The sequence below is a fragment of the Paenibacillus tarimensis genome (assembly GCF_021532315.1).
In the GTDB taxonomy this organism is placed as follows: Bacteria; Bacillota; Bacilli; order Paenibacillales; family Paenibacillaceae; genus Paenibacillus_I; species Paenibacillus_I tarimensis.
Genome location: NZ_JAKGAO010000015.1, coordinates 1 through 115,343, shown reverse-complemented (window position 1 = coordinate 115,343; position 115,343 = coordinate 1). Strand labels below are relative to the sequence as shown.

The 115,343-nt window shown below is 53.0% G+C and carries 88 protein-coding genes and 3 pseudogenes (1 of these 91 running past the window's edge); 68 read left to right on the top strand and 23 right to left on the bottom strand.

Translation table 11 applies throughout. The features are described 5' to 3' along the window. From L1N82_RS17415 to L1N82_RS17400, 3 genes and pseudogenes are all read left to right on the top strand, one after another. Positions 1-390 carry the end of a glycoside hydrolase family 88/105 protein gene (locus L1N82_RS17415; protein ID WP_235288769.1) on the top strand. The gene continues 741 nt to the left of window position 1, outside the view, so 390 of the gene's 1,131 nt are visible here — the last part of the coding sequence; its start codon lies beyond the left edge, outside the window; it ends in the stop codon at positions 388-390. A 96-nt stretch (positions 391-486) separates the two neighbouring features. After that, positions 487-669 (top strand): annotated as a pseudogene (locus L1N82_RS17410) (transposase zinc-binding domain-containing protein); the annotation flags it as partial. 541 nt (positions 670-1,210) lie between these two features. Beyond that, the gene (locus L1N82_RS17400) at positions 1,211-1,996 is read left to right on the top strand and encodes a class I SAM-dependent methyltransferase (RefSeq protein ID WP_235288733.1); all 786 of its coding nucleotides are present in this window, start codon (positions 1,211-1,213) and stop codon (positions 1,994-1,996) included. 114 nt (positions 1,997-2,110) lie between these two features. On the opposite strand, the gene L1N82_RS17395 is transcribed toward L1N82_RS17400, so the two are convergent. After that, positions 2,111-2,992 carry a glycosyltransferase family 2 protein gene (locus L1N82_RS17395; protein ID WP_235288732.1) on the bottom strand — a complete coding sequence of 294 codons (882 nt, stop codon included), beginning with the start codon at positions 2,990-2,992 and terminating at the stop codon, positions 2,111-2,113. A 253-nt stretch (positions 2,993-3,245) separates the two neighbouring features. On the opposite strand from L1N82_RS17395, the gene L1N82_RS17390 reads away from it, so the two are divergent. Both L1N82_RS17390 and L1N82_RS17385 read left to right on the top strand, forming a co-directional pair. Then, positions 3,246-8,204, top strand: a complete 4,959-nt coding sequence (locus L1N82_RS17390; RefSeq protein WP_235288731.1) for a choice-of-anchor I family protein — start codon at positions 3,246-3,248, stop codon at positions 8,202-8,204. A gap of 139 nt (positions 8,205-8,343) precedes the next feature. Next, complete coding sequence (locus L1N82_RS17385) at positions 8,344-8,694, top strand: hypothetical protein (RefSeq protein ID WP_235288730.1); 351 nt, start codon at positions 8,344-8,346, stop codon at positions 8,692-8,694. Positions 8,695-8,794: 100 nt separating this feature from the next. On the opposite strand, the gene L1N82_RS17380 is transcribed toward L1N82_RS17385, so the two are convergent. Both L1N82_RS17380 and L1N82_RS17375 read right to left on the bottom strand, forming a co-directional pair. Beyond that, positions 8,795-9,430, bottom strand: a complete 636-nt coding sequence (locus L1N82_RS17380) for an SGNH/GDSL hydrolase family protein (protein ID WP_235288729.1) — start codon at positions 9,428-9,430, stop codon at positions 8,795-8,797. A gap of 68 nt (positions 9,431-9,498) precedes the next feature. Next, positions 9,499-10,653, bottom strand: coding sequence for a serine hydrolase domain-containing protein (locus tag L1N82_RS17375; protein ID WP_235288728.1), 1,155 nt, complete (start codon positions 10,651-10,653; stop codon positions 9,499-9,501). 157 nt (positions 10,654-10,810) lie between these two features. Between L1N82_RS17375 and L1N82_RS17370 the strand changes: the two genes are divergently transcribed. From L1N82_RS17370 to L1N82_RS17345, 6 genes and pseudogenes are all read left to right on the top strand, one after another. Then, complete coding sequence (locus L1N82_RS17370; protein WP_235288727.1) at positions 10,811-11,464, top strand: hypothetical protein; 654 nt, start codon at positions 10,811-10,813, stop codon at positions 11,462-11,464. A 327-nt stretch (positions 11,465-11,791) separates the two neighbouring features. Further along, a complete protein-coding gene (locus L1N82_RS17365) occupies positions 11,792-12,952 on the top strand; it encodes a glycoside hydrolase family 16 protein (RefSeq protein ID WP_235288726.1) in 1,161 nt (386 codons plus the stop codon). Positions 12,953-13,399: 447 nt separating this feature from the next. Further along, the gene (locus L1N82_RS17360) at positions 13,400-14,746 is read left to right on the top strand and encodes a DEAD/DEAH box helicase (RefSeq protein WP_235288725.1); all 1,347 of its coding nucleotides are present in this window, start codon (positions 13,400-13,402) and stop codon (positions 14,744-14,746) included. Positions 14,747-14,873: 127 nt separating this feature from the next. After that, complete coding sequence (locus tag L1N82_RS17355; RefSeq protein WP_235288724.1) at positions 14,874-15,722, top strand: carbonic anhydrase; 849 nt, start codon at positions 14,874-14,876, stop codon at positions 15,720-15,722. Positions 15,723-15,830: 108 nt separating this feature from the next. Continuing rightward, positions 15,831-16,055 (top strand): annotated as a pseudogene (locus L1N82_RS17350) (glycosyl hydrolase 53 family protein); the annotation flags it as partial. A 192-nt stretch (positions 16,056-16,247) separates the two neighbouring features. Then, positions 16,248-17,051, top strand: coding sequence for an aminoglycoside N(3)-acetyltransferase (locus tag L1N82_RS17345; RefSeq protein WP_235288723.1), 804 nt, complete (start codon positions 16,248-16,250; stop codon positions 17,049-17,051). Between the two features lie 72 nt (positions 17,052-17,123). Here the strand turns inward: L1N82_RS17345 and L1N82_RS17340 are convergent, their stop codons facing one another. Next, positions 17,124-18,077, bottom strand: a complete 954-nt coding sequence (locus L1N82_RS17340; RefSeq protein WP_235288722.1) for a GNAT family N-acetyltransferase — start codon at positions 18,075-18,077, stop codon at positions 17,124-17,126. A gap of 345 nt (positions 18,078-18,422) precedes the next feature. Between L1N82_RS17340 and pelA the strand changes: the two genes are divergently transcribed. The 5 genes from pelA (at position 18,423) to L1N82_RS17325 (ending at position 23,223) form a co-directional block, all read left to right on the top strand. Beyond that, positions 18,423-21,761 (top strand): pectate lyase, encoded by a 3,339-nt coding sequence (gene pelA / locus L1N82_RS17335; RefSeq protein WP_235288721.1) that lies wholly within the window; start codon positions 18,423-18,425, stop codon positions 21,759-21,761. A gap of 44 nt (positions 21,762-21,805) precedes the next feature. Continuing rightward, on the top strand, positions 21,806-21,955 hold the full coding sequence (locus tag L1N82_RS23615) for a DUF2569 family protein (RefSeq protein WP_407946773.1): 150 nt from the start codon (positions 21,806-21,808) through the stop codon (positions 21,953-21,955). Between the two features lie 161 nt (positions 21,956-22,116). Beyond that, positions 22,117-22,860: an SIR2 family NAD-dependent protein deacylase gene (locus tag L1N82_RS17330; RefSeq protein ID WP_235288720.1), complete on the top strand. Its 744-nt coding sequence runs from the start codon at positions 22,117-22,119 to the stop codon at positions 22,858-22,860. A 15-nt stretch (positions 22,861-22,875) separates the two neighbouring features. Continuing rightward, entirely contained in the window at positions 22,876-23,004 is a 129-nt protein-coding gene (locus tag L1N82_RS23295; RefSeq protein ID WP_268822027.1) for a hypothetical protein, read from the top strand. Between the two features lie 33 nt (positions 23,005-23,037). After that, entirely contained in the window at positions 23,038-23,223 is a 186-nt protein-coding gene (locus L1N82_RS17325; RefSeq protein ID WP_235288719.1) for a sugar phosphate isomerase/epimerase, read from the top strand. A 120-nt stretch (positions 23,224-23,343) separates the two neighbouring features. Here L1N82_RS17325 and L1N82_RS17320 read toward each other — a convergent pair whose 3' ends face one another. Then, positions 23,344-24,183, bottom strand: coding sequence for an AraC family transcriptional regulator (locus L1N82_RS17320; protein ID WP_235288718.1), 840 nt, complete (start codon positions 24,181-24,183; stop codon positions 23,344-23,346). Between the two features lie 128 nt (positions 24,184-24,311). Between L1N82_RS17320 and L1N82_RS17315 the strand changes: the two genes are divergently transcribed. The 3 genes from L1N82_RS17315 to L1N82_RS17305 all read left to right on the top strand — a co-directional run bounded on the left by L1N82_RS17315 (position 24,312) and on the right by L1N82_RS17305 (position 30,140). Continuing rightward, complete coding sequence (locus L1N82_RS17315) at positions 24,312-26,375, top strand: beta-galactosidase (RefSeq protein WP_328284494.1); 2,064 nt, start codon at positions 24,312-24,314, stop codon at positions 26,373-26,375. A gap of 76 nt (positions 26,376-26,451) precedes the next feature. After that, on the top strand, positions 26,452-28,851 hold the full coding sequence (locus L1N82_RS17310; protein WP_235288717.1) for a beta-galactosidase: 2,400 nt from the start codon (positions 26,452-26,454) through the stop codon (positions 28,849-28,851). After that, positions 28,845-30,140 carry a galactokinase gene (locus L1N82_RS17305; protein WP_235288716.1) on the top strand — a complete coding sequence of 432 codons (1,296 nt, stop codon included), beginning with the start codon at positions 28,845-28,847 and terminating at the stop codon, positions 30,138-30,140. The genes L1N82_RS17310 and L1N82_RS17305 overlap by 7 nt, the downstream gene beginning before the upstream one ends. Positions 30,141-30,486: 346 nt before the next feature. On the opposite strand, the gene L1N82_RS23610 is transcribed toward L1N82_RS17305, so the two are convergent. The 5 genes from L1N82_RS23610 to L1N82_RS17290 all read right to left on the bottom strand — a co-directional run bounded on the left by L1N82_RS23610 (position 30,487) and on the right by L1N82_RS17290 (position 32,438). After that, entirely contained in the window at positions 30,487-30,654 is a 168-nt protein-coding gene (locus L1N82_RS23610) for an IS3 family transposase (RefSeq protein ID WP_407946771.1), read from the bottom strand. Further along, a complete protein-coding gene (locus L1N82_RS17300) occupies positions 30,648-31,007 on the bottom strand; it encodes a DDE-type integrase/transposase/recombinase (RefSeq protein ID WP_235288715.1) in 360 nt (119 codons plus the stop codon). The genes L1N82_RS23610 and L1N82_RS17300 overlap by 7 nt, the downstream gene beginning before the upstream one ends. 8 nt (positions 31,008-31,015) lie before the next feature. Then, on the bottom strand, positions 31,016-31,114 hold the full coding sequence (locus L1N82_RS23605; RefSeq protein WP_407946770.1) for a transposase: 99 nt from the start codon (positions 31,112-31,114) through the stop codon (positions 31,016-31,018). Positions 31,115-31,232: 118 nt separating this feature from the next. Beyond that, complete coding sequence (locus L1N82_RS17295) at positions 31,233-31,607, bottom strand: hypothetical protein (protein WP_235288714.1); 375 nt, start codon at positions 31,605-31,607, stop codon at positions 31,233-31,235. Between the two features lie 108 nt (positions 31,608-31,715). Beyond that, complete coding sequence (locus L1N82_RS17290) at positions 31,716-32,438, bottom strand: phosphodiester glycosidase family protein (protein ID WP_235288713.1); 723 nt, start codon at positions 32,436-32,438, stop codon at positions 31,716-31,718. 258 nt (positions 32,439-32,696) lie between these two features. Here L1N82_RS17290 and L1N82_RS17285 point away from each other — a divergent pair, with 258 nt between their 5' ends. Further along, positions 32,697-33,656 carry an IS1380 family transposase gene (locus L1N82_RS17285; RefSeq protein ID WP_235288712.1) on the top strand — a complete coding sequence of 320 codons (960 nt, stop codon included), beginning with the start codon at positions 32,697-32,699 and terminating at the stop codon, positions 33,654-33,656. A 1,668-nt stretch (positions 33,657-35,324) separates the two neighbouring features. Further along, positions 35,325-36,044: a copper amine oxidase N-terminal domain-containing protein gene (locus L1N82_RS17280; RefSeq protein WP_235288711.1), complete on the top strand. Its 720-nt coding sequence runs from the start codon at positions 35,325-35,327 to the stop codon at positions 36,042-36,044. A gap of 65 nt (positions 36,045-36,109) precedes the next feature. Here the strand turns inward: L1N82_RS17280 and L1N82_RS17275 are convergent, their stop codons facing one another. Both L1N82_RS17275 and L1N82_RS17270 read right to left on the bottom strand, forming a co-directional pair. Further along, complete coding sequence (locus L1N82_RS17275) at positions 36,110-36,997, bottom strand: hypothetical protein (protein ID WP_235288710.1); 888 nt, start codon at positions 36,995-36,997, stop codon at positions 36,110-36,112. Positions 36,998-37,694: 697 nt separating this feature from the next. Beyond that, positions 37,695-37,966: pseudogene (locus tag L1N82_RS17270) on the bottom strand (transposase); the annotation flags it as partial. Between the two features lie 242 nt (positions 37,967-38,208). On the opposite strand from L1N82_RS17270, the gene L1N82_RS17265 reads away from it, so the two are divergent. The 9 genes from L1N82_RS17265 to L1N82_RS17225 all read left to right on the top strand — a co-directional run bounded on the left by L1N82_RS17265 (position 38,209) and on the right by L1N82_RS17225 (position 49,089). Continuing rightward, complete coding sequence (locus L1N82_RS17265; protein WP_235288709.1) at positions 38,209-39,144, top strand: helix-turn-helix transcriptional regulator; 936 nt, start codon at positions 38,209-38,211, stop codon at positions 39,142-39,144. A gap of 125 nt (positions 39,145-39,269) precedes the next feature. Continuing rightward, positions 39,270-39,776, top strand: coding sequence for a GyrI-like domain-containing protein (locus L1N82_RS17260; RefSeq protein ID WP_235288708.1), 507 nt, complete (start codon positions 39,270-39,272; stop codon positions 39,774-39,776). A gap of 77 nt (positions 39,777-39,853) precedes the next feature. Next, the gene (locus L1N82_RS17255; RefSeq protein ID WP_235288707.1) at positions 39,854-40,375 is read left to right on the top strand and encodes a hypothetical protein; all 522 of its coding nucleotides are present in this window, start codon (positions 39,854-39,856) and stop codon (positions 40,373-40,375) included. A 250-nt stretch (positions 40,376-40,625) separates the two neighbouring features. Next, positions 40,626-42,506 carry a molecular chaperone HtpG gene (htpG, locus tag L1N82_RS17250; RefSeq protein WP_235288706.1) on the top strand — a complete coding sequence of 627 codons (1,881 nt, stop codon included), beginning with the start codon at positions 40,626-40,628 and terminating at the stop codon, positions 42,504-42,506. Positions 42,507-43,915: 1,409 nt separating this feature from the next. Continuing rightward, positions 43,916-44,500, top strand: a complete 585-nt coding sequence (locus tag L1N82_RS17245; protein WP_235288705.1) for a hypothetical protein — start codon at positions 43,916-43,918, stop codon at positions 44,498-44,500. A gap of 233 nt (positions 44,501-44,733) precedes the next feature. Continuing rightward, positions 44,734-45,351 carry an MFS transporter gene (locus L1N82_RS17240; RefSeq protein ID WP_235288704.1) on the top strand — a complete coding sequence of 206 codons (618 nt, stop codon included), beginning with the start codon at positions 44,734-44,736 and terminating at the stop codon, positions 45,349-45,351. After that, positions 45,348-45,779, top strand: coding sequence for an MFS transporter (locus tag L1N82_RS17235; protein WP_235288703.1), 432 nt, complete (start codon positions 45,348-45,350; stop codon positions 45,777-45,779). The genes L1N82_RS17240 and L1N82_RS17235 overlap by 4 nt, the downstream gene beginning before the upstream one ends. 265 nt (positions 45,780-46,044) lie before the next feature. Further along, entirely contained in the window at positions 46,045-47,526 is a 1,482-nt protein-coding gene (locus L1N82_RS17230; protein ID WP_235288702.1) for a family 43 glycosylhydrolase, read from the top strand. 219 nt (positions 47,527-47,745) lie between these two features. Then, positions 47,746-49,089, top strand: coding sequence for a copper amine oxidase N-terminal domain-containing protein (locus L1N82_RS17225; RefSeq protein ID WP_235288701.1), 1,344 nt, complete (start codon positions 47,746-47,748; stop codon positions 49,087-49,089). 90 nt (positions 49,090-49,179) lie between these two features. On the opposite strand, the gene L1N82_RS17220 is transcribed toward L1N82_RS17225, so the two are convergent. Continuing rightward, positions 49,180-49,734, bottom strand: a complete 555-nt coding sequence (locus L1N82_RS17220) for a DinB family protein (protein ID WP_235288700.1) — start codon at positions 49,732-49,734, stop codon at positions 49,180-49,182. Between the two features lie 160 nt (positions 49,735-49,894). Here L1N82_RS17220 and L1N82_RS17215 point away from each other — a divergent pair, with 160 nt between their 5' ends. Then, positions 49,895-50,452, top strand: coding sequence for a leucine-rich repeat domain-containing protein (locus L1N82_RS17215; protein WP_235288699.1), 558 nt, complete (start codon positions 49,895-49,897; stop codon positions 50,450-50,452). A gap of 105 nt (positions 50,453-50,557) precedes the next feature. Here the strand turns inward: L1N82_RS17215 and L1N82_RS17210 are convergent, their stop codons facing one another. After that, positions 50,558-52,558: a methyl-accepting chemotaxis protein gene (locus tag L1N82_RS17210; RefSeq protein ID WP_235288698.1), complete on the bottom strand. Its 2,001-nt coding sequence runs from the start codon at positions 52,556-52,558 to the stop codon at positions 50,558-50,560. Positions 52,559-52,882: 324 nt separating this feature from the next. Here L1N82_RS17210 and L1N82_RS17205 point away from each other — a divergent pair, with 324 nt between their 5' ends. Next, positions 52,883-56,632: an alpha-L-arabinofuranosidase C-terminal domain-containing protein gene (locus tag L1N82_RS17205; RefSeq protein WP_235288697.1), complete on the top strand. Its 3,750-nt coding sequence runs from the start codon at positions 52,883-52,885 to the stop codon at positions 56,630-56,632. Positions 56,633-56,748: 116 nt separating this feature from the next. Here L1N82_RS17205 and L1N82_RS17200 read toward each other — a convergent pair whose 3' ends face one another. Next, positions 56,749-57,345: an AAA family ATPase gene (locus tag L1N82_RS17200; RefSeq protein ID WP_235288696.1), complete on the bottom strand. Its 597-nt coding sequence runs from the start codon at positions 57,343-57,345 to the stop codon at positions 56,749-56,751. Positions 57,346-57,505: 160 nt separating this feature from the next. Here L1N82_RS17200 and L1N82_RS17195 point away from each other — a divergent pair, with 160 nt between their 5' ends. From L1N82_RS17195 to L1N82_RS17170, 6 genes are all read left to right on the top strand, one after another. After that, positions 57,506-57,844: a nucleoside triphosphate pyrophosphohydrolase gene (locus L1N82_RS17195; RefSeq protein ID WP_235288695.1), complete on the top strand. Its 339-nt coding sequence runs from the start codon at positions 57,506-57,508 to the stop codon at positions 57,842-57,844. Positions 57,845-58,062: 218 nt separating this feature from the next. Next, positions 58,063-59,286, top strand: a complete 1,224-nt coding sequence (locus L1N82_RS17190; protein WP_235288694.1) for a YecA family protein — start codon at positions 58,063-58,065, stop codon at positions 59,284-59,286. A gap of 109 nt (positions 59,287-59,395) precedes the next feature. After that, a complete protein-coding gene (locus tag L1N82_RS17185; RefSeq protein ID WP_235288693.1) occupies positions 59,396-61,066 on the top strand; it encodes a glycosyl hydrolase in 1,671 nt (556 codons plus the stop codon). 201 nt (positions 61,067-61,267) lie between these two features. Then, on the top strand, positions 61,268-62,218 hold the full coding sequence (locus L1N82_RS17180) for a stalk domain-containing protein (protein WP_235288692.1): 951 nt from the start codon (positions 61,268-61,270) through the stop codon (positions 62,216-62,218). Positions 62,219-62,269: 51 nt separating this feature from the next. After that, the gene (locus L1N82_RS17175) at positions 62,270-63,094 is read left to right on the top strand and encodes a stalk domain-containing protein (RefSeq protein ID WP_235288691.1); all 825 of its coding nucleotides are present in this window, start codon (positions 62,270-62,272) and stop codon (positions 63,092-63,094) included. Positions 63,095-63,438: 344 nt separating this feature from the next. Beyond that, complete coding sequence (locus tag L1N82_RS17170) at positions 63,439-64,416, top strand: LacI family DNA-binding transcriptional regulator (RefSeq protein WP_235288690.1); 978 nt, start codon at positions 63,439-63,441, stop codon at positions 64,414-64,416. Between the two features lie 111 nt (positions 64,417-64,527). Here L1N82_RS17170 and L1N82_RS17165 read toward each other — a convergent pair whose 3' ends face one another. Together L1N82_RS17165 and L1N82_RS17160 are read right to left on the bottom strand one after the other, a co-directional pair. Beyond that, positions 64,528-65,286 (bottom strand): HAAS domain-containing protein, encoded by a 759-nt coding sequence (locus tag L1N82_RS17165; protein ID WP_235288689.1) that lies wholly within the window; start codon positions 65,284-65,286, stop codon positions 64,528-64,530. Then, positions 65,276-65,623, bottom strand: coding sequence for a PadR family transcriptional regulator (locus L1N82_RS17160; protein ID WP_235288766.1), 348 nt, complete (start codon positions 65,621-65,623; stop codon positions 65,276-65,278). Before L1N82_RS17160 ends, L1N82_RS17165 begins: the two co-directional genes overlap by 11 nt. Before the next feature lie 294 nt (positions 65,624-65,917). Between L1N82_RS17160 and L1N82_RS17155 the strand changes: the two genes are divergently transcribed. The 5 genes from L1N82_RS17155 (at position 65,918) to L1N82_RS17135 (ending at position 71,602) form a co-directional block, all read left to right on the top strand. Then, entirely contained in the window at positions 65,918-67,240 is a 1,323-nt protein-coding gene (locus L1N82_RS17155; RefSeq protein ID WP_235288688.1) for an ABC transporter substrate-binding protein, read from the top strand. 133 nt (positions 67,241-67,373) lie between these two features. Beyond that, positions 67,374-68,255: a carbohydrate ABC transporter permease gene (locus tag L1N82_RS17150; RefSeq protein WP_235288687.1), complete on the top strand. Its 882-nt coding sequence runs from the start codon at positions 67,374-67,376 to the stop codon at positions 68,253-68,255. Further along, entirely contained in the window at positions 68,255-69,085 is an 831-nt protein-coding gene (locus tag L1N82_RS17145) for a carbohydrate ABC transporter permease (RefSeq protein ID WP_235288686.1), read from the top strand. The genes L1N82_RS17150 and L1N82_RS17145 overlap by 1 nt, the downstream gene beginning before the upstream one ends. A 51-nt stretch (positions 69,086-69,136) precedes the next feature. After that, positions 69,137-70,621, top strand: a complete 1,485-nt coding sequence (locus L1N82_RS17140; protein ID WP_235288685.1) for a glycoside hydrolase family 32 protein — start codon at positions 69,137-69,139, stop codon at positions 70,619-70,621. Between the two features lie 3 nt (positions 70,622-70,624). Continuing rightward, positions 70,625-71,602 carry a PfkB family carbohydrate kinase gene (locus L1N82_RS17135; protein ID WP_235288684.1) on the top strand — a complete coding sequence of 326 codons (978 nt, stop codon included), beginning with the start codon at positions 70,625-70,627 and terminating at the stop codon, positions 71,600-71,602. A 225-nt stretch (positions 71,603-71,827) separates the two neighbouring features. On the opposite strand, the gene L1N82_RS17130 is transcribed toward L1N82_RS17135, so the two are convergent. Both L1N82_RS17130 and L1N82_RS17125 read right to left on the bottom strand, forming a co-directional pair. Next, positions 71,828-72,157 carry a hypothetical protein gene (locus L1N82_RS17130; protein WP_235288683.1) on the bottom strand — a complete coding sequence of 110 codons (330 nt, stop codon included), beginning with the start codon at positions 72,155-72,157 and terminating at the stop codon, positions 71,828-71,830. Between the two features lie 181 nt (positions 72,158-72,338). Then, on the bottom strand, positions 72,339-72,782 hold the full coding sequence (locus L1N82_RS17125; RefSeq protein ID WP_235288682.1) for an Lrp/AsnC family transcriptional regulator: 444 nt from the start codon (positions 72,780-72,782) through the stop codon (positions 72,339-72,341). A gap of 202 nt (positions 72,783-72,984) precedes the next feature. On the opposite strand from L1N82_RS17125, the gene L1N82_RS17120 reads away from it, so the two are divergent. From L1N82_RS17120 to L1N82_RS17105, 4 genes are all read left to right on the top strand, one after another. Beyond that, positions 72,985-73,680 carry a response regulator transcription factor gene (locus tag L1N82_RS17120; protein ID WP_268822026.1) on the top strand — a complete coding sequence of 232 codons (696 nt, stop codon included), beginning with the start codon at positions 72,985-72,987 and terminating at the stop codon, positions 73,678-73,680. Then, positions 73,670-74,932 carry a sensor histidine kinase gene (locus tag L1N82_RS17115; protein ID WP_235288681.1) on the top strand — a complete coding sequence of 421 codons (1,263 nt, stop codon included), beginning with the start codon at positions 73,670-73,672 and terminating at the stop codon, positions 74,930-74,932. Before L1N82_RS17120 ends, L1N82_RS17115 begins: the two co-directional genes overlap by 11 nt. 84 nt (positions 74,933-75,016) lie before the next feature. After that, on the top strand, positions 75,017-75,700 hold the full coding sequence (locus L1N82_RS17110) for an ABC transporter ATP-binding protein (RefSeq protein WP_235288680.1): 684 nt from the start codon (positions 75,017-75,019) through the stop codon (positions 75,698-75,700). Further along, on the top strand, positions 75,697-78,318 hold the full coding sequence (locus tag L1N82_RS17105) for an ABC transporter permease (protein WP_235288679.1): 2,622 nt from the start codon (positions 75,697-75,699) through the stop codon (positions 78,316-78,318). Before L1N82_RS17110 ends, L1N82_RS17105 begins: the two co-directional genes overlap by 4 nt. A 271-nt stretch (positions 78,319-78,589) precedes the next feature. On the opposite strand, the gene L1N82_RS17100 is transcribed toward L1N82_RS17105, so the two are convergent. Continuing rightward, entirely contained in the window at positions 78,590-79,528 is a 939-nt protein-coding gene (locus L1N82_RS17100) for a DMT family transporter (RefSeq protein WP_235288678.1), read from the bottom strand. Between the two features lie 150 nt (positions 79,529-79,678). Between L1N82_RS17100 and L1N82_RS17095 the strand changes: the two genes are divergently transcribed. From L1N82_RS17095 to L1N82_RS17065, 7 genes are all read left to right on the top strand, one after another. Further along, the gene (locus L1N82_RS17095) at positions 79,679-81,022 is read left to right on the top strand and encodes an aminotransferase-like domain-containing protein (RefSeq protein WP_235288677.1); all 1,344 of its coding nucleotides are present in this window, start codon (positions 79,679-79,681) and stop codon (positions 81,020-81,022) included. Positions 81,023-81,180: 158 nt separating this feature from the next. Next, complete coding sequence (locus tag L1N82_RS17090) at positions 81,181-82,236, top strand: fatty acid desaturase (protein WP_235288676.1); 1,056 nt, start codon at positions 81,181-81,183, stop codon at positions 82,234-82,236. Positions 82,237-82,322: 86 nt separating this feature from the next. Beyond that, positions 82,323-83,465 carry a sensor histidine kinase gene (locus L1N82_RS17085; protein WP_235288675.1) on the top strand — a complete coding sequence of 381 codons (1,143 nt, stop codon included), beginning with the start codon at positions 82,323-82,325 and terminating at the stop codon, positions 83,463-83,465. Further along, the gene (locus L1N82_RS17080) at positions 83,462-84,061 is read left to right on the top strand and encodes a response regulator transcription factor (protein WP_235288674.1); all 600 of its coding nucleotides are present in this window, start codon (positions 83,462-83,464) and stop codon (positions 84,059-84,061) included. Before L1N82_RS17085 ends, L1N82_RS17080 begins: the two co-directional genes overlap by 4 nt. Beyond that, positions 84,058-84,612, top strand: a complete 555-nt coding sequence (locus tag L1N82_RS17075) for a DUF1273 domain-containing protein (RefSeq protein ID WP_235288673.1) — start codon at positions 84,058-84,060, stop codon at positions 84,610-84,612. The genes L1N82_RS17080 and L1N82_RS17075 overlap by 4 nt, the downstream gene beginning before the upstream one ends. Beyond that, positions 84,609-85,322: a hypothetical protein gene (locus L1N82_RS17070; RefSeq protein ID WP_235288672.1), complete on the top strand. Its 714-nt coding sequence runs from the start codon at positions 84,609-84,611 to the stop codon at positions 85,320-85,322. The genes L1N82_RS17075 and L1N82_RS17070 overlap by 4 nt, the downstream gene beginning before the upstream one ends. Positions 85,323-85,782: 460 nt before the next feature. After that, positions 85,783-86,601: a GGDEF domain-containing protein gene (locus L1N82_RS17065; protein ID WP_235288671.1), complete on the top strand. Its 819-nt coding sequence runs from the start codon at positions 85,783-85,785 to the stop codon at positions 86,599-86,601. A gap of 407 nt (positions 86,602-87,008) precedes the next feature. On the opposite strand, the gene L1N82_RS17060 is transcribed toward L1N82_RS17065, so the two are convergent. Beyond that, on the bottom strand, positions 87,009-87,212 hold the full coding sequence (locus tag L1N82_RS17060) for a hypothetical protein (protein WP_235288670.1): 204 nt from the start codon (positions 87,210-87,212) through the stop codon (positions 87,009-87,011). A 94-nt stretch (positions 87,213-87,306) separates the two neighbouring features. Between L1N82_RS17060 and L1N82_RS17055 the strand changes: the two genes are divergently transcribed. The 5 genes from L1N82_RS17055 to L1N82_RS17035 all read left to right on the top strand — a co-directional run bounded on the left by L1N82_RS17055 (position 87,307) and on the right by L1N82_RS17035 (position 92,340). Beyond that, a complete protein-coding gene (locus L1N82_RS17055; protein ID WP_235288669.1) occupies positions 87,307-88,428 on the top strand; it encodes a slipin family protein in 1,122 nt (373 codons plus the stop codon). Positions 88,429-88,643: 215 nt separating this feature from the next. After that, positions 88,644-89,840 carry a serine hydrolase domain-containing protein gene (locus tag L1N82_RS17050; protein WP_235288668.1) on the top strand — a complete coding sequence of 399 codons (1,197 nt, stop codon included), beginning with the start codon at positions 88,644-88,646 and terminating at the stop codon, positions 89,838-89,840. A gap of 152 nt (positions 89,841-89,992) precedes the next feature. After that, on the top strand, positions 89,993-90,658 hold the full coding sequence (locus tag L1N82_RS17045) for a pectate lyase (RefSeq protein ID WP_235288667.1): 666 nt from the start codon (positions 89,993-89,995) through the stop codon (positions 90,656-90,658). 280 nt (positions 90,659-90,938) lie between these two features. Then, entirely contained in the window at positions 90,939-91,604 is a 666-nt protein-coding gene (locus tag L1N82_RS17040; protein ID WP_235288666.1) for a pectate lyase, read from the top strand. 184 nt (positions 91,605-91,788) lie between these two features. Then, entirely contained in the window at positions 91,789-92,340 is a 552-nt protein-coding gene (locus L1N82_RS17035; RefSeq protein WP_235288665.1) for an STM3941 family protein, read from the top strand. Positions 92,341-92,443: 103 nt separating this feature from the next. Here the strand turns inward: L1N82_RS17035 and L1N82_RS17030 are convergent, their stop codons facing one another. After that, positions 92,444-93,280, bottom strand: coding sequence for a WYL domain-containing protein (locus L1N82_RS17030; RefSeq protein WP_235288664.1), 837 nt, complete (start codon positions 93,278-93,280; stop codon positions 92,444-92,446). Continuing rightward, positions 93,255-94,598: a helix-turn-helix transcriptional regulator gene (locus tag L1N82_RS17025; protein WP_235288663.1), complete on the bottom strand. Its 1,344-nt coding sequence runs from the start codon at positions 94,596-94,598 to the stop codon at positions 93,255-93,257. The genes L1N82_RS17030 and L1N82_RS17025 overlap by 26 nt, the downstream gene beginning before the upstream one ends. 295 nt (positions 94,599-94,893) lie before the next feature. Here L1N82_RS17025 and L1N82_RS17020 point away from each other — a divergent pair, with 295 nt between their 5' ends. The 9 genes from L1N82_RS17020 to L1N82_RS16980 form a co-directional block, all read left to right on the top strand. Then, positions 94,894-95,694 carry a nucleotidyltransferase domain-containing protein gene (locus tag L1N82_RS17020; protein WP_235288662.1) on the top strand — a complete coding sequence of 267 codons (801 nt, stop codon included), beginning with the start codon at positions 94,894-94,896 and terminating at the stop codon, positions 95,692-95,694. A gap of 114 nt (positions 95,695-95,808) precedes the next feature. Next, entirely contained in the window at positions 95,809-96,189 is a 381-nt protein-coding gene (locus L1N82_RS17015) for a GntR family transcriptional regulator (protein WP_235288661.1), read from the top strand. Beyond that, the gene (locus L1N82_RS17010; RefSeq protein WP_235288660.1) at positions 96,186-96,869 is read left to right on the top strand and encodes an ATP-binding cassette domain-containing protein; all 684 of its coding nucleotides are present in this window, start codon (positions 96,186-96,188) and stop codon (positions 96,867-96,869) included. Before L1N82_RS17015 ends, L1N82_RS17010 begins: the two co-directional genes overlap by 4 nt. Further along, a complete protein-coding gene (locus L1N82_RS17005; protein WP_235288659.1) occupies positions 96,866-97,624 on the top strand; it encodes a hypothetical protein in 759 nt (252 codons plus the stop codon). The genes L1N82_RS17010 and L1N82_RS17005 overlap by 4 nt, the downstream gene beginning before the upstream one ends. 373 nt (positions 97,625-97,997) lie before the next feature. Further along, positions 97,998-98,885 (top strand): ABC transporter ATP-binding protein, encoded by an 888-nt coding sequence (locus tag L1N82_RS17000; protein ID WP_235288658.1) that lies wholly within the window; start codon positions 97,998-98,000, stop codon positions 98,883-98,885. Next, the gene (locus L1N82_RS16995) at positions 98,878-100,476 is read left to right on the top strand and encodes an ABC transporter permease (RefSeq protein WP_235288657.1); all 1,599 of its coding nucleotides are present in this window, start codon (positions 98,878-98,880) and stop codon (positions 100,474-100,476) included. Before L1N82_RS17000 ends, L1N82_RS16995 begins: the two co-directional genes overlap by 8 nt. Before the next feature lie 494 nt (positions 100,477-100,970). Continuing rightward, positions 100,971-105,542 (top strand): non-ribosomal peptide synthetase, encoded by a 4,572-nt coding sequence (locus tag L1N82_RS16990; RefSeq protein ID WP_235288656.1) that lies wholly within the window; start codon positions 100,971-100,973, stop codon positions 105,540-105,542. 27 nt (positions 105,543-105,569) lie between these two features. After that, entirely contained in the window at positions 105,570-108,677 is a 3,108-nt protein-coding gene (locus L1N82_RS16985) for a cyclic peptide export ABC transporter (protein WP_235288655.1), read from the top strand. 52 nt (positions 108,678-108,729) lie between these two features. Then, positions 108,730-115,343: non-ribosomal peptide synthetase (locus tag L1N82_RS16980; protein ID WP_235288654.1), on the top strand; the 6,614-nt coding region annotated here is incomplete at its 3' end.

Genomic DNA, 115,343 nt, shown 5'->3' with positions numbered 1-115,343 from the left:
CTGAAGCATCAGGACCAGAAGACCGGCATGTGGTACCAGGTCATCGACAAGGGAGACCGCCCGGACAACTGGCTGGAGACCTCCTGCTCGGCATTATATATCTTCGCGCTGGCGAAGGCGGAGGGACTTGGCATTGGCGGCGAATTGTTCGCTGAGGCAGCGGAGCGCGGCTTCAAGGGCCTGCTGGAGGCGATGCGCCGCGACGATAACGGCCGGTTCATCATGCCGGAGATCTGCATCGGTACAGGCGTAGGCGACTACGAGCATTACATCAAACGGCCGCGCTGCGAGAATGACCTGCACGGCGTCGGCTCCTTCATACTGGCCTGCGTCGAGATGGACGCGTTGCGCAAGCGGCGGACGGCCGGCAGAGAAGCGGCGAGCGTGTAGGGAGCGGAAGGCGGTTATTATAGTAAAAGGAAGCCGTGAGACTGGATCATCGGTCTCGCGGCTTTTTTGTACACATAAAGGGAAGTATAAATTTTTTTGAGGGAAGTGGAGAAGTTCCGTAAGTGGGGTGATCCGCGGAAGGGGTTTAAGCTGATGGTATGCGAAGGATGCCATGAGATGAAATGTGTTCCACTTCGGTGTAAAGGCCGATTTTGCACAATGTGTTCCTGTGGGGAGACCGAGGATGGTGGGATGAACCGGGAGCGGGGGCTAATATAGCAATCCGCGAGCAGACTTCTTCCGGTTTGGCATAATTTAAACCTAACAGAACTCAGCGCCCTTATTTCACTGAATGCAGGTCGCTTCAGCGGGTAACGGAACTCAGCGCTGCTATTCGATCCATTTCAAGGGGATCTTTAATGATAGGGGGACATTAAAGCCTCTGAGTTCCGTAACCATTCAAAAATGACTCTAATTCAATGAATACCGCTTCTCAGTTCCGTAAAGACCTGACTACATTAAAGCGCTGCGTATCCAAATCTCCGGCATGCGATCTATAATCAGAAACGCCAAGTTCAGATATCGATATCCATTCGATAATCCCGAACTTCCCATTCCGGTTACAAGTAATGGAAGTTTCTGCCGAACGGAAACCAGATTAATCGCAGCAGATCTACAGTTCCATGGCTCAGTCCTTTTTGCAATAACTCTCTTCGTCTATGGTTTTTTACTTGGGAACCGGAGCAGACGGCTTAGTTCACAGGATTGACAGATTCTTATATTCCGTCTATTATTCATACAAATCCGGGGAGGTGACGGAATGGAGAACTTATATCTGAACACAGCCGCGCTGTATGACGCTGATAACCGTGCGGTCTTCACGGCGGACATCCCCTTCTATGTGGAACGTGCAAGGAAGCTTGGGGGCAGGGTGCTGGAGCTGGCGTGCGGTACAGGCAGAATCACGATTCCGCTTGCCGAAGCTGGAGCGGAGGTCTGGGGGCTCGACTATTCGCCAGCCATGCTGGAGGTGATGGCCGCCAAGGCGGTTGAGCTGCCCGCTGCGATACGCAGCCGTCTTCATATGGGGCAGGGAGATATGACGGATTTCTCGTTGGAGGAGCGTTTTAACCTGATCTTCATCCCGTTCCGCAGCTTCCAGTCACTGGAGACCGATGAGCAGGCGCTGAATTGTCTCACTTGTGCCAGAGAGCATCTCGAGCCTGGAGGACAGTTCATCATTAACATCTTCAAGCCCATCCGGCAGATGGGGGACTGGTGGGTTGATCCCGAGGAGCACTTGGACTATGAAACAAAGCTTGCGAGCGGGGAGCGTGTGACCCGTCATTCCATCAAGAAGGCCTGCGACACGGAGAAGCGGCTGCTGTACACGGATCTTTACTACCGGATACATAGACAGGATGGAACCGTAGAAGAGTTCAAGGACAGCCTTCGGCTCCGCTACTTCTATGGTGATGATATACGCAGCCTTCTTCACTCAGCTGGCTTCGTGATTCAAGAAGAATACGGGTGGTATGATGGTACCCCGGCTGGGGAAGGACCGGAGTATATTCTGGTATGCGGGTACGCACAGCAGCGTGTGTAATCTGCTGGACTTTAGCCGCTTAAGTTATCAATCAGACGATCCAGCATTAGAGCTTGAAAAACAAGGCCCCCGACAATCCATCGGGGGCCTTGAAGCGCTGCAGATGCATGCGCGTCAGTAAGGCAGCCGGGAAATACAGCGGGACAGCGCGATGTTAAGCGCCTCCTGGTTAAACCGCTTAGCCACACGGTTCTGTGCCAGCAGCTTCTCCGCCCATGCCAATGCCGGATAATAGTGGACCGGGTCGTGCGGGTTAATAGCGAAGTCAACACATCTCATATGGATTTTATACTCTTCCTCAGTGGGATAGAGGCCGAGATTGTTAAATTCTCTCATTCGGACCCGTTTAGCCGAGTCATTCTGGACTTTAACATGCTGGCTTGAGACCTGTCCGGTGTGCCTTCTGTAATAAAAGAGCACCTCGGGCAGGTTAGCCATCTTGACATAGGGGGCCACTCTGTTCCACAGCTCGTAGTCTTCCGCATGCGGGTAGTTGGCATCATAACGGATATGATGCTGCTGTATAATACTGTTCCGCATCATGACAACCGGGTGACTAATGCAGCAGTGGAACAGCAGCCATGCCTGAATATCCTCGTGCCGAAGCGGATTAATCTTGGGTTTCCCGGCTGTTGATACCTGCATCGCCGTACTGCATAAGCCAATATCGGGATTCGCGTCCATGAACTGAATCTGCAGCAGGAACCGGTCGGGATAGCTGATATCATCGCCGTCCATTCTGGCGATATATTTACTTTGGGCCATGTCTAGACCCGCGTTGAGATTAGCGACTAGGCCCCTGTTATACGAATTGTGGATGACACGCACGCGCGGGTCTTTAATACTGTCCAGAATTTCCGAGGAGCCATCAGTTGAGCAGTCATCGAAGATCAGCAATTCAAAATCTCTGAAGCTCTGGCAGAGAATACTGGATACGGCCTCCTGGAGGTAAGGCGCATTGTTGTACACTGACATGATGACAGACACTTTGGGCATGTATTCCCCTAATCCCCTTTCCTTGTCGAGTAATACAGAATATGCGTACGTCAGTCCGCGGCTTGTGTTCCGGTCCAGAAAAGGCTTTTGGGAAGGTTCCGCTATTCTTTACAAAAGTATAATATTTTCCGGTTAATGATTACTGCCTATATGGGTTGTAAAAAATATCTCCTTCTTTTAATTTTAGAAGTAACTACCATGCTTGCTTGGTATATAGCGGCTGGTAGAACTTTGGGAGCAGAAGGAGACCGGTATGAAAGAGTGGCATGCAGGCAGGTTGAAGAGATGGTTTTCACTTGGCATGGCAGCATTGTTAGCGCTTCAGGTACTTGCAGGGTACCACATAACCGCATACGCGGAAGGTAGCAGCTATCCTGACCACCTGATTATTAATCAGGTTTACGGCGGGGGCGGCAAGAGTGATACACCTATTACACACAGCTTTATTGAATTGTATAATCCGACAGACGAGCCTATCGATTTAAGCGGCTGGAAGGTTGAATATTCGTCCGCAAGGTCAGGCTCCAAGCATCTCGGAAGCACGGTGGGTGAATCGGTATACACAAGTCTGGATGGTATTGTTCCGGCTTATACCTCCTACCTGATTCGCGGGGCGGCCGAGACGACACCGGATGAACTGGTGACCGTCAGGGTAGCGCAGTATGATCTGGACTGGCCGGAGCGGTATATAGACAATGATCAGTACAATATCCGCGTGGTAAACAGCGAGTCCGTGCCAGTGGACCAGCTTGCCGTGAAGGAAGCGGGCGGTGAAGGAAGCCCTGTAGCTTCCATCTCCAAGCAAAAATCCGTCCGCCGGACAGATTTCAAGGATACGAATGAGAACGCGGCGGATTTCCAGGTGCTGGAGTATAAGGCAGGCGTGGCAGACGCTGCTTTTATCGCGGCTAACCGGCCGCGCAGTCTGGCTGACGGAGCTTGGGGCATCGCACCAGAGATCCCGGGACCAGTGCCTGGCGGCGACACGGCAGTGATCAAGATTTTCCACACCAATGACATACATAGCAGAGCGAAGAATGGTTCGGGTCAGATTGGCTTCGCCCAGTTCAAGACCTTCATTGACCGTGAAAGTGAGGGCGCATCCGGGAAAATCGTGCTGGACGCAGGCGACATTTTCCATGGACAGACGATTGCAACTTTGGAGAGAGGGGCGAGCATTGCCGAGCTGGTTCGGGCAGTAGGATACACGGCGATCTCCGCAGGCAACCATGATTTTAACTATGGATGGGAGAGGCTGCTGGAGCTGGAGGAGCTGTCCGGTGCAGCGGTCTTGTCCGCTAACGCAGTCAAGGACGGGGGGACGCCATTTAACCGTGCCGTCATTCAAGAGGCGGGGGGCGTCACGTTCGGCATCTTCGGCTTGTCAACGCCTGAGACTGCCTACAAGACGAACCCGAAGAATGTGGAAGGCATCGATTTTGGCTCGGATGAGCAGATCATTGAGCTGTCCAAGGAGATGGTGGCAGACCTTAAGGCCGAAGGAGCACAGTTCATTATTGCGCTGTCGCATCTGGGTGATGACCCTTTAAGCACAATCAAGAGCACGGACATCGCTCAGCATGTGCCGGGTATTGATCTGATTATTGACGGGCACAGCCACTCGAACTACCCGCAGGGCCAGAGGGTGAACGGTGTTCTAATTGCCAGCGCAGGCGAATATTTCAAGAATGCCGGAGTGGTTACGGTCGCTTATAACAAGGAGACGAACGAGAAGCAGCTGCAGGCCAGGAGCATCCCTGCTTCCGAGCTGACGCTGGAGCAATATCCGGAGGACCCGGCTGTCAAGGCAGTCTATAATGCCATTATTGAGCGGCAGTCCGCGATCAAGGATGTGACGATTGGAACAACGCCAATTAAGCTTGACGGCGTAAGGGACAACGTGCGTAGCGGCGAGACCAATCTCGGCAGACTGATTACAAGCGCTATGCTGGATGAGAGCGGTGCGCAGATCGCCATCACCAACGGCGGCGGCATCCGGGAGTCCATAACGGCAGGCGATATTACGAAGGGGCAGGTGCTGGATGTCCTGCCATTCGGCAACTATATTGTGACCAAGTCACTAACAGGCGCACAGATCAAGGCGGCGCTTGAGCAGGGAATGACGTTTGGCGCAGGCTCGTTCCCGCATTTTGCCGGCATGGAAGTCACCGTGGACAAATACACTGTGATGTCCGGCTCCACTCCTGTTGAGAAGGGGCGTGTTACCGCAGTTACCGTGAATGGACAACCTATGTCCGATACGGAAAGCTATGTGGTTGCCACCAATGACTTCATGGCAGCGGGCGGGGACGGATACACGGTGCTTGCAGAACCGGCGGTGCTGAATAATTTTGCCGCATTGGATGAGGCATTGATCTCGTATATCAGCAAGGCGGATATCGCGAAGCTTGATGCTGAGCGCCGTCTGCATGTGAAGACAGAGCCGAAGAAAATCTCCTATCTGGGCAGCTATTCGACCGGCTATCAGAGCGAAGACGGCGGAGTAGCGGAGATCGTGAAGTACAATCCCGATAACAAGAAGATGTATCTGGTTAACGGAATGGAGCAGAAGATAGATATCGTGAGCCTTGCTGATGTGAAGAGTGAGGAGGAGAATACGTACAAGCTTGACAAGCGGATCGACGTCACCGGTATGGTCCCGGACTTCACCTTCGGGGACATTACAAGCGTGGATATCAATACCGAGCGGAATATCGTGGCGGTCGCCGTGCAGGAGAAGGATCATACGAAGCCAGGTGCTGTCCTAGTTCTCGATTATGACGGCAGCCTGATCCATTATATCCGGGTTGGTGTACAGCCGGATATGCTGGCCTTCACGCCGGACGGACAGTATATTCTGACGGCTAATGAAGGGGAGCCAAGAGCAGGCTATGGGGAAGGCGCCGTTGATCCGAAAGGGTCTGTCTCAGTCATCGACCTGAGGCATGGCGTGAAGAGTGCCGAAGCCGTCAACGTGACATTCGATGCCTTTGACGCCAAGCGCGATCAGCTTGTGGCGGATAAGGTGCTTCTGAAGAAGGGAGCAGCGCCGTCTGTTGATCTTGAACCTGAGTACATCGCCGTGGACAAGAACAGCAGGATGGCGTATGTGTCGCTGCAGGAAGCGAATGCCATTGCTGTTCTGGATATCGCGAAATACCGTTTTACAAGTGTGCGGGGGCTCGGGTTCAAGGATCACAGCCAGCCGGGTAATGAGCTTGACCTCTTGAAGGACGGTAAGGCTGAGCTCAAGAGCCAGCCGGTGCACGGCGTCTATATGCCGGACGGCCTGGCGGCAGCGGAGATTGGCGGCAAAACGTACCTGCTTACGGCTAATGAAGGCGATGCGAGGGAGTGGGGCGACTATGAGAACATCCATTCCGTCGAGATTGACGGACGCAAGGTTGAAATGCTGAAGAATGAAGAGCACGATGGTCTGGAGGAAGGCAAGCAGTATGTGCTCGGAGGACGCTCCTTCTCGATCTGGGATGCGGAGACGATGGAGCTTGTCTATGACAGCGGCAGCGAGTTTGAGAAGCGGACTGCAGAGCTGTATCCCAAATATTTTAACGCGTCTAACAAAAATACCAAGCTGGATGACCGCAGCGGCAAGAAGGGGCCTGAGCCTGAGGATATTAAGGTTCTGGAAGCGGAAGGCAGGCTCTATGCCGTTGCAGGGCTGGAGCGGATCGGCGGCGTCATGGTGTACGATATTACCGATCCGGGTAAAGCGGCTTACTATGATTATATGAACACACGTGATTACTCGGCGCCTATTGCGGGAGATGTCTCGCCTGAAGGGCTTGCTGTGGTGAAAGCGGAAGACAGCCCAACCCGCTATCCGCTCATACTGGCGGCCCATGAGGTAAGCGGTACGGTTGCTGTATATCAGCTGAATAAGGGCTATAAGGACCCGGCCGAACAGCCCGGCACTCCGGGTAACGGAGATTCGGGCGGGTCAGGCGGCGGATCACCTGGCTATATGCCATCCCCATCGCCACGGCCTGAACAGATGCAGGATCATCTGCCGTGGTTGTATGAACAGAACAAGGATGTCATAGTTCCTCTGACACCTTCACCGCATCAGGGTGTAGTAAGGGCAGTCGTGGCAATGGATCAGCTCACCAAGAGCCAGAATTTGCTGGCTGATGTTACCGTTCCGCACGGTCTGGAATTCCGCGTGGAGGAGGCCCAGGATGCCGGGGCATATGAGGTCTTATTTGAAGAAGAGACGGCATCCGCATTATTTAACATGAATCTGGACCATATGAGCGTGAACACACAGATTGGCCAGATGTCATTTGACAAGCAAAGTATGTCCAGCTTGCAAAGAAGTCTTCAAGGCACAATCAGCTTTAACGTATCAAGCGTGGATGCCGCTTCGCTGCCGCAGTCCGTACAGCAGGCCGTTGCTGGCCGTCCGGTCGTCGATTTCACAGTAACAACCGGCGGAAAGGCCGTAACGGATTTTGGCGGCGGAACCGTTCAGCTGAGCATCCCGTACACACCAGCTGCCGGTGAGGACATCCAGGCACTTGTGGCCTACCATGTATCCGGCAACGGCCAGTTGACCGCTGTTAACAATGGACACTACGACGCAGCGGCAGGCCGAATGGTGTTCAAGGTGAAGCATTTCTCGACGTATGCTGTGGGCTATAACAAGGTTATGTTCGAGGATGTGTCCGGCTGGGCCGCTGATTATATATCCTATCTGGCTGCGCGCGGTATCGTTGACGGCATTGGCAATGGAAAATTTGCTCCAGGCAGAGCGGTTACCCGTGCCGAAATGACGGTTCTGCTTGCCAAGCTGTCCGGTGCGGACCTCACGAAGTACAGCACCCGTCTGTTCAGCGACGTAGAAGCTGATTCCTGGTATGCCCTTTATACCGCATGGGCCGCAGAGAACGGTATTGTGAAAGGAGTCGGCGGCAGCCGGTTCAATCCGGACGGACATATTACACGCGAGGAGCTGTCGGTCATGCTTGCCCGTTATGCCGAACAGGCCGGGCTTGCACTGCCGTCTGATCAGGAAGCATCCGCCTTTGCGGACGGCAGCAAGATCAGCAGCTGGGCGGCAGACAGCGTTCGCTCCATGCAGCAGGCAGGAATTATCGAAGGCCAGGGCAGCGGCATGTTTAACCCGAAGGGTCAAGCTACACGCGCAGAAGCAGCCAAGATGATCGCCGTGCTCGTACAAGGCATGAGCCGGTAAGCGAGATTGACTGTACACTGAGCATCCGGCCAACTTCTCCAACTTCAGGCGTTCTAGCCGCCACCCGTCCATACCGCTGGAGCCGCAGCGCCGTACACTGCATAAGTACGGACACCACTTGAGGGAAGGAAGTGGCGGAATGCATCCGATTCATCCGCTGAATGAGATGACGGTGAGCCCATATGTAGGGATGCCGGTGTGTGCGGTTACGCATGACGGCCGTAAAATAGTTGGCACGGTGGCAAGAGTGGGAGGGGGCCAGCTGGCCATAACTCCGTATAACCAGGCTGCCATAGCAGGCTCACGCTCGAAGAAAAGACGCAAGTCGGGTAAGGCCCGCGTATCTGCCTTTCTCGCAGCTGTAGTTCTTGCATTCGCAGCAATCGCGGCCTTGTTCGCTCTGCCGGGGTTCGGTTACGGCTATGGCTATGGGTATGATGGGGATGTGCCTCCACATCAGCCCCTGGTCATCACCAGGCCATTCATTTAATGGACGCACTTCAATAGAAAAGCCGCAGGTACGGAAGCTTGCTTCCGTACCTGCGGCTTTTATTTTCTTTGCAGCAAAGCTACATTATACCCCGCGCCGGTCAGTCAAGGGGCTTGTAGCCAAGCCGGTCGAATTGCTCCGCCATCAGCTGATATCCTCTTGCATTGAGATGGACACGGTCGGGGGCGAGCACCCGGTTCACATTACCGGACACCAGACGGTGGAGATCGGCGACTGCCAGATTATGATGGCCCTTGGCACACTCTTGGATATAAGTGTTGAACCTCGCAACCCATCTTACGGCGACCGGATGGCCGGGGAACGGGTTGTACAGATTGGCAATCCGCACAATACGGCTGGCGCCCGTCCCGTTCTTTACTCCGGTAAGCTGGCGGATAATGCTGCCATACGAGGGCTTGAATGCCTTCAACGCCCGCTCGAAGTGCGAAGGGTCCTCGTCAATTAAATAGGCTTTGGCGGCAGCAATTAAGTCATTGCCTCCGATTGTTAAGGAGATGATCCGGGCTTGCCGAAGCAGCATGTGAAGCTCGGGGTCTGACTGCAGCAGCCTGGCAAGACTGGATGCGTCTATGCCGGGAACACCAACCGCAGCAAGTTGAACCGGCTGCCGCAGATGTACCTGGGCAGCCTGCCGGTAACGGGGAGCAAATCCGCACCCCTCGGGTGCTCCCACCCCGGCGGTTAACGAATCTCCAATCGCTGCATAGATGTACACCTTCATCCCCTCCCATCTGTGACATGTATATGTGGGAGGGAGGCTGTCGATACCAGGAGCCTTCTGCTCTACAGGTCTGCTATTGCGGCCAGGACGGTGTTATTATACAGGTCGGCGTAGATATTCTTGAACGGCTTCTGGTGATCCAGTTCGACGGACAGATAGACTTGTACGGTTTCGTATACAGGGTCCACGCTTACAAAAACTCCTGCCGCACCCCAGTGATTATAAGCCTCGGGTGAGAAGAGGTCTCCGCCGTCACGCTTGCTGCCGTTAATGGCCCAGCCGTAGCCCCATGAAGCTTCTGCAAAAACCTCATCCCTGTATTCCGCAGGCACGCCGGGGATATGGTTGCGGGTCATATCAATAACAGAGACCGGGCTGAGGATGCGGGCGCCTTCATAGATTCCTTTGTTCAGGAACATCTGGGCGAATACAGCGAGGTCCCGGGCGGTCGAATAGATGCCGCCGGATGCAGAAGCAGATCGGACCAGCTCTTCGTTAATCCATTCGGCGCAGGGCGCCTCAGGTGAGCGCTGCACAATCCGGTGCCATTCCGACTCCGGCACGCTGTAGTAGGTGTCGTTCATGCCAAGCGGCTTAAATAAGCGTTCGGCTGCGAACTGATCATGGGTCTGGCCGGTCACGCGTCTGATGATCTCACCGAGCAGCTCGTAGCCGAAGCCGAGGTAGTACATGACGGTCCCCGGTTTAACAGCTGCAGGTACATCGAAGCCCAGCGACAGGTGCTCATGAGTTTCAGGATCTTGGCCCGGCGGGCAAGGCGGGATGGCGGCTGTACCCTTTTTGCTGTCTATGTGCGGATATACATCCTCCGGCCGTATGCCCGAGGTGTGGGTGAGCAGATGATGGACACGAATCTCATGCTTGCCCTCACCGGTGAATTCGGGGATGTAATCCGCAACAGGCCTGTTAAGGCCGACCCGGCCTTCCTCGACAAGAAGCATGATGCTGGCAGCTGTAACCACCTTCGTTATGGAGCACAGCGGAAATAAGGAATCCAGCTCTAGCGGCGGGGAGTCCGGGGCGGGTGTCAAGGTGCCGTATGCTGCATGATGAACGGTGATTCCTCTTCTGGAAGCGAAGGTTACCTGTGCGGGGGTAATGCCCTCCTCCACAAGCCGTCTTGCTGTTCTGTCCACATTCTCAATGCCAACTACGGTCATACCTGCTTCTTGGGCTTTACTGGTCGTCAGGCTCATCGGCGAGGTCTCCTTTATGTACTAAATGGGAATATTAACCTATATGGCTCATTATTAAGGATGAATGAATAGCCGTCAATAACTTCCAGTAATTTTTTGCCTGATCTGGTTGACAGAGGGCCGCTGTGTTTATGAGTGTAGGGGAGGGGTTAAACGGATGGATACCATTTTATATCTCTTATTTGCTGCTGTGTATGCCGCCATGCTGGCTTGGGGATTGGTGCTCTTCAGGCGCGACAAGCACCGGGGGCTTCAATATTTGCTGCTGCTGGTTACGGCAGGTCTCCTGTGGGATAACGGACTGATCGGGGCTGGCAGATGGATCGGCGAAGGTCCAATGCTGGAATCGCTCAGCCTGTCGAGGTTCTGGCTCCATGCCTTCCTGACACCGCTGCTTGCTCTTGTCTCTTATGGCCTGATCCGCCAGGCGGGCAGCAGCTGGGCAAGAAAGCCTGCGGCACGGTGGGGTGCGTGGCTGTTCACTGCCGCCCTGATTGTATTGGAGCTGGTGACGGAGACGCTGTCTGTCCGGCTGAAGCCGCTGCATGAATATGGCGTTCTGCGGTATGTGCCGATTGAGCAGTCGGGTCCGCCGCTGATGGTCATCCTAATTCTGATTCCGCTGTTTACGGCAGGTGTCGTGCTGTGGAGGAGACTGCGCAGCCCGTGGCTGTTCATCGGCACCCTGCTGATGCTGGCCGGAAGCGCCATTCCGCTCCCGCTGGACAGCTCGGCTGCAACCAACCTGTTCGAACTGCTGCTGATTGTGTCGCTGTGGATATCCGTCTATCAAGTGAAACGTGCCAGATAAATTTGTCAGCAGCAAGCATAAGCCCTGCCAAGGCGGGGCTTATTTGTTATGCTCCGGTGCCGGGAGAGTGAGGTTAAAGGTATATAACAAAAAGGCATGAAACCAAAAAACAAAGCATTCAGAAAGCGCATTCATAACGGTATAGTTAAAGTGCAGCCAAGACAGCGGCCGCGGACTAAATGGATGACAGGAACGGCTTAGACTAAGGCTGCTGTCAGACTGGGAAGGGGGTGGGATGTTCAGAGCTGGACGCTGCATCAGCAGTCAGAGACTGATGGTTGAGAAGAACGGGCCGGAAGCAATAATTACGTGAATGGAGGATGGTTTATGAAAGGGAAACGTATGAGATCTTTTGCAGCTGCAGCTGCTGCGCTGAGTCTGGGGCTGGCTGCGGCGATGGTGCCGGGTATGGTCACGGGGCCTGAAACTGCTGCTGCGGCAGATTTGTCGCAGTGGCGGATGGTATGGAACGATGAATTCAATGGAGCAAACGGCTCCGCGCCTGACGGGTCCAAGTGGAACTTAATTCACGCGGGAGGCGGCTTCGGTAATAATGAGCTGCAGTATTACACGAACCGGAGAGATAACTCCTACTTGGAAAATGGCAACCTCGTCATCAAAGCCCAGAAGGAGGAGTTCGGCGGTCATGCCTACACCTCTGCCAAGCTGACCTCGCAGAACAAGGGGGACTGGAAGTACGGGCGCTTCGAGATTCGGGCGAAGCTTCCTTACGGCAGAAGCGTATGGCCGGCTTTCTGGATGATGCCGACGGATTCGGTATACGGCATCTGGCCGAAGAGCGGCGAGATCGATATTATGGAGAACCGCGGTGATCAGATGAACAAGGTATCCGGGACGATTCACTATGGCAATGACTGGCCGAACAATCTTTGGTCCGGTGCGGATTATCTGCTGCCAGAAGGCCAGTCCTTTGCAGATGATTATCACACGTTTGCCGTAGAGTGGGAGGAGCGTGAGATCCGCTGGTATGTGGACGGCCAGCTATACTCGACGAAGAGGGACTGGTTCACGCCGGGCGCAGCCTTCCCGGCACCGTTCGACCAGCGGTTCTACATGCAGCTGAACCTTGCGATCGGCGGACCGGGAACGCCGTTCACCGGCTGGCAGAATCCGGATGATTCCGTCCTTCCCCAGCGGATGTATATTGATTATGTAAGAGTCTATGAACGGATAGGCAAGGATACGGGCGGTGAGCATGTCACAGCTGACTATACCGCTGGTGTCTCCAAGCTAAGCTCGTCCCAAGCGAACATCTACTTCCGGCCGGTGACAGCTGCCAGGTATGTGGATGTTCACTACACAGTGAATAACGGCATTCAGCAGAATCTGCGGATGACGAACAGGAATGGCGTCTGGGAGACGATGGTAAGCGGCCTGAAGGCAGGAGACACCATCCGGTACTGGTTCACCTACGAGAAGAACGGTCCGCAGTACGATTCCCCGCCGTATACGTATAGGCAGTCATAGGTAAAGGGAACATTAGAGGGCTGCCCAGAAGTCATAACGACTTAGGGGCGGCCCCTCTTCATTTGTAAAATTAAGAGAAATTGTTTCCGGTGCCGCTCATTCTGGTATCGGTGACCTGTGAAATTCTTACGAATATCACAGTCGCTATTTGCCTAAACATGGCTGATTTAAACCTTAACGAAAGTCAGCAGCGTTATTGTCCTCATTATGCAGGTAAATTGGCGTAAATCACCAAATAAGACGGCTGGGATTCGTTACATTTGAGAATGCTTCGAATTTTCAGGTTTAACGTGTGTGAGATTCGTTAGCCGTGCAGCGCAGAAGCCAGGATAGGCCAGAGAAGACTAGGACAGAAGTACGCATTCCACATAACGGGTATTTGTGTTATCCTTATATGTCATGACTTGAAGCCAACAATAACGGATTCATGATAGATGAGGAGATTTTATGACGTTTAAAGAATTGAATATTGCACCAGCGATCCTTAAGGCGCTGGATCAGGAAAACTACACAGCACCGACACCTATACAGGAGCAGGCCATTCCGGCTGTGCTTGCCGGCAAGGACCTGCTGGGCTGTGCCCAGACGGGGACGGGCAAGACAGCGGCCTTCGCTGTGCCAATCGTGCAGCTGCTCAGCAGCCGCCAGACTGCGGGCGGGGGACCTCGCCGTATCCGCTCATTAATTCTGAGCCCGACAAGAGAGCTTGCGCTGCAAATTGCAGAGAACATAGAAGCATACAGCCGGTTCACCCGGATTAGATGCACCGCGATCGTGGGCGGCGTATCGCAGAGAGCGCAGGAGCGGGCCCTGCAGCAGGGCGCGGATATTGTAATTGCCACACCGGGCCGGCTGATGGATTTGATTCACCAGAAGCATGTTGATCTGAAGCATGTCGAGATTGTCGTGCTGGATGAGGCCGACCGGATGCTGGATATGGGCTTTGTGCATGACGTGAAGCGTATCATGGCGATGATGCCCGGAAGCAAGCAGACCTTGTTCTTCTCGGCAACGATGCCTCCCGAGATTTCCAAGCTGGCCGGCTCCATCCTGAAGGACCCGGTGCGGATCGAGATTACACCGGTATCCTCGACGGCCGAACGGATTACGCAGTCCGTATACAAGGTGGATAAGGCTAACAAGCAGAAGCTGCTCGCACATCTGCTGCAGGATCCGTCTATGGATTCCGTGCTGGTGTTCACCCGGACGAAGCACGGAGCGGATCGAGTGGTGCGTGATTTGGCGAAGGCCAAGGTAACCGCTGCTGCCATACACGGCAACAAATCGCAAAACGCCCGTCAGAATGCGCTCAGCAGCTTCAAGAACGGCACCGCACGGGTGCTGGTTGCTACCGATATTGCAGCAAGGGGAATTGATATTGACGAGCTGTCCTATGTAATCAACTTCAACCTCCCGAACATACCGGAAACCTACGTGCACCGGATTGGCCGAACAGGCAGAGCGGGAATGAGCGGTACCGCTATCTCGTTCTGCGAGTTTGACGAGCTTCCGTATTTGAAGGATGTTGAGAAGCTGATCGGCAAGCGGATTCCAGAGGTGAAGGAGCATCCGTATCCTATGCTGCAGCTGCAGACGCCGCCGCTTCAGGGGCAGCCGTCCGGTTCTGGCTCTGCGTCCAATAAGCCGAGACAGCCAAAACCGCAGGGCCAGCAGAAGCCTAGGGCGCAGTCGGGTTCCAGGCCGCAGTCAAATACCGGATCACAGTCGAATTCCAGCTCACAATCGAAGCCGAGGCCGTACTCTGCGAGGCCAAGGCAGAAGGTTGAGCGTTAAGATCTGCAGCTGTAACCTGCTCACCTAAATGTAATATTAATTTATTGTTACAAAATCGTGGAAATTATTGCTTGCCGTGATCCAATCCTCTATGATAGGTCCACATTATAGAGAGGTGGATGAAATCATGCGCAAATTATGGGGAAAGACGCTGCTCGCAGCATCACTGGCTGTATCGTTAACGGCCTGCTCTTCTACAGTTTCGCAGTCCGGTAACGGAGGATCGTCGAAGGTTACGCCGTCCTCACCGTCCGCACCAGCTGCCGGTACGGAAGCACATGCTGTTCACTGGTCGTATGGGGGAGAGACCGGACCGGAGCATTGGGGCGAGCTAGGGACAGAGAACCGGGCATGCAGCAGCGGCCTGGAGCAGTCGCCGATCAATCTTGAGCAAGCAAAAATAAAGGCGGATGCCACTGCGGCCCAGGCAATCGAAATCAATTATCGCCCGAGCCAATTTACGATTACGAATAACGGGGACACGATTCGTGCGGATGCTGTCACACAGGATAACACGATCACGCTGGACGGCAAGGAATATACGCTGGCCCAGTTCCACTTTCATGTCCCTTCTGAGCATCAGATAGACGGCAAGAATCTCGATATGGAGCTGCATTTTGTTCATAAGGATGCCGGCGGGAAGCTTGCTGTTGTGGGTGTTCTGATGAAAGCTGGGGATGCGAACGAGGCACTGGCTGAGCTGTGGTCGAAGCTGCCTGCCGAGAAGACGGAGGAGAGCATCGCACTGGACCAGACCATCGACCTTCCGGCTTTGCTGCCGCAGACCCAGGATGTGTTCCGCTATGACGGTTCGCTTACGACGCCGCCATGCTCCGAAGGTGTGGAGTGGACGGTTATGCAGGAACCAATTGAGGTTTCACAGGAGCAGATTGACGCCTTTGCATCGATCTTCCCGGACAATCACAGGCCAGTGCAGCCGTGGAATGACCGCGAGGTATTTCGTGTAAACGAGTAGTATTCCATGCAGCCGTAGTGTGCCTGACGGAATGAATATAGAGGGAGCGGAGCAGTCCGCTCCTTTTCTTTAGCAGGTATTGATCCAAATTGTATCAACACATTGACGAAACCGGCAGCATGGAGGAACTATACTTTCCAGCAGCTGATGGATGCGGTCTACAACCATACCCGTGATGTTATGTTCGCCATGCAGAGTCAAGGCGTGTACAAATCGGCAACGATTGTCCATCTTGCCAATGGCAATGACAATTCGCTGTACAGATGGAATATAGGGAGCCTGATCAGCAACGGGGCTAATTTTGATATAGTTGGCATGTCCCTGTACCCCTCAATGGCGGTTACAGCAAAGGAGCATGGCAGTCGGATATGAAGCCGACAATTGCGCTGGAAGGGTTCCTGTAATAATAAACTGCTGGTAAATACAACCACGCCGTAAAAGGTGTGCTACAATTACTTTAGCGCCTGTTCCCTGGAAGGGACAGGCGTGTTGTTGTAAATGATATATATCATAGGAGAATGAATCATGAGTGAACAGGAACTAATTCAATCATCGGAGTGGCCGGTAACACGGAGCAGTCTGCGGGAGGAGCTGAGAGGACTCGGGGTTGGCGAAGGCGATACCGTTATCGTTCATTCGTCGCTCTCGAGCCTGGGCTGGGTTTGCGGCGGGCCGCAGACGGTTGTGCAGGCTCTGCTGGCCGCAGTAGGCAGCAGGGGCACGCTAATTATGCCTGCGCAAAGCGGCGATTGGTCCGACCCTGCTGAATGGGGAAACCCGCCGGTGCCACAGGAGTGGATCGACATCATTTATAAGGAACTGCCTGCTTACGACCCGGCCGTCACGCCGACGCGTGGCATGGGCCGGATTGCGGAGCTGTTTCGCACATTCCCGGGAACGGTAAGATCGGGTCACCCGCAGGTATCCTTTTGTGCAAATGGCCGTCATGCCGCATTCATTACTGCTGAGCATCCGCTGACCCCGCAATTCGGCTTGTCTTCCCCGCTGGGTAAGCTGTATGAACTTAATGCGAAGGTTCTGCTGCTGGGTGTAGGCTACGATTCCTGCACGAGCTTTCACCTGGCGGAGGCACAGCTGGCCGACATGCCGGAGAAGCAGATGGGCACTGCCATGCTGGAGCAGGGAGAGCGTGTATGGAAGACGTTCACTGATTATGCTTACGATGCGGATGATTTTGCCAATCTGGGAGCGGATATGGAGAGACGGGTCGCGGTTAATGTGGGGAGAATCGGCAGGGCCGAGTGCCGGCTGTTCAGCGTGAAGGAAGCGGTGGACTATGCGAAGGCTTGGCTGGCAGACAACCGTTAGTGTATCTTAAGGGTAATAGAAGCACACGGCGATTGATACCCCGTTGAACAGGGATACAACCGCCGTTTTTGTTTATTGGGCTGCAGCAGCTTGCCTTGTGAGTATGTAATAATCCATCGTCGAGGTCTCCTCGAAACCACATGATTTATAGAGCTGAAGCGCGCCTGCATTGTCGGCAGCCACTTGCAGCATGATAGCAGCGGCCTTCGCCTCCTGCAGCTTGGCAATTGCCATCAGAAGAGTCGCCCTGCCATATCCCAGTCCGCGATACTCAGGCAAGATCCCGAGTCCATAGATGCCGCCTAAAGCTGGCGTCAGCTGAATGTGGACCTTACCGACAACCTGTCCGTCTACTTCCGCAAGATAGGTGGTCATCCCCTTCTTCTCTTCCTCTTCGGGCAGCAGCATGTCACCATCCGCTTCGGCTGCTGGATCACACTCCAGCTCGTTATGGAAGTAGATGTTATTCTGCCGGCTGATCTCAAGGGCATCTGCATTATTAGCTTTACGCAGCGAAACATTAACCCTGTCCGGCTGGACAGCGGGGCGGTCGGCTTGAAGGAACATCTCGTACTCGGTATGCTTATACACCGCGCCGGTTCCTTTGACAAATGATTGGCCCGGAACGGAGCTGCGGTCAGTCAGCAGAAGCATATCCGCCGCGGGGGTCCGCCGCTTCCACTCATCCATGAGCAGCCCGCTTAGCTGCTTGAATACTCCCTGCCGCCTATACTCGGGGTGGACCATACCATTCACTTCAAACGGTATGCCAGCGCCTCCGAAATCGCTAATCCCTATGTAGCCGACCAGATTGGAACCGTCATAGAAGAGGAAATCGTTAATATGCCGGCTGGCCGATGAATCGGACGCCATTGCTTCTCCGGCCGCCAGCTTATAATCCAGCTCAAGCTTCAAGGCGGTCCTGTCTTCCCTGCAGCATGTCTGCTCCAGTAACTGAATGGCTTCATAATCCTCTTGATTAATTCGGGTCAATAGTTTGATCCAAGGGTTATCTATCTTTGTCAAATGCAGCACCTCTATATGATTAGAATTAATACCGCAACCTGGGCCAGCGTACTCTCTGCCTGTTCATTTATAAGAGGAGTATACCACCCTTCTCTGAGAACTGTCCTTATATAAGCTTGTTACCGGGAGGATAAATATGCTGCTATGACCCTAAATTTACATTCCGCCATAATCATTAGATTAGGTTCAACCAGCCTGCCCATGATTACACCGGATCAGAGATAAAGATTATATACGTGATTTAAAGCGCTTACATATAATCATGGTGTCGCTGGATACCATTCTAATGGATGAAAGGGGAACGATCTTTTGAAGAAGGCAAAGCATGCAAAAAAGCTGGTTAGCTTGGCATTGACATCCGCGCTTGTGACTGCACCTGTTCTGGCTCTTCAGCCTAAGCAGGGGTACGCTGCAGAGACGGCGGCAGCAGAAGCGGTTAGTGGAACGACTGCAGCCGGCAGTGCTGGACAGGTGTTTGACATGGTTTATGAAGCCGAGAACGCCGCACTATCGGGAGCGATCATTGACAACAAGCATGCGGGCTTTACGGGAACAGGATTCGTGGACTATAACCCGAACACGTCAGGCGGATGGCTGGAATGGACAGTAGAAGTGCCGGAGGCGGGTGAGTACACGCTTGAATTCCGGTATGCCTCCGGCGCAGCAGAGGACCGGCCGGCCGAAATTAAGGTTGGCGATACAGTGGCTGTACCGAAGCTCAGCTTCCAGCCGACGGGAGACTTTGCCACCTGGCTGACCACTTCAGTGAAGGTGAACCTGAGGGAAGGAACGAATGTAATCCGGGCTACGGCTACAGGAAACAGCGGCGGGGCTAATATCGATCATCTGCGGGTACACAACAGGCCGGAGTCGGACACCCCGGCACCTGTTGAACTGGTGGAGGTTGAGGTTCAAGACCTGCTCGGCGGCCTGCTGGTCCGCAAGCTGGAGTCGCTTGGCATGCTGGCTGGCGAGCAGTCTGCTGGAGAACCCGTTACAGGGATTGCATTCATGTCGCTGCTTAACGATACACTGGGCTTTACCCATGAAGATACCTACAAGAATGTGAAGCTTGAGTCCGAGATATGGGGCAAGTCCCTTGCGGACTGGGATGCCTATATTATAGAAGCCGCACGTGAAGCGGGATATGCGGTAGACGGCAAGGAAGGCCCCGCTGCAGTGGAAGAGCCGCTGACCCGCAGAGACGCTGCCGTTATGCTTGCCAAGGCATTGAAGCTGAAGGCCGGCAAGGATAGCAGAGGCGCCATAGGGGCGGTTACGAAGGAAGGCTACATGTCGGCTGAGGGCGGAAGGGGCTTTGGCCAGAAGGATTATCTGACCGTTGGCGAGGCTGAATTTATTAGAGAGCTGCTGGAGAAGAAGGTCAAGGGCGCACTGGGAGCTGACGACATTCGTATTGCAGGCGTTCATGCCGTAGCCAGTAATATTGCAGCTGTTACGCTGAACGGCAAGCTGAAGGAGGTGGATGTCAAGGACATCGTGCTTAGTGTGCCGACGGGCAGCTGGAAGTCGCTGACTCCGGCCTTTAAGGATCTGCAGCTGACGAAAGCGGCGGCAGGCGAGAACCGTTATGGCAACACGGTGCTGTTCTTCGAGACAGTGGAAACATTCGGGGATGGCGGACTTATTGAGGGTGAGGAAGCTGCGGATGATTTTGCCGGTGATCTGGGGGATGCTGTACGGAAGGCGAACAACCTGGTATCCTGGCAGATGGATCACGGCGGCTGGACGAAGGCGATGCCTTATGACAGAGCGTGGGATGGGAAGGAGCCCAAATCCTCACAGACAAGCCCGACCGGCGTTGAGCTTGGCACAATTGATAATGATGCAACAATTAACGAGCTGCGTTTTATCTCAGAGGTATACCGGGAAACCGGCAATGAAGCGTTCAAGGAAAGCGTGCGGCGGGGCGTGGATTTTCTGCTGACCATGCAGGTTGAGACCGGCGGCTGGCCGCAGGTATATCCGCAGCGCGGCAATCCGGGGGATGGCGTCTATTATTCCAACTATGTGACATTCAATGATAATGCCATGATTAACGTGCTGGATCTGATTGACGACATGCTGGCGAGGAATTATCCGTATGATACGGACCTGGTTGACGCGGAGCGGCTGGAGCAGCTGAAGCAGGCCCGGGATAAGGGAATTGAATACATCCTCAAGTCGCAGATCAAGGTGGATGGCGTGCTGGCGGCATGGTGTGCGCAGCATGATCCTCTCACATATGAGCCGCGCGGCGCACGGGCTTACGAGCATCCCTCGGTGTCCGGATCGGAATCGGTCGGCATTATCCGGTACCTGATGTCCCGGCCAGAGCAGACGGAGGAGATCAAGCGGGCGGTAGCGGGAGCGCTGAAATGGTTCGAAGATGTAAAGCTGGAAGGCATTCGTTATGTGAAGGCTGATCCAAACGGGGAATATTTTGTGAAAGACCCTGGTGCGGTAAGCTGGTACCGGTTCTATGAGATTGGCACGAACAAGGGTATATTCTCCGGGCGGGACGGCATCATTAAGTACAGCATCCAGGAGATTGAGAAGGAGCGCAGGGACGGCTATTCATGGGGCGGAAGCTATGCCGCGAGACTGCTGGAGACCGCGAAGACAACCGGCTACTATGAAGACCGTGTCTATGCGAGAGTGGCAGCAGCCCGTTCGACTGACGCCTCCGGAAGAACATTGGCAGCAGGCGATATCAGGCAGGCGGGCGATGTCCGGGATCAGCTGAGGGCGATGCCAAGCCGTCTGGTTGTGGCACAGGATGGCAAGGGTGACTACCGGACGGTTCAGGGAGCCATTGACGCGGTACAGGCGAACAATACGGATCCGGTTGAAATTTTCGTCCATAATGGTGTGTACAAAGAGGTTGTAACCATCCCCGCGAATAAGCCGTTCATCACGCTGACAGGGGAAAGCGCCGAGGGTACCGTGCTGACCTACGATAACTACTCAGGCCGTGAGAAGCCCACTGGTGGAACCTACGGCACGAGCGGCAGCGCGAGTGTATTCATAAGCGGCAGTGATGTTACGGTCAGGAATCTGACGATCGAGAATTCATTCGATGAAGCATCGGTTGATGTGAAGAACAAGCAAGCTGTGGCATTAAACGTCCGTGGAGATCGGCATCGCTTCGAAAATGTCCGCTTCCTGGGTAACCAGGATACACTGCTGACTAACGGCGGTACCCAATATTTTTACAAGTGTTATATTGAAGGTGATGTGGACTTTATCTTCGGCGGCTCACGCGCGGTGTTCGACGAATGTACAATTCACTCGCTGGATCGCGGCTCCTCCAGCAATAACGGCTATATTACAGCTGCCAGCACGATGATTACGGAGCCTTACGGCTACCTGATTGTGAACAGCAAGCTGACGAGCGATGCAGCGCCGGGCACGGTCTGGCTGGGCCGTCCTTGGCATCCGGGCGGCAACCCGGACGCCATTGCCAGTGTGGTGTTCATGAACACCGAGATGGGCGCGCATATTAATCCGATCGGCTGGACGGATATGTCCGGGTTCTCGGCGGCAGACGCCCGCTTCTTCGAGTATAACAATCACGGCCCGGGAGCCGTAGTGACGGGTACCCGCCGCCAGCTCACGGGCGAGCAGGCAGCAGAATGGACGATCCCTAATGTGCTGAAGGGCTGGGACCCGAAGGCGAAATAGCGTGCTGCTGGTTGGCATCTGACAAACGAACATTCGCCGTGGGGATGGGGGGACTCGAGGGGTGGCTAATAGGCTTGTTCAGCGGAGAAGTGTCTTACACCGATAAATCCATCCTGCAGACGATGGTCGGATGTGCAATCTGGATTCCGTATTTCCTTAAATCCAAGCGCGTAAGGAACACGTTTATGAAGTAAACAACCTACTATTGAGGACCGACATACCCCGGGTAGTCGGTTCTTTTTGTCAGATTCAGCGTCCAAGGTGCCGCGCGGTTGTCAACCTGCTGCCGCGAATGATACATTAGTGCCAATTAAAGGAATGAGTTTATCATTGTTATCCGCAGGGAGGGTCAAGCATGCTCCAAACCGCTGCAGCAATCATTGGATCGTCAAAGCGCCTTGTTGTTCTGACAGGGGCAGGCTGCTCCGTGGATGCCGGGGTGCCGGACTTCCGGTCGCCGTCGGGATGGTGGCGCCAGATTAATCCGCAGACAGTGGCAACGGTCAAGGCGCTGGAGGAGAATTATGAGCTGTTTCACGCCTTCTACTCGGCCCGTATCCGCCATCTCAAGCAGATCGTTCCACACAAGGGGCATGAGGTGCTTAGCAGATGGGAGCGAGAGGGGCGCATTCAGCTCATTGCCACGCAAAATGTAGACGGCCTTCATCAGTTAGCCGGGAATGTGCAGGTGAAGGAGCTGCATGGCTCTATCCGCAGCTTCCGGTGCCAGAGGTGCGGCAGGCCGGCAGAAGAAGAGGCCTTCCTCGCCGGAGAGGCATGCCAGTGCGGTGGGCGCCTGCGGCCTAATGTGGTGTTGTTCGGGGAGGGGATGGATCTGCCGCAGCAGGCCTGGAATGCAGCGCGCCAGGCTATCGAAGCGGCTGACGCGGTGCTTGTAATTGGGACGAGCCTGCAGGTTTCCCCGGCCAATCAGCTGCCTTATATGACGAAGGGAAAGCTGCTGCTCATCAACAAGGAAGAGACGGGCAGCGAGCACCGGTTCGACTGCTGTCTTCAAGGCGGTGCTGAAGAGCTGCTGCTGCAGCTTGACGGCTTGTTTGACTATCAAGGTAAGAGAGCAGATACGACTCAAACATAAGGAGAGGGCGGCAGGATGCGTTTAGGCGGACAAGTATTTCTCGACAACCCGGAGCCGGAAACCTGGGCAGAGGCACTTAAGAACGAGGGCTTCCGGGCAGCAGTCTTTCCGGTCGGCGGAGATGCGGACCGGGAGATCATCTAGGCCTACGCGGATGAAGCGTGGAAGCGGGACATTATGATATCCGAGGTAGGTGCTTGGAGCAATCCGATTTCACCTGATGAGGGAGCACGCAGGAAGGCGCTCGACTTTTGCAAGCAGCAGCTTGCGCTCGCTGAGGAAATAGGGGCCAGATGCTGTGTTAATATTGCCGGAGCTGCCTTTATCCGGAGCACCGCTTCAGAGCTGAATATTAAATTGTAGGCGGCGGCTATTTTATGCGGTACACCGTAACGGTTCCTAGAGGATCCGTTGCGGTGTTTTTTTGCGGCCGCCTCTGTCGATACCTTCAGCCATTGAGCAAGCCCTTCGAAGGCAACCGGGCTACCGGTCCCTGAACCGCTTGGGCGTCTCGCCATAGGTGCGCTTGAACATACGGATAAAATAGCTTGTTTCCATCCCGAGCGATTCCGCTACACGTTCTACCGATACGGAAGGGTCCTCCTTCAGCAGCTGGGCCGCTGTCCGCATGCGGAGCTGGAGGATATAGTGCTGCGGCGTCATGCCGTAGCTTGCGGCGAACAGCCGGTGAAAATGCTGCGGCGAATAGCCTGCGGCCCTTGCCACATTCGCCAGCAGCAGCCGCTCGTTATAGTGGTCGTGGATAAGCTTGACCGCGGTTTGCAGTCCGGGATGCTGCACGCCTGACGAGACGGCAGGCTTGGCGGGGGATTTTTTGTCCGCGCTAATACCCTCCAGCAGTGTCACCATCATGTCATACATCCGCTTTGACGCTTCCCAGTACGATTGCTCCCCGTTCAGGCTGATCAGCTGCCAGAGTGATTCCAACTGGTCCCAGAGCTTGTCGAAGCGGGAGGTGGTCAGCACGGTGCGTGCATAGGGCGCCATCTGTTCCACAAGCGGGCCGGCTGCATGTCCATTGAAGGCGGCAAAACCAAGATCCCAGCGGTCGCTGGACTGATCGGGAAAATAAGCGTGCGGCACGCCCGCAGGCAGCAGCAGCATCGTGTCGGGTGTCAGCGTCAGGTCGGGCTGGCCTTCAATACGGAAGGTTCCCTGTCCGCTGCGGGATAAGAACAGCTGATGGGCATGGTAGCCGTCCGGGCGCTCCAGCCACTTCTGTTCATGGCTGCCTACGCAGCAGACATACAGCGGCAGAGTATGCTCCATATTGGCAAACTCCGCCAGCAGGAAAGGCATCATAAGAAGTCCTCCATGAGAAGATTGTACGATTATTGGATGGTTCTATTCTACTTGTTCAGGCGGGTTATCGTCTACTATTAGAGTAAGATAAGAGCATATGACGATTCAGACAAGGAGCGATTACGATAATGGCTAAGAAATTCCCTCCGGTCAGCAGCAAGCTGCCGGTACTGATGCATGGTGCTGACTATAACCCTGATCAATGGCTGCATGATCCGAAGGTGCTGGAGGAGGACATCCGGCTGATGAAGCTTGCGGGCTGCAACGTGATGGCGGTCGGCATTTTCTCCTGGGCGGCATTCGAGCCGGCCGAGGGTGTATTTAATTTTGAATGGATGGATAAGGTTCTGGATTCGTTCGCGGCAAACGGCATCTACGCATGGCTGGCTACGCCAAGCGGTGCGCGTCCGGCATGGATGTCAGAGAAGTATCCCGAGGTTCTGCGCGTGGAAGCGAACCGGGTCCGCAACCTGCACGGCATGCGGCACAATCACTGCAGCTCTTCACCGGTATATCGGGAGAAGACGGCGATCCTTAACGGCAAGCTGGCGGAGCGGTATGGCAATCACCCGGCTGTTATCGGCTGGCATATCTCGAATGAATTCGGCGGCGACTGCCATTGCAGCTACTGCCAGGACGGCTTCCGCCAATGGCTGCAGCAGAAATACGGCTCGCTTGATGCGCTTAATCAGGCATGGTGGACATCCTTCTGGGCACATACGTATACAGACTGGAGCCAGGTGGAATCTCCAGCGCCGCATGGCGAGAACATGGTACACGGCCAGAACCTTGACTGGCGCCGTTATGTGACGGACCTGACCGTTGACTTCTGCCGTCACGAAATCGAATCGGTTCGCTCGGCTAACCCTGACCTGCCAGCCACAACCAACATGCATATGATCGAGGGGCTGGATTACCGCAAATTTGCCGAAATACTCGACGTTATTTCCTGGGATGCTTACCCGACCTGGCATGATGCTCAGGATGACAGCAAGCTTGGCGCTTCGATCTCGTTCTATCATGACCTGTACCGCTCCCTGAAGCAGAAGCCGTTCCTCTTAATGGAGAGCACGCCGAGCCTGACGAACTGGCAGCCGGTCAGCAAGCTGAAGCGTCCGGGCATGCACAAGCTGTCTTCGCTGCAGGCTGTCGCACATGGCTCGGATTCGGTTCAGTACTTCCAGTGGCGCAAGAGCCGGGGCTCGAGTGAGAAGTTCCACGGTGCTGTTGTCGACCATGTAGGCCACGAGCATACACGGGTGTTCCAGGATGTAGCCGAGCTGGGACGCACGCTGGCGGACATCTCGGAGATTACCGGAACGCCGACGCCATCGCAGACCGCGATCCTGTTCGACTGGGACAACCGCTGGGCGGTAAAGGATGCGCAGGGTCCCCGCAATTCGGGCATCCATTATGAAGAGACGGTTTTGGCTCATCACCGAGCGCTCTGGGAGCAGGGCGTGCCGACCGATGTGATCGGCTCTGAGGATGATTTTAACGGCTATAAGCTGATTATCGCACCGATGCTCTATCTGTGCCGCGAAGAGACCGGCAGCAAGCTGGAGAAATTCGTTGAGAACGGCGGCACGCTGGTGACGACTTACTGGTCTGGTGTGGTTAACGAGAACGACCTGTGCCATCTGGGAGGCTTCCCTGGACCGCTGCGCAAGACGCTCGGCATCTGGGCGGAGGAGATTGAAGGCCTCTATGACTACGACCGCAACGGCGTGGCGATGGAGCAGGGCAACGCTCTTGGCATGAACGGCAGCTTCGAGGTGGTTGAGCTGTGCGAGCTGATTCATACCGAAGGCGCCGAGGTACTCGGACGTTATACGGATGATTTCTATGCAGGCAGACCGGCGCTGACCGTCAACAAGCTGGGCAAGGGTCAAGCCTATCATATGGCAGCGCGGCTTCAGGATGATTTTCTGGGCGGATTCTATCAGGCTATCGTGAAGGAAGCTGGTCTTGCCAAGGCACTCGACTCCGAGCTTCCGGCAGGCGTAACCGCTCAGGTGCGTACAGACGGCGAATCCGACTATGTATTCGTGATGAACTTCAGCGGCCGCGAGCAGTCTGTCGAGCTGGATCAGCAGCCGTACACGAATCTTGAGACGGGCGAGACTGCCAGCGGCCAGCTGGATCTGCCTGTTAACGGCGTTGCCGTTCTCAAGCGTTCTGCAAGAGCATAGTAAGCCACGATGAGACAGCAGCAGGCCGGGACGCAGAACCCGGCTTGCTATCTTTTTATCAGGAGGTGCACCAGCTATGCAGTACCGGCTGAACGTCAATGTGCCGACGAAGGCCATATACCGTTCCTCTCTGAAGCTTGGCGGGCGGAGCCCTGCAGGGGATGAAATCTCGTTCACTAACTATTATATGGAGCTGAACGGGCAGCCTTATATTGGCATCTGCGGCGAATTTCATTATTCGCGTTACCCGGAGGAGCACTGGCAGGCTGAGCTTGGCAAGATGAAGGCCTCGGGGATTACAATTGTCGCAACGTATATATTCTGGAATCATCATGAAGCGCAGGAGGACGAATGGAGCTGGGAGGGCAACCGCAACCTAAAGCGGTTCATCAAGCTGTGCAGTCAGAGCGGACTCTATGTGATTCTGCGAATCGGACCGTTCTGTCACGGCGAGGTGCGCAATGGCGGACTTCCGGATTGGCTGTTTGGGCGAGCATTTGAGGTTCGCTCCAATGATAGCGGTTACATGCAATATGTGGGCAGGTTGTACGATGAGATCGGAAGGCAATCCGCTGGGCTGATGTTCAAGGACGGCGGTCCGGTGATCGGCATTCAGCTGGAAAATGAATTTGAGGCCTCCGCTGCGCTCTGGGAGCTGACGGCGAAGCAGGGGGACGAATATATCAGCGGCGGTACCGGCGGCGCTGAACATATGCGGCGGCTGAAGGAGCTTGCGCTGGAAGCGGGCCTGGAAGCTCCCATCTACACAAGCACAGGCTGGGGCGGGGCCCCTGTCCTGGAGGATGAGGTGCTGCCTCTCTACGGCGGCTACGCCTACACGCCCTGGTCCAACAATGGTACTGGCAAGGAGCAGGAGCCGACACGCGAGTATCAGTTCGAGAGCTATCATGAGGACGGAGCGAAGGGGGATTTCAACCCGCCTTATCCGAAGTCGAAATATCCGTATGCCTGCTGCGAGATGGGCGGGGGCATGCAGACTTGGTACGGCGCAAGATTCCAGGTGGACACGGAGAGTGCCGCAGCCATGAGTCTGGTGAAACTCGCCGGAGGCTGCAACTTCGTCGGTTATTACATGTTCCACGGAGGTACGAATCCGGTAACGGAGTCAGGCTATCTGAACGAAAGCACAACGCCGAAAGTCACCTACGACTTCCAGGCTCCGATCGGAGAGTTCGGGCAGGTGAGATCTTCGAATCATCCGCTGCGGCTGCTGCATTACTTCCTGCAATCCTTTGGCGCGCAGCTTGCTCCAATGTCTACTGTGCTGCCGGATGGGGCGGGGGAGCTGGAGCCTGGGGATACGGGAACCTTGCGATATGCGGCCCGTACTGACGGACATTCGGGGTTCCTGTTCGTGAACAATTATCAGGATCACGTGGAGATGAAGGAGCACTGCGGGGTTCGGTTCAGCATGGAACTTGGGGGCGAGACGCTGCAGCTGCCGGCATCCGGTTCACTTACAATTGCGCCTAAGGCTTCTTTCATACTGCCGCTCCGGATGGAGCTGTCAGGTCTGCGGCTCCGCCACGCCACGGCACAGCCGGTTACATTGCTGGAGTCGGAGAACGGCGGCACCTGCTTCTTCGTCATGCCGGAAGGAATTGACGGCGAGCTCGTGTGGGAAGCGGAGGGGATCGAGGCAGTGGAAGCGGAGGCAAGCAGGGTTGACTATGACGCGGATGGGCAATGCTACCGGATTACCGTGCCGCATCAGCAGCCGGGCATGATCACCATCCGCCGAACAGAAGGCAAGCCGCTCCGGGTCTATGTGATGCCGTACCGGGAAGCGTGCACCATGTGGCTGATCGAAGCAGGGGGCCATAAGCGCGTGCTGTTCTCGGAGGTGCCGGTTGCGGTTGACGGTGGCGGGCTTGTCTTTCACAGCTTCGGGCAGCATGAATTTACGTTCCGTGAATATACGTTCCGTGAATATACGGATGAACACGGGGTAGACCGTACGGAAGATCATTCGGAGGGTCGGGCAGCTCCCTATGTGCTGGAAGGTAGCGGTTCCCTGTCCGCCGAGCGGGATGGCTGGTTCCGAACCTGCCGTGTAACGGTGCCAGAGCAGCGGATCGGCATGACCGTAAAGCCGCTTCGCCCGCTGAAGACGGCGGTCTATCTGGAGGACGGCATTCCGGATGGTCTGGAGGATGTGCTGCTGCGGATTGATTATACCGGGAATGTGGGCTATGCATTCACGCAGGGCAGGCTGCTGCATGATCACTTCTGGAACGGTGACCTGTGGGAAATTGGACTTGCGCGATTCAGAGAATCGCTTGAGCTTGCAGGCGGCGAGCTGATCTTGGAAGCGACGCCTTGTCGGGAGGGAGCGCCATATGCGAAAGCTGGAGCGCACCTCAGCGGCAATCCAGCGGCTTCAGGCATCCACAGCGTAGCCGCCGTGCCGGTGTATCGAATCGTCTTAATAGATGGGGAGGAACGACGATGTTAACAATAGAGCAAACGAAGGGGCTGCTGCAGAGCGAACGCGCAGCGGCATTTATGACAGAACTGTACGGGAAGGATCAGCTGCAGGAGCAGTTAACCCGGTACAGCGCGCTGCTTGAGACCTACCAGGAGCATTACGGCAGCGGGGAGGTGGCGCTGTTCAGCGCGCCGGGGCGCAGCGAGATCGGGGGCAATCATACCGACCATAATCACGGTAAAGTGCTGGCGGCCAGCATTAATCTGGATACGATCGCGGCAGCGGGCAGAGTGGAAGAGTCGGTGATCACGATCATCTCGGAAGGGTATCCAGGCAAATGCGAGGTTGACCTGAGACAGCTTGAACCGGCCGCGGGCGAATCACCTACCTGTTCCCTCATTCGCGGCATAGCGGCAGGCTGCGTGGAGGCGGGTCATAAGATAGGCGGCTTCAAGGCCTATGTGACCAGCAATGTGCTGTCTGCGTCTGGTCTCAGCTCCTCTGCATCCTTCGAGATGCTGGTCTGCTCGATCCTGAGTGCCTTCTATAATGAAGGCGCGCTGGATGCGTTGGCCATGTCCCAGATTGGAAAATATGCCGAGAACCGCTTCTGGAACAAGCCGTCCGGTATGCTCGACCAGATGGCATGCGCTTATGGCGGGCTGGTCGCCATTGATTTTGAAGACCCCGCACAGCCCGTGGTGACCGGGGTTGCGTATGATTTTCGCGGCAGCGGCTATTCGCTGGTTATCGTGAGCACAGGCGGCAACCATGCCGACCTGACGGAGGACTACGCGGCGGTGCCGGGTGAGATGCGGGCTGTGGCGCAGATGCTTGGCAGGGATGTCCTGCGCGGCCTGACACCGGAGGATGTGTACCGCAGCATGGAGAAGCTCCGGCAGCAGTGCGGAGACCGGGCGGTGCTGCGGGCGCTGCATTTCTTCGCGGAGAACGACCGGGTGGATGCAGAGGTGCAGGCGCTGGAACGGGGCGATATGAACCGGTTCCTTGGGCTGATCAAGGAGTCCGGCAATTCCTCCTGGAAGTGGTTGCAGAACTGCTACAGGGAATCCGATGTGCGTCATCAGGGCATTACGGTTGCGCTTGCTATTACGGAGAATTATCTGCAGAAGCTCGGCACAGGAGCCTGCCGCGTACATGGCGGAGGATTCGCAGGCGTCATTCTGACCATACTGCCAGTAGAAGAAGCGCGGGCATATGCCCAGTTTATTCATGACACAATCGGTACCTCCAGCTACATTATTCAGGTCCGTCAGCACGGTGCGATCCTTTTGAACCAGTTTCTTTTTCAGTAAATAACAACCAACCTCTGCCGGATTGCCCAAGTTATCGTCGACCAGCCGTTTAGGTTTGAGTTTTAGTGATGCTGCAATGTCATTCGCTGAATAGAGTAGAAAAACGGCATAGACAGCAGCTTCCATAGCTTTAGAGAGTTTTGACTATAAAAATAAGCGATCCCATTCAGGGAACCCTTTATAAATTCCAGAAGTGTTGTGATTATACTGAAATACCCAATCTTAATTCCACAAGGTTGAACCCCACCAGCCTTTAGTGAGGCTGACAAAGAGGTAGTTTCTACCTCCTATAGCGGGCAATAGACTGGAGCTCTGTCAATAGATTGGTCACTTATAACCGAGAGAGTTACGCAGCAAACATGAATATACGTTCGTATATATTGGGAGAAAGGTACCCGATAGAGGAGTGGATTCTCTTTCCATTATAGAAACACGTGATGTACTCAAAGATTTTCTGCCTGGCTTCTTGTCTAGTCTTGATTTTATGAAGATAGACGAGTTTCTCCTTTAACACGCTGTGGAATGACTCGATACAGGCGTTATCGTAAAGTTACCCTTGCGACTCATGCTGGCCGTCATGCTGTATTCCTTTAGTCGTGTTTGATAATCAGCGGAGGCATATTGGCTACCACGGTAAGAATGATGAAGCACGATTTCTTTGGAACGTTGAGAACGATCGGCACGCTCCAAGGCCTTGAGGCAGAGCTCTTTGGTCATTCTCTCATCCATGTGGAAGCCGATGATCTTACGTGTACACAGGTCTTCTAGATTTGCGAGATAAAGCCAGCATTCGTCCGTCGGAATATAGGTAGTATCAGCCATCCAGACCTGATTAGGAGTATCGGCAGAGAACGATTGGTTCAGCACATTTTCGGCTACAGGCGGCCCAGTTCTCGAGCTACTTGCGCCACCGACTTGCCTTCTTCTTGAACGAGTCTTACTGTTTGTAATCTAAATTCCTTATCGTATTTCATAAGTGCTTATATTGTCGCACTCTCGTTTCGTAGTGTTCAATTTATAGTCTAACGCCATGCGGACCCGCATGTACGGTGGTGTGAGAGGACGGGGGCTAGGCGCCCCCTCCAACTCGATTTAGGCTGATTTTTGGTTCTTCTGATGAACCAGTATGGATATGACACTCATTACGAAGAAAGAAGAATATACATAGATGGCATCGGTTTTTTGCAGGAAAAGCAGCACGCCTACACCAGCTAAACCTATGACATTAAATACAAGCAAGTTTAAGGTTACTTTCTTCAACCAAGAGCTGATTCCGAAAAACGCGAAACTTAAGATGGCATTGACAGGAATGTGTAGCAGTAGATAGATGAAAAATAAAAGAATCCAGTCATAGCCCAATGTAGGTTCTTGTACGTTCATGGCCAGATTTGCAGCATAGGCCGCTTGAGCGATTGATAAAGATGGTGTAGTAATGAATAAGTGAAAAAGCAGCTCTTTCTTTAGCATTCGTTACTCTCCTTCCTAAGAACTTTCTGCTGCATTAACCCATTATAGTATAATTAGGGGCAGATAAACAGAAATCTCCCCTTAAAGGAGAGATTCCTAATGTTGATTTTAGCTGAACCAATCAATGCCATAGACACGAACCATGTTGCCGATATAACGGTCTCGCTCCGGAGCGCCGTACCACTTGACCGTATCATTTTCTACAACCCGCATGGTGGATGAACCTGATCCGTCAAGGACAACCGATTTTACAGGATCGAATCCCATCGTCACCATGTGATTTTTTAAAGTCGGGATATTCACCATTCTATCGTGGACCACAATCATATAGGCATGCGTATTGTCATAAGCCAGTACGGTGCGCCAAGTCGCAAGATAATATTTTGGGTAATCAATAATCGGGAGAGTGCCCCAGCTTTCTTCGTTATAATCGTTCCCCCCAATCACGGCTCTGGCATGAGGATAGCGATTCAGAACTTCGGTTAAATTACTCGCGTACATATAGGCAGCTTTTACAGTAGTAGAAGTTGCTGTATCGGTATACGTTACAAATGTTTTCCTTGAAATCTGTTTGCTGGCCGTACCATTGTACTCGTATTTTGCTGTTTCTCCCTTCCAGTAGCTGATGGAACGAAGTCCTGTAGGGGGATTGTCATATCCATTATCTGCATGAAAGAAGCCGCCATTGATCCCGATATGAGGTTTTTGCGACATTTTTGCATTAATAATTTCCGGCTTGACGTTAGCTAATGCCGTCTTGATAACGGCGTACTTCCAAATCGCACCAAACTCGTTGAACTGTTTTAATTCAAATGTGTAGGGCAATGCCATGTAAAATCCGCCTCCTATAAATGTTATTAGACCAGCTTTCATCGTGGCCTTCACTTATAAAGGCGATGAGGGAAGTATTTTTACAACCTATGCGGGAAATTTTTTTAGCGGAGCTTATAATTTGGGTTTTTAAATTATATCTGAATCCGTGAAATCAACTTGATGCAAATGGTAGATTTAGAGAATTAGAAGGAGTAAAATAGAGATAACAGCGGGTTTTATTGCTGTCTTAACTCTACACCCCCGAGGTGAACTCTTATGCCACCAACATTTAAGCTTGAAGCTTCCAGTGACTTCCTTACTTCACGGGCAGGTCTGATCATTGTCGGCAAGCTGTTAGCGGAGACAAAACTTGTGTCACGACTCAATCGTTCGAAAGTTGACCATATTAAAGTTCCGCTTATTTCCCACTCGGATAACGTCATCGCTTACCTGGGATTGTTATGTCAAGGAAAAAGCGATTTTGATCATATTGAGCCTCACCGCAAAGACCGTTCCTTTGCCAAAGCCCTTGGTATCCGAAAAATGACCACCTCGCCCACGATGCGCCAACGCTTTGATCAAGCTGCACCTACGGAGTTGTGGCAGCCGATTTTGTTGGAGGAATCTGCGGATTTGTTGAGGCGTTTTCAAGCCCCTCTAACACCGGTGATGGTAACCTCCGGCGATGAAGGCGAAACGGCCACTCCTTACATGCCCCTTGATCTCGACGTCTCTCCTTTTGATAACTCTGGCACCAAGAAGGAAGGTGTATCGCGAACCTATAAGGGGTTTGACGGTTATGCCCCTTTCTTTGGCTACCTCGGTCAGGAAGGATACTGCGTCCATGTGTCCCTGCGTGAAGGAAAGACAAATGTGCAGAAGGAAGCCGATGATTTCATTGACCGGGCTGTCCGTTATGCTCGTCGCATAACGGATACGCCTTTACTTCTCCGAATGGACGGAGGGAATGATGCGGCTGACAACATCAACTACTGTCTGGATTTTGGAGTCGATTTCCTTATTAAGCGAAATCCGAGAAAGGAGTCACCTGAACGGTGGCTGGAACTGGCAAAGCGTGAAGGAACCGCTGCGGAAATACGCTTTGGCAAGACGGTGTACACAGGCTCCATGGTCGTCCATCCTGAACGATTCATAAAGCCAGTACGCATGGTGTACCAAGTCACGGAACGAACATGCGAAGCAGACGGACAAGTCCTGCTTGTTCCTGAGAATTAACAATAGCCTGATTGAAAGTTATAATAGTCACGAATCATTTTCGGCGGAAGATATAGAAGGTTACAATAAAATCGTTGACACAGCGAGTCAACTTACTGCTTTGATAAACGAGGTTTACTATGTACCTGCATCTGAAGAGGGTGCTAAGGTGAGCCTCGAACTGAGTAAAAGATAAGTTGATCCATTTCAATGCTGAACTTAACAATTACGTAGCCAACTTACAAAAGTAGAATAAAATGTCCCTTAATTCTGGTAGATAACAAAAAACGTCCTTACCCTTCCCGTGGAAGCGTTAAGGACGTTTTTGTTATTTGTCTTTCTTAGAAACCTGGTGTGACATTAAGGAACCCACTATTTAGCCATGTGAGGAAGAAACTTCCTGGTGTAGCTATAATTCTTCGATATGGTGCTCATCAAAATACAAAGAAGGGGAGAGCCCCGGACTTAAGTGATTCCATTTGCTCCTTGGAACACATCCTTCCAATTCAAATAGTATATATGGAAGATAAGCATCTACCTAAGGAAGGTGGGTTCGTGGACAAAAGTGACTCGGCGTTGTACCTCTCACAATTAATCTCTGAGCTACCGAGAGATTTGGGTAGAACAATCATTCAAGAGATATATATTAAAGAGAAAACCGAGGCGCAAATTGCTAAAGAGCTTAACATCTCACAACAGGCGGTGAATAAATGCAAGATAAAAATGTTGAAACACCTATCTCAGATAATCAGTTCTTGAATCTTCTGGATAGTGCTAGGTCTGGCAACACTACTGCAATGCTGCAAATTATCTCGTTATATCAAGAGGATATCAAATCTGTCTATATTACTACATACATGAGAATGATTTCGGGCATCAGGAACTGATGTTGTTATTTTAGGTCGCTGTTTTCTGCAAGGGGCCAAATTAACCTATGCTTGAGTTTCTATTTTCTTTTTCCGGTAAGACAATAGCATTGTTCTGCAGCTTACTCCGCTTTCTACCCATTGTTGGTGTCCACGGCCAGCCTACTGTTCTGTGTGTAACCGCTAAATAAGAATGAGCAGTTTTAGCCTATTATCGCTAAATAACCTTAAACGGAATTTTCCAGTGGCTTTACATGGAGAAATGGGTGTGGTAGCCTCCTTTGGCTGGCAAAACCCTTGTGGTTAAGCCACTTTTGCAAAGAACCACATCCATAGAGGCTCCATGTCAAGCCACGACGCACTTCCAGAAAATGCTCAATCTTATATAGCGAAATCTGCTCAATTGTATATGTCGGTTACACTGTGCTTTCGCCCATACAAATCATTCCGAAAATAGGGATCGTTTACTGGCTTAATTGATGTTAAGCTAAAAGTAATTCAAACCTGTAAAAAAATGAAAGCCCCCATAACGAGGGCTTTCATTTATTTTTACACATAATTTCTAGTAGTTATTCGAGATTACATGCCTTTTGAACCAAGCGAATTTGTTTGCCGATCTACATTCCATAGTGCCTAAAAAGCACATTGTGGAAACGAACTTAATAGGCAAATAGCTCTCGAAATAATGGGTTGGTTGTCTTAAATGTATCGAGGTATGAATTTGATCCGATTACTTTCCCAAAGTTCAAGAAGATTTTGATTTTTGCGTAACTTTTACGGGTGTTATTCGTCTATATAGGCAAATGGGAGGGAATTGAACAATATGAAAAAAAAGATTATTTTATCAATTTTAACTACCATAACGGTTATGACAGGAGTGCTCGGTTCAGCTTATGCAGCTGGAGTAATCAAACTGAATGTGAATGGAAGCAATCTACAGACTGAAGTGGCTCCAAAAGTGGTGAACAACAGAGTTATGGTTCCAATTAGTTTTGTTTCTAAAGCCTTAGGTGCATCAGTGTCATGGAACGGAAAAACACAGACCGTTTCCATAAATACAATCGGGATTCCTAACGAAAATGTGTGGGATGAGGGGATGGATAAACTTGGATCCTTTCACTTGGCAAGTATTAATAACACGGTGCAGGTTTTCCTTACTGGGATTGATACTGGAGACGTAGATCTCTTAGAAAAATCAACAATAGGTCTTGATTTGGATCGTTTGAAACAAGAACACAATTCTATGGGACCCACGATGTTGTCTACAAAAATTTTAGATATGAAAACTTATAAAAAAGATGTTGATGGCCTACCAATGGAGTATCTAGTAAGAGTGGGAATCCAATCCCACTTTGGGCAAGATGATCTTAAAGTCGATTACTGGGATCTGACCGTCAGGTTGGCTCCGCTCATTGTTAATGGAAATTCCATGTCTACTGAAGGAAAAATGGAGTTCGTGGTCATTAAACGTGAAGTAGTGAAATCTAACCCAGTGGATGTACATCGCGTCTTCCCAGGATATACGCTAGGGTCTTCTAAATAGTGAAGTTAAAGAAGCAGGAACAACTTTTAATGAGTTGCTCCTGCTTCTTTCTGATCATTCCTAAATCATATTGTTTGGAAAGCAATCAAAGCTGGGGTCGATAATCCTCCTGCAGACGCTGCAGTAATTGTCCGTGTAAGACTTTGCCCTGCAGCTAATTTGACCTCTGCAATCAAAACACCTTCCTGATATTGCGTTTTACCCTCTTCTTTATCAGGAGGACTTGCAAGAGATGGTACTTTGTATGTTACATTGTTTCCGCTCCATTTCACAGCCCCACCGTAAGGCTTTACGCGGGAACCCATATAAATATTAATTGTTTTGGCAGCCGTTGTTGGATTCGAGAGATTGACAGTTAGAGTGTATTTTGTACCGTAATGACCTTTGTTACTGGCCGCTGCGTTGGCACTGTCGTACGATGTTTCTTTAGTCATCAAGTTATCGCTTGTACCATTGCTCATATTGTAATATTTCCATCCACTACCTGCTGAATAACTTACACTGCTTGCAATTGCGGCGAAGTCCCAGGAACCACGTGGATGGATAGAGTTATTATCGCCTGTATGAGAGATAACAACCGGATTTTGATTCAGTCTCAGATTTGCTGTAGTACTTGATGCAGCAACCGAACGCAATCGATAAGACATTGCTGTAGAAGTAGTGTTGGTAACCGTAAATTCAATGATGCCGCCAATCAACTGGTTGTTAGGAACAATCCACTCTTTAACAACCCCCAGTTTACCAGCAGGTACAGTGGTATCGGTTGGCGATATAGAATCTAGTGTGTCACCGACCAAAGCAGCTGCAGTACATCTACCATGTTCTACGAACCCAGTAACCGGAGCAATGGTACTTTTCACGTTATGAATGGAGTATGCGGAAGTATTATTGTTACCGATAGTAATTCCATACTTGATGCTGGCCCCCATTTGATTAAGGTGCCAAACAAACATGCGGTATTTTACAGATGTTTTGCCGGTAGAAGTATCATGCCATAGGGTGCAGTATCCATTCGTAAATGTAGTAGTCTTGGTGATGGTTTCATGGTTATCCGAAATAACAAATCGAGTACCTGTTTCCGCTTTGGTACCTACAAGTTGATTTGGTGCAGACTCAGGAACAACAAACGAAACTTTTTCTTAAACTCTTGATTACAAGACATAGAGATTCTCCTTTTCATATAATAATTTCCCGTTTGTTTAACTTCATGGGATAGAACTGTCTAGTGTATCCCTCACTAGTGCAGTTATTAATAAGAAGTTAATCATTTTGGGAGAAGAGGTGTTATCCTCTTCACTTATGTAGGTGAATATCCAGTGTTAGATACAACCTGTTTAGGTATATTTTTCTTGAAATATGAACCGATATGTTAAAGGGTGCTGAATTGCTTGAGCTAAGAGTATAAGTAGGCAGGGATGGTGGGGAAAGCAGATTGTTGACTGATTGATTCATTGTTTATGTATGAATGCCCTAAAAAGGAAGGATAAGTGTAGTGACGAGAATATGATTCGAGGAAAGTACCAAAGATATCTCAATTTTCGAACTGCGTTAAGATATGGGATTGGGATACAGCGGTTTCAAGTGGACTTTGCCTGATAGCATAGCACCAGACAAATAAGAATGGTGTCCCCTGATCTTCGTTCGGTTGCTCTTTCGCTTCAAGTAATCCGTACTTCTTGCGATTTGCAGGACGTCGTACATTGCTGATACCGAGTATTTATCAAGGTTGTTTTGGATGATAGCTACTTTCGTCCCTTGATCAGCGCGGCTTGCTTTAAAATATCCACCTCCATTTTCAGGCGCTCGTTCTCTTTTCGTAAAGCCAATAGCTCATTTTCTTCTGACGATCGATTATCCTTCTCCTTGAAGGAACCCGTTGTCTGAGCTTGCTTGATCCAGCGGTCTAAAGCCGAAGCTGTGAGGACGCGAGAGAAATCCAGCTACATCATTCAGTTTCGTAAGCATGGGGCGATCTGCCTGAATCGGTTCCTAGGAGAACAAAAACCCCACCGGGCAGAGGTGCATAACAACCGCTGTCCCGCTGTCCAAAGTCCAGCAGGCATGTTACATTAGGCTCTGGACTGCAGAGCAGCATCAGCCAAGCGGATCTACCGAAGAGGGAGACCCGATCGGCCTGCTTACATACAGAAAGAGGCGAAGGGAAATGAAGATCGACCGGCTGCTGGCTATAACTGTGCTGCTGCTGGGGCGAAAGCGTGTGACGGCGGCAGAGTTGGCTGAACGGTTCGAGGTAACCATGAAGACCATTTACCGTGATATGGAGACGCTTGGCATGGCGGGGCTGCCGATTGTTTCGCATCAAGGTGCGGCGGGCGGCTACGAAATCATGGAGCAGTATACGCTGGATAGACAGCTTGTAACAGGCAGGGAAATTGCTTCGCTGCTGGCGGCTCTGAAGGGCATGCATCATGCGCTTGATGACCGGACGTTCGCCAGTCTGGAGGAGAAGATCAGGGCTCTTCTCACGAAGACGGATGAGCAGGACGGAGATAAGCATTCGGCTGAACTGGTTTTTGACTTTCACCCGTGGGGGCAGGGGCCGCTGAATAGAGATAAAGTTATTCTGTTTCGCAAGGCAATCAGGGAGAGGTGCAGGGTGAGGCTGCGGTATCTGGATGGAAGCGGGGAAGAGAGCTTCCGGTCGGTTGAGCCCTACACGCTGATTATGAAAGGGTCCAGCTGGTACGTTCAAGCATACTGCACCCTGCGCGAGGACTACCGCCTGTTCCGGTTGTCGAGGGTAATGCAACCCGTGCTTGAACAGCAGACGTTCGTGATGAGGAATCCCCCTGAACTGGAAACGATCGGATGGAAGCAGGAGTGGTCCGGGCATACTGAGATGGAGGTTATCCTCTGCTACAGGCCGGAAGCTATACACCGGGTTTTGGATATTTTCAGCCCGGATCAGATCCGTTATGAAGCAGACGGCTCCTGCCGGGTGCAGGCCTGTCTTCCTGTGGATGACTGGTTTCATTCCATGCTGCTCAGCTTTGGTGCCCAGGTCAAGGTGCTTCACCCGCCATCGCTTGCGGAGGAAATAAGGCGGCAGGCCATGCTGATGCTGCAGCAGTATGAATAAGTTATCCGCCGCGCTGCCATGACCGCTGCATGACCTCATACACTCTTCTGGCAAACTGGACATAGAGCTGTCCGTGTTGCTTCCCTATACTGTTCTTAAACTATACGAAAGAGGGCAGATCACCTATGAACACCCAATATGTTGAACGACCATCCCTGACATTGATTGGTTTATCAGCAAGGACGACCAACGCAGAGGAAGCAGCCGGCAGCGGCCGCCTCCCGCAGCTGTGGCAGCAGTATATGGAGAGCGGACAGCTGGCAGGTACGACGGTGGACAATCCGCATCTGGTGTATGCGCTGTATACGGATTATGAGAGTGATGCGAGCGGCGCCTACACCGTTCTGATTGGGCATGAGTCTTCCGAACTGCTGCAGGAGCAGCCGAAGGAAACGGCGTCATTGCCCGGCTTGACAAGAGGGTTTGTTCCCTCTGGAAGCTACATGGTATTTACTTCTCGCAAGGGGCCAATATGGGAGGTTGCAGCGGAAGCCTGGCAGGATATCTGGGCTTATTTCAGCCAGTCTGAAGTGGAGGAACGTACCTATGCGGGCGATTATGAGCTGTATGATTTCAGCAAGTGGACACCTGAGGAAGCGGTTATCAGCATTTATATTGGAATTAAGGGCTGAGCACGCCGGTTAGAATAGTGTCTGTTTCAATTGCAGATTTCTTCCAACTAAGGTAACCTTAGTGGTGGAGGGGATGCGTGAATATGATCGTAACGATGACAAAGGAAAAGTTTGAACGGCTTGAGGATGAGCGGCTGGGCTGGCTGTGCGTGGAGCAGACGCTGATGTTCGTTCGCGGCCGGGATGCTGAGGTTAAGAAGCAGGCAATGGGACAGTTGAATGATGCCCAGCGTGCGGCGTGCATGTTTCGGGTGCTGTATGATCATGCCAAGCCATCGGCAGCCGAGTTTTATGCATGGATCGCCTATCTGCTGGACACTCCCGGTTACTGGGATGGGGTGAGGAGTGCAGCCCGGTTCTTCGCGGATGAGGATATGCTGAAGCTTCTGGAAGAGTCCAAGGCGGGGATAGAGTTGGAATGTCGGCACCGGGGAATTACCCTGCAGCAGGTATCCATGAGTGATCTGCAAGCAAACGAAGAGCTGGACCGCAAGATTAACGCCTTGTATGAACGTTTTCTTGCAGTATCCGAGCAGAGTCACGCCAGGATCGCCGATTATATTCGCTCGAACCCGAGTACCTTTGTCCATCTTACGTAATCATCCCATCATTCCATCTGCCAGTATTCCTATTAGCTAAACAAGCTGCGACCGATTTCGGACAGAAACCCGGTTGACAGCTTTTTTTGGGTTATGGTATATAAAAGGAAGGGTTAGCACTCTGGATCATAGAGTGCTAACAGACGTATAGCATAGAACACCAGCCTGGAAGGCTGGCTTCATAGGACAAGCGTAACCCAGCAGCTAACGTCGTCTTATTTTCCAATGTGAAGGGAGAAGGACACAAACCATGGCTAAGCAGCAGTTTAAGGCCGAATCCAAGCGTTTGCTTGAGATGATGATCAACTCGATCTATACGCAGCGGGAGATCTTCCTGCGGGAGCTCATCTCGAATGCGAGTGACGCCATTGACAAGATCTATTACAAGGCACTGACCGATGACAGTCTCGTCTTCAACCAAGAGGATTACTATATCACCATTAAGGCGGACAAGGAAAATCGCACGCTGACCATTTCTGACACGGGGATTGGCATGACGAAGGAAGAGCTGGAGAACAACCTCGGCGTGATCGCCAAGTCCGGATCGCTTGCCTTCAAGAAGGAGAACGAGGCCAAGGAGGGCCACAACATCATCGGCCAGTTCGGCGTCGGCTTCTATGCCGCGTTCATGGTTGCAGATGTTGTCACGGTCATCAGCCGTGCGCTTGGCACCGGCGAAGCGTTCAAATGGGAATCCGCAGGCGCGGACGGCTACTCCATCGAACCAAGCGAGAAGCTTGAAGTCGGCACGGATATTATTTTGAAGATCAAGGAGAACACCGAAGACGACCAATACGACGAGTATCTGGACGAGTACCGCCTGCGCTCTATTGTGAAGAAGTATTCGGACTTCATCCGCTACCCGATCAAGATGGATGTGAAGAAATCCCGGCAGAAGGAAGGCGCGGAGAACGAGTACGAGGAGTACGTGGAGGAAGAGACGGTCAACAGCATGGTGCCGATCTGGCGCAAGAACAAGAACGAGCTGAAGACCGAGGACTACGAGAACTTCTACTTCGAGAAGCGCTACGGCTTCGACAAGCCGCTCAAGCATATTCATATCAGCGCGGACGGTGCGGTGGTATACAACGCCATTCTGTTCATTCCGGAAAATACGCCTTTCGACTACTACACGAAGGAGTACGAGAAGGGGCTTGAGCTGTATTCGAACGGTGTTCTAATTATGAACAAATGCGGCGATTTGCTGCCGGATTACTTCAGCTTTGTTAAGGGTATGGTTGATTCCGAGGACCTGTCGCTGAACATCTCACGGGAAATGCTGCAGCATGACCGCCAGCTGAAGCTGATCGCGAAGAACATCAAGAACAAGATCAAGAGCCAGCTGCTCAGCCTGCTGAAGGATGAGCGCGAGAACTACGAGAAGTTCTACCAGTCGTTCGGCAGACAGCTGAAGTACGGCGTGTACAGCGATTACGGCGCGAACAAGGAAGATCTGCAGGATCTGCTGATGTTCCGCTCCTCGGCGGAGAAGAAGCTGGTTACGCTGGATGAGTATGTATCGCGCATGCCGGAAGACCAGAAGTTCATCTACTACGCTGCGGGTGATTCCATCGACCGGATTGAGAAGCTGCCGCAGACGGAGCTGGTGGCGGATAAGGGTTATGAAATCCTGTACTTCACTGACGATGTGGACGAGTTCGCGATCAAGATGATTATGAAGTACAAGGACAAGGAATTCAAATCCGTACAGAGCAGCGACCTCGGCATCGAGCCCGACAGCAATGAGGAGAAGAACGAAGCGGAGGAGAAGGACAACCAGGAGCTGTTCGAGCACATGCAGTCGATCCTTGCGGACAAGGTCAAGGCTGTCAAGGCTTCCAAGCGTCTGAAGTCGCATCCGGTCTGCCTCTCCACCGAGGGCGATCTGTCCATTGAGATGGAGAAGGTGCTGAACGCGATGCCGAATTCGCAGGAAATCAAGGCGGACAAGGTCCTCGAGATCAACGTCAACCATGAGGTGTTCAAGTCGCTGAAGGAAGCGTATGCGAACGACAAGGACAAGCTGAGCCTGTACACGAACCTGCTGTACGGACAGGCGATGCTGATCGAGGGCCTGCCGATCCAGGACCCAGTGGCGTTCACGAACGATATCTGCAAGGTGATGGTGTAGGCAGTGCTTAGCTGATAAAATGTAAGAGCCGCAGCCCGTTCCCGGTGTACCCGGGGGCGGGCTTTTGGATTGTCAACACTAAATCAAACAACTTGAATAAGGCATTTTCCTTACCATAACAGAAGTAAGATAATCGAGGGTCCGAGAATTCATTAGTCGTTAAAACAGTGAACGTTATCGTGGAGATTGACGTCAAGTTACTCACCGGTAAGGGGGAGTGTGGGGTCAGCGAATTTATGCAGTAATTTCAAACGTTACTTTGCGGGATCCGTATGAAACATGTGAGTGTGGTCTAATCGTAATGAAGAGCTTGCTATGGCTTTGTTAAACAAGCGGTACTGTCTTACTGGGGGCGCTGCTGCATTCGATGATTTACCGATTAATAGGTCTGCAAACAAGTACAAGTAGTGCCATTTGCCGGCTACACGCATGTACGTCAAATCACTGATGACATCAGTGTATGGTTTATAATGTAAGTGCTATTGGGGGAGTTGCGTGACTTCGTACATTGCTGATACCGAGTTCTTCTTGTGTGTATTATTTCGTATCACACTTACTTTCGTCCCAGGATGTCATTTTCCCTGATGTTAAACTCTTGGGTAAACGTTCGTCGTGCATCACTATTCTGCCAGCCTTGTTTTCAATTTATATACAATGCACTCATGCAAATGTATGAGTCGGTGAGAAGGCATACTAAGCTGCTCGTATATTACCATGGTCGTGTCGTATGCGCATCGTTTCTTAGATCACACCGGCCAGCTAACGGACGAATTTACCGCGCGGGTCCAAGGCGAAAATAGCAAATTTGGTTTTTATTACAAAAAAATATATCATTTCCTTTTCATCCGCGTTATGCTATTGATATAAACAAATGAATCAAAAATGTCTCTTCAAAAAGTTTGCTCAAACTTTTTATACATAGAGGAGTCATGCCAGTTTATTTGTCAAGTTGGCTTAATATTTGTTTTAGTGTTCTTGCCTATATATTAAGCAAATTATCAATCCCCTCAAAGTTGTCGTGGCTCAATCGTATACTGAATTTTATAATAAGCTGGCCAGCTATTATATATTAAATTTGGGAAGAGGTTTTATATGTATAAGAACACTCGTTAATTGGCTTATCTTGTGGTGTTCTTTTTCTTTCCAATTTCGACGGTAATCCCTTCAATAGTCATAGCAACTGCATGATATCAATAGTAGCATTCTAAAGTGTGCAAACAGGTGAGAAGTACACAATCCTAATTTAAGTAACAACAAATGAAGGCGGATGGTCTCCTCTAAAAAACTCTAGCACGTCCGTTTTGAACTTCACATCTTCACAGAAGTAAATAATATTTAAGCACTAATGGAATGATTATTAAATCTAATCATTTCATTAGTCTTATTTTATCTAAAAGGTGGCTTATGCTATGAAAAAAATAATTCGCTTCTCAATCTTGGTTCTAGCGTTACTCATAAATTTAACAGCTTGTAACAGCAATGATGAGAGTATGTTATCCACTAGCTTGACAAATGATCAAAACCCACAAGTAGTGCTTTCGTATGATCAATATGTAGATGTGATAAAATCTGCTAAGGAAAAACTAAACTTCTCTACCATACCAATGAAGTTAACTGAATCCACTCTAGAAAGTCCGACTATTGTTATAGTCAGTGGAGATATGTCTTTTGACAAAAAGGAATATTTGAGTCTAAAGAATGATTTCGAGGATTCTACACAGTATTTTTTAACATATGAAGATACTACAAATGGGTATGAGTTAATCATCGGATGGATATATACAGAAGTAGACCAAGGGAACAATCTGCTATATTTTAAACCAGATGTTGAAGGAAATACAGGAGACTTTAATTCTATCCTTTCCTTTAAAAATATACTCATACATCTTCAACTTACACATACACAATCCTCAATACCATCCTCTGAGGATTTTGTCAGGGAAAATGAGGCTGTACTCAAAGATGTTGTTCGATTTTTAGAGACCGAGGTTTGATACTAAACCATCTCACACGAAGCAGTAATAATAGGAACTTGGAGGCATATACAATCTTTTGAATTGAGGGATACGGTTTTTAACCGAAGTAACGTTTATGGTAAATAGACAGACTGTCCAAGCACGCTGGCTTACACTCATTGATTTTTTGTATGAACTCAATTTTTTCACACTTATATTTGCCGTATTCCTGGCGGAAAGCGGCCTGTCGCTCGTTACCATCAGCCTGGCCTTTGCGGTACGGAGGACTGCTTGCAGACCGCTGGGGCAGGAAGAACATCGTGATGATCGGTCTCGGGTTATCCGCTGCAGCATATTTACTCTATATATGGATTCCGCCGCAGGTTGTCGTTGGGGTCATCATCCTTCATACGGTCGGCTACTGCTTAATCTCCGGGGCCATTGATGCTCTATTCTTCGATTCTATTCCCGCAGGCTATGAAGACCGGTATAGCGCACTGTACAGCTTGTTTTACAGAATCGCTCTGGGTCTATCTGCTCTTGGTGCCGGTCTGATGTCAGCGTTTGCCGGCTATGCCTTTTGCTTTTACAGCAGCGCTTTCACATGTTTGCTGTCGCTCGTTCTTCTCTGGAAGTTCGTATCGGTTCCTCAAGGTCTGAACGTGGAGCAGAACGCGGGTCCCAGCTTGCTGAGGAAGCATCCCCTTCATAATCTAAGGCCTATATTTGCTTCCAGGATTATTTATTATTTTGTTATCCTCGGCTTTGCTATTGATGCGGTACATATTCCTCTCGAAAATTTCCTGCCTGTCTTCCTGAAGGACGCCGGGTTTTCGAATGAAGAAATCGGTTACTTTGCAAGATGGGCTTTATTGCCGGTGCTTTCATGACCTATTTCATTCTGCCTCGAATTCGCCGTTATCTGTCAGGTGCAGGGGTACTCGCTATCCTCCCCTTCCTCGCTCTAGGTGCTGTTTATGGCATTGTGTCGAGCCGCGGGTGGTTCGTATTAATATTCTTTCTGCTGTCCACGCTGATCATGAGCATGTATACGGCCAGTAAATTTTCGCTGCTCAATCAGTCCATTCAACCTGCTTACCGGTCGTCAACATTATCGTTTGTTTACTTTATGGTCGGCGTAACAGGCATGTTGAGTAATTCGGCGTACGGATTTCTAGCAGACCTCTTTGGTCTGTCTGGTGCTTTCAAATTCATTCTCTTCGTGATGGCTCCAATACTGCTGCTGGCAAATATTATGTTCCGCGGAACCATAAGGCGGCAAAACTGGATACCAGAACGGGCGTGGGTTCAGAGCTGAAGACCGAGGCAGGGGTGTGAATGGCCTAGAAAACTCAGGTTGCGATGGGGCTAATCAATCAGATTAACCAAACTATTAATTAGTTAATTCCTGGTTGTTTTTCCTCTTGTGTCCGGTATAATGTAATTGTAACAAAAATGTAAGCGTATTCACAAAACTGAGAAAGGAGGCAGTTGAACAGTAGGAATCAGGATGTAGGCGGTTATTGGTCTGCTTGATGAGCTGGCTGAACCAGATTATGAACATGATGGGGAGGAATAAAGTGATGAGAAGACAGAGCAGGCAGATGCTGATGCTCGTATTGGCTTTCGTTCTTGGGCTTAGCGTGTTTCCGCTGCAGGCGGGCGCGGCTTCAACGACCTTCATTAATCCTGTGGCGCCGTATTCGTCGGCTGACCCGCATGTTATGCGGCATACGGACGGCTATTACTATTTTGTGCATACCTCGCAGAATTGGGACAAAATCGATATCGTCCGCTCCTCGTCGCTGACGGGTATCGGCAATGGCAACCGTAAGACAGTGTTCACCAAGAATCAGTCGTACTGCGCGGGCGCGAACTGTTATTCCAATAATATCTGGGCGCCTGAGCTGAACTATATTAATGGTGCCTGGTATCTCTATTTCTCCGCGGGCAGCAGTGAGCCGAACAACGCCAACATGCGGATGTGGGTCATCCGCAATACTAGCGCGAATCCGCTGGAGGGCAGCTGGTCCGCACCGATCAAGCTGAGGGATACCGCCGAATACTGGTCGATCGACCATACGGTAGCGAACATCAACGGCCAGCTGTATATCGCCTGGTCGGAGATAGCGCCGGGTCAGCCGCAGCGCATCATGATTGCGAAGATGAGCAGCCCGACGGCGATTCAGGGACGGGGAACGATGATCTCCGCGCCTACTAACGCCTGGGAAACATACGGCGGGCGGGTTAATGAAGCACCAGCCTTCCTTACGCACGGCTCGAAGGTTCACATAACCTTCTCGGCGAGCGGCTGCTGGACCGATGATTACAAGCTGGGGCTGCTGACGGCCAATATTAATGCGGATTTAACGGTAGCCAGCAATTGGACGAAAAATCCGAACCCTGTCTTCCAGAAAACAAGCAGCGTGTTCGGCCCGGGGCATAACAGCTTCGTGAAATCGCCTGACGGCACGGAAGACTGGATTGTCTATCACGCCAACGACGGCTCCGGCCAGGGCTGCGGTGACCAGCGGACGACCCGAATTCAGAAGGTGAACTGGAACGGCGATACGCCGGTGTTCGGTGAGCCGGTTAATCCGGCAACAGCTATTGCGCGCCCTTCAGGCGAAGGGACGGGGGATATTTTCTACCGTATCCGGAACCGCAACAGCGGCAAAGTGCTGGCTGTCCACAATGCTTCGACGGCGGATGGCGCTAACATTCTGCAGTGGACGTACAACGGCTCGGGTGACCAGCGCTGGGCGCTTGATCCGGTGGCCGGAGGCTACTTCAAGCTGCGCGCCAGCCATAGCGGCAAGGTAGCGGATGTGGCAGGCAGGTCAACAGCCGATGGCGCGAACGTTGCGCAGTACACGGACAACGGCGGGCTGAACCAGCAGTGGAGCTTCATCTCCACGAATAACCAGTATTTCGAAATCCGCAACCGCAACAGCGGCAAGAATTTGGATGTCACGAACGGCGGCCTAGAGGACGGCGTCAATGTCGGACAGTGGTCGGACCTGAACAATACGGTCCAGCAGTGGATTTTCGAGCGGGTGAATTGAAGACACATCCATGTAGGGACCTTGAGCTGCTTTGCAGTCAGGGTCCTTTTATCGTGGCCTGCTGTACGCCATACTTTCGCAATCCTTAAATACTTCTAATGGAAGCATGTGGGGATGTCGTGTACCATAGAAGCAACTAGTCTTGCTGGGATAGTTAAGGAGGATGCGGATATTGTCATGGGTAAAGGGTTCAAGGTTAAGCTGCGGGGAGGAGGGCGGATGAGGAAACAGATTATTGTATGCCTGGCTATGCTGCTGTTGATATCCAGCCTAATATCACTGCTGATGCCGCAGCGAGCATATGCAGCTGCCTCACCGGTTAGTGTGTTTGTCGATTTCCGCCAAGTCCCGTTCGATGTGGAACCTGTAAACGTTAAGGGCACGACCCTGGTGCAGTTCCGGCCGCTGTTTGAGGCAATGGGTATGGATGTAAGCTGGGACAGTTCAGAGCGTTTGGTTACCGGGACACAAGCCGGACTGACCATAGATTTGACGATAAATGAACAAACAGCGCAGGTCAACGGCAGGGCGGTTAAGCTGGATCAGCCAGCCAGAATCATAGACGGCAGCACAATGGTGCCGCTGCGGTTCATCGGCGAAGCGACAGGGGCTGTCGTCTATTGGGACGGCACGCGCCGCGAAATAAGCGTAATCTCGGAAGCCTTCCTTGAATCGCTTGGGATTACGAAGGAGGAGATGGAAGCGAAGCTGTCTGGGGATGATACCCAGGCGTCTGCTCCCACTGCTGCTAACCCTTCAGAGGGCGCCGGTAATTCCCGTCCTGCGGACAGCGGCAGTCCAAGCTCCTCTGGCGGCAAGACGAATACATCCGTGGCCGAACCACCCGCTTCCAAGGATGACCGCAAGCCGGCACAGTATGGCAGCGGGGACTACAAGGCCGCAAGCGGGAAGCCGGACCTGAAGAAGCTGCGGGGTATGTATACGGGTATGCGCGCTGACCAGTACGGCTATGAATGCGGCGGTCTGTGCATGGATATGTTCACCTTCTTTGCCGGTAGTATAGTATTCGTTGGTGAACCGCCCTATGGCGGTCCGGAGACCATAGACTGCGAGCGGGATGGTTGCCAGACTTACACGATCAAGAACGGGAAGATGCAACTAAACGGCGGAGAGAGCTATTCCATCCTCGTTACAAAGGACGGCAAGCTGAAGATCAACAATGTTCAGTTGGAGCCGGTGCAGCCGGTCGCAGAGGGCATGACGTTAAAAGGTGAGTATATCCATAAAGGCTATTTCGGCCTTGCGGGGGTAACATCTTATTCATCGGACTGGACAGAAACACTGATCTTGAGCAAAGACGGCACCTTCGAAAGTGATGACTTGTCGCTTGGTACTCTGAATTCCGGCCAAGCGGTGACGAATTCTGCCGCTGACAGGGAGGACACTGGCATCTACCGAATCTCGGGCAACACGATTATTCTGGAATTCGATGACGGACAGCGGGAGCAGGTATTCTTCGAGGTGCTGGAGAACACCAAGCGTGCCAAAGGTGAGGATTTGGTAATCGGAAATAAGAACTTTTACGTGGATCGCAAGGAATAATGCTCTTACCATAAACAAAACAGGCCCAGGCTGCATCAAATGCGCTTGGACCCTGTTGTCTTTAGTCCGAAATCACACTGCTGGAGCTGGTCAAAGCTCAGCTTGCCCCATGCTTCCGCTGGCAGTCGAAGCAGCGCTTGGAGTTCCGTCAGCATACCAGAACAGGGCGTATTCCGTCATCACCGAAGCATGGCCCATCTGACGCAGCATAGCGGAAACATTTCCCCTGTGGTAGGTTCCGTGATTCACCACCTGCATAACCATTTGGTCCAGACTGATCTCCTTCGCCTCTGTGTAAGGGTTATCGAGCAGGAGCAGCCGTTCCAGATTCGTCTCTCTTCTGAATAATTCTTGGTACCGCGCGGACAGAAGCTTGAATAGCTCCGAGAGCTCCTGGGGACTTGCTTTCAGAGCTTCTTCCTCATGAGGCCCGGCAAGCTTCATAGCCTCGGTCATCGGCATGCCTTCCATGATTGCCAGCCAGGTCCAGTCTGTTGTGTATATATGGGCCATCACCGTAGCAACAGAGGGGAAAATGCTCTGCACTTCCTGATTATATACCCCCGAAGGCAGTTCAACGATCCGGTTGAGCATGGTTTGGTTGGCCCAGGCATGATACTCGTACATGGTTACGCAGCTTGGCATAGGAACATCTCCTTTGGCTTTCGGATTCACGATCTTTAATCAGTATATGGGAGTCCCAGTGACAACAGTATGTCAGCGTTAGAAAATAATACAGGTAGTTTAGTGCTGTCTGTATGAAGGAAGGAAGCAGACGATTTGAGAATGTACACAGATCCAAGGGGTGAAGCTTACAGGCAGGTCATTGATCTGGCCGTCCGGAATTCGGAGCGGGCACCAGACAGACCGGCTGTATTTGAGCGGTCATAGGCTGACAGAGCTGCCGGAGCGAATCAGGGAACTTACCGAACTGCGTGATTTAGAGATTTTCGAGCAGGATCTGTATCAGCTTCCAGAAGGGTTGTTTGAGCTGAGCAAGCTTGAGCGCCTGCGGATCATGACCGCTGATCTGGAGAGCCTTCCTGCATTCATTGGCAAGCTGAAGAATCTCAGAGAGCTCAGCATCAGCTGCGGCAGCTCAGATCGTCCCGCACCCGGCTGGCGGCCAAAGCCGAAGGAGGAGATCGGTCTTGACCGTATTCCACCCGAAATTGGGGAGCTGAAGCAGCTGGAGCAGCTAACGATTCAATACAGCTCCATTCAAGAGCTGCCCGCTGAGCTGGAGAAGCTGAAGAACCTGCGCTCCTTGGACCTGGGAAGCAGCATGGTCAAGCAGAAGCCGGATTTTCTGTCCCGTATGCACAAGCTGGAATCCATTCATCTTTCGCAGCAGGCCTTTTGATCAGAGGAGATGGAGGGAGTAAAGAATAGAGGTATCTGGAGTTGTTTAACATAAAAGGGAGCAGACTGCTTGCGGCAGCTGCTCCCTCTTCCTTACTCTACCTTCTTAAACCTTAAACTTCGACACAGCCGCTAACAACAGGGCTGCTGTTTCCTCTGTCTGCAGCATCAGCTGGGCTAACTGCTCGGATTGTATGCGCATCTCCGTTGTTTTCTCGGCGATATTTTGCGTACCCGCAGCATTCTCACTGTTAGAGCCGGTCACTTCTTGGATGGACTGAGCCACATTTTGAATAGATGCCAGCAGCTGTTCAGCTGTTGCGCTGAAATCTGTCACAAGGTATTGAACCGACTCTGCGTCTCTGTAATACTGCTCACCATTGGCAACCATCGCATTATAGTCCTGGATAACCGTCTCGTCGATGAATCTCAGCGTCTTCTCGGAGCTTCTGGTCAGGGCTGTAACGGAATCCATAACACGGCCCGCAACGCTCTGGATTTCGCCGGCTGTATTAGCCGATGTCTCAGCCAGCTTACGGATTTCACCGGCTACGACGGCAAATCCTTTGCCAGCCTCTCCGGCACGAGCAGCCTCGATCGCGGCATTAAGGGACAGCAGATTGGTTTGGGCTGTAATCTGAAGGATGGAGTCCGTCAAGACGTGAATTTGCTCTACGGCCTTTGCTTGTCCTATGGCTGCCCTCGACTCGCTGTCGATTGCATTGCGGATATCCTGAGCCGTATCACGGGAAGATACCGCGGATTCCTTCAAATGCTGGGCACGTTCCGCAATTTCATCTGCCATGGAGGAGCCGTCCTGCGCCTTAATCGCGATTGAGTTTACAGCCTCCTTAATTTCGGTGGAGGTAGCGTTCATCTGCTGAGCCATCGCTGCCGTTTGCTGCATGCCTGCCGACATCTGCTCGGTTGTTTCGGATACCTCCTCCACCTGCGAGACCAGTGAGCTCATACTGGATGTCGATTGGCCAATGTTTGTTTTAACGTTCTCTGTCTCAACAGCAACCTGGCCCAGAACCGCTCGAATGGAGCTGGACATCTGTTCAACTGAAGTGGCTAGTTGTCCGATCTCATCACTGCGCTTTAGCAGCTTCGCCGGCAGGGAATGGGTGAAGTCTGCCCCCGCCATCACGTTCACAAAGTCGGACAACCGCTTTACCGGTTTCGAGATGAACCCTGCTGTAAAGATCGAGATCAGAGTCACCGCCACAACGATGAAAATGATGATAAGCAGGGTCCTGTCAAGATTGCTCCGGAGTCCGTCATACACTTCGTTCTCCGGTACGGTTACAAGGACCTTCCATCCCGTGTTTTTGATTGTAGCGTAGGCAGCGACCTTGGCTATTCCGGAATCATCGGTATAGGAGGCCAGACCGCGCTCCTCTGCCATCATTTTATCAAATACCTCTAGAGTGCCTTTATTCTTCAATGCTTCCTTGTAGTGCTTGTTTATCGTATCTTCCACAGGATGGTATATCGTAACACCCGAATGGGAGATTAGCGCGCCAAAACCGGTTTCACCTATTTTAATTTGCTCGAATGTCCTCTTCAGGGTTTCAATAGAGACAATGTTTAGAACAATGCCCTTAAATTGATTCTGTCCGTCAAAATACGGTACAGCTATGGAGACACCCAGGTCTTGGGTACCTCTAATTGTGATAAGGTCACTTATCGCGGGCTCTTTTGTCTCTTTGGCTGCCTTAAAATATTCACGGTCCGATACATCCGTAAATGACCCGTCCTCAGCAGGGATTAGACCATCCGCGTTGGCTACAACCGCCAACGCGACCTCCGGATCAGTGTTAACGACCGCTTGTACGGCCATATACTGGGCCAGAATATCCTGCTCGTGGAAGTCGGGAGTACTTGTTAACAGCTTTTGTGTTGCGCTTATTTTCGAATGAAGCCAACGGTCTGTAGCAGCCGCGTTACTCTCCGCCAGATCAATTTCCTTCTCGTTAATGCTGCTTGTAAGCTGGCTCTTGAATTGATCCATCTGAATCGCAGCAAGACTTAGAAGGGGAACTAGCGTAAGCAGCAGGATAATTAGTGTGAGCTTAAATCGTAAGCTCTTAAACATTTTCTTCATGATGTCTCTCCTTGGTGTTTGGTATGTAACAGTTATTATCGACACGTTTCGACATTAATGTTAGAGCTGCTACGAGTAATTTTTTTTTATTTATTACAATGGCGCTGCTCTGCGGCACAGCACGTGATTTCTCCAGTTATAACAACTATTTTTGCAAAATTGGTAACACTAATATTGACCTGTTCATTCATTACGTAAGTATTAATTGATTCATAGATATGTTATGATAAAAGCGTTATCATGACATGCTGGAGCAGCCAGAGCATGACCCGTACTTGATGAGATCATACCACCAAAAATCATTAGAAACAGGAGACGCATTCGATGAAATTTGAAGATGTACCATTCAAAGAACGGTTGATTGCGCAGTACAAATTTGATGATGCTGAGCAAATCGGCAAGGACAGCTCCGGGAAGGGCAACGACGCGGAAGCGGCAGGCAGGCAGCTGCCTGTGGCGTCAAACGTTGGCGGCAGACCGGCTGTTACACTGCCTGGCGGAGCAAGCGGCACATCCTACATACAGCTCCCCGCAGGCCTATTGGAAGGCGTAAGCGACCAGTCCGGCGTGACGGTGTCGACATGGGTTTATTTTGACAAGGGTTCGAATGTGTGGGAGAGGATTTTTGATTTTGGTCAAGGACCTGAAGGCCCTTACCTGTTCCTGACGCGCAACATGCGCGCCACCCTGCATGCGGAGGGCGACATTGTCGCTGATCCGGGCAAATCCTACCCGACGGGCGAGTGGATGCATATTGCCATGTCGGTTATTGGCACGAAGAATGGCACGCTCAGCAGCGCGGGTCCGGTTCTCTATGTGAACGGCGAGGTAGCGACCGACGGCTCGATCAGCCAGACCTCCAGCGGCATGTACGCCAAGCTGCGCGCCTGGTTTGCGACGTTCAATGAGGCAGCCCAGTACAAGAACAATTATATCGGACGCTCGCAGTATGAGGCGGATGCGGATTTTGCCGGCTCGTTCTCCGATTTCCGTATCTATGCGGCAGGCTTGTCCCAGGACGAGGTTATTGAGGTGATGTGCGATTCGCTGACCGATCAGCAGATCGTCCAACTGGCCCGCGACAAATATTTGTCGTTCCCGGCCTCCATCGTCACGAAGGATCTGACGCTTCCTGCCTCTCTCATGGGCGGCAAGGTTGAAGTCAGCTGGACATCCAGCCATCCGGAGGTGCTGACAGGCGAAGGTGCGGTTAAGGATGTACAAGCGCCGCAGGGCGTTATTCTGACCGCTGTACTGAAGCGGGGCGGCTATACGGTCGAGAAGAGCTATCCGGTTACTGTGATGCCGGGGGGCATGCCTCCGTACAAGCTGACAATCGAGGGCGGCAAGGAATTGATGAACGTTAGCGACGTGATGTACGGATTGTTCTACGAGGATATTAACAATGCGGCAGACGGCGGCATTTATGCGGAGCTTGTGCGCAACCGCTCGTTCGAAGCGTTCACTTTTGATACGTACAACCACCACTCCGGGGAAAATGGCGTCTCCACAGGCCGCAATCACAATGCGCTTGAAGCCTGGAGCGGCGACACCGATAAGGTCAAGGTGCAGAATTCCGGCGGTCTGAATGACCATTTTGGCCTGGAAGACAAGGAGGTCAACGCCTACTACGTCACAGTGGCAGACGGCGCAACGCTGTATAACCGCGGATTTAACGATACGAACGGCTACTGTGCGATGGCGATCCGCGAAGGCGCGCGCTACTTGTTCACGATTTGGGCGAAGGCGGACAAGCCGGGCACCATCACGATACAGCTGAAGGACCCGGACGGCGGGGACATCAGCGATGCGGCTGTTATTGAAGTCGAAGGCGGCGGCACGTGGAAGAAGTATGGCGCAGAGTCACAAATCGTCCTGACCGGTTCCCGCACGGTGCTTGGCCAGCTGGCACTTGTATTCAGCGGCGAAATCTCCATCGACATGGTCTCGCTCTATCCCGAAGAGGTATGGGGCGTTCGCGAAGAGCCGCGCTCGGCAAGCGCGCATGCGAACTACACCGGCAACCCGAACTATCGTCTCCGCAGAGACCTGGTCGAGGCGCTGCTGGATCTTCACCCGACCTTCCTGCGCTTCCCAGGCGGCTGCATCTCCGAAGGCTCGCATATCTGGGAGAACGTCTACGACTGGAAGGAATCGGTCCGCGACATCGAGCTGCGCAAGGAGAACTTCAACGTCTGGGGTTACATGATGACGATGGGTCTTGGCTATATGGAATATTTCCAGCTGGCCGAGGACCTGAATGCGACACCGCTGCCGGTCATGGCCTGCGGCGTACTCTGCCAGGCTCGTTCGGATTATTGCAACCCGGCGGGCGGAGCACTGCGCGATTACTACATCAAGAACTTTACGGATCTGATCGATTTTGCGATCAGCGTGGATTTTGAGCATAACGAATGGGCTGCACTGCGCCGCCAGATGGGCCACGAAGCGCCGTTCGATCTCCGCTACCTCGGTGTCGGCAACGAGAACTGGGGCACGGAGTTCTATGCGAACTTCGAGGTGTTCAAGGCTGCGATCGACGAGCATATGGCGAAGTTTTACCCGGATCATGAGCTACACATTATCTCAACAGTCGGCGCGCAGGCGGATGACGATGCGTACCAGGAAGGCTGGAAGTTCCTGAGCGGACGCTTGAAGGGCGAAGCCAAGGTCAGCTTCACGGACGGCAAGCACAGCCATGAGGAGACGATCACCTGGTATGAGAAGCAGCCGAACTACATGGATACGATTGCGGACGAGCACTATTACCGTTCCAATGAGTATCTGCTAAACAACGTAGACCGCTATAACTATTATTACCGGGCCTATGAGCAGGACGGCAGCCTGAATCTGCGCGAGACCTCCAAGGTATTCGTCGGCGAGTATGCGTCCACGGACAAGAACACGCTGGCAGGCGCGGTAGCGGAAGCAGCCATGATGACCGGCTTCGAAAATAACGCCGACGTCGTGCTGCTGACGGCTTACGCGCCGCTGTTCAACAAGGTGCTGACCGACGGCACCTACCGCTGGACGCCGGACTGCATCTGGTTCGACGACGAGACGGTATGGTTCACGCCGAACTATTATGTACAGCAGCTGTTCGCGAAGTATGCCGGCAAGAAGGTGCTCGGCACATCCTTCCGGACGTACCGCAGCGGCAAGCCGCTTGAGCTCATCCCGCGCGGCGGCATCGAGATCGCGGCAGGCAATGCAGAGGTTATCGTGAAGCGTGTGAAAGTGACTTCCCATGCGGATGGCCGCGTGCTGCTGGATCAGGACTTCACGCAGCAGCTGGACGGCGCATGGCAGGTTATTCCGGGCTCGGCGGGCTATACGGTAGATCCTGAGCGCGGCCTTGTGCTGAAGGCACAGAGCAGCGGGCGCAACGGCCTCTACATCTTGAATGACGAGTGGACCAATTACAAGGTAGAGGTCACCGCTGTGAAGGGCGCGGGTACGGAAGGCTTCTTCGTGGGTGCCGGGCTGACCGACATCATGCCGGAGAAGAAGGATGTTATCGAATACGCGATCGGCTACAACGGCAATGCGACTGGCGTGAAGGTGTACAAGCAGGGCATCGAAGGCTACACGCTGGGCGACTACTCCTCCAGCTCCGCAGCCGGCAACCTGCGTGCTTGCAGCTATGAGCCGCTGACCGAAGGTGCGGAATACGCGATTACGGTAGATTTTGGCGGAGGGACAGGCGACCGTCTGGTCTGCTCGTACACAGACGGCAAGGAATCGAGCCTGGTGCTGGACTATAAGCTTGAGGCATACAACCGTGATGTGTTCAGCTCCGTCACGAAGGATGACAAGCATGTCTATGTGAAGCTTGTGAACGCTGACGGAACCGACAAGACAACTGAGCTTGAGCTGAAGGACCTGAACGTCGCTGCTGCGGCCAAGGTGGTTACACTCACCGGCGATGAGTCACTGCTGAACATTCCGAACGTCAACAAGAAGAATGACGAGAAGGTACAGCCAGCAGAGTCCAGTGTGACAATCGACGGAACAACTGCCGTACTCACGCTGCCGGCGCATTCGGTAACAGTGCTTGTGCTGGATTTGGCTTAAGGAACAGGCGGAAGAGTAAGGGTTAAGAGGAAGATTAGGGCGGGCCCAATGGGCCTGCCCTCTTCATATATCTGGCGGGTAGGGGTTAGATAGGCGACAGGTGGGAGAGGAGAGTCTCAGCCGCCGATTCGGATGTGACGAAACTTCGTCACCAGCCGGTCCCTCATCCTGCCCAGCTTCCCTCTATGATCCGGCAGGAGGGGCAGTCCCAGCGCGGAGGCGATGGTCTCTGCCGCAGCTTCGACTGTAAGCTGGTCTGTTACGATGTGCTGCGCGAACCGGTCGTCGGTCAGCGCCTCCGTGCAGCGGTCAATCTGCCGCGCCGCCCAGGAGCTGGCGCCCTCGCCCCGGCTGCGCAGCCGCTTCAGCAGTGTTTCCGGAGACGCCAATAGGGTGAAATGATGAACACTAACACCATCCAGGCGCAGCCGTCCGACCAGCTCGCGGAAGTACACCGGATTGACCACCGTCATCGGCACAAGGATGGGACCGTCGAAGCTGCGGCTGATATAAGTCAGCATGGCATAATTGAATTCACGCCACATCGGATAATCTTGAAAATCACCGCAGGCTGCTTGCTTTGGGACGTTTTTGCGGATATAATAACCGGCGTTCTCCGGATCGAACACATACGAGCCTGGCAGCCGCCGGTGGAGCTCGTATGCGGTCTGTGTTTTGCCTGAGCCGAACGCTCCGTTGATCCAGATTATCATCTGGCTTCACCTCTGCTTCTTTATTATGATTCCAAGAGGACTGACCAGATCGATAATCATATGACGATGCGCAGCGCCTTAAGGTTGCTTGGCAGCTAAGCTGAGGGTGACCTTGCCTAACACGCGGATAATTAGCGGATGAGAGGGGAGTAGATTCATTATGGCTACCTATAACAAGCTTGTGCGGGACCGGATACCCGCCATTATCGCAGAGGGCGGCAGTACATGCAGCACCCGGGTTCTGGAGGAAACGGAATACCGCGCGCAGCTTCGCACGAAGCTGTACGAGGAGCTGGACGAGTACATGCGGGCCGGGGATGACAGCAGCGCTGTGGAGGAGCTCGCAGATATCTTGGAGCTTCTGCATACGCTGGCGGGGGTACACGGGTCTAGCCCGGAGCAGCTTGAGGCGGTCCGCAGGGACAAGGCAGAGAAGCGCGGAGGATTCCGCGAGCGGGTGTATTTGATGGAGGTTACCGAGAATCAGCCAGGGAAATAGAGTCCGATGAGACGATGAAATTGTTCCCATTGTACCGCACGGGCAGAATATTCTGGTATACTCATAGGAGTTTACATAGAAGGCAGGTCCTGTTCTGGCTCATACAGCTGAAGCAGGGCCTGCGGTTCGAAGGGAAATCGCACTGCAGCAGGGGGGCGGAATGCCACCCCTATCGCAGTGCGGATGTCTGGAAGGGAGCGTTATACAAGTTGAGTAGCATGGCAGTGCAAGAGCAGACAGCACAGAAGAAAGAATTAGAACGCCTGAGTGCGAAGCGGAAGAAGGAAGAGGCCGCGCTGTGGACCGCAATCAGCTATCCGTTAGGGCTTACAGAGGCGCTGGGCCGGTTGACGAAGGATGATCTGACCCGCGTTCGGACAAGCCTGCAGCTGAAGGTGAAGGGTGTAAGCACGCTTAAGAAGCAGGAGCTCTGCGAGGCGATCGCGGCTCAGATGCCGGAAGGTCTGGAACGCGTGTGGCATTCACTGGATGAATCGAAGTACAATCTGCTGAAGGCGGCCGAGCGGAAGCACGGGAAGCTGGAGCAGCCGGACTTAATATATGAACAAATCGTCTATTTCCGCAGTCTGGGACTGCTGTTCCCTGGTGTAGTGGACGGTGTTAACGCGCTGGTCATGCCGGAAGAAGTGCTGGAGAACTTCCGCCGGGCAGATACGGCCGAGCTTAGAGCCAGTGTTCAGCGCAATACAGAGCTTGCGAAGCTCACCCGGGGCATTCTTTACTATAATGGTGTGCTGACCTGGGATGAGCTGGCGGAGCTGATTCCTCTCTATACGGAGGAGGCTCTGGATACAGAGCAATACCGTCAGGTGATTGTGGATGCGGCTAATTATGACGCGTCTATACAAGTTATGGATGAGCTTGTGGCCCATGCGGACGTAACGGATATTGCAGGCGTGCGCAAGGAGCAGGGACTGCGGCAGGATGCCGGCTTCTACCCGCTGACGAAGAAGCAGGTCGTGCAGGCGGCAGATCCGGACTACATCGACCGGACACCGCAGTTCCAGGCTCTGGTCCATTACTTCATACATCACTACGAGCTGAGCCGTGCGGACGCGGAGAAGACTGTGGATATGCTGGCTTACAGCATCAAGCTCGGCGATCCCCTTACGGAAATTATGCAGGATATCGAGCAGGAATTCGAGCTTGGCGACGAGCTTGCGGTCCGGCAGCTGATCGACCTGCTGATGAAGCTGATGAACAACACCCGGCTGTGGTTCCTGAAGGGGTACACCCCGCTGGAGCTGAATCCTCAGCCTGAAGCGAAGCCGGCTGCGGCGGGACAGGCGCAGGGAGCGTCTGAAGGTGCAGAACCGGGCGGCAAGGTCATCCAGCTGGATCAGCGGCGAAAGATTGGACGCAATGAGCCATGCCCATGCGGCAGCGGTGTTAAATATAAGAAATGCTGCGGTAAGTCCTAGCCGGACTGCTGCAAGTCAGGAGAACTGCTCTACTTGCGGTTCTCTTTTTTTATTTTCATAGGAACTAAGGACTGGTATAATAATCCTGCTTTAATAGACACAATTCTACATGATTCATCAGGTTCTGCTATCAGGCAGGAGAGACGGGGGAGACAGTGTGCAGCAAGGACAGAAGGCAGCGGGCAGAGCAGGTTGGATGGTAAGGGCAGGGCTGGTGCTGATTATCATCATGCTGAGCATACCGGTTATGCAGCCGGGCAAGGCGCAGGCGGCAAGTGTGTGGACGGTCTACAAGGAAGCTCAGAAGCTTGAAGCACGGGGCAAATATATCGAGGCAATAGCCAAATACAAGCAAATTGCGCCAGTATTTGTCAAGGGCAAAGACTATGGTATCGCTGCGCAGATGTACCGCCGGATCGGCGACTGCTACAAGGGGCTGAAGCGATATGACGACGCCGTTGCGAACTGGGATCTTGAGGCGGAATATTCGGGTAAGGCGAATCAGACGCAGGTAAGCATTGCGGCCAAACGGAAGGCCAACCTGCTCCGCAGCTCGGCCAAGCTGTATGTAGAGCAGCCGGCTGGACAGGGGGCCACTTACGGCGGAACGAAGTTTGTACCGGCTAACGGCGCTTTGATCGGCGCTTATGCGGAGCTGGACAAGGCGGTTAACGACCCGAAGAAGGGTAAGTATTTCACGGAGCAGTTCCCAGTGCTGACGGGCAAGAAGCATGCGGCTTATCTGCTGTATTTTAACTATGGCAGCGACCCGGCACTGCTGGCAAAGCATCTGGAGCGGGCGAAGGCCAGCGGAACGGCTCTGCAGATCGGCGTGCAGCCGGTCAAGGGCTTGGATCAGGTCAAGGATGATGCCTACCTGCGCGGCCTGGCGAAGGCAATCGGGGAATCGGAGGCACCGGTGTTCCTGCGGTTCGCCAATGAGATGAACGGCGGCTGGGTGAAGTGGCACGGCGATCCGGAGAAGTATATTGAGAAGTTCCGGCTTGTTGCGAAGGTGTTCCGCGAGGAAGCGAAGGACAATGTCGCGATGGTCTGGGCGCCAGGAGCGAACCCGACGTATACGATCGAATCGTATTACCCTGGAGATGCCTATGTGGACTGGGTCGGCGTGAGCTTGTACACGATCTTCGATCCGTCCCTGGACCCGCTGAAGCAGGGTGAGGACCGGTCGAGTCACCTGGACAAGTTCGACCACATCTACCAGACATATGCCGCGCGCAAGCCGGTGTTCATCTCGGAGGGCGGCGTGTCCTACATGTACCCTGAGAAGCGCCAGGACAAGACCAAGTGGGCCGTATACAAGCTGCGGGAGTTCTATGCTTCTCTCCCGATGGTCTACCCGAAGGTGAAGGGCGTGTTCTGGTTCGACAGCAACGGTGATTCCACAGCGCGGATCAAATACTATATGCTGTCGGCTAACGAGCAGCTGCTCAAGGCGTACAAGGAATCAGTGGCTAATCCGTTCTACCTGGGCTCGATTGGTGAGAAGGCACCGGTATCCTACAAGCCGGTCAACAACAGCACCATACAGGCGGGCAAGCTGAAGCTGTCCGGCTATGTGAAGACATGGGCCCCGACGCTCTCCAAGGTAAGCTATAAGATCGGCGGCCGCACGGTCGGAACCGCATCTGCTCCGCCGTGGACGGCGGAAATTGATTTTCGCGCCTATAAAGGCAAGAAGATTGAGATCGCGGTGCAGGCATACGACAATAGCGGCAAGCTGGTGACGACGCAGAAGGTGAATGTGAAGGTATATTAATCGACATAAATTAGTGCCAAAGGGCTTGTTTTCTCCGTGATGGAGAGGGCAGGCCCTGCTTGCTTATAGGATATTATTCCCATGTAAAGGCTTGGGTGAAGTGGTATAATTGGCTTGGTTTTGAGAGGTTCGACATCTTCTCTTAAAGCTGGTTACTGCTCAACATGAAGAGAGAGAGGGAAAGCAATGAAGAAGATTCGCATGAAAAAGTCCGCGTTCGCGGCGACCATCGTGGCGACAAGCCTGGTGTTCGGTGCGGTGGGCGCATTTGGTGCCACGGGACTGCAGAAGATTACGGCTTATCTGAATCACGACATTAAGTTTAACCTGAACAGCAGCACCTGGACGCCTCGGAGCGCAGATGGTTCGAAGATCACACCAATCACCTATGAAGGCACTACATATCTCCCGGCACGTGCCATCGCGGATGCGGTAGGCACTGACATCGGCTGGAACGGCAGCACGAAGACCATCTCGATTGGCGAGGGTGCGGCGGATGCCGAAGCAGGTTCCTCCACAGGGGCTGTCACCGGTACGCCGACAGTTCCATCCACAGGTGGTACGACCACAGGAACAACGACTGGCAGCACCGTCGCAAGCAAGAACAAGGGATCGCTGTCTGACCCGATCGCCATTGGCACCAGCTATACATATACGGATCAATCGGATTACAAGCCGGAGAAGAACGGCTCCTATGGCGCTACATATACGATTACAGTGCACAAGGCCGCTCCCATCACGTCTGCCGGATTTGAAGCGCTTGGCCTGCAGAAGCCGGACAATACAGATGAGGTTAACTACATGCTGGTTGACCTAACGATCAAGGTAGCAGATGCCTGGTTTAAGGCCGGCACCGATGCGAAGGACATGTACCTGAATATCTACAGACCGAGCATCTGGGGTACCCGGAGCGCGGATGGCACGGAGAGTGTAATCGGCTCGAACGATCATGGCTTCGAGGGTTCGCTGTACAGCAAGGAGCGGGAGCAGACCGTGGGTATTAAGGTGGCCCCAGGCGAGAAGAAGTCTTATGAAGTTACAGGACAGGCTGTCGTGGGCGTACCTAAGGACAAGCCGGGCCTGCTGGCATTCCGTAAGCAAGCGCAGGGCATTGAGTATAATGACTCGTTCATTTATTTTAAATTGAAATAGTTCACGGATTTACCGGATTCCCTAATTTAAGCAGAGAGAGGAACAGCAGCAATGAAGAAGTTTATCGAAATGAAAAAATCCGTATTCGTGACTTCTGTCCTGGCTACGAGTCTGGTATTCGGTGCGGTAGGTGCCTTCGGTGCCACGGGACTGCAGAAGATCACGGCATACCTCAACCATGACATCAAGTTTGAACTGAACGGCAGCTCCTGGACCCCGCTGAATGCGGACGGCTCCAAAGCTACGCCGATTACCTATGACGGCAACACTTATCTGCCTGCCCGTGCGGTTGCGGAAGCGGTTGGCACCGAGATCGGCTGGAGCAGCCCGACGAAGACCGTATTTATCGGCCAAGGCGCAGCAGAAGCAGCCAAGGCGGATGCGGCAGCAGCCCCAGTAATGCCCAAGCAGTCTCAATATCTTATCGAGCTTAAGGGCGGCGACAAGGTAATGACGGCCAAGATGAAGGCCGAAGCGCTGAAGCTGGCAGGGATTTATGCCAAGGCGCTAGAAACGGGCAAGTTCACGACCTTTAATGCCTATGTAGACAAATACACATCCAAAGCTCTCCCGAACTCCCCGATCATTACAGGTCAGGATAAACTGAAGGAGCAGTTCGCGGAGTACGTTAATGGCGGTAAGGAAGCTAACAGTGCGGCTAAGGTGAAGAGTTATGTGGCAGCGATCAAGAAGGTGAAGCTGAGCGGTGTAGACGTGACTTATGTGAGTGAGAAGAATGAGTTCTCGCAGACGTTTAAGTACGGCATTCAGCCGCCGGGCTGGGATGCATTCAGCACCTTCTACGTTAACTTCGTCTTCAGCGCTGAGCAGTACGGCAGCTCCAAGTATATTTTGGAGCAAGTGTATTTTAGTTAATTAATGTGGTAAAGCTCACAGAGCCTGCACCTACCCGTTATCGGGTAGAAGCAGGCTTTTTTATTTTTCCCAAAGAAGTATATAATTTCCATGAAAACCTACCCATAATTTGCAATAGGTGGTGCTTTGGGCGGTTGTTCTGTTTATTGGCAGCATATCTTAGCCCTATTGTACTGATGGGCGGTGTATCCGCCCGTCCTATATTATTTTAAAGGTCTGAATAAGGGAGAACGAAGATGGCATGAGCCCGCCAGCTGCTGCATAAAGTGCTCATCAAGGCTTGTGCCAGGCACCGTGATCCGGTATAGTTTGAAGCAAATCCTATACAGGCGAGAGATGGTAATATGGCAACGATTCATGATGTGGCACAGCAGGCGGGCGTGTCGGTTACGACCGTATCGCGTGTGCTGAATAACAGAGGATACATAAGCGAAGCGACGAGGAAGAAAGTATTCGAAACGATGGATGCGCTTAATTATCAGCCCAATGAGATCGCCCGGTCTCTGCTGCGCAAGCAGTCCAATATCATTGGCCTTATTATTCCGAATGTATCGCATCCATTCTTCAGTGAGCTCGCAAGCCAGGTGGAGTACTATGCGTATGAGAACGGCTGCAAGGTTCTGCTCTGCAATTCCCAGCTGGACCCGGCCAAGGAGCGGGACTATATCGAGATGCTGAAGCGCAACCGGGTGGACGGCATTATTATGGGCAGCCATACGCTTGAGGTGGAGGAGTACGTCAGTCTCCGGTCGCCGATTGTGACGATAGACCGCCGGATCGGGGAGAAGATTCCGTTCATCTCTTCAGACAATTACCGGGGAGGCGTGCTGGCAACCGAGCTGCTAATCGGGAAGGGCTGCCGAAAACTGGCGCATATCTGCGGGAATCTGGAGCTGGATCTGCTGGCGAACAGCAGAAGCGAAGGCTTCCGGGATACGGCGGACAAGCACGGCATCGAGCATATGACTATCCAGACGGATATGAATGTGTTTGACCAGGAGCAGTACGCGCGGATCATTCAGGAGCTGCTCGACCAGCATCCGGATGTGGACGGCATCTTCGCGACAAGCGACATTATTGCCGCATTTGCGGTGAAGGGGTGCGTGAAGATCGGTCGCCGCGTACCGGATGAGATGCGGATTATCGGGTACGATGACATAAGCGCCGCCTCCTGGCTGACACCTGCCATTACGACCGTGCGGCAGCCGATTGCCGAGATCGGGCGTCTGGCAGTCGAGCTGATCCGCCGGCAGCTGGAGGGCGAGCCGTACGAGATGAACAATACGCTGCCGGTTGAGCTGATTGAGCGTGCGACAACCTGAACCAAGAGCTGAAAATAGCAGGGCGGGGACGCGGTGAAGTCTGCCGCCCTCCCGCCCTTTGGCTCTCGAAGTTAATCGAATGGGGCCGCTGGTCATCATTACTTTTAATCTTCACTTGTTTTTTTTCAATTTAGACGATATCCATAGGTAAATGGCAATTCCTCCAAAAGTTACGATCGTACTAATGATTAGTTGTGTTTCGTGCTGGACAGTGGTCAGATTTAGTAAATAATCGGGAAGTGTTAGCAATGCTATTATAATGACTAAAATCCAGGATTTTGTCCAAATGGAAACACCTATTATAAAGAGTGTTGTGATTATGCCGATGATCAGGCTACTCATATTGCCGAAATGAATGGTGGGAGTGTCGATGGCTCTATTTAGGTAGATTAACCCAACAAACAGAACGATAGGCAGTATCGCTATACCAGCCAATATAAACCCTTGTTTTTTAAAAGATTGATTTGCTGTAGAACTATATTTAAGTCCTGCAAAAGCAGAAGCAATAAATATTGTACCAATCACAATATGTCCGATAATTTCCAAGACAGAATAGGAAAGGTTGCCTTCTAATAGGTCAGGGAAAATTGTAAAAGAAAATGTTCCAAAAATGATTATGCAAATGTATTTAAACCATGTTCGATAGTCAATTACCATCTCATTAGAAACCATCTCCATATATTCTTTCGGTGATTTCCCGATAATTTTCTCAATGGATTTCCCGTCTCTTTCAGCTTCGGACAAATGAATTTCTAATTCATCCACAATTTCCTCAATCTCATCCTGCTTTTTACCACTTGAAAATAAATAAACACGTAAGTTCCCCAAGAAATCTTTGCTTTTTTTGGAAAGTATTAACTCATTCTTCAATGATCTCAGCTCCTTTTGTATCTTTTGTATCTGATTCACAACGCAGTACTTTGTTAACATTAGACTGTAAATTGTTCCAACGTTCTATAAATTCATTCAATTCTAACTCCCCCTTTGGAGTCAGTGAATAATATTTTCTTTTTGGTCCCGCTGTGGATTCTTTTAAGGTGGATACTACCAACCCTTCCTTCTGCATCCTCAATAACAAGGGATAAATTGTACCCTCACTAAAAGAGTGGAAACCATAACTCTCAAGTTTTTCCGCCATTTCGTAACCATATACTTCTTTATCCTTGATAATTGCCAGCAAACAGCCATCAATGATGCCCTTTAGCATTTGTGTTGTCGACAAATTCCCCCCTCCTTTCTCAACTAACTTGTAATACAAGGGTTATGATTATAAAGTATCTTGTATTACATGGTATACGTGAAGGATAACATTAATAGTCTTGTAATGCAAGGTATGGTTCGAATCTATCCTATTCACGATCATCCGAATACCCGTAGATAACACCCCCCAAACGTCTATGTCAAACGAATGACATGTCAAAGGGTTGACATATGATAAACGTTTGACATACAATAGCCTTGTAAGCGGTTAAATTCACTCACACATTGGGGGAACAGGAATATGAAGAAACGTTCAAGCACTTCCATACTTATTCTTTCACTGCTGGTTATTATGGTGCTCAGCGCTTGCGGCAACGCAGCGAATAACGGCCAGGAGGGAGGCAGCGGCTCCACTGGCGGCAAGAGCGTCAAGGTTACGCTGCTTAATTCCAAGGGTGAAATTCAGCAGCCGCTGGAAGAGGCGGCCAAGGCGTTTTCTGCAAGCAACCCGGACATTACGTTCGAGGTATCCCTTGTGCCGGCTGGGCAGTCCCCATTCGAGCGGGCTTCCACGCTGTATGCATCAGGGAACCCGGCTACGATCACGATGCTGGATACCGGTGATGTAGAGAAGTTCAAGGATCGTGTACTGGACTTGAACGGTGAGAAGTGGATGGCGGATACGGTACCTAACGCAACTGAGCATACGACCTTTGACGGTAAGAATTATGCCTTCCCGCTGGCTATTGAAGGCTACGGCTTCATTTATAACAAGAAGGTAGTTGATGAGGCGGTTGGCGGCGAATTTGACCCTTCGACGATCCGGACGCGTGATGACCTCGCAAGTCTGTTCAAGCAGATCGAAGCAACCGGCAAGAAGGCGCTTGTGATCTCGCCGATGGACTGGTCACTTGGCGCCCACTACCTGCCGCTCGCTTACGCAACACAGAGCAAGGACCTGGCTGAGGTAGATAAGTTCATAGAATCGCTTAGAGCAGGTGAGGTTGATCTGGCGAACAATGCGCCTTTCAACGGCCTGATGGACACCTTTGATCTGATGATGGCTCATAACATTGACAGCGCTTCGCCGCTTGCCGGCACATATGAGCGTGGTCCCGAGCTGCTAGGCAAGGGAGAGGTCGGCATTTGGTTCATGGGCAACTGGGCATGGCCGCAGCTCAGCAGCTTTGACACCGCGGAAGGCCAGTATGGCTTCCTGCCGGTACCGATCAGCAACAATCCGGAAGACTTCGGCAACTCGGAGATTTCCACGGCGGTTTCCAAGCGGCTGGTGATTGACAAGGAATTCAGCACCCCAGAGCAGCAGGAAGCGGCGAAGAAGTTCCTCGAATGGCTGGTCTATGACGAGAAGGGACAGGATTACCTGGTGAACAAAGCCAATATTATCCCGGCATTCAGCAATATTACGATTCCGGCCGCCGATCCGCTCGGCAAGTCCATTCAGGGGCACATTGCAGCGGGCAAGACGCAGCAATCCATGAGCACGCTGCCTGCGGACCATTGGGCACAGCTCGGCTCCTCCATGCAGAAGTATCTGGCCAAGGCGGGAGACCGTGCCGGGCTGATCACGGAAATTGAGAACTACTGGAAAAATGTGAAGTAAATACAGCTGCCTGCACAGACACAGGGAAGGCAACAGACGTAACGGATGGATAGGACCGCATGTGTCTTATCCATTCTTGCTTCTTAAGACCGGCAGTCTTGCACAGGATTCTTACAGATAGAGAGGGATTAGAATGATTAAGGAAAAAGGATGGAACCGCCTGCTGACACGGCTGCTCTTTACCGGGCCGACTCTGTTTGCATTCATAACGGTTATGATCATTCCGTTCCTGTACGGCATATATCTGACGTTCACGAACTGGGATGGCATATCGACGACACAGTCCTTTGTCGGCTTTCAGAATTACGGGGAAGTATTCCGCGACGCGGTATTTTGGAAATCATTTGGTCTAACCCTTCAGTATGTATTCTTCTCGGTTGTTCTAATTAATGCGGTAGCCTTTGCGCTTGCCTATGTCCTGACCAAAGGGCTGAAGGGACAGAGCATCTTCCGTGCGGGCTTCTTCCTGCCGAATCTGGTCGGGGGCATTGTCCTCGGCTTCATCTGGCAGTTTATATTCAGCAATGTGCTCGTCTATTTCGGGCAGCAGGCCGGCATTCCCATCTTCAGCGCTTCCTGGCTGGCTGATCCCGACAAGGCGTTCTGGTCGCTCGTCATTGTAACCGTCTGGCAGTACGCCGGTTATATGATGGTCATCTACGTCGCAGGTCTGATGGGTGTGCCGAATGATATTATGGAGGCGGCAAGCATTGATGGAGCGAATGGCTGGACCAAGATGCGGCGGATGGTTCTGCCCTTGATGGTGCCGTCCTTCATTGTCTGCATCTTCCTGTCGCTGCAGCGGACCTTCATGGTCTATGACGTGAACCTGGCGCTGACCAAGGGCGGACCGTTCAAATCGACGGAGATGGTTTCTATGCACGTATACGGCAAGGCGTTCCTCTCCCGTGATTACGGTGTTGGACAGGCGGAAGCGCTTGTACTGTTCGTGCTTGTGGCAGCCATCACCCTGATTCAGGTGTATTTCAGCAAGAAGATGGAGGTGGAGGCATAATGGTCGGTTCCCGTTCTTCATCGGCCGCATGGCTCAAATATGTCGTGCTGGCCCTCACGCTGCTGCTGTTTATCGTGCCGTTTGTCCTGCTGCTGCTGAACTCATTTAAGGCTAACCAGGACATTACCGCCAATCCGCTCTCGCTGCCGGAACGTCTGGATTTGGCGAATTATATGAATGCTTTTGATAAAATGAACTATATTGCCGCGTTTACAAACTCGCTGGTCATTACGGTGGCAAGCGTGCTGATCATTGCGCTCTGCGCAGCTATGACGGCGCACTATTTTGTCCGCAATAATACGAAATTTAATCAATATACCTTCCTGCTCATGGTGGCCTCGATGATTATTCCATTCCAGGCGATCATGATTCCGCTGGTAAAAGTTTACGGCTCGCTGGGCATGCTGAATAGTAAGCTGTCGCTGATCTATATGTACCTCGGCTTCGGCAGCTCGCTGGCGGTCTTTATCTACCATGGCTTTGTAAAGAGTGTACCGGCGGAGCTGGAGGAAGCGGCGATGATCGACGGCTGCACGCGCAGGCAGACATTCTTCCGGATCGTATTCCCGGTGCTTGCGCCGACGACCGCTACAATTTCGATCCTGAACGTGCTGTGGGTATGGAACGACTTCCTGCTGCCGTCTCTCATTCTTACCGGACCCGCGCAGCGGACGCTGCCGCTGTCGACCTATAATTTCTACGGAACCTATTCCGTTGATTACGGGCCGCTTATGGCTGGACTTGTGCTGACGATTCTGCCTGTCATTGTGGTCTATCTGTTTGCGCAGAAGTATATTATCCGCGGTGTCATGCAGGGATCGATTAAATAGAATGCCATGGAATAGAGATGACTATAACTGACAGTTAGGATGGGATAGGGGATGCAGCAAGAGAGAACATATACACGGGAGCGTGCTGACCGTTATATCCGCGAGCGGAAGGCGGAGGTACGGCCCGATTACCGCCTTCACTATCATCTGATGGCAGAGGTTGGCTGGATGAACGACCCGAACGGCTTCGTGCAGTTTAACGGCGAGTACCACTTGTTCTATCAGCATTATCCGTATGACTCGGTGTGGGGGCCTATGCACTGGGGGCATGCGGTCAGCCGTGATCTGTTCAAATGGACCTACCTTCCGGTCGCGCTTGCGCCGGATACCGAATTTGACCGGGACGGCTGCTTCTCAGGCAGCGCAATCGAGCAGGACGGCAAGCTGCTGCTGATGTACACCGGCCATGTGATGACCGGACCGGACAAGGACCGGGATTACAAGCAGTCTCAGGGGATTGCCATATCGGAGGACGGCGTAACCTTCACTAAGCTGGAGGATAATCCGGTTATCGGGTACGACGAGATTCCCGAGGGGATAAGCCGCAAGGACTTCCGTGATCCGAAGGTGTTCACGCATGAGGGACGCTATTATGTTGTGCTCGGCTCCAACGACGCGAAGGGCAACGGACTTGTTCTGCTGTACCGCTCGGATGACCTGCGTAATTGGACCTATGTGAATGTACTGGCTGCAAGCGACGGGCGCTTCGGCGATAACTGGGAATGCCCGGATTTGTTCCCGCTAGGCGATAAGCATGTCTTCATGCTGTCCCCGCAGCGGATGCCGGCTCAAGGCGAGCAGTACCGCAACCTTCATTCCACGATGGCGGTTGTGGGGCGGTTTGACGCAGAGCAGGGCGTATTCCACTCGGAGCGGAATGCGCAGGTCGACCATGGCTTTGACTTCTATGCGCCGCAGTCCACGCTAGACGACAAGGGCAGGCGGATTGTGATTGGCTGGATGGACATGTGGGAAGCCGACATGCCTACCCAGAAGCTTGGCCATAACTGGGCCGGGGCCATGAGCCTGCCGCGTGAGGCGGTACTGGACGGGGACAGGGTGCTGTACCGGCCGCTGCCCGAGCTGGAGGCTTACCGGGGTGAGCTGGAAGAGCTTCGCCAGACCCCGCTGGCTGGCGAGACAGAGCTGGACATGAAGGGCGACTGCTACGAGCTTGAGGCAGAGTTTGAGGCAGGAGAAGCGGCGCTGTTCGGGTTGAAGCTCCGGGCTGGCGCGGCGGATGAGACGATCCTGGCTTACGATGCGGCGAGCGGAATGGTCATCCTGAACCGCGACCGCGCGGGAATGGGGCCGGGCGGCGAGCGGCGGGCGGCTGTCGGCCTTGCCGAAGGCAGGCTGAAGCTGCGCGTGTTCGTGGATAAGTCATCGGTGGAAGTGTTCATCGGGGACGGAGAGCAGGTGATGACAGCGCGGATCTATCCGCAGCCGGAGTCGCTTGGCATCCGGGTATTCGCAGAAGGTACAGGCTGCGTGCTGAAATCGATTCGCAAATGGGATATCAGGCTGGGGGAGTAAACGATGCCGACTGTATTTACAATTGGGGAAGCTTTGATTGATTTTATGCCGGACCGCAAGGGTGCGGGCTTGAAGGATGTCGACTCCTTCAGCAAGGCCGCGGGCGGGGCGCCTGCCAACGTGGCCTGTGCGGTGGCGCGTCTAGGCGGGACCGGCGCCTTCATCGGCAAGCTCAGCGCCGATGCGTTCGGCGACTTTCTGGTGGAGACAATGGAAGCGGCGGGCGCTGATGTGTCCCGCGTACTGCGGACAGCGGAGGCGAATACAGCACTTGCCTTCGTCAGTCTGAAGGAGGACGGCAACCGCGACTTCTCGTTCTACCGCAATCCGAGTGCAGACATGCTGCTGCGGGAGGAAGAGATCGGCGACTGGTTCAATAGCGGAGATGTGCTGCATTTTGGCTCGGTGGACCTAATTGAAGCGCCGGTAAAATACGCGCATCTCGCAGCCATTCGCAAAGCGAGAGCGGCAGGCGCGCTCATCAGCTTTGATCCGAATGTGCGGCTGCCGCTTTGGCAGGACCCGGAGGAATGCAGGCGTGCGATTCTGGAGTTTCTGCCGTTGAGCCGGCTGGTGAAGATCAGTGACGAGGAGCTGGCCTTCATAACTGGCATGGAGGACGAGCAGGAGGGCATCGCTTCGCTGTTTATTGGAGATGTGGAGCATGTCATCTATACGCGAGGCGCGGCGGGCGCCGACTGGTATTCCCAGAGCTTCACCGCGTCTGTTCCAGGCCACAAGGTGCAGGCCGTGGATACAACGGGCGCCGGTGACTCGTTCATCGGGGCGCTGCTGCATCAGCTGCATCTGCATCCGGGAGGACTGCATGATATCGGGCGTGACCAAGCAGTTGGCATGCTGGGCTTTGCCAACGCAGCAGCGGCGCTTACGACAACGCGGCCGGGGGCCATCCCAGCCCTGCCCGGCTGGCGGGAAGTGCAGGCTTTCATGGCAGGGTCTGCGGAGGACATCAGTCAGTAGGCATATAAGGCTGGCAAGGAAGGGGAGGAGTTTTCCTGCTCTTCCGTATTAGCCGGGAATTTAATAAAAGCATGTTGGACTTAAACGGGTTGTAGACCGGATGTCGTCCAGCATGCTTTTTTTGTGCTGTATCAGTGATTTTTATCTCAGTTTCTTGACTCTTGCAACGTGACTGGAACATTTCGTGCCCACTATGCTTAAGTAATCTTAAAGATTCTAGTGTAACTAGATTAGAAAGGCCGCAATGAATGGGCTAACAAAAATACTAATATAAATTAAAGTAATCCAAGGTTGATAGTCGATATACATTTCTTTAAACGTCATGTACCAAGGATGCTTAATAAGCACCCATCCTATTAAATCTACAATAATTGTAATAGCCGTCCAAGTAGCAGCTATAATAAGAGCTTCTTGGTACAAGTTAGCGGGATTGACCTGTACCAAATAGATATAAGAGAATATGGGAAATAATATAATGTTATAAAGCGGGTGATAGGGCTCAGTTTTCTTATAGGCTAAAACTTTTGATGGCTTAGTTCCTTGCTTGCTCTCCATTCCTAAGAACTTCCAATTATAGATCGTATGCAATATACCTACGAGCGTTATTAAGACATAGACTACGGTTAGCCATAGTAACGATAAACCAATATCCAATTTATATTCTCCTTTTTTATGAAAACTCTTGTTGTGGTTGCGAGGACTATCCATCTTTCGTAACCGGATTGACAAGACATGCCTAGCTTGAAGCCTCAAGCGTCGGCAGGACAGGTTTGTATTTGACCGGAGAGGACAGGCTGATGAAGGTGGACGGGCGGCCAAATGCCATCGAAGCGTCGATGAATGTTTCCAGCTCCTGAACGGACTCGGCTGCGACCTTTACCATGTAGCTGTACTGACCGGCTAAGCGGTGGCATTCATATACCATCGGGTGAGACTGGCAGAACTCTCTGAACGGCTTGCAAGCGGTGGTGTCGAACAGGATGAAGGCCGTTACATGTTTATCCAGCTGCTCAGGATTCACGATGGCCCGGTAGGATTCGATCAGGTTGCGGTCCTCCATCTTCTTGACGCGCTCCTTGACGGCAGGGGTGGATAATCCAACCGACTGGCCCAGCTCGGTCATCGAAATCCGGGCATTCTCCTGCAGCAGCTCCAATATTTTGCAGTCGACTCTATCCATTACAGCACCACCTCATTACTTGAAGTATAGTAAGAAATGAAACTCATTTATGAATATCTATCCATTTAAACACCTTGCAATCAATATGTAAATGATATTTCCCGCGATATAAATTAAAAATCAGTTAAAGTCCTGCGGGTACCTGAACTGGTATAATAGGTAGCTGTATGATAAACGACCGTTCGTGTGGGAGGGCTTTAAGTTGGGCCGGATTCTAATTGTAGAAGATGACAAGACCATTGCGATGGGAATAGAATATTCGCTGCAGCAGGAAGGCTTCGAAACCCGCGTATGCCATAATGTCAAGAATGCCAAGGATTTGATGGGCCGGGAGCAGTTCGACTTATACCTGCTGGATGTATCGCTGCCGGATGGGAACGGCTTCGAGATCTGCCAGCGCGTCCGTGCGGACAGTGAGACGCCGGTGATCTTCCTCACCGCACATGATGACGAGGTGAACGTTGTGATGGGCCTCGATATGGGGGCGGATGACTATGTGACTAAGCCGTTCCGTGTGCGGGAGCTGGTGTCGCGGATCAAGAGTGTTCTGCGCCGGTATCGCAGCCAGACAGGAAGGAAGGCCGAGATTCAGCTTGGCAGTGTGACAGTCCATACGTCCGAAGCGCGCGTCTTCAAGAATGGTGCCGAAATTACGCTGACGGCACTGGAGTATAAGCTGCTGCTGACCTTCGCCTCCCATGAGGAGCAGGTGCTGAGCCGCAGCCAAATTCTGGAGGCCATATGGGATGTGGCCGGCGATTTTGTCAATGATAATACGCTGACAGTCTACATCAAGCGGCTGCGGGAGAAGATTGAAGATGATCCGCAGAATCCTCAGATTATCCAGACGGTGAGAGGCCTGGGGTACCGGGCAGGAGGCACGGCTCATGCTGAGTAGAAACCCGGAGATCAAGCGGCTGCTGGTGATGCTGGTCCTGCTGGCGGGAGCACTGCTGCTGATTGCAGCCGGCATGTCGCTGTACAGCACGCATATGCTCCGGGAGGAGCTGGGGCGCAGCAACGCGGCCATAATGGGAACGATTACGGCGAGCTACCCGGATGCGGACAGGCTGATCGTCCAGCAGCTGCAGCATCCGGAAGATCGACATGTCCAGGCGGGTAAGGTCATTCTTGCCAAGTACGGTCTGGATGCATCCGATCTTCTGGAGACCGGCTCTGACTTGATCCAGAGGAGCTTCCGGGTGAATCTGGCTTTGTATGCGGCTCTGGCGGTTCTCGCCTGCTGCGGCTTCACGGCCGTGCTCCTGTTCACGCAGCAGCGGCATTATAACAAGCTGCAGCAGATTACAGCTTATGCGGAGAAGGTCGCGGGGGGAGATGACTCCCTGGATATACGGGATAACGATGAGGGCGACCTCAGCATCCTGAAGAATGAGATCTACAAGATTACGACGATGCTGCGCGAGCAGTCGGAGCTGTCCGAGCAGGACAAGCTGAGCCTGGCGGCTTCGATCGCAGATATCTCGCATCAGCTTCGGACACCGATGACATCCCTGTTCGTGCTGAATGATCTGCTGCAGGAGGGACCCGGGGAGGAGAAGACGGCCGAGTTCTTGTCCCGCATGCGGGGGCAGCTGAAGCGGATGGACTGGCTTGTTACTTCGCTGCTGAAGCTGTCGAAGCTGGATGCGGGGACGGCTGCCATGAAGCAGGAGCCTTATGAGCTGCGGGCACTGGTTAACAAGGCGCTGGATACGCTCAGCATTCCGCTCGAGATCAAGATGATTGATGCTGTGGTAGAAGAGCAGCGCAGTGAAGGAGCGGCGGGCGGCACACCAATTATGCTGACCGGCGACTTCAACTGGACTTGCGAAGCGCTGATCAACATTCTTAAGAATGCGGTTGAGCATACGCCTGAGCATGGGCAAGTCCGGATCGCCATCCTGGACAACCCGATTTACACCAGACTGGAAATCACCGATACCGGCGAAGGCATCGACAGGGAAGACCTGCCCTACATCTTCAACCGCTTCTATAAGGGGAAGAACGCCGGCGATGACAGTGTCGGAATCGGCCTGGCGATGACACATGCCATCATCCGGACACAGGGAGGCGATATCACCGTTCAGAGCGAGCAGGGAGAAGGTACGACCTTCACAATCACCTTCTTCAAGACGGTAGGAAAGTGACAATATTGTCACCGTCCTTGTCACCGGGCAGTCATTTTGCTCCTTTATACTAAGCCTATCAACCTTAAAGGAGTCGTTTCTCTTATGGAAATTTTGAAGGTAGAGAATCTGTCCAAGATATATGGTAAAGGCGACATACAGGTCAAGGCTCTCGACAACGTATCCTTCAGCGTGAACAAGGGCGAGTTTGTGGCGATCATCGGAGCTTCCGGTTCGGGCAAATCGACGCTGCTTCACATTCTGGGCGGGGTGGACCGTCCGACCAGCGGCAAGGTATTCATCGACGGGACGGATGTCTACAGCCTGAATGAAACCCAATTGGCGATCTTCAGGCGACGGCAGATCGGCCTAATCTATCAGTTCTACAACCTGATCCCGATTCTGAACGTTGAGGAAAATATTACGCTGCCGCTGCTGCTCGACGGCCGCAAGGTGGAAAAGAAGCAGCTGCAGCAGATCGTGGAGACGCTGGGCTTGAATCAGCGGACACACCATCTGCCGAATGAGCTCTCAGGCGGACAGCAGCAGCGGGTATCAATTGGGCGGGCGCTGATCAGCCATCCTGCGCTGGTGCTGGCCGATGAGCCGACAGGCAACCTCGACAGCAAGAACTCGAAGGAGATACTGGACCTCTTGAAGTTCTCGAACAAACGTTTCAACCAGACGCTCATTATGATCACGCATGACCCGCAGATCGCGCTGCAGGCGGACCGGGTTATCACGCTTGGCGACGGACAGGTCGTGAAGGATGAGGTGATCCGGTCGTGAATGTCATCTGGCAGCTAACCCTTCGCAATCTGAAGCTGAACCGCAGCCGGACGGTCGTCACCCTGATCGGAATTATTTTGTCAGCGGCGATGATCTGCGGGGTCGCAACCTTGATAGCCAGCTTCCAGGATGTCATGGTGGAAGGGGCGAAGCAGACCGACGGCAGCCATCATGCCACGTTCGTTAATGTTCCGCTGGAGAACAGCAAATATATAGAAGAACACGCATATACCGAAACGGCCATGCTCAGCAAGAGGCTGGGATATGCCGCACTTGATCAGCCGGCCAACGCCAACAAGCCCTATATGCTTGTGAGGAGCTATGATAAGACGGCGTTTGAGCATTTTCCCGTGAAGCTGAAGGAAGGCCGGCTTCCTGAGAAGGATGGGGAGCTTGTTGTATCCGAGGAGCTTCTGTACGGCAAGGTAGAGAAGCTTAAGATCGGCGATACGCTGACGCTGGATATTGGCAGACGAGTCGTGGATGGCACTCCGGTGGGGGAAGAGCCTCTGTCGGATAACGAAGAGCTGGAAATCCTCATGACGAAAACCTACACAGTAACCGGTGTTATCCATCGTCCTCACCATGAAACAAATATTGAACCGGGTGTAACGGTCATCAGTTATCTGGACCGCAGCCAGCTGCAGCCGTCCGACAAGGTTAATGTGTCGATCGTATCGGATAATCCCCGGAAGATTTATGACCGAGCCCCGGGCATGGGAGAAGAAGCCGAAGCCGAGAGGGTCAGCTACAATAAGGAGCTTCTCAAATTTCTGGGCGTTTCCGACCGTGACAACGTGAACCAGATGTTTCAGATCATTGGGCTTATTATTATCCTGCTCGTTGTGGTTGGCTCAGTAGCCGTCATCTATAACGCATTCGCGATTTCGGTCAGCGAGCGGAAGAAGCAGTTTGGTATGCTGTCCAGCGTCGGGGCAACGGCACGTCAGATCCGCCGGGTCGTTTTCCTGGAAGGAACGGTTCTGGGGCTTATCGCGATCCCGATCGGCATCCTGTCGGGCATCGGCGGGATTGGCGTAACACTCCATTTTGTAAACAGGCTGCTTATGGATTCCCTGTATGGCTCTAATGTGGATGTGTCCCTGCGCTTGATTGTCTCGCCTTATACCGTGCTCGTAACGGTACTCTTCGTTGCCCTTACAATCTTCCTGTCGGCTTACGTGCCGGCACTGCGTGCTTCCAAGATTTCGCCGGTTGAGGCCATCCGGCTGACCACCGATATCAAGATCAAGGGGAAGAAGCTGCGCACATCCCGCTTGACCAGAGCCTTGTTCGGCATTGAGGGCGAGCTCGCGCTCAAGAACCTGAAGCGCAACAGCAAGCGCTATCGGGCAACGGTCTTCTCGTTGTTCATCAGTATCGTACTGTTCGTCTCATTCTCGACCTTCATGACCTACGGTTTTGCGAGCAGCAACATGTATTACGGGAAGATGACCTTTGATATGGCCGTGCAGAAGTACGAGGGGCCGATAGAAGAACAGCTGGAGCTCTATGACGAGATCACCGCGCTTGACGGGGTAACGGATTATTCGGTAATCCGTCAAGTAATTGGTGTGGCTGAGAATCTGGACATAAGCCAGTTTGGCAGCTATATTGCTGAGGGCCTTAAGAAGCAGGATGAAGATTTCCTCAGCATTTATACTAACGATAAGGGCGAGTACCAGCTGCTTATATTCATAACCGCACTGCAAGAGAAGCAGTTTGACAGCTATGCCGCTTCGTTGGGGCTGGAAGCTGGTGACTACAAGAATCCGGAAGAACCGCAGGGAATTCTTATTAACTCCAATACCATTGACGGACCGAAGCTTGTCCAATATGAGCCGCTGCGGATCAATGCCGGAGAGAGACTGAAGCTGACCGAAAATGCATATACGGACTATAAGGACCCGGTCACCTTTGAAGTAGAGATCGGCTCCATTACAGACAGTTATCCGCTTGGAGTCGCAACCACTACGCCGAGTGCGGTTAATCTGATCGTATCGGAAGAGGTCTATGACCACCTGGCAGCTGCCATGCACCCCGAATCACAGGAGGAAGCTAACCGGGCGCAGCTGTTCATGAAGCTGGCTGACAGCGTTGACTATACGTCGTTAGAGACTCAAATTCAGACGATTAACCAGTCTTACTCCTCTGCATCTGATCTATCTGTCTTCAGCAGGGTTGGCGTACAGGAGCAGGTAGACCGGATGAAGACGATCGTCAGTATCTTCCTCTACGGCTTCGTCAGCTTGATTACATTGATCGGCGTTACGAATATCTTTAACACAATCAGTACGAATATTGCACTGCGGCGCCGGGAGTTCGCCATGCTCAAATCGGTGGGACTAACGCCTCAAGGCTTCAACAAAATCATGAATTATGAATCCATATTCTACGGTCTGAAGGCACTCGCCTACGGTCTGCCGGTCAGCATTCTGATCAGCTTATGGATGTACTCCAGCTTCAGCGGCGTCTTCGCCTTCGAATTCTTGCTGCCGTGGAGGGAGATTGGATACTGCGTGGCGGGCGTGTTTATCATCGTCTTCCTGACGATGATGTATGCGAGCCGCAAGCTGAAGAAGGAAAACATCATCGATGCGCTCAAGATAGAGAGCTAATAATGGACGTAACGCGGGGCAGAGACTACGGTCTTTGCCCCTTCTTCTTATGCCTGCTGTCGAAAAAACATTTCCCAGGTAATAAAATGCCGGCCAGCCCCTGTGCAAAATATTTGAAATAGACCTTCGTCAAGACGCTCAGGCACTACGATGAGATTGGACTGCTGAAGCCGGATTTATAAATTGAATGAGGGGCTTCCTTAAGTCGTTTATGACTTATGGGATTGTCCCTTATTTTTATTGCCAGTGGCATATGCTCCACTTCTTTCCTCTACCGCCTGCTGCGTGTGTGCCTCACCGCTTTCTCCTTGCTAAGACTCGCCCCTATAACCCCCATAATGACCATCGCCGCACCGATGTAGTGAAAGGCTTGAAGCGCCTCACCTAGGATAACGGCACCCGTAACGATAGTAATCATGGTGGACAGGTTATTGAACACGCTCATTCGGGTGGCAGCCATAATGGATAAGGCATAGTTCGACAGCAGTGAGGATACCAGGGAAGACATCACCCCAAGATACAGCACCGCCCCCAGATAGCCCGGGTGAGTAAAGGGCTCGACATACTGGTGAAGTGTGCCTTCCGCTATATGCCGGGCAGCGGCCATCAGGTTGAAGGCAATACATCCGATTAGGCTCATGTAGAAGGTCAGCTGCAGCAGCGCGTACCGTTGGGTCAGCCTTCTGGCTAGCACGGTGTAGGCCGCTGAAGACAGCGCGGACAGCAGAATTAATACGATACCGGTCAAGCTTGCCGCTTCGAACTGTACGCCCTTCAGAACGAAGATCGATACAATTCCGGCGACCGTCAGCAGGGTGAACAGCTTCTGAAGCCAGGTGGACCTCTCCTTCAGGAATACAGAGGCAAGCAGCATGGTGAAGACCGGGACGGTGGCATGAATAATACCAGCCTCCGATGAGGTAGTGAAAACAAGGCCAAAGGTTTGGAAAGTAAAGAACAAAAATGGGTAAAATAAGGCCAACGGCAGAATGGCCAAAATCTCCTTCCACCCAAGAACAGGCCGCTGACGGGCCGCAATCAGGGCAATAAAGGCGGCAGCCAAGGCAATGGTGAACCGGTGGGCAAGGGTATCTACCGGATGAGCGGCCTCAAGTGCCAGCTTAACAAACAGGAATGAGAAGCCAATTACGATGGCATAACTTACGGCTGCCGCATAGGCGCGGCTGTATGCTGCCGGTTTCTGGGACATGATGAACTCCTTGTTCGTGCTTCCGCATGCATGCAGGCTCGAAATCTTTTAATCGGCCGTTATCCTCATCATAATGGCCGGCCCGTCGTGATACAATGGGAAGAAACGCAATCTGTACCGGTACAGATTGCGGGGCGGGAGACAATAGGGATGCACAAATATATGCGGTTATACCAGGAGCTGGAGTCAGCCATACAAGGAGAAGCCGGATTTCCGGGAGGCAGGCTGCCGTCGGTACGTGTACTGGCCGGGCAGTACCGGTGCAGCAAGAGCACCGTGCTGGCGGCGCTGGCTGAGCTGGAGCGGCAGCACCTGATCTATGCTGTTCCCCGAAGCGGGTATTATGTGGTTCAGACGGCAGAACGGCAGGAAGAGAGCGGGAGCAGAAGGATTGATTTTGCAAGTTCGGCTCCTGATCCGGATGTATTCCCGTACCGGGACTTCCAGCACTGCATCAACATGGCCATCGACCGGTATAAGAAGGATCTGTTCATATACGGTACATCCAGGGGCTTGCCTTCGCTGATCACGCTGATGCGGAAGCGGCTGACAGACGCACAGGTGTTTACGCCAGAGCGCAGCATTGTCATGACATCAGGGGTACAGCAGGCGCTGGCCGTGCTGGCGATGATGCCGTTCCCCGGCGGCAGGGAGACGGTGCTGATTGAACAGCCAGGCTATCATCTGTTCATCGAGCATCTGCAGACGCACGGGATACCGGTCCGCGGCATCACACGGACCGCAGAAGGTGTGGATATGGACGAGCTGGAGCGGCTGTTTCGCAGCGGTACGATCAAGTTCTTCTATACCATGCCCCGCCTTCACAATCCGCTCGGCACCTCTTATACCAAGGAGCAGAAGAAGCGGGTCGTCGAGCTTGCCCTGAAGCATAATGTGTACCTGGTAGAGGATGATTACATGGCGGATCTGGATGAGGACCGGAAGGCGGACCCACTGTTTGCGTACGGTCATGGCGCGCAGATTGTTTATCTGAGGAGCTTCTCGAAGATAATATTCCCGGGACTGCGCGTAGGGGCGGCTGTTCTTCCGGATTCTCTGGTGGAGACGTTCTGCCGCTATAAGCGGACACTGGATATTGATACCTCCATGCTGTCGCAGGGAGCGCTGGAAATTTACTTCAAGAGCGGGATGTTCGAGCGGCACAGGCAGAAGATTAGTAATTCCTATGCGGAGCGGGCGAGGGAGCTTGCGGCCTGTCTGAAGCGGGAAGAAGGGCGCTGCATGGGTGCCATGACGGTCCCCAGGATGAAATATCCGTCCGTTCACATTCATGTGATGCTGGGCAAGGATATCCCGGTATCGCGTGTGCTGAGCCGGCTGCGGCAGCAATCGGTTCTTGTTGAAGGGATGGACATGCATTACTTGCAGGGGTTTCCCCAGGCGGCCATGATAAAGCTGAATGTAACGAATACCAATCTGTCGGATATTGATACGGGTATCAGATTACTCGGCGATGTACTTCTTAAGCGATAACAACAGATGATGATCCAAGCAGTATGACATTTGTCATACTTTGAGCCAGACGTTTATGACTTACTGTTTCGTGGGTACATTTTCTATAATGGTAATAGGAAAATGTAACGGACGTAAGAAGGCGATATGCTTGCGTCATCAAGAGGAGGAATGCAACGATGAGCCAATCCGGCATCAGAGAGTTAAAGAGCAACGTCGCACCCTATGAGCAAGCCAGCACCAAAGCCAGCATCTGGCAGATGATTAATACGATCGGGCCGCTGCTGCTGCTTTGGTATGGCGCATACCTTAGCTTATCCGTATCCTACTGGATCACCCTACCCTTAACTATACTTGCGGCGGGCTTCGTAGTCCGCACGTTTATTATCTTCCATGACTGCTGCCACCAGTCCTTCTTCAAGAGCCGCAAGGCGAATGATATCGTGGGCACCATTACGGGTGTTCTGACACATGTTCCTTATGCGCAGTGGAAGCACAGCCATTCCGTTCACCATGCTACGAGCAGCAATCTCGATAAGCGGGGGATCGGCGATATCTGGATGCTGACGGTTGATGAGTATGTCAAAATGCCACTGTTGCACAGACTGGGCTACCGCTTGTACCGGAACCCGCTGGTGATGTTCGGCCTGGGCCCTATATTCGTATTCCTGCTACAGTACCGGTTTAACCGCCGGGGGGCAAGACGCAAGGAGAGAATCAACACGTATATAACGAATGTATCCATCGTGGCGCTGTACGCGCTGCTGATCTGGGCGATTGGCTGGCAGTCTTTCCTGCTCGTCCAGGGTCCGATATTCTTCGTATCCGGTCTTCTCGGCATCTGGCTGTTCTATGTGCAGCACACGTTCGAGGAATCGTACTATGAGTATGAGGATGAGTGGAGCTATGTAAAAGCGGCTGTTGAAGGCAGCTCCTACTACAAGCTTCCGAAGCTGCTGCAGTGGTTAAGCGGCAATATCGGCTTCCATCATGTGCATCATCTAAGCCCTCGGGTGCCGAACTACAATCTCGAAAAGGCGCATGAAGCCACGCCTCCGCTGCAGAAGGCGACGACAATTACACTGGCAACGAGCCTGAAGTCACTTAAATTCAAGCTTTGGGATGAAGAAAACAAGAATTTTGTCACTTTCAAGGCTGTTAAGCCGCTGCTTCGCCGAGAGAGAGAGACGGGCAGATCGATCAGTATGAAGAAGCCAAGGCTTCAGGAGGATTAAGAGGACGGCCCGTGTTTGCTCACGGGCCGTCCTTCCGCTACAATTAGCCATAGATTAATGACGTTAAGAGTAAAGGATGAACAGCCATGCAGAAGTGGCATCATATTTTTCATAAAAGCACGGGATTAAGCCCTTATGTCTGGGTTGTATTCTTCATTTTGCCCTTCTACTTCATCTTTCGCTCTTCTTCCACACCAGAGATCGTAATCGGCATCGTGATGATTGCGGTCTTCTTTATTTGCTATGTGTTATCCTTTGTCACCCGCGGCTGGGTGATGTATTTCTGGACCAGTGTGCAAATTGCGATTTCCATCGCGATGACCCTGCTGTTCGGATATGTTTATTTCGCGCTGTTCCTCGCATTCTTCATCGGCAACATTCAGCACCGGGTCGGCTTCTTCGTGCTATACACCATTCACCTGGTAACCACGGTCATCACCATCAATCTTGGCTTTGTGACGCAGGACCCGCTCTATATCAAGCAGCTGCCCTTTGTCCTGATCAGTCTGATCGGGGTTATTTTGCTGCCGGTGACAACGTATAACCGCAACAAGCGGGATAAGCTGCAGGTTCAGCTGGAGGATGCGAACAAACGGATTTCTGAGCTCGTGAAGCTGGAGGAGCGTCAGCGCATCGCGCGGGATTTGCATGATACGCTTGGACAGAAGCTGTCGCTGATCGGACTGAAGAGTGATCTGGCCGGCAAGCTGATGACGAAGAATCCGGAGCAGGCGCTTCAGGAGATGGCCGACATCCGGCAGACTGCGCGCGGGGCACTCAAGGAGGTGCGGGAGATGGTCACCAAGATGCGAGGCACCCGGTTGGAGGATGAGCTGTTTCGGATCGAACAGATTCTGGACGCTGCGGAAATTGAATTTGTGCTTAAGGGTGATCCCAAGCAGCTGAATACGTCTCTGATGGCGGAGAATGTGATCAGCATGTCGATGAAGGAAGCTGTTACGAATGTCGTCAAGCACAGCGGGGCAACGGTCTGCACAGTGATCATTGAGCCTGCGGCGACCGAGCTGGTTGTGAAGGTTAGGGATGACGGCGTCGGGATGGAAGACCGGCCGAAGGATCGGGTTAGCACTGGCCTTCAGGGCATGCGGGAGAGGCTGGAATTCGTGAACGGCAGCCTGGATATTACGTCAGAGGACGGGACCACGCTGATTATGCGTGTACCCAGTGTGGTTCAACAGCCGGGCAAGGAGAAGGAGGCGGAAGCATGATACGGATCGTGATAGCGGAAGATCAGCGGCTGCTGCTTGGTGCTCTCGCCTCACTGCTGGATCTTGAGGAAGATATGCAGGTTGTAGGGAGAGCAGGCAACGGGGAGGAAGCGGTTAAGCTGGTCCGCGAGCATCAGCCGGATATCTGCGTTATGGATATTGAGATGCCCGTGAAGAGCGGGCTCGAGGCAGCGGAGGAGCTGAAGGGCGCCGGCTGTAAAATGATTATCCTGACGACGTTTGCGAGGTCGGGATATTTTGGCCGGGCGCTGAAAGCCGGCGTGAACGGCTACCTGCTGAAGGACAGCCCGAGCGAGGAGCTGGCGGATTCCATCCGGGCTGTCATGGCCGGTAAGCGGATCTATGCGCCGGAGCTTGTCGATGAAGCGTATGGCGAGGCCAATCCGCTGACGGACCGCGAGCAGGAGGTCCTTGAGTTGATGGCAGACGGCAGGAATACGAAGGAAATCGCCGGGGAGCTGCAGATCACCACTGGAACTGTACGCAATTATATATCGGTTATCCTCGACAAGCTTGGCGTCAGCAGCCGGATTGAAGCGATCCTTCGCTCGCGCGAGAAGGGCTGGATCAAATGAAGAACCTGCTGGTAACCGGATACCGTGCGCATGAGCTACAGATCTTTAACCAGAAGCATCCGGGCATTCCCTTCATCCGGAAGGCGATCCGGGACCGGCTGGTGCCGCTGATCGAGAATGGGCTCGAGTGGATGATTACTCCCGGCGGCTACGGGGTGGATCTGTGGGCCTGTGAGACAGGCATTGAGCTGAAGCAGGAGTATCCTCAGTTCAAAATATCCATTCTGGCTGCCTATGCGAAGCCGGAGGAGAAGTGGAAGGAAGAGCGCCAGGACTACTACCGGACGATCCTGAAGGGGATCGACTATTATGGCGAAGTCAGCAGCCAGCCTTACACCGGCGGGTGGCAGCTGAAGGCACGGGACGACATGCTGCTGCGCAAGACGGACGGCATGCTGCTGTTCTATGATGAGGATGCGGGCGAGGGCAGTCCGCGGTTCTACCGGGAGCGGGCGTTGAAGCGTCAGCAGCAGGACGGTTACCCGATCATCACCATCACAGCCGAGGATGTCCAGATGGTGGCGGATGAGGCTAATATGCGGTTTGAATGACCGAAATAATCGACAGACGATTGTCTCTGCAGCTTGACAGCGGCAATCGTTTTTTTTATGTGCGTAACCCGATTGATGCTTTCCCCGTCTCTATAAGAGAAGGGGGGATGGGATTGATGGGGAATCTGCGGAGCAGGAAATCCATCATCGTTATGCTGTTGAGCATCCTTGCAGTATGCGGCCTGGTATACCTGTGGAATGTGCTGTTTGTTACAACGGCGGAGTATTACAAGGACGAAGACAGGCCGCTGAACAGCCGGGGGGAACGGCTTGCTGCGGTCATGGAGCTGGATTTAAACACCTTGGACGAAATCGCCTGGATTCACGGTGTCTTTAACGACCGGTTAGGGTATGGCAGATGGGTCAAATTCACTGGTAAGGACAGAGCCCCTTATTGGGAGGAGATCAAGTCGACGGGATTGCTCAATCCTGAAAAATACGACCAACTCGCTCAGCGGCTGGCCGATCTGAAGGGTGCTGAGACTGACATGGCCAGGTTGAGGGAGCTAGCGCTTATAGCGGACGGCAAGCAGGATGTCGATGCGCTGAAATATATGCACCGGATCGTTCATGATCTGGATTACTGGGTGTGTGCCGACGAGGGCCGGGAGGACTTCTGGGGGGCGACTGAATCGTTCAATAGCGGGGAGCAGTACAAGAATGGCGTACGGCAAATTGCGCGATACATAGAGGAAAACGCAAGAAATTAGTTTTGGCTGCAGTAACGGTTAAAGGATGTGGAAGAAGAGCTTCGTTTAGTTCGGGACTTGCAGAATTTATAATTTTGACACAGGATTTCCCGGGTTCAAGATATCCCACTTATAAACTTGAGGTATAATTATTTCCCAGGAAAATTTGCATTTACATATATCTCTTCGTTACATTACAATAAAGTCTTATGGCATCCGTAGACCACTTGAGGAGATTACTATGTTAGAAGATCTGTTCGTACATCTGTGTATCATGATTTCATTCATGTTTATCGTTGGAGCAATATTTAAAAATAAACAGGTCCCCGGTAACACTCAGTTAGAGATAATTTTAGGTTTAACCGCCGGCGTATTGGGTTCTGTTCTTATCTTCTTTGGGATCGAGCTTAACCACGGTATCCGGCTGGACTTACGCTATATGGCCTTAATCCTGTCCGTACTGCACGGGGGGATCCTCACGATGTCTATTACAGGGGCTGTGTTAATTCTAACACGGTTAGCGTTTTTCCCATTTGCGACCTCCTCCATTGTCGGTGTATTAATTATTGCTGCTTCCGTGATTGCCTATGTCATTATTAAACGTTCTAACCAATCTGATCTCAAGAAGTGGGTGTGGATGAACGTCTTTGGCTTCCTTCTCAATGTGATTCCTCTGCGGCTTTACATTGAGGGTTACGACCTTCTGGAAATCGTAATTGGCTACGGCTTAGTTACCGTGTCTGCCGGCATCCTGGTCTATATTGCCTCCAATTACATTGCGGAGTCGAATCGTAATCATATGTTGATGAAGGAGCAGCTGGAGCGTGACTTTCTTACAGGATTGAGCAACCGCCGGCATTTTCACACGATGTTTCAAGGCTACCTGGAAAAAGCGGTTCGGAACAACCAGCCGCTCAGCTTCCTGATGATTGACATTGATCATTTTAAGTCTATTAACGATACGTATGGCCACCCTGTAGGGGATGCTGTACTGCAGCGGCTGGGGAAGTTTCTTATGGAGTCCTCACGGAATGAGGATCTGGTTTCCAGAATGGGCGGGGAAGAATTCTCAGCCCTGCTGTGGAATACTTCATACGAGCAAGCCACTGCCATAGCTGAGCGATGGAGAAGCCAGATTACCCATATCAGCATGCGCATGCCTTCCGGCAAAAACATCACCATAACCGTGTCGATAGGCGTCTCGTCCTTTCCGCCCCATAAGGAAGCCGTGACGCTGCTGGAAGAAGCAGATAAGGCGTTATACCGGGCGAAGCAGCAGGGCAGGAACAGGGTTTGTTAGAGTCTATTGATGTATGGGTTGGTGCCTGGTTTTCTTCGCTGGGTAGAGGTAAGTAAGCGGAAACCATAATACATGAGCCTTGGTATAACAGCGGCCGATCAGGACTATTTTACAGCCTGGTCGGCCGCTGTTTTTGTTGTCTCTAATTGTGGTGTCGTAATACTTTCGCCATGTTCGCGGGGCTGAATCTGCATTAAGATCAATCTTGCATGAGAAATGCCGGGCCGTCATCCGGGTAGCGCAGACTTCCTAAGGTCTCGCAGTGCGGCGCACGATGTGCGTTCGTATGCTGGAGCGGCCGCAGATAATCGGGGTTCGATTCCCCAAATCGTATGGGACGATTCTTTGGTAGAGCTGTCCGGTGCTAACCGGACCCAACAACAACTAACGGCTTGATACCGGATGCCTCAGTGGCTTGTATATGCACACTGGAGCGGCGCCGAGCAATCCGTGGATACCGCTTTGGGCATATGCGGGGTATACGGCTGTCCAAGATCCGGATACCGGCCAACCTGTATGCAGGGTGTGGACGTGATCCGGGGAGAAGCAGCAGACGGGACCCGCTGTTCCTGAAGCTCAAACAGGATTCCGCAGCCGCTGAATCTCTTCAACGCGGTTGAAGCAAAGATTCTTCATCCAGGAGAATTCCGGTTCAGGCAACGCAGATTGTAGCAGCTATAACGGCTGCTTAAGGAGGATACATAGATGTTTAACAAAGTGACGATTCGTGATGGCGAGCGCGGGCTATTGTTCAGAAGAGGAAGCTATTATAAGCTGCTCGGACCAGGTATTTACAGGCTGATGCCTTTTGCGGAGGAGACGGTGGCCGTGCTGGATATTACGCAGCCGTTCGCGGTTGAGAACATGGACCTGCGCCTGTTTCTACAGAATGCAGACCTGCTCGAATTACTGGATGTAGTACAGGTGGCCGACTATGAGCTGGCGCTCCATTATGAGAACGGCGCGTTCGCAGGCATGCTGCGTGCCGGGACCCATGCCTTCTGGAAGCTGATCTGCGAGCACCGTTTCGACCGGGTGGATATCCGTGACCCGAAGGTTCCGGAGTATGTAGACCGGGCTGTATTGCCCAGGCTGGCCAGCTGGATGCAGGTGTTTCATGTTGCAAGTCATGAGACGGGCGTCCTCTACTATAACCATGTTATGCAGGCTGAGCTTGCCCCCGGGTCCTACTACTTCTGGAAAGGGCCAACTTCTGTGGCGGTCAAGACGATTGACCTGCGCAGGCAGCAGCTTGACATGATCGGACAGGAGATTATGACCGAGGATAAGGTGGCGCTGCGTCTGAACTTTGTCAGCCAATACCGGATTACTGACCCGCTGCGTTCCCTGGAAACCAAGTCGCTGGACGATCAGCTCTATATTCAGCTGCAGCTGGTTCTGCGCGAATATGTGGGAACGCTGAAGCTGGATGACCTGCTGCGGATGAAACAGGAGGTGGCCGGATTCGTGCTGGCGCGCATGCAGGAGCAGGGGAAGCAGTACGGGGTGGAGTTTCTGTCCGCGGGTGTGAAGGACATTGTGCTGCCGGGCGAGGTTAGGGACATATTGAATACAGTTCTTCTGGCCGAAAAGAAGGCGCAGGCAACCATTATCACCCGGCGGGAGGAGACGGCATCCACACGGAGCCTTCTGAATACGGCCAAGCTGATGGATGACAATCAGACGTTGTACCGCCTGAAGGAGCTGGAGTTTCTGGAGAAAATATGTGAGAAAATCGGGCATATATCGCTCTCTGGCGGGGGTAATCTGCTGGAACAGCTGAACTCGCTGCTTGCTGCTGGTACAGCGGACCGGCAGAAGGGATAGCATGACAGCAGGAAACGTTCATCCGGTTGCGCTGCGGCGCTTGCCGATGGACGTTTTTTTTATATCAACAACCCGCTATATAACGCGTCCTTAGCACTATGCTGGACTTTGGTCGGGAAGAGTGCTGGCCTTTGGTTAGAAGACAGATCGAGCACGAGTGATACAATATGCAGCATAGAATGTTAGCCGCTGAGACGGCAGGGGAGTGACGGATTATGAAGGGCAAACGTAAGAGACGCGTGTGGAGATGGCTGGGTATATTGACTGGTACCGTAATTGCGGTATTGGCGGGAGCCACGTTTTATTTTGTAGATTGGTCTAATCCCAAGGACTTGAATGATTACATGGCGGCGAAGCTGGATAAAGCTAACATACCAGGAATGGCTGCCGTCATCATCAAGGATAACCGCATTGAGAGAACGCTGCATTATGGATACGCGGATAAGGAGGCGGGCATCAAGGTAGATGAGAATACGATTTTCCAGATTGCATCGGTATCTAAGACTGTAACGGCGGCGGCAGTCATGAAGCTGGAGGAACAGGGAGTCATGAAGCTGGATGACGCCATTAATACCTATCTGCCGGAACCTATTGTGCATCCGGATTACCCGGATACGCCGATTACCTTCCGCATGCTGCTGAGTCACACCTCAGGTATTGAGGACAACCAGGACGTTTATGAGGGGCTCTACACCATTCATGAAGGCGGCGGCGATTCTCCGGTTACGCTTGAAGAGCTGGTGCGTGAATATTTCCGGCAGGACGGCAAGTGGTACGATGCCAAGCAGAATTTTACACCCGAGAAGCCGGGAACGGCGTTTGCTTACAGCAATATCGGTTATGGTCTGCTTGGTTATCTGGTGGAGCAGCTTGCTGGCATGAGCTTTGACCAGTTTACCCGGGAGCAGATTTTTGAGCCGCTTGGGATGGAGGACACCTACTGGTTCCACTCCCAGATGGAGACCGGCAGGCTCGCCATTCCCTATGATGATGGCAAGCCGCTTCCCCCGTATTCCTTCGCCACTTACCCGGATGGCGCCTTGAAGACGACACCGGAGGATTATGCGAAGTTTATGATCAGCATGATGCCAAAGGAAGGCGCAGGCGAAGCAGCTTTGCTGCAGCAGAACACGATTAGGCAAATGCTGGAGCCTACAGCCCATGATGGTAAACAGGCGATGGGGTGGAGCTACTCCGTCCTTGAGGAGCTTAGGCTGGGGGATTTAAACAATGGCCGCCTCGTCGGGCATGGCGGTTCTGATCCGGGTGTATTCACTTTGGTTCTGTTTGACCCTGCTGAACATAATGGAATGATTATTTTTATGAATCAGAATGTTAAGCTTCAGCCTCGTGTGCTGAATGTGTATATGGCGGTAAAACGGCTTGTCAGCGAGGCTTTTCCATCCTCCTGATCAAGATATGATGTAGGGATTATTCCGTTTATGTGACAATTTTGTTACATTGGAAGCGGATACAATAGGGGTGCACCCGGTATCCGCGGAGGCTGAGGAGCGGCCGCATGCTTCAGCTATCCAGCCATCATAACGGAAAAGGATGTGTATTGATGAAACGCTTCGTATCTCTGGCATTGTTCGCCGCTATGGTCATGTCTGTAGCTCCAACCCAGCAGGCTCACGCTGCAACTGTCGTTAACAGCACCATTGTTGTGCCCGCAGGTACGGTTTATGACGGGAGAGGCCAGACCTTTGTTGCTAACCCGAGCACCCTCGGAGACGGCAGCCAGGCAGAAGGCCAGAAGCCGATCTTCCGCCTGGAAGCGGGCGCTACTCTGCAGAACCTGACGATCGGCGCACCTGGCGCCGATGGCGTTCACTGCTACGGCAGCTGTAACGTGACTAACGTCACCTGGTCGGATGTGGGTGAGGATGCGCTGACGCTGAAGAAGGCCGGTACGGTGAACATCACGGGCGGTGCCGCATACAAGGCTTATGATAAGGTGTTCCAGATGAATGCCGAGGGCACGATTAACATTCGTAACTTTAGAGCCGATGATATCGGAAAGCTTGTACGCCAGAACGGCGGCACATCCTACAAGGTCGTCATGACGGTTGACAGCTCGAATATTTCGAACGTTAAGGATTCGATTCTGCGTACGGACAGCAGCCAATCCACTGGACGGATCACGAATACGCGCTATTCCAAGGTTCCGGCATTGTTCAAGGGCTTTGCATCGGGCAATACCAGCCAATCCGGGAATACGCAGTATTAAGCCTTTAGCAGCCAGCCTTTCCGGCAACAGATTACTATAACAGCAGCCCCGGACCACGGTTAGTGGTCTGGGGCTTTTGCCATGCGGGTATGCTTCCAGAAACAAGGATAACAAATAGGTTATTCGGTTAATGAATTGGTTATTCCAATTATGGAATTAATATGCTAGGATGGTTAATAGATACTAGATCTGGATGCATACAGATCTGGTTATTCAAGAGGCAGGGATAGCGGCCGTACATACCCGGACTCCTATTATATTAAGTAAAGGTGTGTGAATAATGAAACGTTTTGTATCGCTAGTATTGTTTGCTGCTCTGGTTGTAACGGCGGCTCCGGTAAAGCAGGCTCATGCTGCCACGGTTGTCAATTCCACGATCGTTGTACCCAAAGGTCAAGTGTATGATGGCAAAGGCCAAACCTTCACAGCTAATCCTAAGACACTTGGAGACGGCAGCCAAGCCGAAGGGCAAAAGCCGGTCTTCCGTCTTGAAGCTGGCGCAACGCTGAAGAATGTCATTATTGGCACTCCAGCAGCCGACGGCGTTCACTGTTATGGCAGCTGCAATATTGTAAATGTAACCTGGTTGGATGTAGGTGAGGATGCTCTTACCCTGAAGAAGTCCGGCACGGTAAATATTACGGGTGGCGCAGCCTACAAGGCCTACGATAAAGTGTTTCAGATTAACGCAGCCGGCACTATTAATATTAAGAACTTCCGTGCCGATGATATCGGCAAGCTGGTACGCCAGCTTGGCGGCTCCACTTTCAAGGTTGTGATGACCGTCGACAGCAGTAATATTTCGAATGTTAAGGATGCGATTCTTCGCACAGACGGCAAGGACTCAACCGGTAAAATTACCAACACCCGCTACTCGAACGTGAAGAACCTGTTTAAGGGCTTTGCATCCGGCAAGACCAGCCAGTCCGGCAACACCAGATACTAATTAACAGCTGGCATGCTAATATACCGATAACGAAGAGGAATCCCTGCTCCTGACAACCGGCAACGGTTGAGGAGCAGGGATTGTTTTTTAGTATAATTTTAATTTACAGCGGCAGTGAGGTCATTTATTGTAATCCATGTAGTTTCACATATCCGAGTTTATAGCATAAGGAGTGACTGCAGAGATGGTGAACCACCAGGAGAGAGAAATTGTGGAATACCCTTCGACGGGTAAGCTGCTGAAGCTGCTGCTTGCATCACTAGTATTTGTAGCGCTGGGAGCCGTGTTCATTGTTGTCGGTACATCAGAGGAGGACCGCTCGCTCGGCATGACATTGGCGGGTATCGTTACAGTGGCCTTCTTTGGTGCCTGCCTGTTGTATTTTGTATACCGGCTCATTAACCGCAAACCTTCACTAATTATTAACGATGAGGGAATTGAGGACAATTCCTCCTACACAGGCGGCGGCAAGATCAGGTGGGAAGAGATCCGGGAGATCATGCTGTATGAGATGATGGGGCAGAAATTCATTGGGCTTAAGCTGTATGATGAGGCTGCGTATCTAAAGAGACAGAGCGGCTTCAAGAAATGGCTGATGAAGGTTAACAGCGGCATGGTACAGGCACCTGTTAATGTTCCGCAAAATGGTGTGAAGATGAAGCTAGATGCGCTGCACGATATGATGAGTGCGAAGCTGGAGCAGGCAGCGGCCCGTTCACGGGACTGTCTGGAGTAATGAAGTCCCGCAGGGGATACCGTCTATCAGTGGATAAAAAGGCTGTCAGGATATATGGGGGAGAGCCCCACACATCCTTGGCAGCCTTTTTGGTGGCAGGAGATTACACGCTCTGCTCCGTGTGCTCTTCGGCATTCAGTCCGCTGATGCCGTAACGGGCGAGCGCTTTGGCAGCCGTCTCCCGCATGCGGGCCTGCAGGTGAGCGTTCTCCGCTGCCCTAACCCGTTTCCCGAGGAAGCGGATCTTGAGCAGCACGTATTCACTCTCATCGGCAAGGTAGCTTAACCGAATCCGGTAAGTATCGCTTGATTCTTGATAGGTGACGGACTTATCAAAGCACGAGAACGCGTAGAGAATCCTTGACAGCTCGTTATTGAATTCCGGAATAACCTCTATGACGGCATGCCGTATACGCGAATCCAGCAGCTTGCGGACCGTCGCTGCGTATGCTTCTGCCTTGTCAGGCGCAAGGGAATTGCCAGATACGGATACGATATTGTCCAGCTTGGTCGCCATGAACGAACGGGGACGGAACCGGTACCATAGCAGGTACCACTCCCGCTTCACCATAGAATACTCCAGCTTATAGGGATAGCCGCAGTGCTCCTCATGCAGGGAACCGTCCTTAATCCGGTAGCTGATCCGGATGCCCTGGTCACTTCGAATCAGGCTCCGCAGCCGGCGGATCAGGGGGTGATAGACCTGCTTCTCTGCGCTGCCCGCCTTCTCTATCAGCATGCCGGCCAGCTGGGGGGCCTCCGAATCACTCAGAAGCTGACGAAGCTTCTCCAGGGTTCCTGGCGTGAAGGCATCGGCTGCCGCAGGATGCTGAAGCATCGTCTTCAGCCAGCTCCGCTCATGGGTGGTAACCGGTACGACACCGCTCTCCTGGAGGCGCGCCAGAATGCCGTAGTTAGTAATCTTCTCGAACAGGCTCATAACCGTGCTGCATCTCCTTCCATTCCTCAATAAACTCACGCCTCAGCTGGGCTGGTTCAAGCACCTCACAGCTGGAGCCGAAGCTGCGAAGCCAGGGCTTAATTTCATAATGGCCGTTCACCGTGATCTCATACAGGAAGGAGTCCTCCCGATCCTCCGTAATCGTCCCCCATTGTCCCTGCTGCTGCACTCTCTCCTTCACGAAGTTTGGCTGGTTAGGCGCTACTTCCGGATTATAAAATCTGGCTTTCACCCTTACGGGCCTGCCGGTATCCACCAGCCAGCTATTGGCGGTTGCAGCCTCCAGCTCGGCGAGATGCCTGCTGAACCGCTCTTCCTCCACCGGCTCCCCGAGTACTAGATCGGTCAGACCCTCCATACGGAAAATCATAATGCCCTGCCTGGTATTATGGCCCAGCAGATACCATCTGCCGTATTGATGGTCATACACGACACGCAGAGGGAGAATGCGTTCGGACACGCCCTTGGCTTTGCGTTCGAAGAGAGGGTTCGTGTTGCGGGAGGCATAGCTCCGGCGGGACTTGGGGGAGAAGTAGATGAAGCTTACCATTCTCCGGTCCGCAATGGCCTCGAACAGCGGATACAGATGCGCTTCATCGAGGATACGCGAGTGGTAGTGATATTTATAGAGAAAGGGCTCAGTCGCATCGCGTCCGGTCTGATGCTGCTTCAGAACGCTCTTCAAGCTGTCACGGAGCAGGTAGCCCTGTACCGAAGGCAGCTGTGTATTGGCCATGCAATCCACATAATCGTAGAGCTCCTGCAGCTCATCGGCGGACAGCTCCCGGATCAGGTCATCATGCAGCTGGTAACGGGCAGGACGGCCGCTGTTTATTTTACGGATGACGCCGGTTTCTTCCAGGTACTTCAAGTCTGAACGAATCGTCTTCTCGTCAGGCAGTGCCGCGTCGGCAGCAAGTCTGCTGCAGCAGCTGTCGAGCAGCTCCGCCGCCGTCATGGCTTTTCCGTGCAGCTCACCCAGCAGCAGGGACAGACGGTCAATCTCGGTTTCCTTCAGCGATTTGGCCCGGAACAGGAACATCAGCAGGGGATCGCTGGTTTCATAGCGGTTATAACGGAGCATGTCGCCAAGCTCCATGTCCTGGTCTGCGTCCGCTGCCCGGGCTGCCGACTCATGCACAGAGGATGCGATATCCTTCAGCTTGCGAAGTGTCTTGTCGAAGGTATGTACAGATATGCCGAGCCGTTCGGCGAATTGCTGCCGGCTGTATGCACCGGTGGTCAGCACCAGCATACGCAGGAATTGAATCTCTTTATCGAAGCTTTCTTTAGCCATTTACAGGTTCGCACGCCCTTTAACGGTAATAAAAGGTTATTGACTATAGTGTAGCATGAAACGCAGCGCTGTGGGCGGACCGGGTTATGTCTGACCGGCTCGGGCAACAATGCAGGATAGGACGACTGAGAGTGAACGGCTGAACAGATCAATAGCGGGGTTGTAATACTTTTACCGTGTTCAGCAGCCATGCAATGAGCGAAGATAGAAGAGCCGCTGAAGCAATAGGGCCGCAACTAATCTATACAGATAGGTATCGGCAGCAGGGATGGCCTGCTGAAGGAGGAGAGTCAATATGACGCAAGCAGATAAGCCGGGAAGCTATCACGCGGTTATCCGCCAAGAGCTCAGAAGAATTGAGAAAGAGGAGCGGGTGCGCATCCTGTATGCCTGCGAATCGGGCAGCCGGGCGTGGGGCTTCCCTTCGCAGGACAGCGATTACGATGTGCGCTTCTTGTACATCCGGCCAGTGGAATGGTACCTTTCCATCTTCGATAAGCGGGATGTCATCGAGAAGCCGGTCAGCGGCATGCTGGACATTAACGGCTGGGACCTGCGCAAGGCGCTGAATTTGTTCCGCAAATCCAATCCGCCGCTGCTTGAGTGGCTGCAGTCACCCATTATCTACGAAGAGAGCTTCCGGACAGCCGGTCTAATAAGGGCAATATCTCCGCTAACATTCTCGCCGAAATCCTGCATGTACCATTACCTGCACATGGCAAGAGGGAACTTCCGGGACTATCTACAGGGTGAACGCGTGAGAGTGAAGAAGTATTTTTATGTAATAAGGCCGCTGCTGGCCTGCTGCTGGATTGAGCAGTTTAATGATATGCCGCCGATGTCCTTCGATGCTCTGGTGGAGCGGCTGATTCCGGAAGGGAGCGGGCTAAGGCTTGAAATCGATGCGCTTCTTGCGCGCAAGAAGGCGGGTGAAGAGCTCGATGACGGGCCAAGGCTGCCGCATATCCATCAATTTATCGAGGAGAGAATCCAGCATTTTGATCAGGTGGCAGCGCAGCTTCCAGCAGGGCAATCTGTACAGGATGAACAGCTGAATGAGCTGTTCCGGGAGACGCTTAAGGAAGTGTGGAAGTAAGCACGCTACTATATTCCGCCAAGCAAGGGAAATACCCCTTGCTTTTCCTTTTGTCACAGTGTACTATGTGTCTAGAACACTAAGTCAACCATACGATGGAGAAGGGAGATATCCATGACGCATTCGTTTCAGCACTCACAGCCCATATACACCCAGATCATGGATATATTCTACCAGCGTATATGCAGAGGAGAGCTCGGGCCCGGCGACAAGCTGCCTTCCGTACGGGACGCGGCGGTCGAGGTCGGCGTTAACCCGAACACGATACAACGCTCCTATATGGAGATGGAGAGGCAGGGAGTAGTGGAGACGAGAAGAGGACAGGGGACCTTCGTGACAACGGATATTGAGCTGCTGGAGCGTCTTCGCCAAGAGCTTGCCCGGAATCAGATATCCCTCTTCCTCGAGAGTATGAAGCAGCTCGGCTACTCCCCGCACGATATTATGAGCATGATTGGCATCAGCATGCAGGCGAAGGAGGATACCAAATCTTGAGCTTAATCACATTTGAGCAGGTCCGTTATAAGAAGGTGCTCCACGATTTGAGTTTCTCTGTGCCGCATGCCGGCATTATCGGATTGATTGGAGCGAACGGCAGCGGTAAGTCTACCCTGCTGCATCTGACAGCTGGTCTGATCCGTCCGGCGCAGGGGCGTATCTATATGAACGGGGAGCAGGTAGGACGGCAGACGAGAGAGAAGGTTGCCTTCTCGCCGGAACGTGAATGGCTGTACCCGTTCTTCAGCGTCCGGCAGTCTCTGCAGCTGGCCGCGCAGCTGTATTCCGACTTTCAGCTTGAGAAGGCGAAAGCGCTGACGAGCCGCTTTAATCTGGATGCGGATAAGGAAGTCAGGCATCTGTCCAAGGGCAACAGGGCGAGGCTGCAGGCCATTCTGACATTGAGCCGGGCGGCGCCTCTGCTGATAATGGATGAGCCGCTGTCCGGGCTCGACCCGGTCACAAGGGAGCATCTGCTGGACATGATGGCGGAGCACACGGAGCTTGAGAAGCAGTCCATTATTGTATCCACTCACGAAGTGGCGGAGATTGAGCTGTACCTGGATCATCTGCTCTTCATGCAGGATGGAAGAATGCTCGTATCGGCGAATGTAGAGGACCTCCGCGAGACAAGAGGCATGAGTGTACTGGATGTTATGAGGGAGGCACTGCTGTGAAAGCTTACCGGTCTTTATTACACAAGGATATACGCCAATCCCGATTTGCCTTCTTCCTGTCCTTCTCCATGATGATGTTCCTGCAGCTGGGCTGCTTCGTACTCGCGCACGGTGTAGAGCCGGGCCTTGCAACCGTTTTGTCGATCTTTGATACTTATCTGAGCGCTTTCCTGATGCCAGTGCTGTTCCTGCAGCTGCTGCAGGCAGAGTGGAAGAGTCATACCGTTTACTACTGGGTGAATTCACCTAATTCCGGTTATCCGGTCCTGCTGGCGAAGCTGACTGCCGCAGCCGCGCAGACGGTGCTCATCATGGCGGCATGCTCGGCAGCGACGCTTGGCATCTACACCTATGAAGCACATGTTATCGACGGGCTTTCAGGCATTTCGCAATCCATGAAGCCGCTGCTCGCGCAGGCTTTCCGGATGGATGCTGTCCTGCTGTTGTATGCAGTAATGTTTAGTCTGGGGCTCGGATTCGTCTTCCTGGCCGGAAAATCGGTGCGTTATGGCTCCTTGCCGGCATTCGCAGTCCTGTGTGCCGTCCTTGCGGTTAGCATCGGCTCCATGCTCGGAGGCTGGTTTGAATGGCTGCCATTCCGGCTGCCGCTCGGAATCAGCCTGGCGAACGAAAGTCTGGCAGTGGAGTATGCCACTTATTCACTCGGAGGAATCATCCTCCTGCTGATCCTCACATCTGCCCTGCTGCTTGTGAACAATTGGCTGCTCAAGGAAAAAGTGCAAGTCACGAACTGAATGGCTGGACGGCCGGTTGACCATCGCCGGCGGTCCGGGCAAACCTTCATGGTCCTACACACGTAATGATTACTTCCACATCAGTCCCGCACAGTGCTGCTGCCTGTATTCCCTGGAAGCGCAGCATACCCGAACGAACGACCACACCATCGATTAATCATACATACCCGCAGCTTTTGAATAATTCAGCAGACCCTAACCTAACGTTACAGACCCCTTACCCGAACGGTATACAGCACTCGAGCGCAGCATCCGAAACTGTGTATGCTGCGATATTTCATCAGGCAATACGAATCATTTGCACGCATAGATGCTTCTGTGAGCTTCACGGTTCTACGGAGCCGTTTACTTTGGAGAGGAGAATGATAGGAAGATGGAGCTGGCAATCAATCAGGTGAGCAAGCAGTATAAGGGCAACTTCTGGGCATTGAAGGACTTCAATTTGCATTTGAAGCCCGGTGTGTTGGGACTGTTGGGGGAGAACGGGGCCGGTAAGTCAACGCTGATGCGCATTATATCCACGATCACGGACCCGACGAGCGGTACCGTTAAGTGGAATGGCGAAGATATCTCCAAGAAGCCTAATGAGCTGCGCAGAGTTCTCGGATATCTCCCGCAGGATTTCGGTGTTTATCCTAATCTGAACGCGGTGGAGTTCCTGGAATATATTGCGGCTATAAAAGGAATCAGCAAGCGGACGGCTAAGAAGCGGATAGATGAGCTTCTGCAGCTCGTCAATCTGACCCATGCCCGCAAGCGGGCAATCGGAGGCTTCTCCGGCGGGATGCGTCAGCGCGTCGGTATCGCACAGGCACTGCTCAACGACCCGCAGATCCTGATCGTCGATGAGCCTACGGTTGGTCTGGACCCGATCGAACGCGTCCGCTTCCGGAACCTGTTGTCCGATCTGTCGGGTGAGCGGATTATCATTTTCTCCACCCATATCGTCTCGGATGTGGAAGCGACAGCCGGCAGCATTGCAATCATATCAAAGGGCAAGCTGATGCATCATTCCGACCCCGATGCCCTATTGCAGACGGTGGAGGGCAAGGTGTGGGAGGTAATCGTCTCCGACCAGGATGTGCAGGCGATGCGCAAGCAGTGGATCATAAGCGGCACCATCCGCAGCAGCAAGGGGATGCAGGTCAGAATCGTGTCAGACACGAAGCCCGCTGCGGACGCAAGGCTGATCACACCCGCTATGGAGGACGCATACCTATACTGTATTTCCGACAGCCGGGGAGGAAGCCGGAATGACTAGCTTTCGCTCCCTTTACCACATCGTCCGGGCGGACTTTTATGAACGGGCACGCAGCTACGGGTTTCTGGTTACTATTGTTCTGACTATTCTGGCGGCCTACTTCTTTGTGCCGTTCACAGATGCTAAGTACGGCGTCGTCATGATCAACGAGCATCGTGGAGTGTACAACTCTGCCTGGATCGGCGCTACGGTCGTCATGTCGACGGTAACAATTCTCAGCCTGATTGGCTTCGCGCTGGTGAAGAACGCCATTGACCGCGACCGGATGACGCGGGTGGGGCAGATTATCGCCACAACCCCGATCAGCAAGTTCGGCTACCTGTTCGGCAAGTTTGTGAGCAACTTTATCGTACTGGCCATCATCGTGCTCATCGCATTCCTGGTATCGATCGCCATGCAGCTGATCCGCAACGAGGACACGGTGATCCAGCTGATGGATCTGCTGCTGCCATTCGTTCTGGTCGCTCTTCCGGTCATGGCGCTAGTGGCGGCGCTGGCCGTATTGTTCGAGTCGACACGCATTCTCAGCGGCGGTGCGGGTATTATTATTTACTTCTTCCTCTGGTCTCAGGTCTTCCTGAACTATGGCGTTACTGTACAGCTTGGCAATCTGGCCCTCAGCAGTCCCATGGGACTGGAGGTATTCTATGACAGCATGATCGATACCTTCCGTGAGCAGAAGAATGTTACAGGCCCTGTGGAACGGGCAGACGGTATTATTGAGCTGGACCGCCCGCTGGAAACCTTCGTCTGGGGCGGCGTGGACTGGACAGGGGAAATTGTAGCCGGCCGTCTGGCCTGGGTTGTAATCGCACTAGCCGTTGTGCTGCTGGCGGCACTGGTATTCAGAGGCTTTGACAAGGTGATGACCAAGGAATCGTTCGATCTCTTTAGTATCTTCAAAAGGAAGAAGAAGGGCGGCAAGGATGAAGGGTGGGAATCTAGCGGCGGCTTGTCAGCCAAGGCCCTGTCCGGCATATCGCTGCAGTTCAGCTTCTTCAACCTGCTGCGATATGAGCTTTGGCTCATGCTGAAAGGGCAGAAGTGGTGGTGGTATCTGGTTGCAATTCTGTTCATTGCAGGCGACCTGCTGCTGCCGCTGGAGATGGTCAGAAGCATGCTCGGCCCGCTTACCTGGGTATGGCCGATTCTGATCTGGTCCTCTATGGGCGTCAGAGAGCTCCGCTTCAATACACGCGATATCGTATTTTCCAGCATGCACCCGCTTGAGCGTCAAATCCCTGCGACCTGGTTTGCAGGTTTCATCATTGCGCTCCTGACGGGAATCGGATTTGGTCTGAAACTGCTGCTTGAAGGCGATTTGGGCGGATTGTTCGCCTGGTTCGTAGGGGCCATGTTCATCCCTTCACTTGCCTTGGCTTTAGGTATATGGACGCGCACGAATAAAACCTTTGAAGTGGTACTGCTGGTCATGATGTTCGTAGGTGTAATGAACCAGCTGCAAGTGTTCGACTTTATGGGAAGTATGGCTTCATCGCCCGAGAAGGGCTTGCCGTTCATCTATTTAATCGTCACAGCGGTGCTGCTGGCGGCGGCGGTAATGGGAAGGCGCAATCAATTACAGCGTTAAGGCTGCCGAGCGATATGCCGTTTCCCCGGAAAAGGAGATCCATCATCAAATCTGTAACAGATGTCGTTTGGTGAAAAAGCGGAAGCCGGTATCGGACATGAGTCATGTCTGGTACCGGCTTCTTCTGTTATTTTGTCATTTTTAGAAGTAGAAGAAGATCTTTGGAAAATAAGACCGGAAGACTATCCCCTTCAATTGAGATATCCGATATATTTTTACAAGTATGATGATTAGTAATTGAAAAAAATTAATGAAAAAACAACATGTAATTTATTTTTTATTAATATTTTTCTTTATTAATTATTAATACAATAAGTCAGTTGTTTTAACAAAACTGTGAAAAGATTATTACATAACCTCATAACAACCCCATAACAACATCAGAGTATGCACAGCAGGAATCTGTCCGATTCTATTACGAACATAGATCCGATGCTGTTTTTTTTGTTGCGTCGGCTCTCACATACTGTTTCTTTTTGGAGGAGGAACCGGCGGTGGAAGCGGCAGTTGAGAATCAATTGTTTGAGCTTACGCATGCTCAAAAGCGAATCTGGTATATGGAGCAAATATACAGTGGACATGCTTTTCACAATTTATCCTTCCTGGTTCGATTCCAAGGGTTGATTCAGGAGCAGGCCCTTGAGCAGGCCATCAATCATTTTGTCCGTCAGCATGCCGCAATTAGGTACAGAATGGTTGAGCATCAGGGTGATGTGCGCCAATACGAAGAACCCTTTCAGCCGTTCCCGGTCGACCGTTTGGATTTGAGCCGCACCTTGAACCCCGCCGACGAATTTGTGCTGTGGGCCGAGCAGGAGGCATCCCGCCCGTTTGCCTTGACTGAAGAGCCGCTGTTCCGCTTCGTTATCGCCCGTTTAAGCGACGAAGAGAGCGGAATGTATGTCAAAATTCATCATATTGTGGGAGATGGATTCTCCTTCCAGTTAATTGTTGATCAGCTGTACGGCTTTTATGAGCATTATGCGTCGTCGTCTGGGAGCAGCGATGAGCTGGACTTCCCCGATTATTATGGCTATATCAGCCAGGAGCAGGCATATCTGGAGTCAGGCAGATTCCAGAAGGACAGGACATTCTGGCTGGAACAGTTCGCAAGGCTGCCGGAATGGACGGCGGCGAGCTCGAACCGCCTAGAAGGCCGAAGGCGTACCTTCTTTCTGAGCCAGGAACAGACCAGCCGCGTGAAGGAATGGATTAAGCGTCATAACAGCTCGATTAATACCTTGTTTACTTCGCTCTTTATGATTCATATGCATAAGTTCTATGAACAGCATGACCTCGTGATCGGCACCCCGGTATCCAACCACACGATGAAATTCAAGCAAGTGTTTGGCATGATGACCAGCACGATGCCGCTCCGGCTTCACATTGACGATGAAGCCATGGCAGCAGCCGCCTTTATCCAGAAGGTGGACCGTCAGCTCCAGAAATGCTACAAGCACCAAAAGTACCCCTACGATCTGCTAGTCAATGAACTGGAACTCAAAAAACATGACATTGAACAGCTGCTTCCCTTCTCAGTCAACTACTATCACTTTCAACTCAACCAGGATATTGCGGGTATTCCTACGCTTCCGCAGGAGATATACCCGGGCTCGCAAATTTACTCGCTGCAGCTGGTGATTTCGGAATGGCATCCGAAGCGCGGTTTGCAGATGGATTACGATTACAAGACCGCCGACTACTCGGAAGAGGATATTGGCCTGCTGCACGAGAGTATCCTTACGCTGCTGGAGCAGGCTTTGTCGGCGCCGGACACCCCGCTGTCGGAGCTTAGGCTGCTCAGCAAGCCGCGCGAGGAGGAGCTTGTTTACAGCTGGAACAGCCGGGGGGCTGACTATCCGCAGGACCGCACGGTCGTTCAGCTCTTCGAGGAGCAGGCCATTCGTACACCGAAGCGGATTGCGGTTGAATGCGGCGGCAAGGCTTGGACCTATGAGGAGCTCAACAAACGCGTAAACCGGATGGCGGCTTACCTGCGCAGGCAGGGCATCGGCCGCGGGAAAATCGCTGCTATAATGGCCGGGCATTCCGCGGAAACCGTAACAGCCATTCTTGCAGTTCATAAAGCGGGAGGAGCCTATGTCCCTGTTGACCCGGCATACCCCGCGGAACGGGTGCAGTATATGCTCGATACCGCAGAAGCGGCAGTACTGCTTACAGACATGGCCATGAACACAGACATATCCTACAGCGGGCCGGTTATTCGGCTTGATGACGACAGCCGGTTCGCAGCGGAAAGTGATGCCAACCCGGAACCGGTAAACGAGCCGCGGGATCTGGCCTATGTTATCTTCACCTCCGGCTCTACCGGCAGGCCGAAGGGAGTCATGATTGAGCATCAGGGCCTGACCAATTATATCTGGTGGGCCAGGAAGGTATACACCGGTGCGGACGGCATAGAGGTATTCCCGCTATATTCATCGCTCGCCTTCGATTTGACGGTTACATCGATCTTTACGCCGCTTATCGCCGGACACCAGATTATGGTCTATCCGGACGATGAGCATGAATTTGTCCTATACCGCATTCTGCGGGATAACCAGGCCACCATTATGAAGCTAACGCCTTCGCATCTTGGCCTGTTCCGGGACATGCGTCTTGATGGCTGCTCAGTCACTAAATTAATTGTAGGAGGAGAGGATCTCAAGGTCGCACTATGCCGGCAGATCCACCAGCAGCTTGAGGGGAATGTTCGCATCTTCAATGAATATGGGCCGACGGAAACCGTTGTAGGCTGCATGATCCATGAGTTTGACTCAGAACGGGACCAGGGTGCCTCAGTGCCAATCGGGGTTCCGGCGGATAACGTGCAGATCTATGTGCTTGACAGCCGGCTGCAGCCAGTTGGCGTTGGGGCATCTGGCGAAATGTACATCTCCGGTGATGGGGTGGCGCGGGGCTATATGAACCGGCCGGATCTTACGGAGGAGCGTTTCCTGCCCAATCCATTTATTCCAGGACAGCGCATGTACCGCACCGGTGACCTCGCCAGATTTGGGGCAGACGGCAAACTTTACTATCTGGGACGGACGGACCACCAGGTCAAAATCAGGGGCTACCGGATTGAGCTCGCCGAAATAGAGAAGCAGCTGCTTCTTCACCCGGGTGTGAAGGAAGCGGTTGTGATTGATCTTGAGGATGAGAGCGGCAGCAAGGCGCTGTGCGGCTATATTGTTCCCAGGGTTGAGGACGGGGTGGCAGCTATCAGCCCGGTAGCAGTCCCGGCTATGGATAGCGAACTGCGCGGCTGCTTGGCGGCTGAGCTGCCGCAGTATATGATTCCGCAGCACTTCGTATATCTGTCAGAAATTCCCCTTACCGTTAACGGCAAGGTGGACCGTTCCCGTCTTCCGCAGCCTGCCCCTGCCGCCGGCGGCACAGAAATGGTGGATGCTTGCTCGCCGCAGGAGGAGGCTCTCCTTCTGGCAGTAAGGGATGTGCTTGGCAGCCATGAGCTGGGGCTTGGCCATAACTTTTACCATGCGGGCGGCGATTCGATCAAGGCCATACAAATTTCCTCCAAGCTTGCGGAGCGGGGTTACAGGCTGAAGGTCAAGGATATGCTGACCTCTCCGCTGCTCATTGACATGGCACGCAGGATGGAGGCGGTCCAATCCCTGCAGCCGGCAAGGCAGCAGCAGCCGTGCAGCGGCACAGTGAGACCGGTTCCAATCACGTCCTGGTTCTTCGCACAGTCCTTCAGCGAGCCGCACTATTATCATCAATCCTTCCTGCTGCGCCTCAAGCATCAGGTGGCGGGGGGCCAGCTGCGAGCGTGGCTGGCAGCGCTCATCGAACGCCATGACAGCCTGCGCCTGAATGTTAATCTGCAGCGGAAGGAGTTATTTTACAACGACCGGCACAGAAGCCAACACCTTGTGAAGCTGCTCACCGAAGTGGATTTAAGCGGTCTGCCATACGAAGAGCAGACAGCGGCTATCGAGGACATCAGCCGCCAGGTGAAAGCCTCGCTTGATCTTCAGCATGACCTGCTGTTCCGCGGCTGCTTGTTCCAGCTTGGCGAAGGGGAGCAGAGACTGCTGCTGACCGCGCATCATCTAGTCATAGACGGTGTATCGTGGCGGATCCTGCTGGAGGATATGCAGCGTATCATGGGCGGGACTGGTTCCGGCCAGGAGATTAGGTTTGGACCGAAGACAACCTCTTACCAGGAGTGGGCGGAAGCCCTTAACCGGTTGTCAGAGGCTGAGCCGCACAAGAATGAAGAGGCCTGGACGCGGGAACATTGGTCCGGGCAGCTGCATCCGCCCGTTCACATTCCCCTCGACAGGACAGACGGCGGAACCCTGATGGGAGAGTGTGATACTGTGCGTATCACGTTCGGCGAGACAGAGACAGCGCATTTGACATCAGATGCTAACAAGCCATACCAGACCCGTACACTGGAGCTGCTGTTATGTGCCCTAACCCGTTCGCTAACCCGCTGGACTGGCGGGGATGAGGCCGTCGTGATGCTGGAGGGCCATGGCCGGGAGGATGTGCTGGACAACATCGACTTGTCGGAAACAGTCGGCTGGTTTACTACAATGTATCCGGTACGTCTCCGCCGGGAAGGCGAGGATCTGGGCTCACAGATCAAGTCCTGCAAGGAGCAGCTTCGCCGGGTCCCGCATAACGGCTTCTATTACGGCATCCGTCATTACATGCCGCCCCGCACAGCGGATGTGGCGAAGGAGAGGCAGCTTGTCCGGTTTAACTATCTCGGCGAGCTGGACCGGGCGTTTGATACCCCGTACTTTGAACTGGCCAGTGAGAGCCACGGGCCCGACACGGGAGAAGGCAACCCGTTAACCTGCCTGATTGACATGAATGCTTATATAACCGGCGAAAGGCTGAAGCTGGATATCGGGTACAGCACCGGCCAATTCAGGCCGGAGACAATCCGATATTTTGCGGAGCATTTGGAGCAGGGCCTAAGGGATATTATCCGGCACTGCGTTCATACGGACCAGGTAGATTTTACGCCATCCGATTTCGAGACGGTAAACATTTCGCAGGAAGACCTGGACTTGTTGTTTGAGTAAGGAATCGTTCATAAGAGGAGTGTTAGCGTGAAATACCTGAGGTTAACCGGAAGCATGCTGCTGGCCGCCATTCTGCTGGCTTCGGCCCTGCTGACGGCAGGGGCGGGCAGCTCCGTATCTGCCGCATCGGCGGCTGCAGCTGTGCTGCCAGCGGAGATGACGGCAGATATCGAGCATGAGATTAAGCGGTTTATGGACCAGGGCCAAATCCCCGGTATGTCCGTTGTCATCGTCCGGGGAGAGGATGTTGTCTACAGCAAGGGGTTCGGCTTTGCGGACCAGGAGGCGGGGCGTCCTGTAACGGACAGCACATTCTTCGAGCTTGGCTCCACAAGCAAAGCTTATACAGCTCTTGGTGTGCTGAAGCTGTCTGATGCCGGGCTAATCAAGCTGGATGAACCGGTCCAGACCTATCTGCCGTGGCTTGAACTCACCTACGAGGGTGAGAAGCAGGCGGTAACCCTGAGGCAGTTTTTGCATCATACCAGCGGTATCCCTTTCAAGACCATTGACGATATACCGGCTCTAAGCGGAGACGATGCACTGGAGAAGACGGTCCGTACGCTGGCAGGCATAGAGCTGGAGCATGAGCCGGGCAGCCGGCACCTGTACGCGACCATCAACTATGACGTTCTTGCCCTGGTGATCGAGAAGGTTACCGGCCAGAGCTTTGAGCAGTATATGTACAGTGAAATTCTGCAGCCGCTGGGCTTAAATAACACCTACCTGTTCCGGCAGGACGTGCCCGAGGGCGGAATGGCTACGGGCTATAAGCTGCAGTTCTTTGGTGAATCAGCGTATGATGCACCGGTCTACCGCGGCAACACAGCCGCCGGCTACGTCATCTCGAATGCCGGCGATATGGCGAAATGGCTGAAGATTCAGCTCGGAACAGCCGAGCTGACGAAGCAGCAGCTGAAGCTCGTCAACCGCTCCCATATGCCGAACCGCAGCATTCAGCCGAATGCCGACGGCTCATCCTATGCTATGGGCTGGTCCGTGTACCAGGACGGCGGCGGAGAGCTCTCTCATGATGGCAGCAACCCGAATTTCTCTTCGTATGTCGGCATCCGGCCGGGGGAGAAGGTTGGCGTAGCCGTGATGGCCAACATTAATTCAACCTATACCATTGCCGCGGGCCAAAGCATTCTGAACGTGATGATCGGCAAGGCTCCGGTTGAACGGGCAAGCGATATGTTCAAGGATCTGGACCGGACCTCGGCAGCCGTTATATTAATTGCGCTGCCATTGGCACTGCTTACGTTGGGCTTCTTCATCCGCTCAATCGCTGAAGTGTTCTCCGGGCGGCGCAGGTGGAAGAACAGAGGCTGGACGGGAGTGGCCGCGATTGCTGCCTCTCTGCTGCTGCTGGGACTGTTCGGCTACTGTCTGTATCTGGTGCCGGATGTGCTGTTCTCGGAGCTGTCCTGGGATTTCGTCCGTGTATGGGCGCCGGACAGCCTGTACTATGCCATTCTGTCCATCGGCGCTTCTGCCGTGCTGTTCTTCCTGTACTCGCTGTTTACGTATTTCATGGCGAAGCCGAACGACAAGGCGATTTTTAATCTTGCGATTCTAAGCATATTCAGCGGACTCGGCAATGCCTTTATTATCTTCACCATCAACGTGGCTCTTGGAAGCAATGAGCGGGAATTTCAGAGCAACCTGTTTATTTTCTTCACACTTGGCATCTTGGTCTATATTGTCGGACAGCGTATTATCCGCACGAATCTCGTTTCAATTACCAATGATATTGTCTACAACAAGCGGATGGAGCTGATCGGCCGGATACTGAAATCCCCTTTTTACAAATTCGAGGAGATTGAGGGGGGCAAGATTCACGCGGGTCTGAACAACGATACGGAGACGATCAGTGATTTTGCCAATACCTTCATTACCGGGGTTACGAGCCTGATCACCCTGATCTGCTGCTTCGTCTACCTCGGCATAATTAACTGGATGGGACTGCTTGCAGCGCTGGGCATTATTGCCCTCTGCGTGGGTCTTTACATCGTGGTCGGCATGTCGGCCAACAAGCTCTGGGGGGAAACAAGGGACATTCAGAATGTCTTTTTCCGCTACATTAACGACCTGGTACAGGGCTTTAAGGAGCTGAGCATGGACCGCAGAAGGCGGCGGGAATTCCATGCGGATATTCAGGAGAGCTGTGAAACCTACCGTGACAAGCGCAAGCAGGCCGAGTTCAAAATCGCGGGCGCATTCGTCGTCGGGGAGCTGCTGTTCACCCTGGTAGTCGGCAGCATTGCCTTCCTGTTCCCGCTGATGTTCCGGTCCATTGAAATGGATGCTGTGCGCAGCTATGTGTTCATTTTCCTCTATATGATGGGGCCGATTCACTCCATACTGAACGCGGTGCCGAATGTGATCCAGATGCGGATCAGCTGGAACCGGATTAATGATCTGATCAAGGAGGTATCGGCGGTCGAGACCGTCGAGACCGAAGCGGGCCGGGATGCGCATGCAGGCCCTGTTCATATTGAGCTCCGCAACCTGTGCTACAAATACGGCGGGGAGAATGGGGAAAGCTTCTCGGTCGGCCCGATTAACTATGAGTTCCGTTCGAACGAGGTCGTGTTCATTACAGGGGGCAACGGCAGCGGCAAGTCAACGGTTGCCAAGCTGATTACCGGCTTGTACGTGCCGACCTCCGGGGAAATTTTGCTGAATGGCAGCAAGGTGACGGCCGCCGAGCTCGGAAGCTGCTTCTCAACTATATTCAGCGATTTCTACCTGTTTGAGAAGCTCTATGGCGTTGATGTCCAGGCTAAGCAGCAGGATATTGAGCGGTATCTCAAGCTGCTGAAGATTGACGGGAAGGTTGCGGTCCAGGACGGGAAATTCAGCACGATCAAGCTGTCCACCGGGCAGCGGAAGCGGCTGGCGCTGCTGCTCAGCTATCTGGAGGATAAGCCGGTATGCCTGTTTGACGAGTGGGCGGCAGACCAGGACCCGGAATTCCGGCGCTTCTTCTATGAATCGCTGCTGCCCGAGCTGAAGCAGCGCGGCAAGTGTATTATCGCCATTACCCATGATGACCGGTATTTTGAGCTTGCCGACAAGATGATGAAGATGGAGTTCGGTATGGTAATGCAGCTGGAGGCAGCCGCCGTATAGAGGGTTTGGCTGAATATATCATTAAGGTTTTTCTATTGGAGGGTCCCGGAGCATGGCAGTCATGAAGCTGGAGAAGACGAATGTAGAGGATATTTTGCCGCTGACGCCGATTCAGCAGGGGATGCTGTTTCATTATCTCAGCGAGCCGTGGAGCGGGCATTACATCGAGCAGCTCAGTCTGAGCCTAGCAGGAGACATCAATGTTACGCGGCTGAAGGAGGCATGGCAGTCTGTCTGCATGAACAATGAGATGCTGCGTACGGTGTTCCGCTGGGAGGGGCTCGATAACCCGGTCCAGATCGTATTGAAGAGCAAGGAGCTGCAGGTGGCGGTGCATGACTGCACGATGCACAGCGGAGAGCAGCAGGAGCAGGCCGTACGGGAGATCAAGGAAGCCGATTTGGCGCAGAAATTTGACCTGCGGCACGAGGTAATCCGGATTAATGTCTGTCTGACGGGACGAGAGAGCTGTGAGCTCATCCTCTCCAACCATCACATTATCTATGACGGGTGGAGCACAGGCATTCTGCTCCGTGAGTTCCTCGACTGCTACGACCGGCTGGCGGCGGGGCTTGCACCTGAGCGTCCGGCTAACAAGAGCAGCTTCAAGCAGTACGTTCAGTGGCTTGGCAGGCAGGACAAGGAGGCAGGGCTGCGTTACTGGCGCAAGGAGACAGCCGGCCAGGACAGCCTCTCCCTGCTTCCGCAGGAACCGGGAATGAAGAGTACGGCAGGAGCGGATGAGGGCGGCTATGCTGCGGCTTATGTCTTTGACTGTGCGGGCCTTCTGGCAGAGCCGGTAGAACAATGGGCTGCCCGCCATGAGGTAACGGCGGCGGCGGTGTTCTATACCGTGTGGGGACTGCTGCTCAGCAGGTACAACCGCCAGCATGAGGTGCTGTTCGGCACCACGGTATCGGGCCGTTCCGGAGAGATTCCCGGCATGGAACAGTCGGTCGGATTATACATTAATACACTGCCGCTGCGTGTAAGCTGCGAAGCCGGCGATACGCTGCTGGATGTGGTGAAGCGGGTGCATAACCGGTTGATCGAGCGGCAGGAGTACGAATATGTCGCCCTGCAGGATATTATGGCGGACCGCAAGGAAAGCGGCGGCGAGCTCTTTCAGTCCCTTGTCGTAATGGAAAATTATCCGCTCGACCGCGTGCTGAACACGGCCGGACGGGCTGTGCGAATCGCCTCCTACCAGATGCATGAGCGAACGCATTATGACTTCACCGTACAAATTACCGCCTTTGGCGGCGAGGAGCCGGTAGTGCAGTTTACCTATAATGAAGCGCTGTTCAGCAGCCGGACGGCCGTCCGGATCGCGGGTCACTTCCGGCATGTGCTCAGGCAGCTGACAGAAGGCCCGCAGCTTGAGGTATCTCTCCTTGAGATCGTACCGGAAGAGGAGAAGACGAGGCTGCTGCAGGAGTTCAGCTTCGGTGGCCGGACGGATTGTATTGAGGAGGGGGCCGTGTCCGCAGCACCCTGTCTTCACACCGGCCTGGAGGTGCAGGCTGCCCGGCTGGAGGGAAGAACTGCGCTGGTGCATGACGGCGGAAGCCTTACTTATGGCGAGGTGAACCGGCGGGCGAACCAGCTTGCGAGGAAGCTGCAGGGGCTCGGTATCACGCGCGGTACTGTTGCCGCAGTCCGAATGCACCGCAGTCCGGAGATGATCATCGGACTGCTGGCAATCCTTAAGGCGGGAGCGGCTTATCTGCCGATTCTGCCCGAATTTCCAGCTGAACGCGCCGCTTATATGCTCGAAGACAGCGGGGCGTCACTCGTGCTGACTCACCGGATGGCTTCTGGGGAAAGCACTGCTGCCCTGCCGGAGGACATCAGGGTGCTCTGCCTGGATGACCAGGCGCTGTACGAAGGAGATTCCTCCGATCCCGGCGCTCCTGTCAAGGGGGAAGATCTGGCTTATATCATCTACACCTCCGGCTCCACGGGTCTGCCCAAGGGTGTAGCGGTGGAGCACCGCAGCGCACTCAACACACTGCAGGCTATGCAGCGGATTTGCCCGCTTGGGGAAGAGGATACTTACCTGCTTAAGACGACCTTTACCTTCGACGTCTCGGTCTGCGAGCTGTTCGGCTGGTTTTTTGGGGGCGGCAGGCTGGCCATTCTTGAACCGGAAGGCGAGAAGGAGCCGGCGAGATGGATGGCGGCTATCCGTTATTACGGCGTGACGCATGTCAATTTTGTCCCTTCACTGCTGGCCTTCATGATGCAGGAGCTGCCGGACCAGCAGCTTGAGGACCTGCGTTCGCTGCGTTATGTGATGGCTGCCGGGGAGGCGCTAAAGCCGTCACTGGCTGAAGCGGTGCATACACGTCTCCCGCATGTTAGGCTGTTCAACCTTTACGGCCCGACTGAAGCGGCGATCTATGCGACCTGGCACGAGGTGGAGCGGGGCGGTTTGAGAGCTTCCAGTGTGCCGATCGGCAGGCCTGTCGACAACATGCATATTTATATCCTCGACCACGAGGGTATGCTCTGTCCGGAAGGTGTTCTGGGCGAGCTGTGCATTGCCGGTGTCGGCGTGGCGAGAGGGTACCTGAACCGTGATGATCTGACGGCGGAGAGGTTTATGATTGATCCGGTGGGACAAGCCGGACGCATGTACCGCACAGGCGATTTGGCCAGATGGCTGCCGGACGGCACGATTGAATACGGCGGCAGAACAGATTACCAGGTCAAGGTAAGAGGGTACCGGATTGAGCCGGGCGAGATTGAAGCCTGCCTGGCTGCCCATCCTCTCGTTTCGGAAGCGGTGGTCATTCACCGAATTAACAGTCAGGGCGAGGCCTACCTCTGTGCATTCTTTACGGCCGAGCAGCCGCTGGATACTGCGGAGCTGAGAGCCTATGCTTCCCGGGAGCTGCCAGCCTACATGTTACCGGCGTACCTGGAACAGCTGCCGGAGCTGCCGCTGACGCCGAGCGGCAAGATCGACCGGAAGGCGCTGCCCGAGGTGGTTCTACAGCCTGGGAGCTCGTCCGGCTATGAAGCGCCGGTTACCGACGTGCAGGGTATTCTGGTGCAGGTATGGGAAGAGGTGCTGGCTACCACAGGTATTGGTATCGGCCATTCCTTCATTGAGCTGGGCGGAGATTCAATCAAGGCCATGAAGGTGGCATCCCGCTTGATGAAATACGGCTATCAAACAGAGATTAAACATATTTTGCTGCACCCGACAATCCGGAATTTAAGCCCTCATGTAACGCGGATACGGCAGCAGGCCAGCCAGAAAGCAGAGGAGGGCATTGTCAAGCTGACCCCGATCCAGGAGCTCTTCTTCCGGCAAGTGAGGACGGACCGCCATCACTTTAACCAGTCCTTCATGCTCCATGCGGAGGAGAGGCTCGATATATCCTGTCTTCGCGGGGCGCTCGATGAGCTTACCCGTCATCACGACGCGCTGCGAATGGTATTCCGCATTCATGACGGCAGAGTTGAGCAGATGAACAGGCCGGTTGAGAGCGGCGGATGTGATTTTGCCGTGGTCAGCCTTATTGGGAGTCCCGAAGCGGAAGCCCAAATGACAATGCTTGCGGATGAGTGCCAGGCGAGTATGAATCTGGAGAATGGGCCGCTGATGAAGGCCAGATTGTTCCAGACAGACAGGGGCGACCATCTGCTGTTAGTCATCCACCATCTCGTCGTAGATGGTGTGTCATGGCGGATTATTATGGAGGACCTGGCAGCTGCCTATATGCAGCTTGTCACAGGTAAGGCAGTAGATCTCGGACAGCGTACGGCGTCCTTCCGGCAGTGGTCGGAGAGCCTGCATGCTTATGCTGCCTCGGAACGCCTGGCGGCCGAGGCGGATTATTGGCGGATTGTTGAGGGGACGCCTGTACAGCCTCTTCCTTTTGTCGACCGTACGGCTGGCGGAGCTTCTAACCGAATGGGCGATACCCGAATGCTGACCACGACGCTCACGGAGAAGCTGACAAGCAGCCTGCTGCATGATGTGCATGCCGCTTACCACACGCAGGTTGAGGACTACCTGCTGGCGGCGCTGGGTTCCGCATTTAAGCGGGTAACCGGGCTTGACCGTCTGCTTCTCCACCTTGAAGGACACGGGCGGCAGGAGGTTATTCAGGAGCAGCCCGTACTTCGGACGGTAGGCTGGTTTACGTCCATATATCCGGTCATTTTAGAGCTGTCCGGCCTGGATTATGACCGCTATGAAGAGGCGCTGCCCGGCCATATCCGGCAGGTCAAGGAATCCCTGCGGCGGATTCCGCATAAGGGGATCGGCTACGGGGTGCTGAAATACTTATCCCCTCCCGAGCTTCGGGAGAAGGTACCGTTCCGGCTTCAGCCGGAGGTAAGCTTCAATTATCTCGGACAGTTTGACGATGACCTGCGGCAGGGTCCATTCGCCATGTCCCAAGTGTCGCCGGGGCGGGAAGCAAGCTCCAAGCTTGAGAGGCAAGCGGTTCTGGAGATTTACGGTATGGTGAAAGGCGGCTGTCTGGAGCTGAACTGGATGTATAACAAGCATCTGGTTCCGGAAGAGGTTATGCAGGAGCTGTCCGGCCGTTATCTGCAGGAGCTGCAGATGATGATCGAGCATGGACAAGCTGTGAAGCAGGCCCGCCGCACGCCATCGGATTACCCATATGCCGCTCTTAGCATGGCGGAGCTGGATGCTCTCACGGACCATCTTCGCGGAAGGCAGCAGGAGCTCATTAATCTATACAGGTTGTCCCCGCTGCAGGAGGGGCTGCTTTTCCATGAGAGACTGGACCCTGATTCCAGCGCGTATGTGCAGCAGATCGCACTCCGGGTAGCAGGTACTCCGGACGTTCAGCGTCTGGACCGGGCCTTGCAGGAGCTGTTTGCGCGGTACGAGGCGCTGCGCACGCAAATTATATATGAGCAGGTAAGCAAACCTCATCAGGCTGTGCTTGAGCAATTGGTGTCCCCGGTCAGGGTAATGGATCTGCGCAGTCTGCCGGAGGAGCTTGAGCAGGATCATGCCATAGCGGACTATATGAAGGCTGACCGGATACAAGGCTTCCGGCTGGACGGAGATCCGCTGCTCCGGGTAACCGTCTTCCTGCTTCGTGATGACAGCTGGCATCTGTTATGGACCTACCATCACATTATAATGGACGGCTGGTGTGCCGCCTCGCTGTTTAAGCAGCTGTTTGCGCTGTACCGGAACGGAGACAAATCCGACCTTGAACCGGCTGCTCCTTACGGGCGCTATATGGAATGGCTTGATGGCAGAAACCGGGAGGAAGCGCACCGCTTCTGGAGCGGTTATCTTGCAGGCTATGAGGGACGGGCAGGATTCCCGCGCAGCTCCGCAGCTCCTTCTTCGTATGAACCGGGCGAGCTGCAGCTGCTGCTGTCCGCAGAGCTGACCCGGCGGATGGAGGAGACGGCACGGTGCCATGATACCACCTTGTATACCGTATTTCAGGCTGCATGGGCCATTATGCTGCAGCGTTACAGCGCCAGCGGAGATGTAATATTCGGCTCGGTCGTATCGGGGCGCTCGCCTGAGGTAGAAGGCATCGAGCATATGGCGGGACTGTTCATTAATACCGTTCCGGTGCGGGTCCGCGCGGAGGAAGGCGACCGGTTCTGTGATCTGCTGGACCGGCTGCGGAGAATGAATGCGGAGGCGAGCGCATATGAATACTGCCCGCTGGCGGAGATTCAGTCTCTGGCGGATGTGAAGCAGGGGCTGGTCAACCATCTGCTGATCTTTGAGAACTACCCGCTTGATATGGAAGCCATTCAGGGAACAGGCGCTGAAGAGCAGCTCGTAATCCAGGATATTCAGGTGGTGGAGCAGACCAGCTATGACCTCGATGTGACGGTCATTCCGGATGAACATTTGCAGGTGAAATTCGGCTTCAACAGGCAAGTCTACGACCAGCAGCTGGTGGAGCAGCTGGCAGCTCATCTGCAATATATAGCTGAACAGGTTACGGCAAGTCCGGATATGGCTGTGCATGCGATCGAGCTGATGACGGAGGAGGAGAAAAAGCGGCTGGCTGTGTCGTTCAACGCGACAGACGCGGAGCTGCCGCAAAAGACCGTTCATGAGCTGTTTGAGGCACAGGCGGCACGGCTACCTGAGGCGGCTGCCGTACTGTTCGGCAAGGAGCGGATCAGCTATGCCGTGCTGAATAAGCGTGCCAACCGGCTGGCCCGGTACCTGCTTGCGCAAGGGGCGGGCAAGGAAGAACTGGTGGCGATAGTCATGGACCGTTCACCGGATATGCTTACAGCGATTCTGGCCATATGGAAAGCCGGCGGCGCTTATGTGCCGGTTGATCCGGGGTACCCGGCTGCGCGGCAGCAGACAATTATCCGCGAGTCGGGCGTCCGCTTCCTGATCGGAGACTCTGAATCGGTTGGGGGCCTTGGAGCAGAAATTCTGTCGATGCGCCTGATTCTGCTCGACCTGGAAGAAGCGGAGATCGCCCGGGAACCGGAAGCCAATATCGGACTTCAGATCAAGCCAAGCCAGCTGGCGTATGTCATCTACACCTCCGGTTCAACCGGGAGGCCGAAGGGCACGATGATTGAGCATGCGGGCATGCTTAATCATATCCTGGCGGAGATCGAGGAGCTGGATATTAAGGAAGGGACGGTGCTGGCGCAGAACGCCAGCCACTGCTT

Bases quoted from the DNA above. Each gene is read 5' to 3' on its own strand.
- L1N82_RS17015 (WP_235288661.1), top strand. From the start codon at position 95,809: ATGACGCATTCGTTTCAGCACTCACAGCCCATATACACCCAGATCATG.
- L1N82_RS17090 (WP_235288676.1), top strand. From the start codon at position 81,181: ATGAGCCAATCCGGCATCAGAGAGTTAAAGAGCAACGTCGCACCCTAT.
- L1N82_RS17130 (WP_235288683.1), bottom strand. From the start codon at position 72,157: ATGGAGAGCAAGCAAGGAACTAAGCCATCAAAAGTTTTAGCCTATAAG.
- L1N82_RS17230 (WP_235288702.1), top strand. From the start codon at position 46,045: ATGAGAAGACAGAGCAGGCAGATGCTGATGCTCGTATTGGCTTTCGTT.
- L1N82_RS17320 (WP_235288718.1), bottom strand. From the start codon at position 24,183: ATGATGCCTTTCCTGCTGGCGGAGTTTGCCAATATGGAGCATACTCTG.
- L1N82_RS17050 (WP_235288668.1), top strand. From the start codon at position 88,644: ATGAAGGGCAAACGTAAGAGACGCGTGTGGAGATGGCTGGGTATATTG.
- L1N82_RS16995 (WP_235288657.1), top strand. From the start codon at position 98,878: ATGACTAGCTTTCGCTCCCTTTACCACATCGTCCGGGCGGACTTTTAT.
- L1N82_RS17280 (WP_235288711.1), top strand. From the start codon at position 35,325: ATGAAAAAAAAGATTATTTTATCAATTTTAACTACCATAACGGTTATG.
- L1N82_RS17285 (WP_235288712.1), top strand. From the start codon at position 32,697: ATGCCACCAACATTTAAGCTTGAAGCTTCCAGTGACTTCCTTACTTCA.
- L1N82_RS17110 (WP_235288680.1), top strand. From the start codon at position 75,017: ATGGAAATTTTGAAGGTAGAGAATCTGTCCAAGATATATGGTAAAGGC.
- L1N82_RS17185 (WP_235288693.1), top strand. From the start codon at position 59,396: ATGATTCATCAGGTTCTGCTATCAGGCAGGAGAGACGGGGGAGACAGT.
- L1N82_RS23295 (WP_268822027.1), top strand. From the start codon at position 22,876: ATGCGTTTAGGCGGACAAGTATTTCTCGACAACCCGGAGCCGGAAACC.
- L1N82_RS17145 (WP_235288686.1), top strand. From the start codon at position 68,255: ATGGTCGGTTCCCGTTCTTCATCGGCCGCATGGCTCAAATATGTCGTG.
- L1N82_RS17365 (WP_235288726.1), top strand. From the start codon at position 11,792: ATGAAAGGGAAACGTATGAGATCTTTTGCAGCTGCAGCTGCTGCGCTG.
- L1N82_RS17080 (WP_235288674.1), top strand. From the start codon at position 83,462: ATGATACGGATCGTGATAGCGGAAGATCAGCGGCTGCTGCTTGGTGCT.
- L1N82_RS17065 (WP_235288671.1), top strand. From the start codon at position 85,783: ATGTCTATTACAGGGGCTGTGTTAATTCTAACACGGTTAGCGTTTTTC.
- L1N82_RS17020 (WP_235288662.1), top strand. From the start codon at position 94,894: ATGACGCAAGCAGATAAGCCGGGAAGCTATCACGCGGTTATCCGCCAA.
- L1N82_RS17200 (WP_235288696.1), bottom strand. From the start codon at position 57,345: ATGATAATCTGGATCAACGGAGCGTTCGGCTCAGGCAAAACACAGACC.
- L1N82_RS17395 (WP_235288732.1), bottom strand. From the start codon at position 2,992: ATGCCCAAAGTGTCTGTCATCATGTCAGTGTACAACAATGCGCCTTAC.
- L1N82_RS17125 (WP_235288682.1), bottom strand. From the start codon at position 72,782: ATGGATAGAGTCGACTGCAAAATATTGGAGCTGCTGCAGGAGAATGCC.
- L1N82_RS17030 (WP_235288664.1), bottom strand. From the start codon at position 93,280: ATGAGCCTGTTCGAGAAGATTACTAACTACGGCATTCTGGCGCGCCTC.
- L1N82_RS17070 (WP_235288672.1), top strand. From the start codon at position 84,609: ATGACCGAAATAATCGACAGACGATTGTCTCTGCAGCTTGACAGCGGC.
- L1N82_RS17055 (WP_235288669.1), top strand. From the start codon at position 87,307: ATGTTTAACAAAGTGACGATTCGTGATGGCGAGCGCGGGCTATTGTTC.
- L1N82_RS17315 (WP_328284494.1), top strand. From the start codon at position 24,312: ATGGCTAAGAAATTCCCTCCGGTCAGCAGCAAGCTGCCGGTACTGATG.
- L1N82_RS17360 (WP_235288725.1), top strand. From the start codon at position 13,400: ATGACGTTTAAAGAATTGAATATTGCACCAGCGATCCTTAAGGCGCTG.
- L1N82_RS17295 (WP_235288714.1), bottom strand. From the start codon at position 31,607: ATGCTAAAGAAAGAGCTGCTTTTTCACTTATTCATTACTACACCATCT.
- L1N82_RS17075 (WP_235288673.1), top strand. From the start codon at position 84,058: ATGAAGAACCTGCTGGTAACCGGATACCGTGCGCATGAGCTACAGATC.
- L1N82_RS17190 (WP_235288694.1), top strand. From the start codon at position 58,063: ATGGCAGTGCAAGAGCAGACAGCACAGAAGAAAGAATTAGAACGCCTG.
- L1N82_RS17000 (WP_235288658.1), top strand. From the start codon at position 97,998: ATGGAGCTGGCAATCAATCAGGTGAGCAAGCAGTATAAGGGCAACTTC.
- L1N82_RS17235 (WP_235288703.1), top strand. From the start codon at position 45,348: ATGACCTATTTCATTCTGCCTCGAATTCGCCGTTATCTGTCAGGTGCA.
- L1N82_RS17355 (WP_235288724.1), top strand. From the start codon at position 14,874: ATGCGCAAATTATGGGGAAAGACGCTGCTCGCAGCATCACTGGCTGTA.
- L1N82_RS17040 (WP_235288666.1), top strand. From the start codon at position 90,939: ATGAAACGTTTTGTATCGCTAGTATTGTTTGCTGCTCTGGTTGTAACG.
- L1N82_RS17115 (WP_235288681.1), top strand. From the start codon at position 73,670: ATGCTGAGTAGAAACCCGGAGATCAAGCGGCTGCTGGTGATGCTGGTC.
- L1N82_RS17290 (WP_235288713.1), bottom strand. From the start codon at position 32,438: ATGGCATTGCCCTACACATTTGAATTAAAACAGTTCAACGAGTTTGGT.
- L1N82_RS17390 (WP_235288731.1), top strand. From the start codon at position 3,246: ATGAAAGAGTGGCATGCAGGCAGGTTGAAGAGATGGTTTTCACTTGGC.
- L1N82_RS17375 (WP_235288728.1), bottom strand. From the start codon at position 10,653: ATGAGCCTGACGACCAGTAAAGCCCAAGAAGCAGGTATGACCGTAGTT.
- L1N82_RS17170 (WP_235288690.1), top strand. From the start codon at position 63,439: ATGGCAACGATTCATGATGTGGCACAGCAGGCGGGCGTGTCGGTTACG.
- L1N82_RS17085 (WP_235288675.1), top strand. From the start codon at position 82,323: ATGCAGAAGTGGCATCATATTTTTCATAAAAGCACGGGATTAAGCCCT.
- L1N82_RS17245 (WP_235288705.1), top strand. From the start codon at position 43,916: ATGAAAAAAATAATTCGCTTCTCAATCTTGGTTCTAGCGTTACTCATA.
- L1N82_RS17210 (WP_235288698.1), bottom strand. From the start codon at position 52,558: ATGAAGAAAATGTTTAAGAGCTTACGATTTAAGCTCACACTAATTATC.
- L1N82_RS23615 (WP_407946773.1), top strand. From the start codon at position 21,806: ATGGGGGGACTCGAGGGGTGGCTAATAGGCTTGTTCAGCGGAGAAGTG.
- L1N82_RS23605 (WP_407946770.1), bottom strand. From the start codon at position 31,114: ATGAAATACGATAAGGAATTTAGATTACAAACAGTAAGACTCGTTCAA.
- L1N82_RS17225 (WP_235288701.1), top strand. From the start codon at position 47,746: ATGAGGAAACAGATTATTGTATGCCTGGCTATGCTGCTGTTGATATCC.
- L1N82_RS17275 (WP_235288710.1), bottom strand. From the start codon at position 36,997: ATGTTTGTTTGGCACCTTAATCAAATGGGGGCCAGCATCAAGTATGGA.
- L1N82_RS17045 (WP_235288667.1), top strand. From the start codon at position 89,993: ATGAAACGCTTCGTATCTCTGGCATTGTTCGCCGCTATGGTCATGTCT.
- L1N82_RS17325 (WP_235288719.1), top strand. From the start codon at position 23,038: ATGATATCCGAGGTAGGTGCTTGGAGCAATCCGATTTCACCTGATGAG.
- htpG (WP_235288706.1), top strand. From the start codon at position 40,626: ATGGCTAAGCAGCAGTTTAAGGCCGAATCCAAGCGTTTGCTTGAGATG.
- L1N82_RS17265 (WP_235288709.1), top strand. From the start codon at position 38,209: ATGAAGATCGACCGGCTGCTGGCTATAACTGTGCTGCTGCTGGGGCGA.
- L1N82_RS17385 (WP_235288730.1), top strand. From the start codon at position 8,344: ATGCATCCGATTCATCCGCTGAATGAGATGACGGTGAGCCCATATGTA.
- L1N82_RS17175 (WP_235288691.1), top strand. From the start codon at position 62,270: ATGAAGAAGTTTATCGAAATGAAAAAATCCGTATTCGTGACTTCTGTC.
- L1N82_RS17205 (WP_235288697.1), top strand. From the start codon at position 52,883: ATGAAATTTGAAGATGTACCATTCAAAGAACGGTTGATTGCGCAGTAC.
- L1N82_RS17035 (WP_235288665.1), top strand. From the start codon at position 91,789: ATGGTGAACCACCAGGAGAGAGAAATTGTGGAATACCCTTCGACGGGT.
- L1N82_RS17195 (WP_235288695.1), top strand. From the start codon at position 57,506: ATGGCTACCTATAACAAGCTTGTGCGGGACCGGATACCCGCCATTATC.
- L1N82_RS17160 (WP_235288766.1), bottom strand. From the start codon at position 65,623: ATGCTAAAGGGCATCATTGATGGCTGTTTGCTGGCAATTATCAAGGAT.
- L1N82_RS17260 (WP_235288708.1), top strand. From the start codon at position 39,270: ATGAACACCCAATATGTTGAACGACCATCCCTGACATTGATTGGTTTA.
- L1N82_RS17400 (WP_235288733.1), top strand. From the start codon at position 1,211: ATGGAGAACTTATATCTGAACACAGCCGCGCTGTATGACGCTGATAAC.
- L1N82_RS17025 (WP_235288663.1), bottom strand. From the start codon at position 94,598: ATGGCTAAAGAAAGCTTCGATAAAGAGATTCAATTCCTGCGTATGCTG.
- L1N82_RS17095 (WP_235288677.1), top strand. From the start codon at position 79,679: ATGCACAAATATATGCGGTTATACCAGGAGCTGGAGTCAGCCATACAA.
- L1N82_RS17305 (WP_235288716.1), top strand. From the start codon at position 28,845: ATGTTAACAATAGAGCAAACGAAGGGGCTGCTGCAGAGCGAACGCGCA.
- L1N82_RS17220 (WP_235288700.1), bottom strand. From the start codon at position 49,734: ATGCCAAGCTGCGTAACCATGTACGAGTATCATGCCTGGGCCAACCAA.
- L1N82_RS17155 (WP_235288688.1), top strand. From the start codon at position 65,918: ATGAAGAAACGTTCAAGCACTTCCATACTTATTCTTTCACTGCTGGTT.
- L1N82_RS17330 (WP_235288720.1), top strand. From the start codon at position 22,117: ATGCTCCAAACCGCTGCAGCAATCATTGGATCGTCAAAGCGCCTTGTT.
- L1N82_RS17100 (WP_235288678.1), bottom strand. From the start codon at position 79,528: ATGTCCCAGAAACCGGCAGCATACAGCCGCGCCTATGCGGCAGCCGTA.
- L1N82_RS17180 (WP_235288692.1), top strand. From the start codon at position 61,268: ATGAAAAAGTCCGCGTTCGCGGCGACCATCGTGGCGACAAGCCTGGTG.
- L1N82_RS17345 (WP_235288723.1), top strand. From the start codon at position 16,248: ATGAGTGAACAGGAACTAATTCAATCATCGGAGTGGCCGGTAACACGG.
- L1N82_RS17370 (WP_235288727.1), top strand. From the start codon at position 10,811: ATGGATACCATTTTATATCTCTTATTTGCTGCTGTGTATGCCGCCATG.
- L1N82_RS17140 (WP_235288685.1), top strand. From the start codon at position 69,137: ATGCAGCAAGAGAGAACATATACACGGGAGCGTGCTGACCGTTATATC.
- L1N82_RS17135 (WP_235288684.1), top strand. From the start codon at position 70,625: ATGCCGACTGTATTTACAATTGGGGAAGCTTTGATTGATTTTATGCCG.
- L1N82_RS17150 (WP_235288687.1), top strand. From the start codon at position 67,374: ATGATTAAGGAAAAAGGATGGAACCGCCTGCTGACACGGCTGCTCTTT.
- L1N82_RS17310 (WP_235288717.1), top strand. From the start codon at position 26,452: ATGCAGTACCGGCTGAACGTCAATGTGCCGACGAAGGCCATATACCGT.